97 protein-coding genes and 3 pseudogenes (1 of these 100 running past the window's edge) are annotated in these 115,343 nt (G+C 64.2%); 41 read left to right on the forward strand and 59 right to left on the reverse strand.

Going from position 1 to position 115,343, the window contains the following annotated elements:
• Positions 1-285: 285 nt before the first annotated feature.
• The 13 genes from IVA91_RS11250 to IVA91_RS11310 form a co-directional block, all read right to left on the reverse strand.
• Positions 286-561, reverse strand: a complete 276-nt coding sequence (locus tag IVA91_RS11250; protein ID WP_247281690.1) for a DUF1488 family protein — start codon at positions 559-561, stop codon at positions 286-288.
• Positions 562-730: 169 nt separating this feature from the next.
• Positions 731-1,342, reverse strand: coding sequence for a tetratricopeptide repeat protein (locus IVA91_RS11255; protein WP_247281691.1), 612 nt, complete (start codon positions 1,340-1,342; stop codon positions 731-733).
• 148 nt (positions 1,343-1,490) lie between these two features.
• Positions 1,491-2,960: an AMP nucleosidase gene (locus IVA91_RS11260; protein WP_247281692.1), complete on the reverse strand. Its 1,470-nt coding sequence runs from the start codon at positions 2,958-2,960 to the stop codon at positions 1,491-1,493.
• 80 nt (positions 2,961-3,040) lie between these two features.
• Positions 3,041-4,375 (reverse strand): HlyD family type I secretion periplasmic adaptor subunit, encoded by a 1,335-nt coding sequence (locus tag IVA91_RS11265; protein ID WP_247281693.1) that lies wholly within the window; start codon positions 4,373-4,375, stop codon positions 3,041-3,043.
• Positions 4,372-6,120, reverse strand: coding sequence for a type I secretion system permease/ATPase (locus IVA91_RS11270; RefSeq protein ID WP_247281694.1), 1,749 nt, complete (start codon positions 6,118-6,120; stop codon positions 4,372-4,374). The genes IVA91_RS11265 and IVA91_RS11270 overlap by 4 nt, the downstream gene beginning before the upstream one ends.
• Before the next feature lie 249 nt (positions 6,121-6,369).
• On the reverse strand, positions 6,370-6,639 hold the full coding sequence (locus tag IVA91_RS11275) for a GlsB/YeaQ/YmgE family stress response membrane protein (RefSeq protein WP_247281695.1): 270 nt from the start codon (positions 6,637-6,639) through the stop codon (positions 6,370-6,372).
• 110 nt (positions 6,640-6,749) lie between these two features.
• Positions 6,750-7,724, reverse strand: a complete 975-nt coding sequence (locus IVA91_RS11280; RefSeq protein WP_247281696.1) for an ABC transporter ATP-binding protein — start codon at positions 7,722-7,724, stop codon at positions 6,750-6,752.
• The gene (locus IVA91_RS11285; protein ID WP_247281697.1) at positions 7,721-9,136 is read right to left on the reverse strand and encodes an amidase; all 1,416 of its coding nucleotides are present in this window, start codon (positions 9,134-9,136) and stop codon (positions 7,721-7,723) included. Before IVA91_RS11285 ends, IVA91_RS11280 begins: the two co-directional genes overlap by 4 nt.
• Positions 9,133-9,330 (reverse strand): hypothetical protein, encoded by a 198-nt coding sequence (locus tag IVA91_RS11290; protein WP_247281698.1) that lies wholly within the window; start codon positions 9,328-9,330, stop codon positions 9,133-9,135. The genes IVA91_RS11285 and IVA91_RS11290 overlap by 4 nt, the downstream gene beginning before the upstream one ends.
• Positions 9,327-10,361 (reverse strand): oligopeptide/dipeptide ABC transporter ATP-binding protein, encoded by a 1,035-nt coding sequence (locus IVA91_RS11295; protein ID WP_247281699.1) that lies wholly within the window; start codon positions 10,359-10,361, stop codon positions 9,327-9,329. Before IVA91_RS11295 ends, IVA91_RS11290 begins: the two co-directional genes overlap by 4 nt.
• A gap of 205 nt (positions 10,362-10,566) precedes the next feature.
• On the reverse strand, positions 10,567-11,469 hold the full coding sequence (locus tag IVA91_RS11300) for an ABC transporter permease (protein WP_247281700.1): 903 nt from the start codon (positions 11,467-11,469) through the stop codon (positions 10,567-10,569).
• A gap of 4 nt (positions 11,470-11,473) precedes the next feature.
• On the reverse strand, positions 11,474-12,427 hold the full coding sequence (locus IVA91_RS11305; RefSeq protein WP_247281701.1) for an ABC transporter permease: 954 nt from the start codon (positions 12,425-12,427) through the stop codon (positions 11,474-11,476).
• Positions 12,428-12,626: 199 nt separating this feature from the next.
• Positions 12,627-14,285, reverse strand: coding sequence for an ABC transporter substrate-binding protein (locus IVA91_RS11310; RefSeq protein WP_247281702.1), 1,659 nt, complete (start codon positions 14,283-14,285; stop codon positions 12,627-12,629).
• 200 nt (positions 14,286-14,485) lie between these two features.
• On the opposite strand from IVA91_RS11310, the pseudogene IVA91_RS11315 reads away from it, so the two are divergent.
• Positions 14,486-16,076: pseudogene (locus IVA91_RS11315) on the forward strand (ABC transporter substrate-binding protein).
• A 131-nt stretch (positions 16,077-16,207) separates the two neighbouring features.
• Here the strand turns inward: IVA91_RS11315 and IVA91_RS11320 are convergent.
• Positions 16,208-18,439, reverse strand: coding sequence for an adenylate/guanylate cyclase domain-containing protein (locus IVA91_RS11320; protein WP_247281704.1), 2,232 nt, complete (start codon positions 18,437-18,439; stop codon positions 16,208-16,210).
• Positions 18,440-18,587: 148 nt separating this feature from the next.
• A complete protein-coding gene (locus IVA91_RS11325; RefSeq protein WP_247450579.1) occupies positions 18,588-24,356 on the reverse strand; it encodes a VCBS domain-containing protein in 5,769 nt (1,922 codons plus the stop codon).
• Positions 24,357-25,087: 731 nt separating this feature from the next.
• Between IVA91_RS11325 and IVA91_RS11330 the strand changes: the two genes are divergently transcribed.
• Positions 25,088-25,819 (forward strand): transglutaminase-like cysteine peptidase, encoded by a 732-nt coding sequence (locus tag IVA91_RS11330; protein ID WP_247281706.1) that lies wholly within the window; start codon positions 25,088-25,090, stop codon positions 25,817-25,819.
• Positions 25,820-26,114: 295 nt separating this feature from the next.
• Here the strand turns inward: IVA91_RS11330 and IVA91_RS11335 are convergent, their stop codons facing one another.
• From IVA91_RS11335 to IVA91_RS11360, 6 genes are all read right to left on the reverse strand, one after another.
• Positions 26,115-27,314, reverse strand: a complete 1,200-nt coding sequence (locus IVA91_RS11335) for an ABC transporter substrate-binding protein (protein ID WP_247281707.1) — start codon at positions 27,312-27,314, stop codon at positions 26,115-26,117.
• A 139-nt stretch (positions 27,315-27,453) separates the two neighbouring features.
• Positions 27,454-29,292: an AMP-dependent synthetase/ligase gene (locus tag IVA91_RS11340; protein ID WP_247281708.1), complete on the reverse strand. Its 1,839-nt coding sequence runs from the start codon at positions 29,290-29,292 to the stop codon at positions 27,454-27,456.
• 78 nt (positions 29,293-29,370) lie between these two features.
• Complete coding sequence (locus IVA91_RS11345) at positions 29,371-30,159, reverse strand: ABC transporter ATP-binding protein (protein WP_247281709.1); 789 nt, start codon at positions 30,157-30,159, stop codon at positions 29,371-29,373.
• Positions 30,160-30,163: 4 nt separating this feature from the next.
• Complete coding sequence (locus IVA91_RS11350; protein WP_247281710.1) at positions 30,164-30,922, reverse strand: ABC transporter ATP-binding protein; 759 nt, start codon at positions 30,920-30,922, stop codon at positions 30,164-30,166.
• Positions 30,919-32,070: a branched-chain amino acid ABC transporter permease gene (locus IVA91_RS11355; protein ID WP_247281711.1), complete on the reverse strand. Its 1,152-nt coding sequence runs from the start codon at positions 32,068-32,070 to the stop codon at positions 30,919-30,921. Before IVA91_RS11355 ends, IVA91_RS11350 begins: the two co-directional genes overlap by 4 nt.
• 5 nt (positions 32,071-32,075) lie before the next feature.
• Complete coding sequence (locus tag IVA91_RS11360) at positions 32,076-32,951, reverse strand: branched-chain amino acid ABC transporter permease (RefSeq protein WP_247281712.1); 876 nt, start codon at positions 32,949-32,951, stop codon at positions 32,076-32,078.
• Between the two features lie 253 nt (positions 32,952-33,204).
• Here IVA91_RS11360 and IVA91_RS11365 point away from each other — a divergent pair, with 253 nt between their 5' ends.
• The 6 genes from IVA91_RS11365 (at position 33,205) to IVA91_RS11390 (ending at position 39,174) form a co-directional block, all read left to right on the forward strand.
• Complete coding sequence (locus tag IVA91_RS11365; RefSeq protein WP_247282043.1) at positions 33,205-33,954, forward strand: ABC transporter ATP-binding protein; 750 nt, start codon at positions 33,205-33,207, stop codon at positions 33,952-33,954.
• Positions 33,951-35,477, forward strand: coding sequence for a permease (locus IVA91_RS11370; RefSeq protein WP_247281713.1), 1,527 nt, complete (start codon positions 33,951-33,953; stop codon positions 35,475-35,477). Before IVA91_RS11365 ends, IVA91_RS11370 begins: the two co-directional genes overlap by 4 nt.
• Before the next feature lie 107 nt (positions 35,478-35,584).
• Positions 35,585-36,400, forward strand: coding sequence for an MBL fold metallo-hydrolase (locus tag IVA91_RS11375; RefSeq protein ID WP_247281714.1), 816 nt, complete (start codon positions 35,585-35,587; stop codon positions 36,398-36,400).
• A gap of 71 nt (positions 36,401-36,471) precedes the next feature.
• Positions 36,472-37,416, forward strand: coding sequence for an EamA family transporter (locus IVA91_RS11380; protein ID WP_247281715.1), 945 nt, complete (start codon positions 36,472-36,474; stop codon positions 37,414-37,416).
• Positions 37,417-37,489: 73 nt separating this feature from the next.
• Complete coding sequence (locus tag IVA91_RS11385; RefSeq protein ID WP_247282044.1) at positions 37,490-38,011, forward strand: hypothetical protein; 522 nt, start codon at positions 37,490-37,492, stop codon at positions 38,009-38,011.
• A 110-nt stretch (positions 38,012-38,121) separates the two neighbouring features.
• Positions 38,122-39,174 (forward strand): amidohydrolase family protein, encoded by a 1,053-nt coding sequence (locus tag IVA91_RS11390; RefSeq protein WP_247281716.1) that lies wholly within the window; start codon positions 38,122-38,124, stop codon positions 39,172-39,174.
• A gap of 85 nt (positions 39,175-39,259) precedes the next feature.
• On the opposite strand, the gene IVA91_RS11395 is transcribed toward IVA91_RS11390, so the two are convergent.
• The 3 genes from IVA91_RS11395 to pcaB all read right to left on the reverse strand — a co-directional run bounded on the left by IVA91_RS11395 (position 39,260) and on the right by pcaB (position 42,740).
• On the reverse strand, positions 39,260-39,715 hold the full coding sequence (locus IVA91_RS11395; RefSeq protein ID WP_247281717.1) for a cupin domain-containing protein: 456 nt from the start codon (positions 39,713-39,715) through the stop codon (positions 39,260-39,262).
• A gap of 294 nt (positions 39,716-40,009) precedes the next feature.
• Entirely contained in the window at positions 40,010-41,266 is a 1,257-nt protein-coding gene (locus tag IVA91_RS11400; protein ID WP_247281718.1) for an aminopeptidase, read from the reverse strand.
• A gap of 112 nt (positions 41,267-41,378) precedes the next feature.
• A complete protein-coding gene (gene pcaB / locus IVA91_RS11405) occupies positions 41,379-42,740 on the reverse strand; it encodes a 3-carboxy-cis,cis-muconate cycloisomerase (RefSeq protein WP_247281719.1) in 1,362 nt (453 codons plus the stop codon).
• A 370-nt stretch (positions 42,741-43,110) separates the two neighbouring features.
• Here pcaB and IVA91_RS11410 point away from each other — a divergent pair, with 370 nt between their 5' ends.
• Positions 43,111-44,670: a winged helix-turn-helix domain-containing protein gene (locus IVA91_RS11410; RefSeq protein WP_247281720.1), complete on the forward strand. Its 1,560-nt coding sequence runs from the start codon at positions 43,111-43,113 to the stop codon at positions 44,668-44,670.
• 53 nt (positions 44,671-44,723) lie between these two features.
• Here the strand turns inward: IVA91_RS11410 and IVA91_RS11415 are convergent, their stop codons facing one another.
• Both IVA91_RS11415 and mddA read right to left on the reverse strand, forming a co-directional pair.
• Positions 44,724-45,146: a GFA family protein gene (locus IVA91_RS11415; protein ID WP_247281721.1), complete on the reverse strand. Its 423-nt coding sequence runs from the start codon at positions 45,144-45,146 to the stop codon at positions 44,724-44,726.
• 85 nt (positions 45,147-45,231) lie between these two features.
• Positions 45,232-46,017, reverse strand: coding sequence for a methanethiol S-methyltransferase (mddA, locus tag IVA91_RS11420; RefSeq protein ID WP_247281722.1), 786 nt, complete (start codon positions 46,015-46,017; stop codon positions 45,232-45,234).
• A 134-nt stretch (positions 46,018-46,151) separates the two neighbouring features.
• On the opposite strand from mddA, the gene IVA91_RS11425 reads away from it, so the two are divergent.
• From IVA91_RS11425 to IVA91_RS11460, 8 genes are all read left to right on the forward strand, one after another.
• Complete coding sequence (locus IVA91_RS11425; protein ID WP_247281723.1) at positions 46,152-47,702, forward strand: winged helix-turn-helix domain-containing tetratricopeptide repeat protein; 1,551 nt, start codon at positions 46,152-46,154, stop codon at positions 47,700-47,702.
• A gap of 272 nt (positions 47,703-47,974) precedes the next feature.
• Positions 47,975-49,525: an ABC transporter substrate-binding protein gene (locus IVA91_RS11430; protein WP_247281724.1), complete on the forward strand. Its 1,551-nt coding sequence runs from the start codon at positions 47,975-47,977 to the stop codon at positions 49,523-49,525.
• A gap of 199 nt (positions 49,526-49,724) precedes the next feature.
• On the forward strand, positions 49,725-50,696 hold the full coding sequence (locus tag IVA91_RS11435) for an ABC transporter permease (RefSeq protein ID WP_247281725.1): 972 nt from the start codon (positions 49,725-49,727) through the stop codon (positions 50,694-50,696).
• Positions 50,693-51,532, forward strand: a complete 840-nt coding sequence (locus tag IVA91_RS11440) for an ABC transporter permease (RefSeq protein ID WP_247281726.1) — start codon at positions 50,693-50,695, stop codon at positions 51,530-51,532. Before IVA91_RS11435 ends, IVA91_RS11440 begins: the two co-directional genes overlap by 4 nt.
• A 2-nt stretch (positions 51,533-51,534) precedes the next feature.
• Complete coding sequence (locus IVA91_RS11445) at positions 51,535-53,154, forward strand: ABC transporter ATP-binding protein (protein WP_247421668.1); 1,620 nt, start codon at positions 51,535-51,537, stop codon at positions 53,152-53,154.
• A gap of 358 nt (positions 53,155-53,512) precedes the next feature.
• Positions 53,513-53,686, forward strand: coding sequence for a hypothetical protein (locus tag IVA91_RS11450; protein WP_247281728.1), 174 nt, complete (start codon positions 53,513-53,515; stop codon positions 53,684-53,686).
• The gene (locus IVA91_RS11455) at positions 53,683-53,892 is read left to right on the forward strand and encodes a hypothetical protein (protein ID WP_247281729.1); all 210 of its coding nucleotides are present in this window, start codon (positions 53,683-53,685) and stop codon (positions 53,890-53,892) included. The genes IVA91_RS11450 and IVA91_RS11455 overlap by 4 nt, the downstream gene beginning before the upstream one ends.
• A gap of 118 nt (positions 53,893-54,010) precedes the next feature.
• Positions 54,011-54,949: an AEC family transporter gene (locus tag IVA91_RS11460; RefSeq protein ID WP_247421671.1), complete on the forward strand. Its 939-nt coding sequence runs from the start codon at positions 54,011-54,013 to the stop codon at positions 54,947-54,949.
• Between the two features lie 11 nt (positions 54,950-54,960).
• Here the strand turns inward: IVA91_RS11460 and IVA91_RS11465 are convergent, their stop codons facing one another.
• Positions 54,961-55,245, reverse strand: a complete 285-nt coding sequence (locus IVA91_RS11465; protein ID WP_247281731.1) for a hypothetical protein — start codon at positions 55,243-55,245, stop codon at positions 54,961-54,963.
• Positions 55,246-55,425: 180 nt separating this feature from the next.
• Here IVA91_RS11465 and IVA91_RS11470 point away from each other — a divergent pair.
• The 6 genes and pseudogenes from IVA91_RS11470 to IVA91_RS11495 all read left to right on the forward strand — a co-directional run bounded on the left by IVA91_RS11470 (position 55,426) and on the right by IVA91_RS11495 (position 65,666).
• Positions 55,426-55,745, forward strand: a pseudogene (locus tag IVA91_RS11470) (hypothetical protein).
• Between the two features lie 224 nt (positions 55,746-55,969).
• Positions 55,970-56,695: an outer membrane protein gene (locus IVA91_RS11475; protein WP_247281733.1), complete on the forward strand. Its 726-nt coding sequence runs from the start codon at positions 55,970-55,972 to the stop codon at positions 56,693-56,695.
• Between the two features lie 163 nt (positions 56,696-56,858).
• Positions 56,859-59,000, forward strand: coding sequence for a HAMP domain-containing methyl-accepting chemotaxis protein (locus IVA91_RS11480; protein ID WP_247281734.1), 2,142 nt, complete (start codon positions 56,859-56,861; stop codon positions 58,998-59,000).
• Between the two features lie 218 nt (positions 59,001-59,218).
• Entirely contained in the window at positions 59,219-60,280 is a 1,062-nt protein-coding gene (locus IVA91_RS11485) for an MBL fold metallo-hydrolase (RefSeq protein WP_247281735.1), read from the forward strand.
• 326 nt (positions 60,281-60,606) lie between these two features.
• Positions 60,607-61,836, forward strand: a complete 1,230-nt coding sequence (hemA, locus tag IVA91_RS11490; RefSeq protein ID WP_247281736.1) for a 5-aminolevulinate synthase — start codon at positions 60,607-60,609, stop codon at positions 61,834-61,836.
• A 320-nt stretch (positions 61,837-62,156) separates the two neighbouring features.
• Positions 62,157-65,666 carry a PAS domain-containing hybrid sensor histidine kinase/response regulator gene (locus IVA91_RS11495; protein ID WP_247458767.1) on the forward strand — a complete coding sequence of 1,170 codons (3,510 nt, stop codon included), beginning with the start codon at positions 62,157-62,159 and terminating at the stop codon, positions 65,664-65,666.
• Between the two features lie 11 nt (positions 65,667-65,677).
• Here the strand turns inward: IVA91_RS11495 and IVA91_RS11500 are convergent, their stop codons facing one another.
• The 4 genes from IVA91_RS11500 to IVA91_RS11515 form a co-directional block, all read right to left on the reverse strand.
• The gene (locus IVA91_RS11500; protein ID WP_247281738.1) at positions 65,678-66,502 is read right to left on the reverse strand and encodes an SDR family NAD(P)-dependent oxidoreductase; all 825 of its coding nucleotides are present in this window, start codon (positions 66,500-66,502) and stop codon (positions 65,678-65,680) included.
• The gene (locus IVA91_RS11505; protein WP_247281739.1) at positions 66,503-67,066 is read right to left on the reverse strand and encodes a cytochrome P460 family protein; all 564 of its coding nucleotides are present in this window, start codon (positions 67,064-67,066) and stop codon (positions 66,503-66,505) included.
• Between the two features lie 70 nt (positions 67,067-67,136).
• Positions 67,137-68,165 carry an alpha/beta hydrolase gene (locus IVA91_RS11510; protein WP_247281740.1) on the reverse strand — a complete coding sequence of 343 codons (1,029 nt, stop codon included), beginning with the start codon at positions 68,163-68,165 and terminating at the stop codon, positions 67,137-67,139.
• A 34-nt stretch (positions 68,166-68,199) separates the two neighbouring features.
• Positions 68,200-68,619, reverse strand: a complete 420-nt coding sequence (locus IVA91_RS11515; RefSeq protein WP_247281741.1) for an organic hydroperoxide resistance protein — start codon at positions 68,617-68,619, stop codon at positions 68,200-68,202.
• 196 nt (positions 68,620-68,815) lie between these two features.
• Here IVA91_RS11515 and IVA91_RS11520 point away from each other — a divergent pair, with 196 nt between their 5' ends.
• Positions 68,816-71,656, forward strand: a complete 2,841-nt coding sequence (locus tag IVA91_RS11520; protein ID WP_247281742.1) for a winged helix-turn-helix domain-containing protein — start codon at positions 68,816-68,818, stop codon at positions 71,654-71,656.
• 27 nt (positions 71,657-71,683) lie between these two features.
• On the opposite strand, the gene IVA91_RS11525 is transcribed toward IVA91_RS11520, so the two are convergent.
• Positions 71,684-72,355, reverse strand: coding sequence for a response regulator transcription factor (locus IVA91_RS11525; RefSeq protein ID WP_247281743.1), 672 nt, complete (start codon positions 72,353-72,355; stop codon positions 71,684-71,686).
• 339 nt (positions 72,356-72,694) lie between these two features.
• Here IVA91_RS11525 and IVA91_RS11530 point away from each other — a divergent pair, with 339 nt between their 5' ends.
• Complete coding sequence (locus IVA91_RS11530) at positions 72,695-74,320, forward strand: MFS transporter (protein ID WP_247281744.1); 1,626 nt, start codon at positions 72,695-72,697, stop codon at positions 74,318-74,320.
• A gap of 61 nt (positions 74,321-74,381) precedes the next feature.
• Here the strand turns inward: IVA91_RS11530 and IVA91_RS11535 are convergent, their stop codons facing one another.
• The 3 genes from IVA91_RS11535 to IVA91_RS11545 all read right to left on the reverse strand — a co-directional run bounded on the left by IVA91_RS11535 (position 74,382) and on the right by IVA91_RS11545 (position 75,805).
• A complete protein-coding gene (locus tag IVA91_RS11535) occupies positions 74,382-74,855 on the reverse strand; it encodes a secondary thiamine-phosphate synthase enzyme YjbQ (RefSeq protein ID WP_247281745.1) in 474 nt (157 codons plus the stop codon).
• A gap of 145 nt (positions 74,856-75,000) precedes the next feature.
• Positions 75,001-75,522: a hypothetical protein gene (locus tag IVA91_RS11540; RefSeq protein ID WP_247281746.1), complete on the reverse strand. Its 522-nt coding sequence runs from the start codon at positions 75,520-75,522 to the stop codon at positions 75,001-75,003.
• On the reverse strand, positions 75,419-75,805 hold the full coding sequence (locus tag IVA91_RS11545) for a hypothetical protein (RefSeq protein WP_247282059.1): 387 nt from the start codon (positions 75,803-75,805) through the stop codon (positions 75,419-75,421). The genes IVA91_RS11540 and IVA91_RS11545 overlap by 104 nt, the downstream gene beginning before the upstream one ends.
• A 75-nt stretch (positions 75,806-75,880) precedes the next feature.
• Between IVA91_RS11545 and IVA91_RS11550 the strand changes: the two genes are divergently transcribed.
• The 5 genes from IVA91_RS11550 to IVA91_RS11570 all read left to right on the forward strand — a co-directional run bounded on the left by IVA91_RS11550 (position 75,881) and on the right by IVA91_RS11570 (position 78,520).
• Positions 75,881-76,255: an AtpZ/AtpI family protein gene (locus tag IVA91_RS11550; RefSeq protein WP_247281747.1), complete on the forward strand. Its 375-nt coding sequence runs from the start codon at positions 75,881-75,883 to the stop codon at positions 76,253-76,255.
• A gap of 110 nt (positions 76,256-76,365) precedes the next feature.
• On the forward strand, positions 76,366-77,115 hold the full coding sequence (locus IVA91_RS11555; RefSeq protein ID WP_247281748.1) for a F0F1 ATP synthase subunit A: 750 nt from the start codon (positions 76,366-76,368) through the stop codon (positions 77,113-77,115).
• A gap of 53 nt (positions 77,116-77,168) precedes the next feature.
• Positions 77,169-77,399, forward strand: coding sequence for a F0F1 ATP synthase subunit C (locus tag IVA91_RS11560; RefSeq protein WP_007599451.1), 231 nt, complete (start codon positions 77,169-77,171; stop codon positions 77,397-77,399).
• Positions 77,400-77,465: 66 nt separating this feature from the next.
• Entirely contained in the window at positions 77,466-78,029 is a 564-nt protein-coding gene (locus IVA91_RS11565) for a F0F1 ATP synthase subunit B (protein ID WP_247281749.1), read from the forward strand.
• A 5-nt stretch (positions 78,030-78,034) separates the two neighbouring features.
• Complete coding sequence (locus IVA91_RS11570) at positions 78,035-78,520, forward strand: ATP F0F1 synthase subunit B (RefSeq protein WP_247281750.1); 486 nt, start codon at positions 78,035-78,037, stop codon at positions 78,518-78,520.
• Positions 78,521-78,730: 210 nt separating this feature from the next.
• Here IVA91_RS11570 and IVA91_RS11575 read toward each other — a convergent pair whose 3' ends face one another.
• The 5 genes from IVA91_RS11575 to IVA91_RS11595 form a co-directional block, all read right to left on the reverse strand.
• A complete protein-coding gene (locus IVA91_RS11575) occupies positions 78,731-79,381 on the reverse strand; it encodes a hypothetical protein (RefSeq protein WP_247281751.1) in 651 nt (216 codons plus the stop codon).
• Between the two features lie 145 nt (positions 79,382-79,526).
• Entirely contained in the window at positions 79,527-80,114 is a 588-nt protein-coding gene (locus tag IVA91_RS11580; RefSeq protein ID WP_247281752.1) for a GNAT family protein, read from the reverse strand.
• Between the two features lie 41 nt (positions 80,115-80,155).
• Positions 80,156-81,445: a pitrilysin family protein gene (locus IVA91_RS11585; protein WP_247281753.1), complete on the reverse strand. Its 1,290-nt coding sequence runs from the start codon at positions 81,443-81,445 to the stop codon at positions 80,156-80,158.
• Positions 81,442-82,860: a threonine synthase gene (thrC, locus tag IVA91_RS11590; RefSeq protein WP_247281754.1), complete on the reverse strand. Its 1,419-nt coding sequence runs from the start codon at positions 82,858-82,860 to the stop codon at positions 81,442-81,444. The genes IVA91_RS11585 and thrC overlap by 4 nt, the downstream gene beginning before the upstream one ends.
• 546 nt (positions 82,861-83,406) lie before the next feature.
• Complete coding sequence (locus tag IVA91_RS11595) at positions 83,407-84,051, reverse strand: response regulator transcription factor (protein WP_247281755.1); 645 nt, start codon at positions 84,049-84,051, stop codon at positions 83,407-83,409.
• An 87-nt stretch (positions 84,052-84,138) separates the two neighbouring features.
• Here IVA91_RS11595 and IVA91_RS11600 point away from each other — a divergent pair, with 87 nt between their 5' ends.
• Positions 84,139-85,473, forward strand: a complete 1,335-nt coding sequence (locus tag IVA91_RS11600; RefSeq protein ID WP_247421701.1) for a histidine kinase — start codon at positions 84,139-84,141, stop codon at positions 85,471-85,473.
• 54 nt (positions 85,474-85,527) lie between these two features.
• Here IVA91_RS11600 and IVA91_RS11605 read toward each other — a convergent pair whose 3' ends face one another.
• The 9 genes from IVA91_RS11605 to coxB all read right to left on the reverse strand — a co-directional run bounded on the left by IVA91_RS11605 (position 85,528) and on the right by coxB (position 92,606).
• A complete protein-coding gene (locus tag IVA91_RS11605) occupies positions 85,528-85,893 on the reverse strand; it encodes a nuclear transport factor 2 family protein (RefSeq protein WP_247281757.1) in 366 nt (121 codons plus the stop codon).
• 105 nt (positions 85,894-85,998) lie between these two features.
• Positions 85,999-86,760, reverse strand: a complete 762-nt coding sequence (locus IVA91_RS11610; RefSeq protein ID WP_247281758.1) for an SURF1 family cytochrome oxidase biogenesis protein — start codon at positions 86,758-86,760, stop codon at positions 85,999-86,001.
• Entirely contained in the window at positions 86,757-87,158 is a 402-nt protein-coding gene (locus tag IVA91_RS11615) for a DUF983 domain-containing protein (RefSeq protein ID WP_247281759.1), read from the reverse strand. Before IVA91_RS11615 ends, IVA91_RS11610 begins: the two co-directional genes overlap by 4 nt.
• Positions 87,159-87,257: 99 nt before the next feature.
• Positions 87,258-88,154, reverse strand: coding sequence for a cytochrome c oxidase subunit 3 (locus IVA91_RS11620; protein WP_247281760.1), 897 nt, complete (start codon positions 88,152-88,154; stop codon positions 87,258-87,260).
• Positions 88,155-88,234: 80 nt separating this feature from the next.
• Entirely contained in the window at positions 88,235-88,879 is a 645-nt protein-coding gene (locus IVA91_RS11625) for a cytochrome c oxidase assembly protein (protein WP_247281761.1), read from the reverse strand.
• Positions 88,880-88,884: 5 nt separating this feature from the next.
• Entirely contained in the window at positions 88,885-89,049 is a 165-nt protein-coding gene (locus IVA91_RS11630; protein WP_247281762.1) for a CoxF protein, read from the reverse strand.
• Positions 89,050-89,056: 7 nt separating this feature from the next.
• Positions 89,057-90,001 carry a heme o synthase gene (locus IVA91_RS11635; protein ID WP_247281763.1) on the reverse strand — a complete coding sequence of 315 codons (945 nt, stop codon included), beginning with the start codon at positions 89,999-90,001 and terminating at the stop codon, positions 89,057-89,059.
• A 61-nt stretch (positions 90,002-90,062) separates the two neighbouring features.
• Positions 90,063-91,679: a cytochrome c oxidase subunit I gene (ctaD, locus tag IVA91_RS11640; protein WP_247281764.1), complete on the reverse strand. Its 1,617-nt coding sequence runs from the start codon at positions 91,677-91,679 to the stop codon at positions 90,063-90,065.
• An 87-nt stretch (positions 91,680-91,766) separates the two neighbouring features.
• On the reverse strand, positions 91,767-92,606 hold the full coding sequence (coxB, locus tag IVA91_RS11645) for a cytochrome c oxidase subunit II (RefSeq protein ID WP_247458768.1): 840 nt from the start codon (positions 92,604-92,606) through the stop codon (positions 91,767-91,769).
• Positions 92,607-93,054: 448 nt separating this feature from the next.
• Here coxB and IVA91_RS11650 point away from each other — a divergent pair, with 448 nt between their 5' ends.
• The 4 genes from IVA91_RS11650 (at position 93,055) to IVA91_RS11665 (ending at position 96,591) form a co-directional block, all read left to right on the forward strand.
• Positions 93,055-93,588, forward strand: a complete 534-nt coding sequence (locus tag IVA91_RS11650; RefSeq protein ID WP_247281766.1) for an invasion associated locus B family protein — start codon at positions 93,055-93,057, stop codon at positions 93,586-93,588.
• 112 nt (positions 93,589-93,700) lie between these two features.
• Positions 93,701-95,128, forward strand: coding sequence for a metalloprotease TldD (tldD, locus tag IVA91_RS11655; RefSeq protein ID WP_247281767.1), 1,428 nt, complete (start codon positions 93,701-93,703; stop codon positions 95,126-95,128).
• Entirely contained in the window at positions 95,125-95,904 is a 780-nt protein-coding gene (gene lepB, locus IVA91_RS11660) for a signal peptidase I (protein ID WP_247281768.1), read from the forward strand. Before tldD ends, lepB begins: the two co-directional genes overlap by 4 nt.
• Positions 95,905-96,021: 117 nt before the next feature.
• Positions 96,022-96,591, forward strand: a complete 570-nt coding sequence (locus IVA91_RS11665) for a nucleotidyltransferase family protein (protein ID WP_247281769.1) — start codon at positions 96,022-96,024, stop codon at positions 96,589-96,591.
• Between the two features lie 58 nt (positions 96,592-96,649).
• On the opposite strand, the gene IVA91_RS11670 is transcribed toward IVA91_RS11665, so the two are convergent.
• From IVA91_RS11670 to IVA91_RS11680, 3 genes are all read right to left on the reverse strand, one after another.
• A complete protein-coding gene (locus tag IVA91_RS11670) occupies positions 96,650-97,216 on the reverse strand; it encodes a PAN domain-containing protein (protein WP_247282045.1) in 567 nt (188 codons plus the stop codon).
• 110 nt (positions 97,217-97,326) lie between these two features.
• Positions 97,327-98,697 carry a glutamate--cysteine ligase gene (locus tag IVA91_RS11675; protein WP_247281770.1) on the reverse strand — a complete coding sequence of 457 codons (1,371 nt, stop codon included), beginning with the start codon at positions 98,695-98,697 and terminating at the stop codon, positions 97,327-97,329.
• A 97-nt stretch (positions 98,698-98,794) separates the two neighbouring features.
• Positions 98,795-99,292 carry a MarR family winged helix-turn-helix transcriptional regulator gene (locus tag IVA91_RS11680; RefSeq protein ID WP_247281771.1) on the reverse strand — a complete coding sequence of 166 codons (498 nt, stop codon included), beginning with the start codon at positions 99,290-99,292 and terminating at the stop codon, positions 98,795-98,797.
• A 126-nt stretch (positions 99,293-99,418) separates the two neighbouring features.
• Here IVA91_RS11680 and gstA point away from each other — a divergent pair, with 126 nt between their 5' ends.
• Positions 99,419-100,033: a glutathione transferase GstA gene (gene gstA / locus IVA91_RS11685; RefSeq protein WP_247281772.1), complete on the forward strand. Its 615-nt coding sequence runs from the start codon at positions 99,419-99,421 to the stop codon at positions 100,031-100,033.
• Positions 100,034-100,163: 130 nt separating this feature from the next.
• On the opposite strand, the gene IVA91_RS11690 is transcribed toward gstA, so the two are convergent.
• The 4 genes and pseudogenes from IVA91_RS11690 to IVA91_RS11705 all read right to left on the reverse strand — a co-directional run bounded on the left by IVA91_RS11690 (position 100,164) and on the right by IVA91_RS11705 (position 106,079).
• The gene (locus tag IVA91_RS11690; protein WP_247281773.1) at positions 100,164-102,377 is read right to left on the reverse strand and encodes an FAD-dependent oxidoreductase; all 2,214 of its coding nucleotides are present in this window, start codon (positions 102,375-102,377) and stop codon (positions 100,164-100,166) included.
• 155 nt (positions 102,378-102,532) lie between these two features.
• Positions 102,533-103,739, reverse strand: a pseudogene (locus IVA91_RS11695) (acetyl-CoA C-acetyltransferase).
• 52 nt (positions 103,740-103,791) lie between these two features.
• Positions 103,792-105,582: an acyl-CoA dehydrogenase C-terminal domain-containing protein gene (locus IVA91_RS11700; protein ID WP_247281775.1), complete on the reverse strand. Its 1,791-nt coding sequence runs from the start codon at positions 105,580-105,582 to the stop codon at positions 103,792-103,794.
• Between the two features lie 113 nt (positions 105,583-105,695).
• Complete coding sequence (locus IVA91_RS11705) at positions 105,696-106,079, reverse strand: nuclear transport factor 2 family protein (protein WP_247281776.1); 384 nt, start codon at positions 106,077-106,079, stop codon at positions 105,696-105,698.
• Positions 106,080-106,277: 198 nt separating this feature from the next.
• On the opposite strand from IVA91_RS11705, the gene IVA91_RS11710 reads away from it, so the two are divergent.
• From IVA91_RS11710 to IVA91_RS11725, 4 genes are all read left to right on the forward strand, one after another.
• Positions 106,278-106,865: a PadR family transcriptional regulator gene (locus tag IVA91_RS11710; RefSeq protein ID WP_247281777.1), complete on the forward strand. Its 588-nt coding sequence runs from the start codon at positions 106,278-106,280 to the stop codon at positions 106,863-106,865.
• 346 nt (positions 106,866-107,211) lie between these two features.
• Complete coding sequence (locus IVA91_RS11715; RefSeq protein ID WP_247281778.1) at positions 107,212-110,589, forward strand: tetratricopeptide repeat protein; 3,378 nt, start codon at positions 107,212-107,214, stop codon at positions 110,587-110,589.
• A 276-nt stretch (positions 110,590-110,865) separates the two neighbouring features.
• Complete coding sequence (locus IVA91_RS11720; RefSeq protein ID WP_247281779.1) at positions 110,866-111,783, forward strand: sulfite exporter TauE/SafE family protein; 918 nt, start codon at positions 110,866-110,868, stop codon at positions 111,781-111,783.
• Positions 111,780-112,550, forward strand: coding sequence for a TIGR02186 family protein (locus tag IVA91_RS11725; RefSeq protein ID WP_247281780.1), 771 nt, complete (start codon positions 111,780-111,782; stop codon positions 112,548-112,550). The genes IVA91_RS11720 and IVA91_RS11725 overlap by 4 nt, the downstream gene beginning before the upstream one ends.
• 109 nt (positions 112,551-112,659) lie before the next feature.
• On the opposite strand, the gene IVA91_RS11730 is transcribed toward IVA91_RS11725, so the two are convergent.
• On the reverse strand, positions 112,660-113,433 hold the full coding sequence (locus tag IVA91_RS11730) for an MBL fold metallo-hydrolase (protein ID WP_247281781.1): 774 nt from the start codon (positions 113,431-113,433) through the stop codon (positions 112,660-112,662).
• A 12-nt stretch (positions 113,434-113,445) separates the two neighbouring features.
• On the reverse strand, positions 113,446-114,357 hold the full coding sequence (locus tag IVA91_RS11735; RefSeq protein ID WP_247281782.1) for a DMT family transporter: 912 nt from the start codon (positions 114,355-114,357) through the stop codon (positions 113,446-113,448).
• 95 nt (positions 114,358-114,452) lie between these two features.
• Here IVA91_RS11735 and IVA91_RS11740 point away from each other — a divergent pair, with 95 nt between their 5' ends.
• Positions 114,453-115,316 carry a LysR substrate-binding domain-containing protein gene (locus IVA91_RS11740; RefSeq protein ID WP_247281783.1) on the forward strand — a complete coding sequence of 288 codons (864 nt, stop codon included), beginning with the start codon at positions 114,453-114,455 and terminating at the stop codon, positions 115,314-115,316.
• On the opposite strand, the gene pdeM is transcribed toward IVA91_RS11740, so the two are convergent.
• Positions 115,313-115,343, reverse strand: partial view of a ligase-associated DNA damage response endonuclease PdeM gene (gene pdeM / locus IVA91_RS11745; RefSeq protein ID WP_247281784.1) — the 3' portion only. 641 nt of this gene lie beyond the right edge of the window; the window shows 31 of its 672 coding nt (coding positions 642-672); its start codon lies off the right edge, out of view; its stop codon occupies positions 115,313-115,315. The genes IVA91_RS11740 and pdeM overlap by 4 nt on opposite strands.

A 115,343-nucleotide genomic window follows, 5' to 3' on the forward strand; every position in this document is an offset into this window, starting at 1 on the left:
CGGTTTTGGTCCACGGCATGGTGTCCTCCCTCGAATCTTTGCAAATCCGAAGGAATCACAAGCCGGCCAAAACCGCTCACCCTTTTTCGGTCAGGCTCTCAGGATGAGGCCACGTTGGCGCTCGTTGAAACTTTTGCCGCACACTCCGCCCTCATCCTGAGGGCCCGCCGAAGGCGGGCGTCTCGAAGGATGGCCGCAGGGGAGGAGTGTTGCGATCGCCCTGCCATCGCAAACAGAGCCTCGAAAAACGACGGCGAGGGGCTAGCGCTCGTGGTTCAATGGATCTCACCTCGCCAAATGCCGCGTGAAGATCCGCACCACGTGCCCCTTCACCCGTGGCGCTTCGTCGTAGAGGTCTGACGCGATCCGCTCGATGGTCTCGCGCAGCGACAGGAATTGCGCCTGGCGCGCGCTGCTTTCGGTGCCCTGCATGCCCGCGAGCTCGTCCATCGCGGCGTCGCTGATCTGGCACTGCACCACATCGCCATCGTTCAGCATGGTGAAGCGAAAGGCCAGCCGTTCGAGATCATGGCCAATGATCTTGTCGCGCATGAGTGGCATCAAGTCGTCCCGGTCGAACCCCCGCGCCGGACAATGCTGAAAATTTCTTTGCTTGTCACCATGTCTAGGGGTGGGTTAGCCCAAGGCGTAACCCACCTATTGTCGCGATAGTGGATTACGCCGAGCGGACTGCGCTTCGTACAGCGGCGGGCCTGACCCGCCTGCGTTCTCAGTAAACGAGGGCCGCGCCTGTGGGTTTCTCCAGCGCAGTCGCCAGGGACTTGTACTCCTCGCAATCACGCCCGCAGATCGCAGCGATGCGGTCCAGGTGAAACATTGCCTGCTCGCGGTTGCCCTGCTCGAGCTGCCAAAGCCCATAATACTGCCAGGTCAGCACGTGATTCGGATCGGCCTTCAGCGCGCGCTCGTACCAAATCTCCGACTGCTTGTAGTCGCCGAGCTTGCGATATGAGTAACCGATGAGATTGGCGACGGTCGGATGATCGTCGTGGCCGAGCGCCTTCAATTGCTCGATCGCGACCGCATAATCGTTGCGCTCGTAGATCGTGTCATAGGCCGCGCGGTAGCTGGCCGCGAATGCGGGATCCCCGATGCTGGACTGGTTGTTCGGCTTCTTGCCTTTCTGGGTTGCCCTTGGCTTGGAGCGTTTCGGGTAGGTGGGCTGCGCTTTCTGATCCGAATAGGCGCCCGCATAGGGGTCCATGGAGCTGATGCCACCACCTCCACCGCCTCCTCCGCCGCCCGCGGCCAATACCGGCGAAGCGAACAGCGCCGCTGCGACCGTTCCCAGCACGACGATTCTGATCATCGCTGTGATCATTCCTGTCTCCTGCTTCTGCGGCCCCGGATGACGTGATAACCCTGTCATGGCGGCGATATTCCGGGATGATTGCGCTCTCACTGAGACGCCAGCGTCGGGCGTGCGACAGTCTTGCTGCCAGATCCTGCCGGCAAGCGGGAGGGACGCGCTACTGAAACGCGACCTCGGCGAAACTCCTCAGCTTTCGCGAATGCAGCCGCTCCGATTCCTGCTGCTTGAGCCGCTCCAGGGCCTTCAGGCCGATCTCGAGATGCTGGCCGACGCGACGGCGATAGAACTCGCTGGCCATGCCCGCTAGCTTGATCTCGCCGTGCAGCGGCTTGTCGGAGACGCAGAGCAGTGTGCCGTAGGGGACGCGGAAGCGGTAGCCGTTGGCGGCGATCGCGGCCGATTCCATGTCGAGCGCGACCGCACGTGATTGCGACAGGCGGCGGATCACCGCCGGCCCGGAAATCTCCCAGTTGCGGTTGTCGACGCTCGCGACGGTGCCGGTGCGCATCAGCCGCTTGAGCTCGAAGCCTTCCAGCCCGGTGACGTCCTCGACCGCCTCCTCGAGCGCAACCTGCATCTCGGCCAGCGCCGGGATCGGCACCCACAGCGGTAGCTCACGATCGAGCACATGATCCTCGCGCACATAACCATGCGCGAGCACGTAGTCGCCAAGCCGCTGCGTGTTGCGCAGGCCTGCGCAATGGCCGAGCATTAGCCAGGCATGCGGGCGCAACACGGCGACATGATCGGTGACATTGCGCGCATTGGATGGTCCCGTGCCGATATTGATCAGGCTGATGCCGCGATAGCCGGGCGCGACCAGATGGAAGGCCGGCATCTGCGGCACGCGCAATGGCGGCGTGCCGCTGATCGAGCCAGCATTGCGCGTGATGACGTTGCCCGGCGCGACAAAGGCTTCGAGGCCGGCCTCGCCGGACTGAAGCCGCTGCTGGCAGAGCTGCGCGAAGGCATCGACATAGAATTGGTAATTGGTGAAGATGACGAAGTTCTGGAAGTATTCGGGATCCGTGCCGGTGTAGTGATAGAGCCGTCGCAGCGAGTAATCGACGCGCGCAGCGCGGAACAGGGATAGCGGCTCGGGCGCGCCGGGCTGGAGCTCGAAGGTACCGTCGGCGATCGAATCGTCCATCGTGGCAAGATCAGGCACGTCGAACGCATCGCGCAGCGATCGCGTGATGGCCGAGTTCTCGCCGGTGGTGATGGCGGCTTCGATGTTGATGTCGCGGCGATAGGCGAAGTGGATCGGGATCGGCTCGGCGGATTCCCCGATCTCGACGGGAACACCGTGGTTCTGGACCAGCAGTCCGATCTGCTCGGTGAGATAGGCACGGAACAGATCCGGCCGCGTCACGCTGGTCTCGTGCACGCCGGGGCCGGCGACGAAACCGTAGGACAGGCGCGAATCCAGCCGCGCATGCGTCGCGGTGGTGACGCGGACGAAGGGATAATAGGCCCGGACCCGCGTCGTGACCGCTTCGCCGCCAACATAGGCCTCGAACCGGTCGCGCAGGAATTTCGTGTTGCGCTCGTAGATCTCTTCGAGACGGGCGACGGCAAGGTCAGCGTCAGAGAAGGATTCGGTGGCGATGGGGGGTGGAGATTGCATGGTCGACCGCTGGGTTGCTGTTTGCAATCGCAGTATAACAAAGTGACAGCCAAGTCGTGGAGATGACGCGCTTTCGGGCGTCACTTCTCCCGGAACGCCCGCATCAGCTGGTCGTGCAGCGGCTTCATCAGATATGACAGCATGGTGCGGTCGCCGGTCTGGACGAAGGCTTCCACGGGCATGCCCGGGATCATCTTGACGTCGCCGAGACGGGCGATCTCTTGCGCCGGCATCGAGACGCGGATGGTGTAATAGCTCTGGCCGGTGCGCTGGTCGCTGGTGACGTCGGGTGATACGCGGCTAACGACGCCATTGAGCTCAGGCGTGGTGCGCTGGTTGAAGGCGGACAGGCGCAACAGCGTCTTCTGGCCGATCTGGAGCTTGTCGATGTCGACCGGGTTGACCTTGGCCTCGACCTGGAGGTCGTCGGCTTGCGGCACGATCAGCATCAGGGCATCGCCGGCGGTGACGACGCCGCCGACGGTGTGCACCGTCGATTGCAGCACCATGCCGTCCTGCGGCGCGCGGATGTCGATGCGGCGGAGCTGGTCTTCGGCGGCGACCTTGCGCTCGATCAGCTCGCCGATCTTGTCGTTGGTCTCGCGCAGGTCCTTGGAGACCTCGCTGACCACGTCCTTGTCGATCTGGATGATCTGGAGCTCGGTCTCCGTGATCTTGCCCTTGGCCTGGGCGCGCGAAGCGATGTACTGCGCGCGCTCGCCGTTGAGGCGCGCCGAGTCGCGTTCGAGCTGGGTCAGGCGCGAGATCTGCACCAGGCGCTTGTCATAGAGCTCGCGCACGCCGGTGAGTTCGTTCTGCACCAGCGCGATCTCCTGGTCCTTGGCCTTCTCCTGCGCACTGAGGCCGGAAATTTCCTCGTTGAGCTGCGTGATGCGTTCGCGCAGCTGGGCCTTCTGCCCGGTGCGGCCGTTGACACGGACGTCGAACAGCTTGGTTTCGGCGGAGAGCAGCACCCTGACGTCGGGATCGTTGGCGCGCTCGAGGAGGGCTTGCGGGAATTCGATCTTGTCGAGACCGCGCTGCTCGGCCTGCAGTCGCGCCGCGCGCGCTTGCGCCGCATCGAGATTTTTGGTGACGATGGCGAGGTTGGCCTTGGTGACGGTGTCGTCGAGCCGCACCACGATATCGCCGGCCTTGACCACGTCGCCATCGCGGGCGCGCACCTCGCCGACCACGCCGCCGGTCGGATGCTGCACCTTTTTGACATTGGACTCGACTACGATCTGCCCTGGCGCGATCAGCGCGCCCGAGATCAGCACTGTTGAAGCCCAACCGCCGAGGCCGACGACGAGGACCATCACGATGGCGAGGCCGAGCATCAGGTGGAACTTGATCGAATCGCGCACGGTCTTTTTCGCGGCAGGCTTCGTGCCGCCGATCGCCAACGTGCTCATGACTTTGGCACTCCACCTTCGCTGACGATCTTGATCGGCGCCGGCGGCGATACGCGCGGCTGCAGCACCTGGGCCAGGACCTGCTCCTTCGGGCCGAAGGCCTGCATGCGGCCGTCGCGCAGCACCAGGATCTGGTCGACCGCCTCGACGCCGATCGGGCGGTGCGCCACCACGACGACAATGGCGCCGCGCTCGCGCGCCGAGCGGATGGCGCGGGTCAGCGCCTCGTCGCCTTCGGTGTCCAAGTTTGAGTTGGGCTCGTCGAGCACGACCAGGAACGGATTGCCGTAGAGCGCGCGCGCCAGCGCCACACGCTGCGCCTGACCTGCGGACAGCGCGGCGCCCTGCTCGCCGACCTGCGTGTTGTAGCCCTCGCGCATCTTGATGATCATCTCGTGCACGCCGGCCTCCTTGGCCGCGGCGATGATCGCGTCGGAGGTGGCCTCGGGATCGAACCGGCTGATGTTCTGCGCGATGGTGCCGCCGAACAATTCGACGTCCTGCGGCAAATAGCCGATGTGGCGACCGAGCGTGTCGGAGGACCATTGGTCGAGCGCGGCGCCGTCGAGACGCACCTTGCCGCGCACCGGCTGCCAGACGCCGACCAGCGCGCGGATCAGCGACGACTTGCCGGAGCCGCTTGGCCCGATCACGCCGAGGCCGTTGCCGGCGGCGAGCGCGAAGGTGACGTCCTGCACGATGAGGCGCTGGTCGCCGGGAGCCACCATGGCGACGCCTTCGACCGAGAGCCGGCTGGTGGGCGCCTGCAATTGGGTCGGCATCGCCTGCGCCGGCATCTGTTCGAGGAGCCGCGTGAGACGCTGCCAGCTCTGGCGGGCCGCGACGAAGGATTTCCAGTGCGCAATCGCAAGATCGACCGGCGCCAGCGCGCGGGCGGAGAGGATCGAGCCGGCGATGATGATGCCGGCCGTCGCCTCCTGATGGATCACGAGATAGGCGCCGACCGCGAGCACGGCCGATTGCAGCATCATGCGCAGCACCTTTGCGACCGCGCCGAGGCCGCCGGCGACGTCGCTCGCCCGCTGATTGCCGGCGAGATATTTTTCGTTGGCCTCGCTCCAGCGCTGGTTCATCCGGCCGGCCATGCCCATCGACACCATGACTTCGGCATTGCGGCGGCTGGCCTGGGCGAGATCGTTGCGCTGGGCGGCAAGCCCCATCGCTTCGCGCGCCGGCTGGCGGGACATGAACTCGGTGACGAGCGTCAGTCCCACCAAGATGATGGCACCGGCAAGCGCGGTGACGCCGATCAGGACGTGGAAGGCGAAGCAGATGGCGAGATAGAGCGGCAGCCAGGGCAGGTCGAAAAATGCGCTTGGCCCCATGCCGCCGAGGAAGGAGCGGACGTTATCGAGGTCGCGCAGCGGCTGCAGGCCCTCGTTGCGGCTGCCGACGATGAGCGGCAGGCGCACGATGGTGTCGAACACGCGCTTGTTGAGGGCCTCGTCCAGCGCGGTTCCGATCCGCCCCAAGATCCGGTTGCGGATCATGTCGAGCACGCCCTGCGCCATGTAGAGGAAGCTGGCGAGGATGATGAGGCCGACCAGGGTCGGAATGCTGCGGCTCGGCAGCACCCGGTCGTAGACCTCCAGCATGAAGATCGATCCGGTCAGATAGAGCAGGTTGATCATGCAGCTCATCAAGCCGACGCCGACGAACGCCGAGCGACAAGCTCGCAAGGCGTCACCGAGCTCTGAACGGCGGACGCCAGGGATGGCTGCCATCAGTCTGATCTCTTTCGGGTGAGGGGCAAAGCCCCCTGATTTCAAAGGCGAATTGAGGGTACTTGACCCGGATTAACAACGCGTTTTCCGCGCGTCCAACGCAGTCGACCTAATCCGGGCCCGATGAGCCACATCTACCCCTGGCAGCCTTCCGCGCAAGTCCGGAATTTCACAGGCTTGCGGCTTTTTCTTGCAGGCTTTCAGGCTCTTCCCGGAAAAGGCTGAAAGTTCCAATCGGCGAACGCCGGGCTAAAACCGGCCCCCGCCGCGCACCAGTCGCACCACGAGAAGCAGAATGACCGCGCCGATGGCGGAATAGACGATCTCGGACACGAGCCCGGTGCCGAGACGAATACCGAGCTTTGGAAACAGGAAGCTTGCGATCAGGGCGCCGGCGATGCCGACCACGATGTCGCCGATAATGCCGAATCCGGTCCCGCGCACCACCTTGCCGGCAAGCCAGCCAGCAACCAGGCCGACGAACAGGATGACGAGCAGCCCTTCGTTGGAAATGTGCATCGGTTACGTCCCTCTCCGTGAATGGCCTATGGAACCGAAGCCGGATGAATGGCGTCTGAATGGGTGTTCGCCGCGCCCGACGGTAGACGCTGCGAGATGAATGCTACCGCCTACGACGCGACCACCGGCTCCGCCAGCACGCATCTGGCCGCCCGGCCCGGCGCGACCTCCACATTCGCAGGCAACTGCTCCAGGCAGCGCGGCTCGGCTAGCTTGCAGCGCGAGGCGAAGGAGCAATTGTGGGGTTTTTCCGCCAGCGACGGCGGCGTGCCGGGGATGGTTTCGAGCCGCTGCCCGCGCTTGGCGCCGTGGATGGTGGAGGCGAGCAGGCCCTTGGCGTAGGGATGCACCGGCGAGCGGACGATGTCACGCAGGCTCCCCTGCTCCACGATCTGGCCGGCATACATCACCGCGACGCGATCGCAGATCTCGATGGCCACGCCGATGTCGTGGGTGACGAAGATGACGGACATGCCGAACTCGCGCTGCAGCTCGCGCAGCAGCAAGAGTATCTGGATCTGCACGGTGGCATCGAGCGCAGTGGTCGGCTCGTCCGCGAGCAGAATCTTCGGCCGGCAGGCGAGCGCCAGCGCGATCATCGCGCGCTGGCGCATGCCGCCGGACATCTCATGCGGATAGGCATCCAGCCGCCGCTTGGCCGAGGGGATGCGCACGACCTCGAGCATTTCGAGCGCTCGCGCCCGCCCTTCCGCAAAGCTCTTGCCTTCATGGCGCACGACGCTTTCGGCGATCTGCGCGCCAATGGTGTAGACCGGATCGAGCGCGAGCGCGGGCTCCTGGAAGATCATCGAGACGGTCTGGCCGCGGAAGGACGAAAGCTCTTCGTCGTTCATGGCGAGCACGTCGCGGCCCATCACGTTGACCGTGCCCGCAATCTGCGTGCGCTTCTTCGGCAACAGCCGCATCAGCGCACGCAATGTCACGCTCTTGCCCGAGCCGGATTCGCCGAGCAGGCCCAGCACCTCACTGTTTCCGAGCGAGAGGCTGAGATCGTTCACGGCATAGACCGTGCGCTCCCCGGTGAAGCGGATGTTGAGGCGTGAGATCTCGACGAGTTTTGTCATGACGGAAGTTTCGGCAATCGATCGTGATAGTCGGTGACGCGCTGGAACGCGGCGCCGATGGTGAGCAAGGTGGCCTCATCGAACGAGCGGCCGATCAGCTGCATGCCGATCGGCAGGCCGCTTTTGCTGAAGCCGGACGGCACCGTGAGCGACGGCAGGCCGAGGAAGTTCACCGGGCGGGTGAACAACGTCAGCCGCTGCAACAGCGCCGGCGCGTTCGGGCCGCCGCCGACGTCGCTCTCCTCGATTGTCGGCGCCGGCACAGGGGATGCCGGCGCGATCACCGCGTCGACGGCCGCGGTGGCCGCGTTGTGGGCAGCAAGTGCTGGGCCGCGCCAGCGCATCGCCTCGAGATAAGTGATGGCGGGAACCGCGAGCCCGTTCTGAAGCCGCATCAGGACCTGCGCGCCGTAATCTTGCGGACGCTCGATCATCCAGCGCTTGTGGAACGCGGCGGCTTCGGCCGCAAGCACGAGCTGGCTCGCCGAGGACAGTTGCCGCTGGTCCGGCAGCTCGACCGTGACGATGTCGGCGCCCTCGCGTTTGAGCACGGCAATAGTCTCGTCCAGCACGCGCGCGACCTCGCTGTCGAGATCGTCGACATAGAAGGACGCGGGTACCCCTAATTTCAGACCCTTCAGAGAGCCCTTGGTCGCAGCCACGTAATCCGACAACGGCTCGTGGCTACAGGTCGAATCCAAGGGGTCCGCACCGGCGAGCAGGGCCAGCAGCAGCGCGCAATCCTCGGCGGTGCGGGCGAGCGGACCGACCGTGTCGAGCGATTGCGACAGCGGCATCGCACCGGCACGGCTGACGCGCCCGACGGTGGTCTTGAGGCCTGTGACGCCGCAGAAATGCGCGGGCATGCGGATCGAGCCGCCGGTGTCCGAGCCGAGCGCCGCATAAGTCAAACGCGCAGCAACCGCCGAACCGGAACCGGATGAGGACCCGCCGGTGATGTGGGCCACGTTCCAGGGATTGCGCACCGGGCCGTAATGGGCGTTGTGCCCGGTCGGGCCGTAGGCGAATTCGGCGAGGTGCAGCGTGCCCAGCCGGACCTGGCCCGCATCCTTCAGCCGCTGCAAGGCGGTGGAGGTCACGGTCGGAACGAAGTCGCGGCGGATCAGCGAGCCGCAGGTCGAAACCTTGCCGGCGTCGTAATACATGTCCTTGTGCGCGAGCGGCACGCCGTGCAGCGGACCACGAACGTTATTCTTGGCGAGCTCGGCGTCGGCGGCCTCGGCCGCCTTCAGCGCGGCTTCCGCCTCGATGGACATGAAGGCATTGAGATGCGGCTGCCACTGCGCGATGCGTTGCAGCAACGCGCGTGTGACCTCATGCGAGGAGACCTGCTTCATCGCGATCGCACGCGCGACCTCGGTGAGCGTCATCAAGGCAGGATCGGTGCTCATTTCGACACCTTCTGCGTCTGCGCGAGCACATGCCCGGCGGGCTCGAGATCGAACGGCAGTGTGCCGGCAATGGCCGCAAAGCCCTCGAAGGCAGGCCCGATGGAGTTGGAGATGCGGGTTGCGATCTCGTCATCCACGGGAACGCCGGCGATCCGTGCGATCGGCTTGATCTCTTTCGGTGTCGGTCTCGTCATGCGGTCTTCTCCCTCGGCGCGCTGCTATGGCCTGAATCTGGGATCGCCATGTAGCACGCAGCCTCGTGGCCCATATTATCGAGCGCAGTGAGCTTTGGCGTCGCATTTGCGCAGAGCGGCTCCGCAAACGGACATCGGGTGTGGAAGCGGCAGCCCGAGGGCGGGTCGATCGGATTGGGCGGATCGCCCGTGATTGGCGGCGTCTCGGTGCGGCTATCAGGGTCGGAAGACGGCATCGCCGCCAGCAGCGCGCGCGTATAGGGATGCGCCGGCTGGTCCCAGACCTGGTCGACCGGGCCGAGCTCGACGACTTCCCCGAGATACATCACCAGCACACGGTCGCTGATGTAGCGAACGACATTGAGGTCGTGGCTGATGAACAGATAGGTCAGGCCGAACTCGCGCTTGAGATCGGCCAGCAGATTGAGCACCTGCGCCTCGACGGACTTGTCGAGCGCGGAGACGGCTTCGTCCAGGATCACCAGTCGCGGCGACAGCGCCAGGGCGCGCGCGATGTTGACGCGCTGGCGTTGGCCGCCGGAGATTTCGTGCGGATAACGGCTGGCGAAGTTTTCGGGGCGCAGGCCAACCTTACCGAGCAACTCGCGCGCCAGCGTGCGCGCTGCGTTATCGGCCATGCCGTGGACCTTGGGGCCGAAGGCAATGGATTCCTCGATCGTCAGCCGCGGATTAAGTGAGGCGTAGGAATCCTGGAAAACCATCTGCATGCCGCGGCGAAGCTCGCGCAAGCTCAGCGACTGACCGACGATCATGCCATCATAGATGATGTCGCCGGTGTCGCGCGGCATCAGATGCATCAAGAGGCGCGCGGTGGTCGATTTGCCGCAGCCGGACTCCCCGACGATGCCGACGGTCTCGCCCTTAGCGACGGCGAAGGAGACGTTGTCGACGGCACGCACGGTGCGCTTGGTGGCGAACAGGCCGCCGCGCACGGGGAAGTGTTTTGTCAGGCCATTGACCTGAAGCAGCGGCTGCGCGACGCCGCCGCGGTCCTCGACCGGTTCAAGCATTTCGATTGGCTGATCCGTCGTCATTGCCGCGCGGCAAACTCGATAGAGCGGAGCCCCTCACCCGGATTGTGTCTGACGATACAACATAGCTGAACCTTCGCTTCGGGGTTCTTAAGAACGGCCCCAGAAGGCGGCCTATGTCTCTCCCTACGGGAGAGGTGTGGCACCATCAACGCCGCGAAAGTCTGCGTCTCTCTCATCATCGTTAGTTCCTGATGTCCATGGCGCTGCGCAGGCCGTCCGAGAGCAGATTGAAGCAAATCGAGACCGCGAAGATCATCGCGCCCGGGAGCGCTGCGACCCAGGGATTGACGTAGATCGCCGTGCGCAAGGTGTTCAACATCAGGCCCCATTCCGGCTCCGGCGGCTTGGTGCCGAGGCCGAGGAAGGACAGACCTGCCGCCAAGATCATCGAGACCGAGATCAGGCTGGTGGCATAGACGAAGATCGCGCCGAGCACATTGCCAAGGATGTGCACGCGCATGATGGTGAAGGCGCCGGCGCCGGACGCGCGTGCGGCCTCGACGAAATCCATGTTGCGCACGCCGGTGGTGACGCTTTCGGCGACGCGGGTGATCTGCGGCACGAACACGACGGTCAACGACACGATGGAATTGAGGATGCCCGCCCCCAGCGCGCCGGAGATGGCGATGGCGAGCAGCACGGAGGGGAAGGCATAGAACACGTCGACCGTGCGCATGATCGCGGTGTTGAGCCTGCCGCCGACATAGCCGGCGACGAGGCCGAGCGAGGTGCCGATGCAGAAGGCGAGGATCACGGGCAAAATGCCGATGACCAACGACAGCCGCCCCCCATAAATCAACCGCGCCAGCATGTCGCGCCCGAGCTCGTCGGTGCCGAGCGGATAGCCTGTCGTTCCGATGTGGCGGAGGCGGCGGATCATCGAGCCCTTGTAGGGATCTGCGAGACCCAGCCATGGCGCGAGGATCGCCGACAGGAAGATCAGCAGCAGCACCAGCGCGCAGGCCATGCTGACCTTGTCGCGCATGATGCGGCGTCCGACAGTCGCCCAATAGCCGCGCGCCTTGGTCACGGGTGCGGCCTGAAGTGCGGCGTCACTGGTGGCGGACAACGGAAGCTCGCTCATCCCGCTAGCCCCGCTTGATGCGTGGGTCGATCGCGGCTTGCGCGATGTCGACCAGCAGATTGAGGAACACGAAAAACAGCGCCAGGATCAGGATCGTGCCTTGCAGCAGCGGCAGATCGCGCTGGAAGATCGCGGAGTTGAGCAGGAAACCGGAGCCCGGCCAGGAGAACACGGTCTCGATCAGGATCGAGCCGCCCAGCATGTAGCCGAGCTGAAGCCCCATCACCGCGAGCGCGGTCGGCGCTGCATTCTTGATGACGTGGCGGAATACGCCGGTTTCACGCAGACCTTTGGCGCGCAATGCTTCGACAAAATCCTGGCTGAGAATGTCGCCGGTGAGCGCACGCACGGTGCGGGTGACGATGCCCATCGGGATCACCGAGGTCGTGATCGCAGGCAGCACGAGATATTTCAGGTGCGCCCAATCCCAGGCCCACGAGTTGGAGCCGTTGGGCCCGGCGCCGATCGCGGGCAGCCAGTTCAGCTGCACCGAGAAGATGATGACGAGCAGCATGCCGAGCCAGTAATGCGGCACCGAGACGCCGGCGATCGCAAAGGAGGTCGCGACCTTGTCGATCCAGGTCTCGCGAAAATAACCGGCGATCAAGCCGAGCAGGATGCCCATGGTGAAGCCGATGATGGCTGCGGCAATCGCCAGCGTGACGGTGTTGCCGACCGCGCGCATGACCTCGGCCAGCACGGGACGACCCGTAGCGATGGAATTGCCGAGATCGCCGTGGAGCGCACGCAGCAGCCAGAGCCCGAACTGCACCGGTAGCGGCCGGTCGAAGCCATAGGCGGCGCGCAGCTGCGCTGCGAGCTCCTGCGAGGCATCGGCTGGCAGTACGGCGACCAGGGGATCGCCAGGTGTGATGTGCACGAGCAGAAAGCACACCAGCGCCACGCTGATGACGATCGGGACGACATAGACGATGCGTCTGGCGATGTAGGCGAGCACGTTGAGTTCTTTCTTTCTTCTCCCCTTGTGGGAGAAGGTGGCGCGCGCAGCGCGCCGGATGAGGGGTTTTATCCGCGAGTACAATCATTCCGAATGCAAGAGAGGCTCCCGCGGAGAGAACCCCTCACCCGTCTCGCCGCTGCGCGGCGAGACACCCTCTCCCGCAAAGGGAGAGGGTGCACTGAGCAGGTCGCCAGAACTACTGCGCGATCGACACCGGCGAGAAGTCGATGAACCAGCTCTTCGGCTGCACGACGCCTGTCACCTTCGGGCTCATGGCGCGCGGGCCGACGTCGTGGGCGACGTAGAGGAAGGCGGCGTCGTCGACGGAGGCTGCGTGCAGTTCGGCGAGCGCGGCGTCACGCGCGGCAGGATCGAAGGTCTGGCGTGCCTTCTTCACCAGCTCGTCGAATTTCGGGTTGTTGATGAAGCCCCAATTGTTCGACACCGGCGGCGCCATGCCCGATTGCAGGAAGCGCACCAGCGCGAAGAACGGGTCCATCGCCGCATAGGTGACGTTGGTCGCGTTCGCACCGTTGGCGCTAGCGTCCTTGGCGCCGCGGCGCCAGTTGGTGAATAGCGTGTTCCATTCGATGACGTCGAGCTGCACGTCGAAATAGCATTCGGCCAGCGCCTGCTGGAGATATTCGTTCATCGGCAGCGGCTGCATCTGGCCCGAGCCGGAGGCTGATGTCTGGGTCTTCACCGTCAGCTTCTTGTTCGGGCCGAAGCCGGCCTCCTGCATCAGCTTTTGCGCAGCCGCCTTGTCATACTTGATCTCGAAGCTCGGTTTGCCGCGCCAGGGATGGCCGGGCTCGAAGGTGCCAGTCGCCGGCACCATCAGGCCGGCGAGTAGGCCGTCCCTGAGGCCATCGCGATCGACGCAGAGGTTCGCGGCCTTGCGCACGCGGATGTCGTTCCAAGGCGAGCCCTCGACACGCGAGAACTGCCAGGGCCAGACATGCGGCTGCTCGTTGGCGTAGAGCTTGAAGCCGCGCTGCTTGAGCTCGGGCAGCGCATCCGGCGCCGGAGCCTCGACCCAATCGACCTGGCCGGAGAGCAGCGCGGCGGTGCGCGCATTGGCTTCGGGCATCGGCAACAGCACCATCTTGTCGATCTTCGGCACGCGCGCCTTGTCCCAATAGTTCGCGTTCTTGACCAGCTCGAGCCGCTCGCGCGGCGTGAAGCTCGCCATCTTCCACGGGCCGGTGCCCGAGGCGTCCCTGGCAAACGCCGTCCAGGCGGCTTGCGACTTCGCCTTGGCGTCAGGGCCTTCCGCCTTGTCGTAGAAGGCCTGCCACTTCGTCGGACTCGCCATGAACAGGTTGGTGAGGTTGATCGGCAGGAAGCTGTCGGGTTCCTTGGTGGTGAGTTCGACCGTCATGTCGTCGATCTTCTTCGCCGACGCCAGCGTCGGCATGCGCGAAGCCGTAACGCCGACCTGGCTGGCGTCGAATTGCGGCGCGTCCTGCTTCAAGACCTTCTCGACGTTCCACACCACGGCGTCCGCATTGAACGGCGAGCCGTCATGGAAGGTGACGCCGGGGCGCAGCTTGAACACCCACTTGGTCTTGTCGGCATCGTCGACTTTCCACTCGATGGCAAGGCCGGGGATTACCACGCTCGCCTTGTCGGCCGAGGACAGGTCCCAGCCGGTGAGCCCGTCATACATGGTAAGGCCGGTGAAGCGATTGCCTTCAAAACCCTGGTCAGGCTGGCCCAGGGTGCGCGGAATATCGACGGCGGTCATGCCAATGCGCAGCACAGTTTCGGCACTGGCCATGCGCGGCCATGCGGCGGCGGTCGTTAGAGCGAGCACCGCGATCAATGCCGCGCGTGTGGTCTTCTTGATAAGCATCGCCTCAATCCTTTTCCGGCTTGGATGACTATTTTTGATGCAATCGTATGCAATGGCTATGCCAAAGAGAAACTTATTCTGCCATTTGTCACTGCGACGACAAGTCCTTGTGGGTCGCGCGAGGGTAAACGCGTGGCATTGCCTATTCTGGCATCAAGATTGCAAGTTCGGCCCCGACGTCTCCTGGGAGCTTGGGGCCAATGCGTATTCGATTGTCGACCTGTCTCGCCGTGCTTGCGCTAGCGTTGTCCGCGATGGCGGCGCGCGCCGAAACGGTGGTGCGCTACGGCATCTCGATGGCGGACATTCCGCTGACGACGGGTCAGCCCGATCGCGGCGCCGGTGCTTATCAGTTCACCGCCTACACGATCTACGATCCCTTGGTGGCCTGGGAGATGGACGTCGCCGACCGCCCCGGCAGGCTGGTGCCGGGGCTCGCCACCGAATGGAAGGTCGATGATACCGACAAGACCAAATGGCGCTTTACTTTGCGCAAAGGCGTGACGTTTCACGACGGCAGCGAGTTCAATGCCGATGCAGTAATCTGGAATCTGGACAAAGTGCTCAACGACAAGGCGCCGCAATTCGACAAGCGGCAGAGCGCGCAGGTGAAGACCCGCCTTCCCTCGGTCGCGAGCTACGCCAAAATCGACGACTTCGCGGTGGAGATCACCACCAAGACGATCGACTCCTTCTTTCCCTACCAGATGCTGTGGTTCCTGGTATCGAGCCCGGCGCAATACGAAAAGCTCGGAAAGGATTGGGACAGGTTCGCAAGCCAACCCTCCGGGACCGGTCCATTCAAACTGACAAAGCTGGTGCCGCGCGAGCTCGCCGAGCTCACCAAGAACCCGGACTACTGGAACAAGAAGCGCATTCCGAAGGCCGATAAGATCGTGCTGGTGCCGATGCCGGAGGCGCTGACGCGCACAAACGCTCTGCTTGCGGGCCAAGTAGATTTGATCGAGACGCCGGCGCCAGACGCCGTGCCGCAGCTGAAAGCGGCCGGCATGAAGCTCGTCGACAACGTCACGCCGCATGTCTGGAACTATCATCTGAGCGTGCTGCCGGGCTCGCCCTGGACCGACATCCGCCTGCGCAAAGCACTGAACCTCGCGATCGATCGCGAGGGGGTGGTCGCCCTGATGAACGGCTTGGCAAAACCTGCCAAGGGTCAGGTTGATCCCTCCAGCCCGTGGTTCGGTAAGCCGAGCTTCGAGCTGAGATATGATCTCGCCGCGGCCAAGAAGCTGGTCGAAGAGGCCGGCTACTCCAAGGCGAAGCCACTGAAGACCACCTTCATCATTGCGCAGGGCGGCACCGGCCAGATGCTGTCCCTGCCGATGAATGAATTCCTGCAGCAGAGCTTCAAGGAGATCGGCATCGAGATCGACTTCAAGGTGGTCGAGCTCGAGACGTTATATACACACTGGCGCAAAGGCGCGGCCGACGAGATGAACGCCGGCATCACCGCCAACAACATCGCCTATGTCACCTCCGACCCGCTCTACGCCATCGTCCGCTTCTTCCATTCCGGGCAGATCGCGCCGGTCGGCGTCAACTGGGGTGGCTACAAGAACCCTGAGGTCGATGCACTGATCGACAAGGCCAAGCAGACGTTCGATTCCGCCAAACAGGACGCTCTGCTGGCGCAGGCGCATGCGCTGATCGTGAACGATGCCACGCTGGTCTGGGTGGTCCACGACACCAATCCGCACGCGCTCTCGCCGAAGATCAAGCAGTTCGTGCAGGCGCAGCACTCAGGATTTGACGACGATCGGGGTGGAGTGAGGCGCGACAAGCCCCGCGGTCGTAGGGTGGGCAAAGCGAGCGTGCCCGCCTCTTCAAGCGGACCCAAGGAGAGGTGGTGGGCACGGCGCTTCGCGCCTTCGCCCACCCTACGGGAGCGGTGACGCGAGCTACTACTTCGTCAGCAGCGCATAAGCCCCGGTCCACCCTTCCGGTGGCGGCGTCAGCTGGAAATCTCTGATCCGCGCTTCATAGAGCCTGAACAGCTTCTCCAGCGTGTCGGCGTCTTCGCTCTTGCGCCCGCGCTCGATCGCGTCCAGTGCGCCCTGCCAGTCGCGATTGCGATAGCAGCCGAGCATTTCGATGGTGATGTTGCGCAGGCGCTGGAAAGCGCCCGAATGCATCACGTCCTCACGGCCGGCGATGGCATAGATCACCTCCGGCTCGGTCTTGCCCTTGACCATGATGAAGTCGAGCTCGAGGATCGCGAACTTGTCCTTGGCCGCGAGCGCCGTCCTTGAGCCGACGATGATCGGGAAGCCGTATGCCTTGGTCTGCCCCTCAAGGCGCGAGGCGAGGTTCACGCTGTCGCCGAGCACGGAGTAGTTCTTCTTCAGATCGGAGCCCATGTTGCCGACCACGCCGATGCCGGTGTTGAGGCCGATTCCGACATTGAGCGGAATGTAGACGTGGCCGCCGTCGGCGGCTTCCTGCTCGCGCTCCTTATTGACCGCGTCGATCTGCTCCAGCATCTGGATCGCGGCCTCGCAGGCGTTGACCTCGTGCTCGGCATCGTCGAGCGGCGCGTTCCAGAACGCCATGATGGCGTCGCCCATGTATTTGTCGATGTAGCCCTTGCGCTCGATGATGACGTCGGTCAGCGGCGTCAGAAAACGGTTCATCAGCGCGATCAGCCCCTGCGGGTCGTGCTTGTAGCTCTCCGAGATCGAGGTGAAGCCGCGCACGTCGGAGAACATGATCGTCATCTCGCGCTCCTCGCCGCCGAGCACGAGCTTCTCCGGCGACTGTACGAGTTGCTCGACCAGAACCGGCGACATGTATTGCGCGAATTGTCCGCGGATCTGCACGCGCTGCCGCTGCTCGCGCACGAAACTGGCAAAGATCAGCGTCAGATAGATCGCCGTGGTCGACAGCAGGGGATAGGTAAAATCGATGAGGTAGCGGTACTGCGCGTAGAAGAACCAGGACACGCCGACCAGAATGGCGGCGAAGGTCGCGCCCACGAGCACCAGGCGCACCGGTCCGAGATTCGGCGCGAAGATGATGACCAGGAGGCCGATGATTAGCGCCGCTATCAGCTCAACCCCGAGCGCATAGTTCGGCTGGGAGACCACGGCGCCGCTCAGCACGCTCTCGAGCACCTGGGCATGGATCTCGACCCCCGGCATGGTCGAGGACACCGGCGTGGTCTTGATGTCGTTGAGCCCGACCGCGGAAGTGCCGACCAGCACCAGCTTGCCGGTGAGCTTGGCGGGCGGCGCGGTGTTGTCGAGCACGTCGGCCGCCGAGACGTAGATCGAGGGATCCTGCCGCGCATAATGTACCCAGAGCTGACCGTTCCTGTCGGTCGGGATCTCGAGGCCCTTGAGGCGCACGGCCCTGATGCCGGTCTTGTCGGTCCGGATCAGGAGCGTCGGCGTGCCGGTGGCGACGCGCAAAATCTCAAGGCTGAGCGAAGGCATGATGTTGCCCTGGGCGCGCATCACCATCGGCACGCGGCGGATCAGGCCGTCGCGCTCGGTCTTGATCGTGAACAGGCCGCGGCCGGCGGCGATCTTTTCGATGACGGGCACGTTGCGCAAGAGGCCGGGGAATTCGAACAGGAAGCGCTCGGCGCCCTCTTCGCCGACCGTGGCGACGCCGGTGAAGGGCAGGGACTTGTCAAGTTCGGAGGAGATCGCCGGCTGCCCGGTCTCGCCCAGCACCACGCGGGAGCCCTTGATCGCCTCAGCGAGGATCTGGTCGTTGGTCGGCAGCTCGCGCAGCTTGGCACGGGTGGCGTCGTCGAGATAGCGCATCTGGTTCGCGACCAGATCCGGATTGAGCCGATCGGCCTCCGAGAACACCACGTCGAAGCCGATCGCCACCGCGCCATTACTGGTGAGGTTCTGGATCAAATCGGCAATTCGCGTGCGCGGCCACGGCCATTGCCCGAGCTTGGCGAGGCTCTTGTCGTCGATGTCGACGATGGTAACAGGCCGCGCCGTCTTGTGACGCGGATCGATCAGCTGGAACATATCGAAGGTGCGCAGCCGCAATTCTTCCATCGGCGGCGGATCCCAGAGACGAGCGCCGGCAAACAGGACCAGCAGCGCGAGGCACATCAGCCGCGCAAAGCCGAACTTGCGCGCAAACCACCGCCGCAGGATTTTTAGACGTTTCATGCCGGTCGGGCTTCCTGTCCCGCCTCCTGCCGTGCGCACTGATCATGAAGCGTCCGCGCGCGATTTACTATGCCCTGGCGGCCGAGGATTATGGATTTTTTGACGCGGCCAGGCCGCGAGCCGGCTGGCGGGAGCTCCCGGGCGGCGATCAGGTCATGTGGAAGATGAAATCGCTGGCCTTGAGATTTGCCGCGATCACGTTTTTCAGCAGCAGCGACTCGTTCTCCGTGACCGGCGCGCCCTCGGGCTGCGTGACCTGCTGATGCCAATTGACCAGCGTGTCGCCGGAGCCCTGCTGCTGGACGATGGTGAGATTGCCGACGGAGTTGACGTCCGAGAACTGCCGCAGGTCGATCTTGTCCAGCCCGGTCGTGAAATCGATGATGGTGTGCGTGAAATCCGTATTGGAGTTTTCGGGGCCATAACCAATCGAACCCGGCGAGAACACGAACTGATCCTTCCCGGCGCCTCCGATCAGCGTGTCGCCGGTGTCGGTCGCGAAGATGACGTCCTTGCCGCCGGTGCCCTCCAGGGTGATGCCCTGGCCGGTGTCCCCCGCCTCGTTGAAGAGGAAGTGGACGGTATCGAACAGGCCGGTGGTTCTGTCCTTCACCGTCAGCGTGATCTGATCGTTGTCCGGCGGCGTTTGGCCCGGATCATAAATGACCCCATCCGCGAGGGCCAAGTTGATGTCATCGAGAGAGCCGCACGCCGCCCCCGGGGCGACACTGCTGTCCGGATCATGTGCAGTTACGGTCGTGATCTGGAACTCATCCGTCGCAGCGTCGGCATCGGTGTCGATGATCGAGAGACCGGTGATGAAGTCGGTGTTGCTCTCGTTGTCGTGCCAGACGTAGAAGCTCGTGGTGTCGATGACCGGGCCGCTGGCGTCGTCGGCGCCGGTCACGTCTACCCTGAGCGTTGCCGTGCCGGTGGCACCATGCGCGTCCGTGGTCTGGACCGTGAAAATATCCGCATAGGACCCGTCCGACAGCGCGTTGATGGCCCCTGCATTGGGAACGTAGCTGTAGCTGCCGTCTGGGTTGACCGTGAGCGAACCGTACAGTCCCGCAACTGTCGTCGTGGCATGGTGATCCGCGTTCAGGACGGCAAAGGTCAGCGTCGCCGTCTCGCCGCTATCGGAGTCGGTGCCGGCCAGTTGCCCGGTGAGGTTGGAGAAGGTGTCGTCCTCGGCGGTGTCCGTGAGCGGGCCGATGTGAAGATCGGACAGCGTCGGCGCATCGTTGCTGCCGGCAATGTTGACTGTGACGATTGCGCCTGTGCCAGCGCCCTCGGCATCCGACGGAACGATCGTGTATTGCAGCGACAGCGTCTGGCCGGCGGCGAGAAAGTTGAAGGCCTGGCTGCCCGAATTAAAACACCAGGAGAACTGGGCATAGGTGGCCGTGCCATCGAGGATGTCGCCGGACGGCACGGTGAGATAGTTCAAAAGATCTGCATGCGACAGCCCGCCGACGCAGCCGGTTTGCGGCACGCCATCGAGAGAGACCTGCACCTGGCTGACCGACACCGTGACGTGGTCGCTCGCGTCGACCTCGGAGACCGTCAGCACGCCATGCGAGAGCTGGCCGGCATTGGTTTCCATCAGACCGGCAACGGCGCCGCCCGGCCCGGAGGTCCCGCTGGCCCAGTCCGCAGTACCCTCGATCGCGAGGCTGTGGGCGGAGTTGACCGTATTGGCGGCCGTGGTCCCGTTGCCGTCGCCGAGCTGATAATACGCGGCAAGATTCGCCTCGTTGCCGGTGAGGCCGGTGAAATCGATCGACTGGATCTGCGTCTGCGTGAGCGCGGTGGTCCAGACGCTGACATCGGCGATCGAGCCGGTGAAGCCCTCCCCCTTATAGCCGGGCCCGCATTCATGACTAGCCGCACCGATCATCATGTAGGACGCCGACGGATTCGACGGGCTGCCGTCGATCGGATTGAACGCCCATGACTGCGAATATTCGAGCTTTCCGTCCAGATAGAGCGTGAAGGTGCCGTTGTCGCGGGTCAGCGCGATGTTGTGCCACTGCGACGCCGTGAGCGCCACGCCGGTATCTTCGATATCGACGCCGCCTGCGAGAATCTGCAGCTCCAGGGTACCATCGTCGTTGACCGTACCGAGGAGACCGAAACCGGTGGTCGAGGTGTTACCGTTGTAGAACAGGATCTGGCCGTCGCCGGGATCGGCGGCCCCGCTCCAATTCACCCAACCGTCCAGCGTGACGTCATCAGTGGCGACCGTCGGCACGTCGCCAACCGCGATCGTCTCGCCGTCGAAATTCATGTAGTCCGACGTCACATAGGAAACGGCCGGCGCATCGTTGGTGCCGGTAATCGTGACGGTGACGTCCTGGCTGACGGTGCCGCCGTGATGATCGTCGAACGTGACGGTGTAGACCTGGGTGACGGTCTGTCCCTCCGCCAGCGACTGCAGCACGGGATCGCTGTTGTCCAAGGTGAAGTGCCAGCCCAGCGTCGCAGCGTTGCTGGCGTCGCTACCGGATTCAGCCACCGACGAATCGATCGAGAAAGTGCCGATATGCGAACCGGTCCCGAAGCCCGCCAGAGCCGAGCTGACGGACGACGATTTGAACGACCACTGTGCCGTATGGGTGTCGATCAGGTCGACGTCCTGGATTGCCAGCGTGCCGCATGCCGACAGCGACGAGCCCTCATCCTCGGTGACCGCGCCCGTTGCCGCGGCGGCATCGCTGGTGATTGTCGGTGCGTCATTGCCGCCGTTGATCGTGACGGTCACGTCCTGCGAGACTTGCGCGCCGTGATCGTCGGTGAAGGTGACGGTGTAGACCTGGGTGATGGTCTGGCCCTGCGCCAGCGACTGGAGCACCGCATCGTTGTTGTCGAGGCTGAAGTGCCAGCCCAGCGTCGCGCCATTATCGGTGTCGGTGTTGAACTCCGCGAGCGCGGAATCGATCGTGAAGGTCCCGAGTGGCGTACCGTCGTCGAAGCCCGGCAGATGAACGCTCGACGTCGACGACTTCAACACGGTCTGCGCGGTGTGAACGTCGATCAGGTCGAGATCCTGGATCGCGAGCGTGCCGTCGATCGACAGCGTCGCGCAAGTATCCTCGGTCACAGCTCCGGCGGCGTCCGCGGCACTGCTGGTCATCGTCGGCGCGTCATTGGTGCCGGTGATGGTGACCGTAACGTCCTGAGAAACCTGTGCACCGTGATCGTCGGTGAAAGTGACGGTATAGACTTGAGTGATGGTCTGCCCTTTGGCCAGCGACTGGAGCACCGGGTCGTTGTCGTTGAGCACGAAATGCCAGCCCAGCGTGGCACCGTTATCGGTGTCGCTGCTGGATTCGGCCACCGACGGATCGATCGTGAAGGTCCCGAGAGGCGTGTTGTCGTCGAAGCCTGGCAATTGCGCGCTCGACGTCGACGACCTGAACACCGCCGTCGCGGTGTGAGTGTCGATCAGATCGAGATCTTTGATCGCCAGCGTGCCGCAGGTTGACAGCGTCGTGCTGGCATCCTCGGTGACGCTCCCCCTTGCCGCGTCGGCATCGCTCGTAACGGTCGGCGCATCGTTGGTCCCGGTAATGGTCACCGTGACGTCCTGGGTGACCGTCCCGCCGTGATGATCGTCGACCGTAACGGTGTAGACCTGCTTGATGGTCTGGCCTTCGGCCAGCGACTGGAGCACCGGATCGTTATCGTGGAGCGTAAAGGTCCAGCCCACGGACCCTCGCGTGCTGACGCCGGGACTTTCGCTCACCGCCGCAAGCGCGAAAGTGCCGATATGCGAGGTGCCGTCGCTGAAGCCGGGTAAATGCGAGCTCGACGTCGTCGACTTCAGCGCGAAACTCGCGGTGTGCGTGTCCGTGAGATCGGGGTCGTTGAAGGTAATCGTGCCGCTCGCCGCGAGCGTCCCCGCCGTGTCCTCGATCACCGCGCCGGTTGGGATCGTGGAGTCTTCGACGATCGTCGGCAGGTCGTTTGTGCCCTCGACATTGACGTCCGCACCGTTGATGGACACGGTGATCGGCGTGCTGACCACACCGCCGTGCCCGTCATCGACCTGCACCACGTAGTTGAGGATCAGCTTTTCGCCTTCGGCGAGGAAATCGAAGAGATGGTCGGGAGCGCTGTAGGTCCAGGTGGCCGAACCGTTGTTACTGTTTCCCGCGCCCTGCACCACGGTCAGCGGCACCTCGACGGCGGCGATCGCGGCGCGCTGCTCCGCCGTCAGCGTCGCGCTGATATCGTTGCCTTCGGCATCGAGATATTTGAACGGCTGGGTCGACGAGAGCGCCGCGCTCACGATCGGCCGGTCCGTCAGATCGACGTCGGTGAAGCTGACCGTGCCCGTGATGGTGTCCAGAGCCTGGTTGCCGGTCCCGACCTTCTCGATGACGGTGCCACCCGATGTCGCCACGGTGGGCTTGTCGTTCGTTCCCGTGATCGTGATGGTGATCGGGATGAACTTGGACTCCGGGCTCACTGCGAAATTGGTATCGACGCGAACCATGTAGGTCAGCGTCAGCGTTTCACCGGCCGCGAGGAAGTCGAAGACGTTGTCGGGGATCGTGTAGGTCCAGACCGCCGAGCCGTTGTTGGTGTTGCCGCCATCGGCGACGACACTGATCTGGATCTGCGTCGCCGCGATGTCCTGCTTCTGGAGCGCGGTGAGCGAGCCGGTGACGTCCTGCTGGCCGGCGTTCTTGTAGACGTAGTTCGGCGCCTCGGCGAGGCTCACCGACACCGACGGCCGGTCGCCAAGGTTTTGGTCGACGAAGGTGATCCGGCCTGAGACAGTGTCGGCATGCGTTGTGTCGCCCGTGGCGTCCGCGCGCTCGGTGAGCGCGAACGCGGTCTTCACATTGCCGCTGGAATCGAGGCTTTGCACCAGCGGCTGGCCGGGAACACGGGTGGCCGTGGGCGTAGAGTTGCTAGGGGCTTCCTGTCCCTGCGGATTGAAGTTCGTGAAGACCGCGGTCACGATGTAGCCGGCCGGGGTCTTGATCAAGATCCCGTCGCTGGTCTGCGTGATCGTGTCGGTGAAGTTCGTGGTCAGCTTAGTGTTGCTGTTGTTATCGGTGAACTTCAGCGTGAACACGTCCGTGATCAGCTTCTGCACGTCCGGCGACATCAGCGCATTGGTGATCGAGATGTTGCCGCCGCTGATCTGGATCATCTGGCCGGCCTGGTTGACCGTCGCGATCGGCAGCAGCGTGATCTTGTCGAACAGAATGTACGAGCCCGTGGTGCCGTTCGGCTCGACCAGCACCTGGAAGCTCGCCTGCGGCTGCGGATCGCCGCCACCGGCAGGGACGACGAAGTTGATCTGGGTCAGCACCGCAGTGCCGCGGATGCCCATGGTGGCGACCGGCGTGTCGACCTTCATGTCACCGTGCTTAGCGGTCTCGCCGGCGACGAAGGTGATGGTGCCCGCGACCAGGCTCAGCAGCGAGGAATTGCTCGACCCGTTGGGGTCGTAGACCATCTCGTTCAGCACCATCCGCGCATTGGAGGACAGGCCGAACACGGTGCCGTCGATGAAGGTGATGCCGAGTGTCGAATCGGCGCCGGTCGAGACCACGTCGCCCTTCTCGACATTGTCGCCATTGTTCAGGATGACCGACACGCCGTTACGGATCGCGGACGCGCTGCCGGAGAGTTTTGTGACGTGACCGATGACCTGGGCCGCTGCGGTGCCGGGCGCAGCCTGCGCATATTGTACATGGCCCGTGAGGGTATTGACGATGTCGCCGGTGAGATGGGCGCCGTCCGGCGAGGCGATCGCTGCCCGCTTGTCGCCCCTGAAATAATCGTGAACGACGAACTCGCGACCCTCATGGGACAGCACGAGGTCGAGACCTGCGCGCTTGAACTCGCCGTTGAAGATCAGGCTAGGGTCAGGAACAACGAACGCGCCATCGGGCACATTGCCATGTGCCTTTGCGACAAAGGGCTTGGCAGAGAAATCGACATGGACATCGGCGGGTAAACGGGAACCCGGGCCGTCCAAAGAGATCGTGGCGTCAAATTTGCCAGCGTAATTCAACCGGGCACCGTAAAAAGGGTTAAAATCTAAGTAAGTATCGACTGCCTAAGCTTGCATAGCATTACCAAGTCCTTAGCGAAACCATCTATTGCTTGTGTGATTCGGCGTCACCGAGCCGCACAGGCCCCGTTGAACCAAGTCTCCTGGAGGATGCGCGGCAATACCGCAAACATTTGGAAGTATAATTTTCCCATGTTGGAGCTAATTTCGTCGATCCTCACGTATTCTAAAGTATAGAGTAGGCAACGAATACTTGTGTCATCTTCTATTCCAATACCCGGCAGCACACTGGGGCAAACATGGAACCAAATCTGTGATCCAGTTAACAGAACGCGTGAAATAGCGGGTCGTTAGGCATAGGGCGTGAAATTACGAGCGCACGATCAGCACCTGCAATTAGTTCCATTCTCGCGTGGGTGGCGTCCCCCTTGCCTGCGTAAAATTTTACGCAATATGAGCAGGCGCGTTTCAGCCTGTTCCCCGGTTTTGTGACCCCTGCCGGGCGCGTTAAGCAGAACAAAACGGCCCATCTCGCACTATCTGCCCGAAAGCAACAAAGCCGGCACGTCGAGATCGAGAGGGATCTCGCGAAGCCCGGAAGGGGATGTCAGATGGAGACCGCTGGTCGCTGGCGCGCTTGGCGCGCAATCCTTGTTATGTGCGGATTGGTCCTGCTCGGATCGGCCGCCGAGCTTCGCGCCGGCACGCTGCTGTCGCCCGGCGCCGGCGTCCTTGTGCGCAAATCCGCCGAGCCCTTCGGCGTGTTCGCCTTCGCCATCTCGTCGGGCGGCCTGCAACGGAAATGGCTCGCGCTGAAGGACAAGCTCGACGACGACATGGTGCAGCTCGCGCTGTGCGATGGCGATCGGGACAATTGCGCATCGCCTGCGGCCCTGAAGCTGCTCGCCATCGTCGACCAGGCTCGTGATCGCGACGGCCATGCGCGGCTGGGCGAGGCCAACCGCGCCGTCAACTTCGCCATCCGGGCCGTCAATGACGGCACCAATGACGTCTGGAGCTCGCCGCTTGCGACCTTCCAGCGCGGCGCCGGCGATTGCGAAGACTACGCTATTGCCAAGCTCGCCGCACTGCGGCTCGCCGGCATTGCCGCTGAAGACCTCCGCATCGTCGTGGTGCGCGACACCCGCGCCGGCGAGGCGCATGCCGTGGCCGCCGCGCGGCTCGACGGCCACTGGCTGATGCTCGACAACCGCCGCATGGCGATGGTCGAGGACGACGCTGCGCGGAGCTACCAGCCGCTGTTCGTGCTCTACCAGTCGGCCGTGATGAAATATGTCGACGAACCCGCGCGGTTCTCGATCGCAGCCACCGAGCCGCGGTGATCCACTTTGTAGCGCGCATGAAGACAACGGGCCGGCGCAAGGCGCTGCCCGACGGCTGGCGTTGCCGGGAGGACGAACTGGCCCCGGTGAATTCGGGGACGGCGGGTGGGGGATCGTAGCCGGTCGCGCTTTCTTCCTTCTCTCCTGCGGCAGAAGGTGGCGCGAAGCGCCGGGTCTGTCTGCGCTCGCAAGACTGTTCGTGAGAATAGAACCCCTCACCCGGCTTCGCATTCGCGAAGCGACCCTCTCCGACGAGGGGAGAGGGTGCACCGTTCGCGCGGCAAGAGCGAGCGCATCAAAACATCAGATTGTCCTTCACCAGCACCCAACGGCCGCCCTTGACCTGCTGTACCTGGGTGATCGTGTTGGCGAGGTGATCGGTCTTGGAGAACTTGGTCGGGGGCGAGTTGAAGATGTCGAGGAATTTCTCGCCCGACTCGAGCGCGTCCAGCATCTTCTGACCTGTGAGATCCTTGCCCGCTTTCTCCGCGTAGAACGCAAACGTCATCACCGCGTTGTAGCCGATGATCGCCTGCGTGTTGGCGTCGGTGCCAAACATCTTCTTGTAGTTCACCAGCCAGTCCTTGACCTTGCCCTTGGCGGTGTCCTCGTAGGGAATCTCGAAGCCGCTGGCGGCGTAGAGACCTTCGACGGCTTCCTTGCCGAGCATCGGCACCTCCATCACGTTGGTCGGCGTGGCACCGAGGAAGGTGACGTCCCAGCGGAGTTTCTTGGCTTCGGTCATCGCTCCTATGGTCTCGCGGAGCACGGTGCCGAGCACGACGAGGTCGCAGCCGTCGGACTTCATCTTGGCGATCTGCGCGCTGAAGTCGGAGGCGCCGCGCTTGTAGCTCGTGATCGAAGCCGGCTGAGCCTTCATCGCGGTGAGCTGCTGGTTGAAGCCGTCGAGCACGTTCTTACCGTACTCGTCATCCTGATGCATGATGCAGGGCTTCTTGAAGCCCTTCCACTCCATCATGTATTTCAGCGCGGCCCGCGTGCTCTCGACGTAAGGCAACAGGTTGTTGAACTTCAGTCGCTCCTGCGGCTTGGCCGGATCGAACTTGAAGGTGAACTCGGCCGCCGTCAGCGGGAAGAGCTGCAGTACGCCGGCGTCGAAGAGGATGTCCTGCGCGGCGAGGACCGTCGGTGATCCCATAGGTCCCACCATCGCGAAGATCTTGTCGCGCTCGATCAGTTTTTGCGACGCCAGCACGGCCTTTTTCGGATCATAGCCGCTGTCCTCGATGACCAGTCGAATCTTGCGGCCGTTGATCCCGCCGGACGCATTGATCTCCTCGGTCGCCATCTTCATGCCGTTTGCAACCGGGACGCCCCAACCCTTGATCGGTCCCGACAGGTCCTGGTGAGTGCCGATAACGATCTCGGATGCCGAGATGCCTTCGTTGGTGACCTTGGTTTGCGCCGCGGCCGGCAGACAGGTGAGCACCACGGCACTCACAGCAAGGCCGAACGCGCTGAACGATTTCGACATTGACGTCTCCTCTCCTAAAGGCCCGTGTTGGACGAAGGTCGAGGGCCATCGCTCCTCCGCTTGCTTGAATGGGCTCGCTTTTCTTTTCTTCACATGCCCCGTCGGGAAACCGACTCCCACTCTTCCGGGGGCATGTGAGTCACGCCACCGCACGCTGGCGATACATCGCCTCGATCTCGGCAGCGTAGCGCTTGTTCACGAAGCCGCGCTTCAGCTTCATGGTCGGCGTCAGTTCCTCGTCTTCCGGAGTGAGCTGGCGCTCGATCAGGTAGAACTTCTTGATGGTCTCGACGCGGGCAAAATTGCCATTGACCTGTTCGATCTCGCGCCAGATCAGGTCCTGAATCTCCGTCGCCCGGCACAGGCTGGCATAATTGGTGAACGGGATGTCGTGGTCCTGCGCGAATTTCTCGACATTCTCCTGGTCGATCATGACGAGGCAGGTGAGATAGGGCCGCTTGTCGCCGATCACCACGGCGTCCGAGATGTAGGGCGAGAATTTGAGCTGGTTCTCGATCTCGGACGGCGTGATGTTCTTGCCGCCCGAGGTGATGATGATGTCCTTCATCCGGTCGGTGATGCGGACGAAGCCTTCATTGTCGATGGTGCCGACGTCGCCGGTGTGCAGCCAGCCGCGGGAATCGATGGTTTCGGCGGTCTTCTCCGGCTGGTTCAGGTAGCCCATGAACAGGAAGTCGCCTTTGATCAGGATCTCGCCGTCGGGCGACAGCACGACCTCACCCCAGGGGACGGCCGTGCCGACCGAGCCGAGCTTGATCCGCTCCGCCGGCATCATGGTGGCAACCCCGCAATTCTCGGTCTGGCCATAGACTTCGTGCATGTCGATGCCGAGCGCGAGATACCAGCGGATCAGTTCGGGGGCGATCGGCGCGGCGCCGGTGAAGGCGATGCGGCAGCGGTCGAGCCCAATCATGCGGCGAATGTTGCGGAAAGCGACGCGATAGGCGAGACGGTTGGCGAGGCGCAGCATCAGCGGCGGCCTCCTGCCCTCGAGCCGGCAATCGACCATGCGGTAGCCGATGCCGATGGCGCGGCGATAGACCCATTGCTGGAGCGGCGTCGCATCCTTCAGCGCGATGGTGATCGCGGAATAGAATTTTTCCCAGATCCGTGGCACTGCGAGGAAAACGGTCGGCTGCACCTCGCGCAAATTATCGGGCACGGTCTCCGGGCTCTCGGCAAAGTTCATCACCGAGCCGAGCGCGACCGAGATGTAATAGCCGCCGACGCGCTCGGCAACGTGACAGAGCGGCAGAAAGATCAGCCGGTCCTCGTCCTCTTGCGCGGGAATGAAGTCGCTGGCGTGCCGCATCTGATGCGTCACGCTGCGGTTGGCATGCATCGCGCCTTTCGGCGGACCTGTCGTGCCCGACGTGTAGACGAGGATCGCGAGATCGCCGGCGCCGCGGCTGTCGATCATCTCCTGCCACAGCGCCTCGCGGCCGACCATGTGGTTGCGGCCGAGCGCGCGGAACTCGTCGAGCGACATCACCATGTCGTCGGAGAAACCGCCGAGGCCCTCCATGTCGAACACGATGATCTTCTGCAAGGTAGGACAGCGCGCCCGGCAGGCGAGGACCTTGTCGAGTTGCTCCTCGTCCTCGACGAAGATCACCTTTGTTCTGGAGTCGTTGACGAGATATTCGACCTGGGACGATGCGTCGGTGGGATAGATGCCGGAGGAGACGCCCCCGGCGCACAGGATGCCCATGTCGGCATGGACCCATTCGGGCACGGCATTGGCGATGATGGAGGCGACGTCGCCGGGCATGAAGCCGATCGCGCGAAGCGCATAGGCGACCTCTTTTGAGATATCCAGCCATTGGCGCCAGCTCGTCGGCTGCCAGATGCCGAACTTCTTCTCGCGGATCGCCGGCCTGTCGCCCCGCGTCTCGACGGCGCACAGGAAGCTCTTCGCGATCGTATCAGCGACCGTCAGCACCGCCGGTCGGGCCATGCACCTCTCCTCCTTGTCGCGATCCCCTCCGTCGCCTGCCTTGCCGGCGGTCTATGTCTTGCGGAGGGGCTCGTCCATCTAACGCCACGTTTTCTTCTTTTTCCAGCGCCGTTCGCCTCTAGCGCCCACTTCCTTGGCGCCAAGGTAAAATTCCTGGATGTCCTGGGAATGCATCAAGCGGTCGCAGGTGTCGTTCATCACGATCCGGCCGATCTCCAGGACATAGCCGTAATGCGCGGTCTCCAGCGCCACCTTGGCGTTCTGCTCGACCAGCAGGATCGACATGCGCTGCTCCTCGTTGACGCGGCGGATGATGGTGAAGATCTCCTTCACCATCAGCGGCGACAGACCGAGCGAGGGTTCGTCGAGCAGGAGCAGCGTCGGCCGGTTCATCAGGGCGCGGCCGATCGCCAACATCTGCTGCTCGCCGCCGGAGAGCTGACCGGCCGGCTGGTTGATGCGCTCCTTCAGGCGCGGGAAATAGCCGTAGACGCGCTCCAGATCTTCCGCGACGCCGTCACGGTCCCGGCGCGGATAGGCGCCCATCATCAGGTTCTCGCGCACCGAGAGGAACGGGAAGACTTCGCGCCCCTCCGGCACGTGACTGAGGCCGAGCCGCACGATCCTGTCGGCTTCCATGCGCTGGATCGGCTTGCCCATGAACTCGATCGCGCCCTTCTGCGGATCGAGGATGCCGGAGATGGTCTTGAGCACTGTGGTCTTGCCGGCGCCATTGGCGCCGAGCAGCGTGACGATGCGGCCGCGCGGTACCTCCAGCGAGATGCCGCGGATCGCCATGATCGGCCCGTAATAGCTCTCGATGTTCGAGAGTTTCAAGATGGTCTCGGGTGTCGCGGTCGCATCCATCGACTCAGGCTCCCAGATACGCGGCGACGACATCGGGGTGCTGCTGCACCTCGGCCGGAGAGCCCATCGCCAGCACCCGGCCATAGTTGAGAGCAATGACGCGGTCGGAAACGCGGTTCACCAGCGACATGTCGTGCTCGACCATAAGCACGGTGACGCCGAGTTCGTTTTTCATGTCGCGGATCCAGAACGACATGTCGTCGGTCTCCTCGACATTGAGGCCGGAGGACGGCTCATCCAGCAGGATCAGCTTCGGCTCCGAGCACAGCGCGCGCGCCAGCTCGATCACCTTGCGCACGCCATAGGGAAGGCCCGAGATCAGCTTGTCGCGATAGGGTTCGAGATCGAGGAATTCGATCACCTGCTCGACCCGGCGGCGGTGCACCTTCTCGTTGGCCCGTACGCTCGGCAGGAACAGCAGCTCCTGCCAGAGTTGGGTGGTGGAATGGCGGTGGCGTCCAACCAGCAGATTGGAGAGCACGGTCGCGTTCTCGAACAGCTCGATGTTCTGGAAGGTGCGGGCAATACCGAGCTTGGCGATGTCGTAGGGCGGCTGTTCGGTGATGTCCTGGTCCTCGAAGAAGATGCGGCCCGACGTCGGCCGGTAGATGCGCGAGATCAGGTTGAAGATCGAACTCTTGCCGGCGCCGTTGGGACCGATGATCGAGAGGATCTCGCCCTTCTCGATCGCGAACGAGACCGTATCGACGGCCTTGAGACCGCCGAAGTGCAGCGACAGGTTCTCGGCGCGGAAATAGCTCATCGGTTGCGCTCCGATTTCACGTAGATCTTCTGCCGCTTGAAGGTGGCGCGCTTGTAGAGCGGGAACAGTTGGAAGAAGAGCTTGATCTTGAGCCAGCGGCCGTAGAGGCCGAGCGGCTCGAACAGCACGAACAGCACGATGATGACGCCGTAGATCGCGCCTTTCAGGCCGTTGAGCGAGGCGAAGGCTGCGACCTTGGACTGAATGTTGCCCGCAGTCGCCGAGCTCGCACCAAATGTCGCGGCGATGCCGGCGATAATGCCGGGCATGTCGTCCTTGAGGTAAGTCAGGAACGGATCGATCATCACGATAAAGATCGCGCCCAGAACCGCGCCGTGCAGGCTGAAGGCGCCGCCGATCAGGATCACGATGATGAACTCGATCGAGAGCTGCAGCGTGAACATCTCCGGCGAGATGAACGAGAGCTTGTGCGCGAACAGCACCCCGGCAAAACCGGTGATCGCCGCCGAGATCGCAAAGGACTTCACCTTGTAGAGCGCAACATTGACGCCCATGCTGCGCGCCGCGGTCTCGGAATCGCGGATCGCAACAAAGGCGCGGCCCGTCGGCGAGCGCAGCAGATTGAGCGTGCCGACGATGGTCAGCACCAGCACGGCAAGGCAGAGGTAATAGAAGGTCGGGCTGTCGCGCGGGACCGTGACGCCGAGCAGCGATAGCGTCTTGACCCGCATGCCTTCATTGCCGTTGGTGACGCTCTCCCAGCGCGCCAGGATCTCCTCGACGATCAAGGCAAAGGAGATGGTGGCGATGACGAGATAGATGCCTGTCAGGCGCAGGGCGGGAAAGCCGACCATCGCGCCGATGATCCCGGTCAAAACTCCGGCAGCGAGGAAGTAGACCGGGAACGGCACGTTGTATTTCTGCAAATACGCCGCTGTATAGGCCCCGATCGCGAGGAACGCTGCGTGCCCGAGCGAAGCCTGGCCGGTAAACCCGGTCAGGATCAGCAGCGCCACGCCGACGGTCGCATAGATGCAGACGAAGACGAGCTGGCTCATCAGGTAGCTGGAGAGCAGATAGGGCGCGATCAGCAGCAGTGCGAGCAGGACGCCATAGGTGGCGACGTAGCCCGAATGCGGAAACAGCTTGATGTCGTCCTCATAATCGGTCTTGAACAGGAAGCGCATGGCGTTCAGACCTTCTTGCGGACGTGGAGGCCGAACAGGCCTTCAGGTTTCAAGAGCAGCACGGCGAGCAGCACGATGTAGGGTGCGACGTCCTTCCAACCTTCGGCCAAATAAAAGCCGGCCATGCTCTCGATCACGCCGATCAGCACGCCGCCGACGACCGCGCCCGGGATCGAGCCGAAGCCGCCGAGCACGGCGGCCGGAAAGGCCTTCAGGCCGAGCACGAGGCCGACATTGGAATGGATGAAGGTGATCGGCGCCAGCAGCACGCCGGCGCAGGTGGCGACCGCCGCGCTAATGGCCCAGACGATCGACACCACGCGCTTGACCGGAATACCCATGTAATAGGCCGCCAGCATGTTCTCGGAACTGGCGCGCATCGCAGTGCCAAGCGTGGTCTTGTTGAAGAACAGCCACAGCAGCGCGCACAGGATCATTGTTGCTGCGATCACCGAGAGCTTGTCGTAGGCAAGGACCAGAGAGCCCATGCGCAGCACCCCCTGGCTGAAGGGGGTCTCGATTTTCAAATCGTCGGTGCCCCAGATCATGCCGGCGATCGAGCGCAGGAAATAGCCGAGGCCGATCGTCGCCATGATGATGGAGAATTGTGGATAGCCGAGGATCGGCCGCACCACCACGCGCTCCGCCAGCATGCCGAACAGCGCCATGGCGGCCACGGCACCGGCAAAGCCGATCCAGTAGTTCAGACCCATCATGCCGATGAAGGTGAAGGCGAAGAAGCCGCCGAGCATCATCAGATCGCCCTGGGCGAAATTGACGACCTCGGTGGCCTTGTAGACGAGCACGAAGCCGAGCGCGATCAGGCCGTAGACGCAGCCGAGCGCAACACCGCTGACCAGCTGCTGAACGAAATCCAGCATCGCCGCGCATCCTCCCGACGCAACCAACGGTTCTTCCTGACCGCCTTGTTGCATCTTGTGTCCAGTCGCTACGCAGTCGTTTCGCTGCGTCAGCGCCATTTGTCCGAGGCCAATTCAGCCTGAACCGCCAAGCGCTGTCAACAAACGGACACTTGCCTTTAGGATAACGGAATTTGTCGGCCGTAGATTCACGGTGCCGAAACATCTTAAAGTCATGGTCGCGGACGATGCAAAACCGGATGGTGTGGCCGTCATGAAGCCGGACAGCTCGGCGCTGGAAGTCCTGGGGTTAACGAAGCGTTTTGACCGTTTGGCGGTCGATGGCCTCGATCTCACCATTCATGCCGGCGAATTCTATGCCCTGGTCGGCCCTAACGGCGCCGGCAAAACCACCACCCTGCGCATGGTCGCAGGCCTGCTGCGGCCCGATGCCGGACGCGTCTCGATCTTCGGCATCGATGCGCTCCAAAATCCGGTCGCCGCCAAGCAGATGATGGCATGGGTGTCCGACGAGCCGATGATCTACGACAAGCTGACGCCGCTTGAATATCTCGAGTTCGTCGCCGGTCTCTGGGGTATCGCGCCGTCCAGCTCGGAACCGGTTGCGCAGGAGCTTCTCGGCTCGCTGGGCCTCGAGTCGCATCGGCACGAACGCTGCGAAGGCTTTTCCAAAGGCATGCGCCAGAAGGTGGCGCTGGCCGGCGCGCTGGTGCACGATCCCCGCCTCATCATCCTCGACGAGCCGCTGACGGGGCTCGATGCCGTTTCCGCCCGCCATGTGAAGGGCCTCCTCAGCGAGCGCGTCCGCGCCGGCTGCACCGTCATCATGACCACGCATATTCTCGAGGTCGCCGAGCGCATGGCCGACCGCATCGGCGTGATCGCATCGGGCCATCTGGTCGCCGAAGGCACGCTTGACGAACTGCGCCGGCAGAACGGCCATGACAATACCAGCCTGGAAGACCTTTTCATCGCGCTGGTGACGTTTCCGGACGCCGCATGAGCTCGGCGACCGCGTTCTCCTGGTTCGCTCGTCACGAGCTCCGGCTCGCCTGGCGCGAATGGTTTGCCATGATGACCGGCGGCCAGCGCAAGCGAGCGCGCGCCGCCGTCATCGGCCTGTTGTTCTTCGCAGCACTCCTGCACGTGCCGGCCTGGGCGGTGATCGGCCGCTTCGCCGATCTGCAACTGCCGCTCGATAAGGCCTCGCTGATCGTGATCTCGGCGACGATCTTTCTGGCCTGGAGCTTGATGCTGTCGCAGGCGATCGAATCGGTGACACGGGTGTTTTACGCCCGTGCCGATCTCGACCTCATCATGTCCTCGCCGGCGAGGCTGGCCAACCTGTTCTCGGTCCGCATTGCCGCGATCGCGCTGACCGTCACGGTGATGGCGCTGCTGTTCTCGACGCCCTTCATCGACGTGCTGGTGATCGGCGGCGGTGCGCGATGGCTCAGCGCGTTGGGCGTCGTGGTCGCGATGGGCCTGTCGGCGGCGGCGATCGCGATTGCCGTCACCATTCTCCTGTTTCGGCTGATCGGGCCGGCGCGGACGCGCTTGATCGCCCAGATCCTCGCCGCGGTCATCGGCGCTGGCTTCGTGATCGCGCTTCAGGTCGCCGCGATCATGTCCTACGGCACGCTGTCGCGCTTCACCATCCTGACCTCGGGTAGCCTCGCCGCCTACGCGCCTGATGTCGACAGCATCTGGTGGTGGCCGGCGCGGGCGACCATGGGCGACTGCGAGGCGCTGTTGCTGCTTCTCGCGCTCGGGCTCGTGCTGCTCGGAAGCGTCATGGCGATCTTTTCGGGCCGCTTTGCCGATACCGCCATCGATGCGGCGGCGTATGGCGCATCCGGCCGCGTGCGCGCGAAGGAGCGCCCATTCCGCGGCGGATCGCGGCAGCAGGCGCTGCGGCGCAAGGAATTTTCGCTGCTCTGGCGCGATCCCTGGCTGATCTCGCAGACCCTGATGCAGTTGCTCTATCTGGTGCCGCCGGCGCTGCTGCTCTGGCGAAATTTTGCCGACAGCTCGGCAGCGCTGACGCTGATCACGCCTGTCATCGTGATGGCGGCCGGACAGCTTGCCGGCGGGCTTGCCTGGCTGACCATCTCGGGCGAGGACGCGCCCGACCTGGTCGCGACCGCGCCGCTGACGCCATCCAGCGTCATCCGTGCCAAGATCGAGGTGGTGCTGATCGCGACCGCCGTGATCTTCTGCCCTCTGGTGGCGGCGCTGGCCTTCGCCTCGCCAATCCAGGCGGCAATTAGCGCCGGCGCAATCATTATCAGTGCGGCCTCCGCCACCGCGATCCAGCTCTGGTTCCGGGTGCAGGCCCGGCGCAGCCAATTCCGCCGCCGCCAGACCTCCTCGCGGCTTGCGACTTTTGCCGAAGCCTTCTCCTCGATCGGTTGGGCCGCGACTGCGGCGCTGCTGCTCGCTCTCCCCATCGCCGGCCTTATCAGCGGCCTGATCACGGCTAGCCTCATTGCCATCACCTGGAAGTTCAGCCCGCGGCGTGAATAAGCCACGCTAGCGAAAGGTGCGACACTGACGCGCTGTTGATCGCAGCCCATTGGCCACGCGCCGCATTGCACGCTAGATTTTCTCGTGAAGTCATCGGAGACGGATGCATGTGGCGACTGGTTTCGGCGGCTTTGGCGCTGTTCGGCGTATCCCTCGCACCTGCCCTCGCCCAACAGCCACCTCAACGCAGCGAATGCCTGGCGATGGCCAACGCGACGCCGCGCGCGCTGCCGGTCGCGTTCCGGCAGGCCGCCGGCTCAGCCGAGGTCGAGATCACCTATGCCGGCCACTCCACCTATTTCATCGATACGCCCGGGGGCCTGCGCATCGCCACCGACTATAGCGGCGCCTATCAGGTGGGACCGCTGCCCGATGTGGTCACCATGAACCGTGCGCACAGCACGCACTACACCCTATTCCCGGACAAGCGCATTCCCCATGTGCTGCACGGCTGGGGCGTGGACGGCCAGCCGGCGATCGTATCGGAGCGCATCGGCGATACCTTCATCCGCAACGTCACCACCGACATCCGCCGTTATTTCGGCGACGATACTGGCGCCGACATGATCCGCGACGGCAACTCGATCTTCATCTTCGAGGTCGCCGGCCTCTGCATCGGTCATCTGGGTCATCTTCATCACAAGCTCGACGACAGCCATTTCGCCCAGATCGGGCGGCTCGACATCGTGATGGTGCCGATCGACGGCACCTATACCATGTCGCTGGACGGCATCTCCGAGATCACGAAACGGCTGCGCGCCTCGGTGGTGCTGCCGATGCACCGCTTCGCCACCCCGCTCGACACTTTCATGCGCCGGATCGGCCAGCAGTTCGAGATCGACCAGCGCATCGAGCGGTCGTTCCGGATCTCGCGGGATGCTCTGCCGTCGAAGCCGACCGTGATCATCCTCGACGGGGTCTGACGCGCGAAGCCGGAACACATGAACGTCCTCTGACTTGGTTTGCTTCAAGATCATCCTTGGTCGGAGCAATCATGAGCAGACGATTTTCTATCCTCGGCTCATTCGCCGCGATATATTTGCTGTGGGGTTCCACCTACTTTGCCATCACATTGGGCCTAGAATCGATCCCGCCATTTTTGCTGATGGCGCTCCGCTCGTTCTGCGGCGGCATTGCGCTATTGGCGATGAGCGGTGGGCAGGTCGCAAACGTATCCTCGCAGGCGTGGGCGCGGGCGAGCCTTTGCGGACTGCTCTTCTTCGTCGGCTGCCACGGCGTGCTCGCTTATGCCCAGCAATCGATTCCTTCGGGCGCGGCAGCGATCGTTCTTGCTACCATCCCGTTCTGGATCTTGCTGATCGATGTCTTGTTCCCCGGCGATCAGCGACCAAAACCCCTCGCCCTGCTTGCGCTCGTGCCCGGCTTCTTCGGCGTTGGTCTCGTGGCGTGGCAGAACGTCGAGCAGGCGGGCATCAGCATTCTTCCCGTCGTCCTTCTCCTGGCTGCGGCCTTGTCATGGTCGGTCGGGACCGTCCTGTCCCGGAGCATGTCGCACCAGGCGTCCGCCGTCCTGCTGTCGGGCATGCAGCTTACGATCGGCGGTGCCGTGTTGTTCGCAATCAGTTGGCTGACGGGCGAGATCCCAAGCTTCAGGCCGAGCGACGTCTCGCCGACTTCGCTTGCCGCGGCGCTTTGGCTGATCATCTCAGGCAGCGTGATCGGATTCGTCGCCTACAATTGGCTACTGGAGAACGTCTCGACCTCGTTGGTATCGACCTACACTTTCGTCAACCCGGTGATCGCAGTGCTGCTCGGTACCGTCATTCTGGGCGAGCCGTTTTCACGTCTGATGCTGCTTGGCGCGGTCCTCGTCATTGTCTCCATCATCGTCATCTGGCTGGCGGAACGTTCAGCGAGCCGGCGAACGAACGATGCGACCGATCGCGGCATGAGGCATCTGTCGCCACGCAAGACCTGACGACCGCGGACGGCAATTTTCTCCAAGTCGCTAAGGCACGTTCATGCTGATCTCCTCGCAAGAGGAGATCGACATGACAGATTTTGCGAGATTGTTGCATGCGGACGGACCGAACCCAGAGCACGCGGAGGCGCTGCAGCTTTACGGTCGTTTTGTCGGCGACTGGGACGCCGAAATCACCGCCCACGGGCTCGATGGAACCAAACACACAGCGTCAGGCGAAATCCATTTCGGCTGGGTACTGGAGGGGCGCGCCGTGCAGGACGTCTGGATGATTCCTCGTCCCGCCGGCAGCCCGGCCTTTCCGATCGCCGGCAATTGGTACGGCACGACGCTGCGTATCTATGACCCAACCATTGCCGCGTGGCGGATTTCCTGGTTCGATCCAGGCCGCAGCGTGTTCCGCCAGCAGATCGGCCGTCCGCGCGGCGACGCCATCGTACAGGAAGGCACGACCGAAGCCGGCGAGCTGACGCGCTGGAGCTTTACGGAGATTACCGACAATTCCTTTCACTGGCTCGGGGAGGTCAGGCCGACCGCCGTAGCGGACTGGCGGCTGATGGTCGATGTGAAAGCAAAGCGGCGCGAGGGCTGACGACTGTGCCGCTGTGCTAGCGATGACGGGTGCGGTTGCATGACGCGCGCTGCCGCGTGACGAGATGAGGTGCTAGGCTCCCAGCACAAACACAGAGGGAGCGAACGCCGATGACCGCAAGTGGATTGCCTGCCAATACGAGCGGACTGTTTGTCGAGCCGCGCGAGGACTGGCTTGCGCAGCACCAGGAGGAGATCATCGATGCGCCCCGGCCGATCGTCGATCCTCACCACCATCTCTGGAATCGCGGGCACCGCTATCTGATCGAGGAGATGGCGGCCGACATCGCCTCTGGCCACAACATCGTCGCAACCGTCTATGTCGATTGCCGCTCGATGTATCGTGCGCATGGGCCAGAGGCGTTCCGGCCCGTCGGCGAGGTCGAGTTCGCCAACGGCGTCGCGGCGATGAGCGCGAGCGGTGGTTACGGCAAGGCGGCGATCTGTGCGGGCATCGTCAGCCACGCCAATCTGCTGCTGGGCGACGCGGCCAAGCCGGTGCTGGAAGCGGAGATCGCGGCGGGCCACGGCCGCTTCCGCGGCATCAGGCATTCCTCGGCCTGGGACGAAGACCCCGTGGTCGCCGGCATGTATGCGAACCGGCCGAAGGGCCTTTTGCAGGATCCGACCTTCCGCAAGGGATTTGCCTGCCTCGCGCCGCTGAACCTCAGCTTCGATGCCTGGCTGTTTCATCCGCAGATCGGCGAACTGACCGAGCTTGCGCGCGCCTTCCCCGACACCCGGATCGTGCTCGACCATTGCGGCGGCCCCGCCGGCGTCGGCCGCTTTGCGGGACGGCGCGAGGAGGTGTTTTCGCAGTGGCGCGCCTCGATCCGCGAGATCGCGAAATGCGAGAACGTGGTGGTTAAGCTCGGCGGGCTCGCGATGTGCCTGCTCGGCTATGACTTCCATCGGCGCGAGAAGCCGCCGTCATCCGAGGAGCTTGCCGCAGCCTGGCGGCCTTATGTCGAGACCTGCATCGAGGCATTTGGCCCAAGGCGCGCGATGTTCGAGAGCAATTTCCCGCCGGACAAGGGCCAGTGCAGCTATCAGGTGATCTTCAACGCCTTCAAGCGCATCGCGGCGGCCCTGAGCGAGGCCGAAAAGACGGCGCTGTTCTCGCAGACCGCCATCGATTTCTATCAGCTCGAACTGCCGTCGTGACGAGAAGAGGGGCCGGGATGTTGATCCCGGCCCCTCTTCCGTCGTGGCCGCTGGGAAGCGTCCTTGAAACGTTATTGTTCGGGCTCTAGCCGGCACCCATCAAGGAGGCCGGACGGCGCTCGCCGCTGGAGGTGAACATCTTCTTGAGCTTGTTGACCACACGGATCAGAAAGCCGATCATCACGGGATTGGTCTTGCGGCAGAAGGCGATCTTCTTGACGTGCCCTTCGACATGCCATTTGGCATGCGCGCCGTCGCGGAAGAAAATGACGTCGCCGGGGCCGTAGCGCTTCGGCGGCATGCCGTCGCTTTCGAGCACGATCGATCCTTCCATGATCATGATCGTCTCGTCGATATCGTAGTACCAGTTGAAGCGCCCTTCGGTGCAGGCCCAGATGATGGTTTGGGCCGTGCCGTCGGCACTGGTGGACAGGACGCGCGAGCGCGACACCGGGTTACCCTCGATGATCCAGGACGGCTCGATCGGCCGCAGCTCCAGATCCACATTGCAACTGCCGATCTCAATCATTGCGCGCGACATCTGTTTCCTCGGGGAATGAAATAAGTTTGACCGGGTCGGAGCCCGGACTGTTTCAATGATCCTCGCGACGCTAGTGATCGGCTTTTAATTCTTCCTTACGCAGGCCTCGACAATCGGCCGTAGTTGAAGCCGCGAAGCGCGTTAACGCAGTGATTTCCTGCCAATTGGACTATGTGAACCCATCTTTGCCGGGGGGTGCGACAAAATGCGCGAGGGAGTCATCGATGCTCCTCGCGCTCGAGGTTCTGACAGCCAATCGCGGTGCTCACCTCTCCTACAGGAGAGGTGAGCAGGTTACTTCGCCCACTCGCCCTTGCGGAACACCGGCACCTTGCTGCCGTCGGCGAGAATGCCGTCGATGTCGGTCTCGGCCGAGCCGATCATCCAGTCGATATGGATCAGGCTCTGGTTGCCGCCCTGCGCGGCGATCTGCTGCGGCGTGAGCTGCGCGCCGTTGACGAAGCATTTCGAGTAGCACTGGCCGAGCGCGATGTGGGACGCCGCGTTCTCGTCGAACAGCGTGTTGTAGAACAACAGTCCGCTCTGCGAGATCGGCGAGGAATGCGGCACCAGCGCCACCTCGCCGAGGCGGCGCGCGCCCTCGTCGGTGTCGAGCACCTTGTTCAGCACCTCCGCGCCGCGCGAGGCCTTTGCGTCGACGATCTTGCCGTCCTCGAAGCGCACCGAGATGTTATCGATCAGGGTGCCCTGGTAAGACAGCGGCTTCGAGCTCACGACGTGGCCGTAGACGCGGCGGCAATGCGGCGTGGTGAAGACCTCTTCGGTCGGAATGTTGGCGTTGCAGCTGATGCCGTTCTTGGAGAGCGAGGCGCCGCCTTCCCATTCATGGCCATCGGCAAGTCCGATGGTGAGGTCGGTGCCCGGCCCCGAATATTGCAGCGCGCGGAAACGCTGGCCATTGAGCCAGTTGGTGCGCTCGCGCAGGACCGCATTGTGGCTCGCCCAATTGCTAATCGCGTCCTCACGGTCGACGCGGGACGCCGCAAAGATTGCATCCGCGAGCTTGCCGATTGCGGCGTCCTCAGGGTCGTCAGGAAACACCTGCCTGGCCCAGGAAGGGCTCGGATAAGCGATGATGTTCCAGTTGGTATCGAAATTGACGATTTTTTCCAGCGCCGGTTGATAGGCCATGGAATTGGCCTTGCTGGCGCGCGCCACCTTGGAGGGATCCTCGCCCGACAGCAGCATCGGATTGTCGCCGACGATGGCGAGCCGTGCGGTGTTGTCCGAGAATGCCTTGGCCATGCCCTCATACAGCCAGCCGGCAGCACGATCGAAACTATCGTCGTGGCCGTGGCGGTAGCGCGCCAGCGTCATCTCCTCATCCGACAGGATCGGCGTTACGATGCCGGCGCCGGCCTTGTAGGCGTGCACGGCGATCCGCCGCACCAGCGGCAGTGCGACCGCAGGCGCCGTCAGAAGAAGATCCTGCCCCGGCCGCAAACCCAGCCCCACCTTCACCGCCACCTCGGCCAGCCGGTCGAGTTTCGCGGGATTGATGGGAGTAGCGGAATTGCGGTGATCAGTCATACGGGGCCCTCTGCCGAAAGTCTCTCGTTCAATCTAAGCCCAGGATCGCGAGGCGCAAGTGCGCGAGCACCTTGCGGCAGGGAGAGATACGCAGTTTCACGCATATTGGTTTTCAACGCGTTGCCGATTTCAGCACCCGGTCAACCATGGCGGGCGCAAGGCCGAGGTAATTTCTTGGCGAGGTGAGTGCCTCGATTGTGGCACGGTCGATGCAGTTCAAGACGCGGGAGTCGGATGAAAGCGCATCCGCCAGCGAGAGACTTTTCTCATTGGCGAGCCGGCAGGCGTCATAGACCATGTCATGCGCCTCCTGCCGCCCGATTTGCGGCGCGAGCCCCATCATGACCGCTTCGGCCACGATCAGGCCGCGGCTGATGGCGAGATTGTCATTCATCTTCGCCTCGTCCACGATGAGGCCTGCGAGCGCAAACTTCGCCTGGTGCAGCGCGCCGGCGGTCAGCACGAAGCTTTCTGGGATTGCCATCCATTCGGCGTGCCAGGGGCCGGTGGCGCGCTCGAAATCCTGCACCATCGCATCCAGCATCAGGCCTGCATGCTGGCGCACCGCCTTGGACGCCGCAAGCATCAGTTCGGAGGAGATCGGGTTGCGCTTCTGCGGCATGGTGGAGGAGGCGCCGCGCCCCTTGACGAAGGGTTCGTAGAGCTCGGCAAACTCGGTCGAAGCCATGATCATGATGTCGAGCGCTATCTTGCCGAGCGAGCCGGTGACGAGCGCCAGGAAGTTCACGGCCTCGGCAAAGCCGTCGCGCGCGACGTGCCAGGTCGAGGCGGGAACGCCGAGCTTCAGCTCGGCGCAAAGCGCCTCCTGCACCTCGAATCCCTTGTCGCCGAGCGAAGCCAGCGTGCCGGCAGCGCCGGCAAACTGGCCGACCAGGACGCGCGGCCTCAACTGCGTCAGACGCCCGGCATGACGGTCGAACATCGCGAGCCAGATCGCGGTCTTGTAGCCAAACGTCACTGGCAGCGCCTGCTGCAGATGGGTGCGGCCCGCCATCGGCGTATCGCGATATCGCTTGGACAGGTCTGCAAGAATGCGGCGCAGTTCGGCAATGTCCCTTTCGACGATTTCGAGCGCGGCACGCAGTTGCAGGACCACCGCGGTGTCCATGATGTCCTGCGTGGTCGCGCCCCAATGCACGTAGCGGCCAGACTCGCCGCACTGCTTCACCATCTGATGCACCAACGGCAGGATCGGATAGCCGACGATGTCGGTCTCCTGCCGCAACAGATCGAAATCGAGCGCGGCAACATTGGTCCGGGCCGCGATCTGATCGGCGGCGTCCTGCGGTATCACGCCGCATCTGGCCTCTGCCTTCGCCAACGCGACCTCGACCTCGGCATAGCGCGCCACCAGCGCGATATCGGAGAACACCTCCCGCATCTCGGGCGTGCCGAAGGCGTCCCGGAACAGCATGGAGTCGAGCACGGTGGTCCCAGTGGGAAAAGCGGGCATGGGCATTTCTTCGTGGTTGGAGTGTTCTGTGTGAAGGCAGCTTACGCGGGCCATGCTATTCGACAATGCCTGCCATACGACCGATGTCGTCCTGGCGGATGCCCGTGGGCATTCGCCGGGCATTCGCCAGACGACGCTGGGGAGATGTCCGACACTGCCGACGTCGCTACGCTTGCGGATTAAGCCAGCGGCAATCCGCGCCAAGCCTCCACATTCTGTCGAGGTCGTGTTCCCATCCGAAAACAGCATAGTTGGCATCACGCGATCGTGGTGAACCTGACAGTCCCTTCGTCGGACTTACAGGTTTCAAGTCGAAATCCATTTTAATTTTTGTATTGCCTGATGTCGTTGTGAGGACTGAGTTTTCGACGTGCAATTTCTGTTCCGGGACCATCTTCTCGATACCGACCGGCGCGAGCTGAGCCGCGAGCAGGTTCCCGTTGCCGTGGAACCTCAGGTTTTTGACCTGGTCGTGCATCTCATGGAGAACCGCGACCGGGTGGTCAGCAAGGGTGAGCTGATCGACAAGATCTGGCACGGCCGCAGCGTCTCCGAATCGACGCTGACCAGCCGGATCAACGCGGCACGCAAGGCGATCGGTGACAATGGCGCGAACCAGGCGCTGATCCGCACCATCGCGCGCAAGGGCTTTCGCTTCGTTGGCGACGTCGAGGCAAAGCGCGGCGCGGCCGTTCAGGAACCCGGCCCCGCGGCGCCGTTGGCGCAGACCACGCTCGCGCTACCCGACCGGCCCGCAATCGCCGTGCTGCCCTTCACCAACATGAGCGGCGACCGCGAGCAGGACTATTTCTCCGACGGCATCAGCGAGGATATCATCACCGCCCTGTCGAAGCTGCGCTGGTTCTTCGTCGTCGCGCGCAACTCGTCCTTTGTCTACAAGGGGCGCGCTGTGCACGTCCACGAGGTCGCACGCGAGCTCGGCGTGCGGTACGTGATCGAAGGCAGCGTGCGGCGTAGCGGCGAGCGCCTGCGTATCTCGGCGCAGCTCAACGATGCCTCGACCGGCAGCCATCTGTGGGCCGAGCGCTACGACCGCGAGCTCGCCGACGTCTTCGCCGTGCAGGACGAGATCACCGAGGCGATCGTCGCGGCGATCGAACCGCAGCTCTACGCCGCCGAGAGCTTTCGCGCCCAGCAGAAGCCGCCGGGCAGCCTGGATGCCTGGGATCTGGTGATGCGCGCATTGTCGCGTTACTGGCGCATCACGCGCGAGGACAATGCCGCTGCGCAGGAGCTGCTGGAAAAGGCAATCGCGATCGATCCCGCCTATGGCAAGGCGCTGGGCCTGCTCGCGACCAGCCGCATCTTCGGTGCGCATATGGGCTGGGCGGAAATGGCTGCAACCGTGCCGGTCGCCGAACGCGCGGCGCTGGCGGCGGTGGAAGCCGATCGCGACGATGCCTGGGCGCATCACGGCCTCGCCTATACTTATCTGTTCCGCCGCCGCTTCGAGGACGCATTGGCGGAGTTCGATCTGGCTCTCAAGCTCAATCCGAATTTCGCGATGGCGTACGCCTTCTACGGTGTGACGCTGTGCTACGCGGGACGATGGCAGGACGGCGACGCCGCCGCGCGCCGTGCGTTGCGGCTGAGCCCGCGCGATCCGCTCGCCGGGATCTATGGTGGAGTTGCGGCCTACGCCCGGTTCATCGGCCGCGACTACGAAGGAGCCGTGCAGATGGCGCGCGAATCGCTGCGGCAACGCAGCGATTTCGTCGGCGCGCATCGTGTGCTGACAGCCGCGGCCGGTATGTCGGGAAACGCGGCCCTTGCCGCGTCCGCCCTGCACGGCCTGCGCCGCGCCCAGCCCGGCATTTCGCTTGCCTGGATCACGCGCGAGCTGCCGATGCTACGCGACGAGGATCGCGCGCATTACCTGGAAGGATTGCGGCGCGCAGGGATGAGGTAGCTCGCCACAGCTTACCCTGCCCTGGGGGCCTCCAGGGGAGGGTCAGAAAAGTCCTACTCCTGCATCATCTCGCCGCTGCCGCCGAACTCGGCAGGAAAGTCCTTCAGCTTGGGCAGGCCATCGCGCATCGGCAGCACCGTCTCGGCATAATTGACGTGGACGCCTGGCGAAAATGCGAGCGTGGGGATGGTGGCGGTGAAGACGTCCACCAGGCCGAGCGGCGGGTGGTTGGTCATGAGATGACCGCCGCACTTCTTGCAATATTTGCGTTGGCTGAGCGGCGTCTTGGCGAAGGTCTCGACGTTCTGGGCGCCTTCGGTGATGCGCACCGCCTCGGGCTTCCACAGGCTGAAGGCATTCACCGGTCCGCCCGACCACGACCTGCAAGAACGGCAATGGCAATAGCCCATCGCCTCCGGCTCGCCCGTGACCTCGATCGTGACTGCGCCACAGAAGCAGTTTCCGAGATGTTTCATTTTGCTCGTCTCCATTGGGATCGATATTGCTGGTCGGGCCAGCCACGCGTCCTCCTTTCGGTGGACGCCTGGCGCGAGGCGAAGACTATACCGATCTGCGCCAGGGAATAAGCATCGACACGCGTTGTTTGTACTGCCGGTACTCGTCCCCGAAGAGAGCGACGAGGTCGCGCTCCTCCAGCGCGATGCCGACGAAGATGTAGAGCGTGGTCACGGCGGCGAACAGCAGATGGCCCGCGGTCATGACCGGCGCCGCCCAGAACGCGATGATGAAGCCGAGATAGATCGGATGACGAACGAACTTATAGAGCAGCGGCGTCTTGAACCGCGCAGGCGCCGCTTCCTTGCCGACGAGATGGTTGGTCACCTGATGCAGGCCGAACAGTTCGAAATGGTTGATCATGTAGGTCGAGGTGAACACCAGCACCCAGCCTGCGAAGGACAGCGTGACCAGCGTCACTGCAAAATCGGGATCCTGGACCTCCCATACGACCGAAGGCAGCGGCCGCCACTGCCAGAACAGGAGCAGCAACGACAGGCTCGCCAGCAGCACATAGGTGCTACGCTCGACTGGCTTCGGGACGAACTGCGTCCACCACGCCTTGAAGCTCTGACGCGCCATCACGCTGTGCTGGATGGCGAACAGGGTCATCAGGAGGAGATTGATGATGACCGCCTCAAGCGGGGGCGTGGCGGTTCCGGTGTCGATGGTCTTCGGCACGACCAGCCCCATCACGAAGCCGATGGCGTAGAGAATGGTGACGAAAAACACGAGATATGCCGCAATTCCGTACAGAAAGGCGGCGAACTTGAACATGCGTGAGCCCGCAACAGCCGGGCTGATCGAATGAACCTGATCAATCTGAGACATGGAAAGCTCCGTTGTGCCAAAACATCGGCACTATGTGGTCGCCCCACCATGCGCTTCGGACGGGCCCGAGACTTTCGCCGACAATTGATTTTCGCCTGAGATGCCATTGATTTTTGCTTGAGACGACACAAAACGTGCGATTTTGCTTTGAAGACAACGTGCTCGACGGCGACCTGCGGGAACTCACCTGCGCCGGTGTCGCCGTGCCGTTGCAGCCGCAGGTGTTCGATCTGTTGCTCTATCTGGTTGCTCAACGCGCGCGTGTGGTCAGCAGGGATGACCTGATCAGCCAGATCTGGAGCGACCGCATCGTCTCCGATTCCGCCCTGAACAGCCGGATCAACGCTGCGCGCAAGGCGATCGGCGACGACGGCGCCACCCAGCGGCTGATCAAGACCATTCCGCGCAAAGGCTTTCGTTTCGTCGGCGAGGTTCAGGAAGAGGTGGCGGCTTCGCCTGCGCCCGCTATATCCGTTCCTGCCCGGCCGCACACCGTCTCGGATCGCCCGGCAGTCGCGGTGCTCGCCTTCGAGAACATGAGCGGCGATCCCGCGCAGGACTATTTCGGCGACGGCATCAGCGAGGACATCCTCACCGCGCTGTCGAAACAGCGCTGGTTCCTGGTGATCGCCCGCAACTCGTCCTTCACCTACAAGGGACGCGCGGTCCACATCAGGCAGATCGCCGAGGAACTCGGCGTCCGCTACATCGTCGAGGGCAGCGTGCGCAAGGCGGACAACCGGGTGCGCATCACCGCACAGCTCAACGATGCCACATCAGGCAGCCATCTCTGGGCCGAGCGCTACGACCGCGAGCTGATCGACGTCTTTGCCGTGCAGGACGAGATCACCAACGCGATCGTGGCGGCGGTCGAGCCGCAGATCCACGCGGCCGAAAATTTTCGCGCTCACCGCAAGCCGCCTGCGAGCCTGGATGCCTGGGATCTGCTGATGCGGGCACTGTCACACTATTGGCGCGTGACGCGGCAGGATCACGAGGCCGCTCGGACGCTGCTGGAGCGCGCGATCGGAATTGATCCGAATTATGGTCAGGCGCTGTCGGTGTTGGCGGCAAATCATATGTTCGGCGTGCATCTCGGCTGGGCCAAGCTTGCTGCGGTGGCGCCAGTGGCGGAAGCCGCCGCGCTCGCTGCCGTGCGCTGCGACCATGAGGACGCCTGGGCGCATGCCGCGCTGGGGAGCGTCCTGTTCTCGACACGCAGGCTGGCCGACGCACTGTCCGAGTTCGAGCAGGCGCTCGCGCTCAATCCGAACTTCTCGCTGGCGCAGGGCTATTACGCGCTGGCACTGTCTTATGCCGGACGCTCGAAGGAATCGTTCGAGGCGGCGCAGACGGCAATCCGGCTCTCGCCGCGCGATCCCTCGCTGGCGATCTATCACGGCATTGCCGGCTATGCGCGCTTTACCGAGCGGCACTATGACGAGGCGATCGCGCTCGCGCGCGAGGCGATCCGCCACCGCGGCGACCTCACCGGCGCCTACCGCGTGCTCGCGGTCTCCGCCGGCATGACCGGGGACGCAAAGCTGGCAGAGATCGCGCTGGGCGAACTCCGCCGCGCCCAGCCCGGCATCTCGCTCCACTGGATCGCGACGCAACTGCCGTGGGCCAATGACGCCGACCGCGAGCACTATCTAGAAGGATTTCGGCGGGCGGGGTTGCGATGACGGGCCTGCCCACGACGCTGTGTCGCTAGCCGCACCGGTCATGTCGGCCAACGACCGACATGACCGGTACACAGCGATATGAGGCAGATAAATCAAAACAGGACGCGCTGTGCATTTTTTGTGCGAACGTTGTCGCGACTTTCATCTTGCGGCGCCGAGCGAGACTATGTGAGCCTCGCTACCGGATGGGGACTGGGATGGGCCGGCCGTCGCTTTGCGCGCGAGGACGTTGCGAAGCGTTAACGGCTGACCTCGCTTGAGAAAGATACGACATGCCGAAACGAGTGTTGCTTGGTCTCCTCCTGGCTTGCGGCCTCACGGCCCCGGCGCTGGCGCAAGAGCCGAAAACAGGGGGCGTGATCAATGCCGTAATCCAGCCCGAGCCGCCCGGCCTGATGCTTGCAATGGTCCAGAACGGTCCGACCCAGATGGTGTCGGGCAACATCTTCGAGGGGCTGCTGCGCTACAGCCCCAAGCTCGAGCCGCAGCCGGAGCTCGCCGAGAGCTGGAGCGTAAGCGAGGACGCGAAAACCTACGCCTTCAGGCTCAGGAAGGGCGTGACCTGGCACGACGGCAAGCCCTTCACCGCCGCAGACGTGCTGTTCTCGGTCGAGATGCTGAGGCAGACCCACGCGCGCGCCCGCAACAACCTCGCCCAGGTCGACAAGGTCGAGGCGCCCGACGACTACACGGTGGTCTTCACGCTGAAGCAGCCGTTCGGCCCGTTCCTCGGCATCTTCGAGGTTGGCTCGATGCCGATGGTGCCGAAGCATCTGTATGAAGGCACCGATTTCAAGACGAATCCCTACAACAACGCGCCCATCGGCACCGGCCCCTTCATGTTCAAGGAGTGGCAGAAGGGCTCGTTCATCCGCCTGGTCAAGAACCCGAACTATTACGAGAAGGGCAAGCCTTATCTCGACGAGATCTACTGGCAGATCATTCCCGACGCCGCGGCCCGCTCGGTGGCGTATGAGACCGGCAAGGTCGACGTGCTGCCCGGCGGCTCGGTCGAGAACTTCGACGTGCCGCGGCTGTCCAAGCTGAAGGACACCTGTGTCACCGGCGCCGGCTGGGAGTTCTTCTCGCCGCTGGCCTGGCTCTGGCTCAACAACCGCCAGGGTCCGCTCGCGGACAAGCGGGTGCGGCAGGCGGTCATGTATGCAATCGACCGCGATTTCGCCAAGGATGTCATCTGGAACGGGCTCGGCAAGGTCGCGACCGGCCCGTCCGCCTCGACCATCAAATATTACACCGACGACGTGAAAAAGTACCCGTACGATCCGGCCAAGGCCAAGGCGCTGCTGAAGGAAGCCGGCTACAAGGGCGAGAAGATCCGCCTGTTGCCGCTGGCCTATGGCGAAACCTGGCAGCGCTGGGGTGAAGCGGTGAAGCAGAACCTCCAGGACGCCGGTATCAACATCGAGACGATTGCCACCGACGTTGCTGGCGGCAACCAGAAGATCGGCGAGTGGGACTATGACATCGCCTTCACCTATCTCTATCAGTACGGCGATCCCGCACTCGGGGTAGGACGCAATTACGTCTCCAGCGCCATCGCCAAGGGCCAGGTTTTCAATAACGTCGAAGGCTACTCCAACCCGGAGATCGACAAGCTGTTCGCCGACGGTGCTGTCGCGACCCCGGACTCCAAGCGCAAGGAGATCTATGAGAAGGCGCAGAAGATCCTGGTCGAAGACGTGCCGGTGGCCTGGATGCTCGAGCTGCAATTCCCGACCATCATGCGCTGCAAGGTCAAGAACCTGATCACCACGGGAATCGGGGTCAATGACGGCTTCAAGGACGCATGGCTCGACAAGTGATGGTGCAGGCCGCACGCTTGTTTCACCTCCCCCGCTTGCGGGGGAGGTCGACGCGCTTGCAGAGCGCGGCGGGAGAGGGCTTTCTCCACCCGGTGTCATCTCTGCGGAAATACCCTCTCCCCTGCCCTCTCCCGCAAGCGGGAGAGGGAGCGCACGGCGATCGCCGCTGCGTTCAACCTGATCTGATCGCCATCTAATTATGCTCTCCTTCGTCGCTCAGCGTGTCCTAAAGGGCGTGATCGTCCTGCTCGCGATCATCGTTCTCAATTTCTTCCTGATCCGACTTGCGCCCGGCGACCCTGCGGTGGTGATGGCGGGCGAAGCCGGCGCCAGCGACCCGATCTTCGTGAAGCAGCTCCGGGAAAAGTTCGGCCTCGACAAGCCAATGCCCGAGCAGCTCTTCATCTACGTCAAGGGCGTCGTCACTCTCGACCTCGGCTTCTCCTTCCGCCAGCAGGCACCGGTCGCAAAGCTGATCGGCGAACGGCTGCCGGCGACGCTACTGCTGACACTGACCGCCTTCACGATCTCGCTCGTGCTCGGCATCCTCTTCGGCACCTTCGCCGCGCGCTTTGCCGGAATCTTCCTCGACACGGCCATTACCGTCTTTGCACTGATTTTCTACGCCATGCCGATCTTCTGGGTGGCGCTGATGGGGATCCTGCTGTTCTCGGTCACCATGGATTGGCTGCCGAGCTTCGGCTACGAGACAGTCGGCGCCAATCTCACCGGCCTTGCCCACGCGATCGACGTCGCAAAGCACCTGATCATGCCGGCGATGACCCTCGGGCTGTTCTTCATGGCGACCTACACCCGCATGACGCGCGCCTCGATGCTCGAGGTGAAGCGGCTCGACTTCATCAAGACCGCGCGCGCCAAGGGCCTGTCCGACGCCGTGATCCAGCGCCGCCACGTGCTGCGCAACGCTCTGCTGCCGGTAGTGACGCTCGCCGGCGTGCATTCCGGCACGCTGATCGGCGGCGCCGTCATCACCGAGACCGTGTTCGCCTGGCCCGGCATCGGTCGGCTGATGTACGACGCGCTACTCCAACGCGACTACAACCTACTGCTCGGCGTCTTCGTGATCTGCTCCGCCATGGTGCTGATCTTCAACCTCATCACCGACCTGGTCTACCGCCTGGTCGACCCGCGCATCGAATTCGCCTCATGAAGCAATTTTGGAAATCGATGTTGAAGAGCCCGAGCGGCGTCATTGGGCTCGTCATCCTGCTGCTTGCGATCTCGGTCGCGGTGTTCGGGCCGATGCTGTTCCCGAACTCGCCCTGGCGCATGGTGCAGCGGCCGTTCCTGCCGCCCTTCACGCTGCAGGCCGTGCCGCTCGGCACCGACGCGCTCGGCCGCGACGTGTTCGCCGGCATGATCTTCGGCGCACGCGTCTCGCTGCTCGTTGGCCTTGTCTCGACGCTGGTAGCCCTGATCGTCGGCGTGCCGATCGGCGCGATGGCCGGCTATTTCGGCGGCAAAGTCGACGATGCCTTGATGCGCTTCACCGAATTCTTTCAGACTATTCCAAGCTTCGCGCTCGCGATCGTGCTGGTCGCAATCCTGCAGCCCTCGATCTATTCCATCGTGGCCTCGATAGCGGTGGTGAGCTGGCCGCCGGTCGCCCGCCTCGTGCGCGGCGAGGTGCTGTCGCTGCGCACGCGCGAATATGTCCAGGCCGCGGTAGTCACGGGACAGAGCAACACCTGGATCATTTTGCGCGAGATCCTGCCGAACGCACTGTCGCCCGTGATCGTGCTGGCCTCGCTGATGGTGGCGACTGCAATCCTCTTGGAATCCTCGCTGTCGTTCCTTGGCCTCGGCGATCCCAATCTGATCTCCTGGGGCTACATGGTCGGCGCCGGCCGGACCGTGATCCGCCAGGCCTGGTGGATCACCGTGTTTCCCGGCGTGGCCATCCTGATCTCGGTGCTCGGCCTCAATTTGATCGGCGAAGGCCTAAACGACGCGCTCAATCCGCGACTGTCGCGGGAGGGGCGCTGACGATGACCGCACCGCCCGCCATCTCCATCAAGAGCCTGAGGATCGCGCTGCCCAAGGGCGCCGAGCGTCCGTTCGCCGTCGACGGCGTCTCGCTCGATTTGCAGCCCGGCAAGATCGTCTGCGTCGTCGGCGAGTCCGGGTCCGGCAAGTCGATGTGCGCGCATGCGCTGATGGGCCTGTTGCCGGACACCGTGTCGGTCACCTCCGGCGAGGTCCAGTTCGAAGGCCGCGACCTGCTCAAGCTGGGCGACGACGGCTGGCGCGATCTGCGCGGCCGCAGGCTCGCGATGATCTTTCAGGAACCGATGACCGCGCTCAATCCGTTGATGCGGATCGGCGACCAGATGGCGGAGATGTTCGAGGCCCATGGCCAGCTCACGCCGAAGGAGCGGCGCGCAAGAGCACTCGCGTTGGCGCGCGAGGTCGGCCTGCCCGACCCCGAGCGGATCGTGCGCGCCTACCCGCACCAGCTCTCCGGCGGCCAGCGCCAGCGCGCCATGATCGCCATGGCGCTCGCGCTTGAGCCCGCGGTGCTGGTCGCCGACGAGCCGACCACTGCGCTCGACGTCACCACGCAGGCACAAATTCTCGATCTGATCCGCAATCTCCAGCGCAACCGCAACATGGCGGTGATGTTCATCACCCACGATTTCGGCGTGGTCGCCGACATCGCCGACCAGGTCGTGGTGCTCCGACACGGCAAGGTGGTCGAGGAAGGTCCCGCTGCGACGGTTTTCCACGATCCGCAGCACGACTACACCAAGGCACTGCTCGCCGCCGTGCCGTCGATGGACCCGCCGGTGCGCAAACTGCTCGACGATCAGGCCCGGGCCGTCGAGGTGATCGGACTGGACAAGACCTACGTCACGTCGGGCGGCTGGTTTCGCGAGGACCGCCGCGTCGAGGCGGCGCGCGAGGTCAATTTCAACATCCTCAAGGGCGAGACGCTCGGCCTCGTCGGCGAATCCGGCTCCGGCAAGTCGTCGGTGGCACGGCTCGTGATGCGGCTGATCGAAGCCGACCGCGGCACGGTGCGGATCGGCGACACCGATCTCACCTCTCTTTCGGGCAGGGCGCTGCGCGCCGAACGGCATCGCATCCAGATGATCTTCCAGGATCCGTTCGCCTCGCTCAATCCGCGGCGCAAGATTGGCCACATCATCGCCGACGGCCCGATCGCGGCCGGCACCGATCCGAAGGTCGCGCTCGACCGCGCTCGCGATCTCCTCAGGATGGTCGGCCTCGACGCCGGCGCCCTCGAGCGCTATCCGCACGAATTCTCCGGCGGCCAGCGCCAGCGTATCGGCATTGCGCGCGCGCTCGCGCTCGAGCCCGAGATCATCGTCGCAGATGAAGCCGTCTCCGCCCTCGACGTCTCCGTGCAGGCGCAGGTGTTGAAGCTGCTCGAAGACCTCAAGGCGCGCCTCGGCCTTTCGATGCTGTTCATCACCCATGATCTGCGCGTCGCGGCGCAAATCTGCGACCGCATCGCGGTGATGCAGCGCGGCGCCATCGTCGAACTCAAGCAGACCGCGCAGCTCTTCGCCGCGCCCGAGCACGCCTATACGCGTGAACTGCTGTCGGCGGTACCGGGGCGAAAGGCGCGCGCGCCGGCGGCATGAGCGATCGTCGTGACGGGTTCGCCGAGCTGCAAGATTGTTCCAAAAACTTGCGGGTGATGCCGGCGAAACATCTTTGGTCGATCGGCATTTGCTTTGCAGAGACTGCCTTGCCGGTGCGGCAAGAGTAAGCTGTCATCGGCGTTCGCTCGCGCGGTAATTGCAGCGGCGCGATAAGAACGGTGAACAGCCCGTACCTGGCGCAGGAACACCCGGACGTTGGGACGCCCGCGCGGTCACGGGCTTTTTATTCCGTCGTGAACGGGGACGTCGTTTCAAAAGCCGAGGGGACGCCATAGATACGATTAGATGATTGTTATCATCTCATGACCTGCTTGCCCCACTGACATTCGGAGCCAACATGGGTGAAGTTATTCGATTTGTCTCAAGATCTGAGCGCGAGCGCGCGCGCCTCATTCAGGAGGCACGCGCAATCTACGACAGCATCTTTCCGCCATCTGATCCGGTCAGCAATGGGCAGGATAAAGCAACGGGCCGCACGATCAGCGGCGGCGATAGGGGTAACCTTTCGTGATCAAGATCATTGCCGTGCTTTGCAGTCTCTCCTCTCCGACCAATTGCCATGAGCAGATTGTCACCAGCTCGGACTTTGCTCAGGTCTCGGTGCAGTCCTGCCTGATGGGCGCCCCGCAGCTTGCGGAATGGATGAACCAGCATCCGGCTGAGCGCCTGGCGGCATGGCGTTGCGTGATTGGGAAGCAGGATCGCAGGGGAATCTAACGAGGAAGATTTTCGTCCTTGGCGAATGATCACCCGGGACGGCTCCATTAAACCACACCGTGACGACAACCCATCGCTGGGCTAACCTCGCCCCCCTTGTCCATGAGGGGGAAGCCAGATGGAGGTCGCCAGCCTCATTCTTCCCGTGTTCGCGATCATCGTCACCGGCTGGCTGGCAGGCGAGTTCGGCTCTCTCTCCCGCTCGCTTGCCGATGCCCTGGTGCACTTTGCTTACAACGTGGCGATGCCGGCGCTCCTGATCGTCACGATCGCGCGGGAGCCGGCCCGCAACCTGCTGGAATGGCGCTTCCTGCTCGCATTCGGCGGCGGTTCACTGATCTGCTTCGGGATGGTGTTTCTGGCGGTCCGCGCGGGTGGCAAACACGATATCGCCAGCAGCACCATTCATGGGATGGCGGCGGCAATGACCAATACCGGGTTTGTCGCGCTGCCGATCCTGCACGTGATCTACGGCCAGCCCGCCGTCCTGCCCGCCGCGGTAGCGACAGTGTTCGTGGCCGCCGTAATGTTTCCGATCACGGTCATCCTCCTGAAAGGACGCGACCCGCACGAGCCCGCCCATCCCACGGGACTGGCAAAGCAGATCCTGCTCAATCCGATGGTGCTGTCGACGCTCATTGGGCTGGTGTGGGCGATCACGGGCTTGCCGATTCCGGCGCTGGTCGCGACCTATCTGAACATGATCGCTGCAGCGCTCACGCCTTGCGCGCTGTTTGCCATCGGACTTGGTTTGTCCGTTGAGGGCCTGCGATCCAACCTGAAGGCATCGTTTGCGCTCGCGGCGGTGAAACTGGTGGTCATGCCTCTGATCGTCTACGGGCTCTGCGTGATCTTGGGACTCGATCCTCTCTACACGGTCGCCGCTGTCGTCTGCGCGGCCGTGCCGACGGCGAAAACCGTGTACGTCCTCGCGCATGAGCACAAGGTTGACGAGAAGCTGGTTGCGGCCACGGTCTCGATCACGACGATGCTGTCCGTCGCAACGTTGCTGGTCGCGCTGTATCTGCTCTCCGGCCTCGCGATTGGCGTCCGCTGACCGGCATCGGTCTATCTCGTGGTGTTGCTCCAGGTGGGGACCGAGTTGGTCACGCCGACCGAGGGCCAATTGTACGAGCCGACCGACGGCGCCGTGACGGTGCCGACCGTCTGTCCGGACGACCCATAGGACGCGCTCGGCTGCGCTGACGGCGTTCCGGCACCGCCATAGGTCGGCGCCACCACACCGTTGCTGTAATGTCGGCTCGATCGGGCTTTCTTCGCTTCAGCCGCAAAGGGCACGGCAAGCAGCCCGGCAGTGACGAGTGCGGCAATGGCGAGTTTGATGGTTGTCATGGCCTGATCCTTTCGCCCCGTGCCCGGTATGCCAAGTGTTCATTCATCGGAAAATTTCCATAGGTCTGCGTTCATAACTCCGTGCGCGCGCGAACGTGCCGGGCTGCGCTCGCCGCCTTCGGATGAACCCGAATCAGCGCTAGTGCATTGGCTTCAGTGACTTTCCTGGACGCAAGCAGCATGACCGGCGCCGAACTGAAGCAACTCCGCAACGACCTCTCCGACGCCCTTGAGCGCAAGCTCACCGCGGCCGACATGGCCAGGCTGTGCGGGCTGCCGGAGAAAGGCGGCGCCGAGACCATAAGGCGCTGGGAGGTCAGCGGCCCGACACCAGCGGCGACCAAGGTGCTGCGCGTGCTCGCGATGGAAGCGAGCGCTATCCGATCCTGGAGAAGTTCGACATCTTCGATCGTCACGACGTGCGCGAGGAAGACCGCCCGGCAAAGCGCGCGGCCTTTCGTGCTCAGATGCGCGACGAGGCGCGGCGACGTCTTGGTTAAGAGGAGGCGCCCGCAAGTTACCGGCGACGCGCGAAGTTAAGCCTTCCTTCAGCATTTCTTAAGGCGCCATTAAGCACGAAAATCATTTGCGGCCCAGTAGGTTAGGTTGGGGCCCGCTGTGCCATGCATGTGACAGCATTTTCGTCAAAAGCGAGCTATCTGCAAAACCAACGACGGCGCGAAAGCGCGCCTGCCGGGGACCTTACGTGTTGGAGTTCAAGACGATGAAGAAGATTCTGTTTGCGACCGTTGCGCTGCTCGTGCTGGGCGCGGCCGCGCCGGCCGTCGGCGCCGATCTCGGTAACCGCAACTACTACAAGGCACCCGCGCCGGCCTATGCTGCACCGATCTACAACTGGACCGGTTTTTACATCGGCGGCCATGTCGGCGGTGCGTTCTCCAGCGACAACAATTTCAACGGTCTCTCCACCGGCAACAATGGCAACGGCCGTTTCCTCGGCGGTGTGCAGGTCGGTGCGGACTGGCAGTTCAACCCGAACTTCGTCGTCGGCGTCGAAGGCCAGTATTCCTGGCTCTCCGGCAGCGTCGGCGCGGTGTTCCCGGGCGGCATCGCCTACACCAACGACCAGCGCGGGCTCGGCTCGATCACCGGCCGGGTCGGCTACACCTGGGGTCCGGGCCTCCTCTATGTGAAGGGCGGTTATGCCTATTCGGACAACAACGAGAGAGTGACTGTTGGCGGCGTACCATCCGGCTTCATCATCGATGGCGATCATCGCAACGGCTACACCGTCGGCGCCGGCCTCGAATACATGTTCGCACCGAACTGGTCGGCCAAGGCCGAGTACCAGTACTACAACTTCGGCGATGCGCACTTCACCGCGGGCCCGCTGGTCGGCACCGGCAACTTCACCACCGACGACCATACCTTCAAGGCGGGCCTCAATTACCGCTTCAACTGGGCCAGCCCGGCCGTCGCGCGCTACTGAGCGTTAGCAAAACGTTATCATCACGAAGGGCCGGCGATGTTGCCGGCCCTTCTTTTTTCGCCCTGCGGAACGCGCGCAACCGATTGCACAGATTGCGATTTTTTAACCGGCGTGCCCGATACTCCCGGCCACAAAACAGAAGCAAGGGCGTGGGGGAATTTCGATGGCGATCCGTTTCAGTCTCGGCCGATTCAAGCCGCGTTTCAAACTGCCGAAATGGGGCGTGCGCGGCAGCCTGTTCGCGGCCTTCGCAGTGATCGCCGGCATGGGCCTCGTGATTTCGGCCGGCGCCGGCCTGGCGCTGCAGAAACTCGGCGGGCGCATGACTGAACTGAGCGGACGGGACATTCCGCGCCTTGCGGCGAGCCTGCAATTGTCGGCCTTGAGCGCGAGCCTTGCGGCACAGGGACCTGCCCTGCTTGCGGCTCAAACCGAGGACGCCCTGAACGAGCGCACCAAGAAGCTGAAGGAACTGCAGGAGCAGACGCAGCAGAAGCTCAACGAGATCATCGAGCTCGGCGGCGACAAGGCCGTCGTCTCCGGTCTCGGCGAGACGATGAAGAGCATCAACGAGGCGGCCCAGAGCCTGGCCAAGGCTGCCCGCGAACGGCTGGACATCGCGGCCCTGCATGACAAGCAATATGACGCGCTACGCAACGCGCAGGGCGCGTTCGTCGGCGCGGCCAGTCCGGCGATGCTGGACGCGCAGACCCGGGTCAACGCCATTCTCGGCTCTGCCGACCTGTCCGCTGCAGATGCCACTGACGCCGCGCAGACCGTCGGCCAGCTCGGCAACGTCGTCGCCAGCGGCAATCTCGCAGCCGCCGACATGAGCGCGGCGCTCTCGGCGAACACGAGCGACAAGCTCGATGACATCCAGAAGGAATTCAAGACGGCACAGGGTCGCTTGCGGTCCAACCTCGATCTGTTGCCGGACAATCAGGGCAACAAGATGCTGCGCGAGACCGCAGAAAAGCTGCTCGCGCTCGGGACCGGCAAGTCCGGCGTATTCAATTTGCGCGAGAAGGAGCTCGACTCCGTCGATTACGGCCAGACCATCCTGGACGAGACCCGCAAGCTCAATGTCGGCCTCGGCATCAGCGTGCAGCAGCTCGTCGACGCCGTGCAGAAAGAGACCAACACGTCGACCTTCCAGGCGCGGCAGGAGATTTCGCTCGCCACGACGGCGATGCTGGCGCTGGGCGCCATGATGTTGGTCGGCTCGGCGCTGTTCGTCTGGCTCTATGTCGGCCGCAACATCCTCCGCCGCATCAGCGGCCTCCAGCGCGCCATGCAGCTGCTCTCGGCCGGCGATCTCGACACCGAGATCGCACGCGCGAAGCACAACGACGAGATCGGCGCGATGACCGATACGCTTCACGTGTTCCGCGACAGCATGATCGAAGCCCGGTCGCTGGCCAGCGAGCAGGACAAGGATCGTGCAGCGAAAGCCGAACGTGCCGCGCGGATGGAGGCGAAGATCGCCGAGTTTGAAAGCACTGTCCGCTCCGCGCTCGACAATCTCGCGCAATCAGCCAATTCGATGCAATCGACGGCGCAGAGCATGTCGAATACCGCGGACCAGTCCAACGCGCTGGTGAACGCGGTCGCCTCCGCCGCGGAGGAAACCTCCGTCAACGTGCAGACGGTCTCGGCCGGCACCGAGCAGCTGTCGTCCTCGATCGCCGAGATCAGCCGTCAGGTGGTGACCTCGGCGGAGATCGCCAAGAAGGCGGTCGACGAGGCCGGCGCCACTGACGCGACGGTGCAGAGCCTCGCCGACAGCGCGAGCCGCATCAATGTCGTCGTCGATCTGATCCAGACCATCGCCTCGCAGACCAACCTGCTCGCCCTCAACGCCACCATCGAGGCGGCACGCGCGGGCGAGGCTGGCCGCGGCTTCGCAGTGGTCGCGTCCGAGGTGAAGAGCCTTGCGAGCCAGACCGCCAAGGCGACGGAAGAAATCCGCACCCAGATCGCCAGCATGCAGGAGATAACGACCTCGGCGGTCGGTGCCATCCAGGGCATCGGCCGGATCATCGGCGAGATCAACGACGTCACCACGACGATTGCGGCTGCGGTCGAGCAACAGGGCGCCGCTACCCGCGAGATCGCCCGCAACATCCAGCACGCCGCCGGCGGCACCAGCGAGGTCTCCAGCAACATCGTCGGCGTCTCCACGGCGTCTGCCGAGGCCGGCGCTGCGGCAGGCGAAGTGCTGAACGCCTCCGATGCACTGCGCCGCGAGGCCGACATGCTGCGCGGGGAGATCGACGCGTTCCTCAACAACATGCGCGCGGCCTGATCGTCATTCCGGGACGCCTCGAAGAGGCGGGCCCGGAATCTCGCACCACAATCTCCGGATTCCGGGTTCGCGCTTGCGCGCGCCCCGGAAGGACAGCGTTTTTTTTGCCGGCTTCAACCGAGACGCGGAAAAACCGCTGCCGGTATGACGGCCATGCGACGGTCGACTCCCATCCTTTTCGGCTGGCGCCCCGCGCGCCGCGGGTTTAAGCCGGTAGCATGAATTCGAAAACCGACACCGCGCAGTCCTCGGCCGAGGCCTTGCGCCACCCTTGGGAACAGCATCCCGGCCCCGAAGAGGTGGTTGAGGTGCGGCCCGGTGTGCTGTGGGCGCGGCTGAAACTGCCGTTCCGCCTCAATCACGTGAACATCTACCTGCTCGCCGACGGCGACGGCTATGCCATGATCGATGCCGGCTTCGGCAACGAGGAAACGATCGAGGCCTGGACAAAGCTGTTCGAGGGCCCGCTGAAAGGCGTCAACATCACGCGGCTGATCGTCACCCACTCGCACCCCGATCATGTCGGTCTCGCCGGGTGGATCGTCGAACGGTTCAACTGCCCGCTGGTGATGTCGCAGGTCGAATATCTGCAATCGGTCTATCACCAGAACCGCGGCACCGAGGAGCGGCGCGAGGCGCAGCGGCTGTTCTTCCGCCGCCATGGCATGGACGAATCGCTCACCGAAAAACTGCTCGGTCGCGGTCAGGATTATCTCAAGCGCGTCTCCGTGCTGCCGCCGTCCTACCGCCGTATCTCCCATGGCGACGACGTCGTGATCGGTTCACGCCGCTTCAAGGTGATCACCGGCGGCGGGCACGCGCTCGACCAGGTGATGCTGTATTGCGCCGACGACAAGCTGTTCCTCTCCGCCGACCAGGTGCTGAGCAAGATCTCGCCGAATGTCAGCGTCTGGGCGGTCGAGCCCGACCAGAACTCGCTCGGCGAATATCTGGCCTCGCTCGCCAGCCTCACCACGACGCTCCCCTACGACGTGCTGGTGCTGCCTGGCCACGGCGTGCCGTTTTACGGCTTGAAGACCCGCATCAAGCAGCTCGCCGACCACCACGAGGAGCGCTGCCGCCTGATCGCGGAAGCCTGCCGCGAGGTGCCGCAGACCTCGCGCGCCTTGGTGCCCGTCGTATTCAACAAGCATGTGCTGGACGAGCATCAGATGGGCTTTGCCGCCGGCGAACTGGTGGCCCATGTCAACTACATGATCGTCGAGGGCCGGCTGAGGGCGGAGACGCAAGACGGCGTGTTGCAGTTCAGGACGACCTGAGTTTGCCTTCGCCTCTCCCCGCTTGCGGGCAGAGGCCGGAATTCAAGCGCAGCTTGAGGCGATGGCGTCGGCCGGCTCCGCAATGATGGACGGAGCGTGCACCATGGACAAAATGTCCACGGCAGCCCCACCTTTCCGGCAACTCCGGTCCGGGCCGCAAGTGCGCGCTAGGCACTTGATCCAAATCAACAATCGCGGCCAGGCCGGCGTTATCAATTGGCACGCTCGCCTTGCCGCAAATGTGAGCAGGTGCATGGACATCGGAGCTGGAAAAGCTCTAAAAATTGAACGGCCGCCTTGGGCCGGGTTCCGCTGCAGGTTTGCCGATGGATTACAACGAGTTCTTCAGTTCCGCCCTCGACCGTCTTCACACCGAGCGGAGGTACCGCGTGTTCGCCGATCTGGAGCGCACGGCCGGCCGGTTCCCACACGCGGTCTGGCATTCGCCGAAGGGCAAACGCGACATCGTGATCTGGTGCTCCAACGATTATCTCGGCATGGGTCAGCACCCGAAGGTGGTCGGCGCCATGGTCGAGACCGCAACCCGCGTCGGCACCGGGGCCGGCGGCACCCGCAACATCGCCGGCACGCATCATCCGCTGGTCCAGCTCGAGGCCGAGCTGGCCGATCTCCATGGCAAGGAAGCCGCACTGCTGTTCACCTCGGGTTACGTCTCGAACCAGACCGGCATCGCCACCATCGCAAAACTCATTCCGAACTGCCTGATCCTGTCGGACGAGCTCAACCACAATTCGATGATTGAGGGCATCCGACAGTCCGGCTGTGAGCGGGTTGTGTTCCGCCACAACGATCTTGCCCATCTTGAAGAGCTGCTGAAAGTGGCCGGGCCGAACCGGCCAAAACTGATCGCCTGCGAGAGCCTTTATTCAATGGATGGCGACATCGCCCCGCTCGCCAAGATCTGCGACCTCGCTGAAAAGTATGGCGCGATGACCTATGTCGACGAGGTCCACGCGGTCGGCATGTACGGCCCGCGCGGCGGCGGCATTGCCGAGCGTGACGGGGTCATGCATCGCATCGACATCCTCGAAGGCACGCTGGCGAAAGCTTTCGGCTGCCTTGGCGGCTACATCGCCGCCAACGGTCAGATCATCGACGCCGTGCGCTCCTATGCGCCGGGCTTCATCTTCACCACCGCGCTACCGCCGGCCATCTGCTCGGCCGCGACCGCCGCGATCAAGCACCTGAAGACCTCGAACTGGGAGCGTGAGCGCCACCAGGACCGCGCCGCCCGCGTCAAGGCGATCCTCAATGCCGCCGGCCTGCCGGTGATGTCGAGCGACACCCATATCGTGCCGCTGTTCGTCGGCGATCCCGAGAAGTGCAAGCAGGCCTCCGACCTTCTGCTCGAGGAGCACGGCATCTACATCCAGCCGATCAACTATCCGACCGTCGCCAAAGGCACCGAACGACTGCGCATCACGCCCTCGCCCTATCACGACGACGGTCTGATCGATCAGCTCGCCGAAGCCCTGCTGCAAGTGTGGGACCGCCTGGGCCTGCCGCTGCGCCAGAAGTCGCTGGCGGCGGAGTAGGGTTAGCTTCCACCCTCCCCTGGAGGGGGAGGGTCGGCTCACATTGAGCGCAGCGAAATGGAGCCGGGGTGGGGTGACAGTCTCTCCACCTCGAACGCTGCCCGTGTCGAGAGATCACCCCACCCCGCTCGCGCTGCGCGCGATCGACCCTCCCCCTCCAGGGGAGGATAGGCGCCCTGCCGCAAGCGAGCAGCTTAACGACAACTCCAGTTCCCGGCTCCACCGGGCATTTCGCTGTCGCTTGCGACCGCGCAACGCGCTAGATTTGTTAAGAAAATGAGATCGGGCGCTGCCAGCGCCCAGGGAGAAGCGCGCTCGCCATGCTGCACGACTGGGGCGTGATCGCCGCCGCCTTCGGCTACATCGGCTTTCTGTTCCTGGTGGCGAGCCACGGCGACCGTCGCTCGCCGACCGGGCCCGGCCGCGCCTCCGGGCTGATCTACCCGCTGTCGATGGCGATCTACTGCACCTCCTGGACCTTCTTCGGCTCGGTCGGCTTCGCCACCCGGACCTCGACCGACTTCCTGGCGATCTATGTCGGCCCGATCCTGATGATCGGACTGGGCGCCGGCGTGCTCCGGCGCGTCATCCAGCTCGCCAAAGCCCACAACATCACCTCGATCGCCGACTTCATCGGCGCGCGCTACGGCAAGAGCCAGGCGGTGGCAGCCACCGTGGCGCTGATTGCCATCATCGGCTCGGTGCCCTACATCGCGCTGCAGCTCAAGGCGGTCGCCTCATCGCTCGGCACGATCCTGAGCGAGGACCAGGCCTTCTCCCACATCCCGATCCTCGGCGACATGGCGCTGATGGTGACGCTGGCGATGGCGGCCTTCGCCGTGCTGTTCGGCACCCGCCAGACCGACGCCACCGAGCATCAGCACGGCCTGATGCTGGCGGTCGCGACCGAATCCATCATCAAGCTGGTCGCCTTCCTCGCCGCCGGCATCTTCGTCACCTTCTGGATGTTCTCGCCGCAGGAACTGATCGAGCGCGCCATGAAGACGCCGGAGGCGGTGCGCGCAATCAACTACTCGTCGTCGATCGGCAACTTCCTGACTATGACGCTGCTGTCGCTGTGCGCGATCATGCTGCTGCCGCGCCAGTTCCACGTCAGCGTCGTCGAGAATTCGTCCGACGCCGAAGTCGGCCGCGCGCGCTGGCTATTCCCGCTCTATCTCGTCGCCATCAATCTGTTCGTGATCCCGATCGCGATTGCCGGCCTCGTGACCTTCCCGTTCGGCACCGCCGACCCCGACATGTACGTGCTGGCCCTGCCGATGGAGGGCGGCGCGGATCTGCTCAGCGTCGCCGTCTTCGTCGGGGGCCTGTCGGCCGCGACCGCGATGGTGATCGTCGAATGCGTCGCGCTCTCCATCATGGTCTCGAACGACCTCGTGGTGCCCTTGGTGCTGCAACGACGGCCGGAGGGCCGCACCGGCGGCGCCGATTTCAGCGATTTCCTGCTGCGGTCGCGGCGACTTGCGATCTTCGCCATCATGGTGATGGCCTATTTCTACTATCGCGCGCTCGGCAACACCCAGCTCGCAGCGATCGGCCTGTTGTCCTTTGCCGCCATCGCCCAGCTTGCACCAAGCTTCTTCGGCGGGCTGCTGTGGCGACGGGCGACGGCGCGCGGTGCGATCGGCGGGATGCTGGTCGGCTTCGTGGTGTGGCTCTACACGCTGTTCGTCCCGAGCTTCATGGATTCCTCGACGACGGGGATCCTGCTGCTCCAGCACGGCCCGTTCGGAATCGAGGCGCTGCGGCCACAGGCGCTGTTCGGCGCCGACCTGCCGCCGCTGATGCATGGCGTCATCTGGTCGCTGTCGCTCAATATTCTCACCTATGTGCTGCTCTCGCTGGCGCGCCGGCCATCTTCGATCGAGCTGGTGCAGGCCGATCTGTTTGTCCCCAACACGCTCGCGCCGATCTCCCCAAGCTTCCGCCGCTGGCGCACCACCGTCACCGTGCAGGACATCCAGACCACGGTCGCGCAATATCTCGGGCCCGACCGCGCCCGCCATTCGTTTGAGGCTTTCTCGGCGCGGCGCAATGTCCGGCTCGAACCCGGAGCGCCCGCCGATTTCGAGCTGTTGCAGCATGCCGAGCACCTGATCGCCTCGTCGATCGGAGCCGCGTCCTCGCGGCTCGTGATGTCGCTGCTGCTGCGCAAGCGGACGGTCTCGGCAAAGGCCGCGCTGAAACTGCTCGACGATTCCCATGCGGCGCTGCACTTCAACCGCGAGATCCTTCAGACCGCGCTCAACCATGTACGCCAGGGTATCGCGGTCTTCGACGCCGATTTGCAACTGATCTGCTCCAACCGGCAGTTCGGCGATCTCCTCAACGTTCCTCCGCATTTCATTCAGTTCGGCACGCCGCTTCGCGAAATCCTGGAGTTCATCGGCATCAGCGATCCGGACGACCCGGTCGAGCGCGAGGCCATGCTGGAGCGGCGGCTGGCCGCCTACACCACCGACAGCGAGCCCTATCTCGAACGCCTGCCGGAACGCCACATGGTGATCGAGGTGCTCACCAACCGAATGCCGGGCGGCGGCTTCGTCATCACCTTCACCGACGTCACGCCCACCTTCGAGGCGGCGGAAGCGCTGGAGCGCGCCAATGCGACGTTGGAAAAGCGCGTCCGCGACCGCACCGAGGAGCTGACGCGGCTGAACTCGGAGCTGGCGCTGGCCAAGAGCACGGCGGAGGACGCCAGCATCTCCAAGACGCGCTTCCTCGCCGCCGCCAGCCACGATATTCTCCAGCCGTTGAACGCGGCGCGGCTCTACGTCACCAGCCTTGTCGAGCGCCAGCACAATGGCGAGGAGACCCGGCTGGTCGAGAACATCGACGAGTCGCTTCAGGCCATCGAGGAGATCCTCGGCGCGCTGCTCGACATTTCCAGGCTCGACGCCGGCGCGATGACGACTTCGATCACGAGCTTCAAGATGGCCGATCTGATGCGCTCGCTGGAGATCGAGTTCGCGCCGATCGCGCGCGCCAAGGGCCTGGAGCTTGCCTTCGTGCCCTGCTCGTTGCCTGTCGAGTCGGATCGGCTGCTGCTGCGGCGCCTGCTCCAGAATCTGATCTCCAACGCGATCAAGTACACCCCCCGAGGCCGCGTGCTGGTCGGCTGTCGTCGCCGCGGCGCCTCGCTCAAGATCTGCGTCTACGATACCGGCGTCGGCATCCCGCCGGTCAAGCGCGGCGAGATCTTCAAAGAATTCCACCGACTCGAGCAGGGGGCGCGAATCGCACGCGGCCTCGGCCTGGGGCTCTCGATCGTCGAGCGGCTGGCCCGCGTGCTCAAGCACAGCATCGCCATCGACGGTAATGCAAGCGGCGGCTCGGTATTCTCCGTGACGGTGCCGACGGCGAAGGCGATCACCCACACCGCGGCCGTGACCAGCGCGACGCCGCTGGCACGCACGCCGATCTCGGGCGCACTGATCGTCTGCATCGAGAACGATGCGGCGATCCTCGACGGCATGCGCACGCTGCTGAAAGCGTGGGATGCCGAGGTTATCGCGGTCGCCGATCCCGAGGGCGCGATGGCGGCGATCGAAGCCGCCGGACGGCGCGTCACCGGCCTGTTCGTCGACTATCATCTCGATCGCGGTAACGGCATTGCCGCCATTCGCGACATCCGCCGCCGCTTCGGCGACGGCATCCCCGCGATCCTGATCACCGCCGACCGCAGCCCCGCCGTGCAGGTCGCCGCGCGGGATGAAAAGGTCGCGGTGCTCAACAAGCCGGTCAAGCCGGCCTCGCTGCGCGCCCTGCTCGGTCAGTGGCGCACGCAGCAGATGGTCGCGGCGGAATGAATGCGGGCCGGTCAGTAGTCGGTCGACACACTGAGCGCGCGCCATTTCTCTAGCTCTTCGAGCCGAAGCCTGTCCGACGCCGCGATGGCGTTCACGGCGTCGCTTCCGAGGGCGATCCGCAGAGGTGGACGATTCATATCGACGAGCTTCAGCACAAGTGCTGCAGCCTTGGCCGGGTCACCGGGCTGGCGGCCATCGTAATCGCGCTGCATCCTGACGGCTGCGCCAACAACCACGTCGTACTCCGCTCGCCCATCGCCGGTCGCATGCGCGGTCTGGGCAAAGCCGGTGCGGAAGCCGCCGGGCTCGACGATTGTCACCTGCACACCGATCAACGCCATCTCTCGCGCCAAGGACTCCGAAAAGCCCTCGATCCCCCATTTCGCCGCCGAATAGGCCGCGCGAGCCGGAGCACCAATGCGCCCGCCAACGGATGAGACTTGCACGATGTGCCCGCGGCCTTGCCGGCGCAGCACGGGGATCGCCGCCTTGGTAACAATGATGGTGCCGATCAGATTGACCTCGATCTGCTGACGGAACGAGTCCAGGCTCGTGTCCTCGACCGATCCGAGATCGCCGTAACCGGCGTTGTTCACGACCACATCGACGCCACCGAAGGCTTCCACAGCCAGGCCGAGCGCCGCTTGCGCTGCCGCCTCGTCGGTCACGTCGAGGGTTGCAAGCCGAAGCCTTTCGCCGAAGCGCCCAAGCAACGATTCGAGCGGCTTTGGGTCCCGGGCCGAAGCGACAACGCGATCTCCCGCCGCGAGCGTCGCCTCCACGATAGAGCGGCCGAGCCCGCGCGAGCTGCCGCTGATGAACCAGATTCTGGACATTCAGGGTGCCAGCCGCGTGAAGACGTAGTCTCGGCTCTTGGCGCGGGCTTCGTGGCAGGAGAAGCAGGTGCGGTGCTGGGCCTCATCGACCGCCTTGCCGTCGACGAAGCGACCAAAACCCCAGCCGCCGGTTGAGGCGTATTTCTTGGAGTCTTTGACCATCACCTGAACCGTAGTTGCGGCGCCGGGAATCGTCGCGGACGCAAATTCAGGGGACTGCTTCCGCTTCCAGGCGCGCTTGACCAGAACGGTGCCGTCCGGGAGCGGAAGCTTTCCCGTGTGATAAGCGTCAATTGCGATCTGGTTGCCGACGACAGCGCGAAGCTCGTCGAGCGGCGCCGCCTCTTCGGCCGGCGCGATCAGCTCCCACTGCTTGTAGCCCGGCGGAACCGTGACCCCGAAGATCGGCGAGGCGTCCGCCGCGCCGCGGTCCGCCGGCCCCTCCGCGACGGCGACCGTGACGAGATACGGCACGCAGGTCAGGAGCACGACGAGGAGGATCACCGCCAGAACGACCATCTTGGCGTAAGAAGACTTCTTCTTTTCAGGTTCGGTTGTCGTCATGACGTTCCACCAAGCTGGAATGAGGGGCGATCCTTGGTCCAGCCTGGCTGGACCGAGGTGCTGACAATGTTCAGGCGCGGTCGGCGTCGATGACGGCCTTGGCAAAGGCTTGCGGTGCTTCCTGTGGCAAATTGTGGCCGATGCCGCCGGTGATGAGGCGAAACTCATATCGGCCTGAGAACTTCTTGGCATAGGCGCTCGGGTCGGGATGCGGCGCGCCGTTGGCGTCGCCCTCCATCGTGATCGTTGGCACGTCGATGACGGGAGCTGCCGCGACCTTCTTTTCGAGATGCTCGTATTTCGTCTCGCCCTGGGCAAGCCCGAGCCGCCAGCGGTAATTGTGGATCGTGATCGCGACATGATCCTTGTTGTCGAGCGCTGCTGCGCTTCGATTGAAGGTGGCGTCGTCGAACTTCCATTGCGGCGAGGCGAGCTTCCAGATCAGCTTGGCAAAATCATGCGTGTACTTCTCGTATCCGGCGCGGCCGCGCTCGGTCGCGAAATAGAACTGGTACCACCATTGCAGTTCGGCCTGCGGCGGCAGCGGCGCGTTGCCCGCGGCTTGGCTGGAGATCAGATAGCCGCTGACCGACACCAATGCCCGGCAGCGGTCCGGCCACAGCGCGGCGATGACGTCCGCGGTGCGCGCGCCCCAGTCGAAGCCGGCGACGACGGCCGTCTTGATATCGAGCTTGTCCATCAGCGCAATGATATCGGCAGCCATTGCCGCCGGCTCGCCGTTGCGCGGCGTCTCGCTGGAGAGGAAATGCGTCGTACCATAGCCGCGCAGGTAAGGGATGATCACACGATAGCCGGCTTTTGCCAGGATCGGCGCGACATCGACGAAGGCGTGAATGTCGTAGGGCCAGCCGTGCAGCAGGATCGCGACGGGCCCGTTGGAGGGACCCGCCTCCACATAGCCGACATTGAGAACGCCGGCATCGGTCTGCTTGATCGTACCGAAGGACGCGTTTGATGCTTGGGATCGCGACGCTTCCGTCTCGGCGCGGGCGAGTTCGATCACGCCGAGACCGGCGGCAACGGTTCCCGCGGCGACGCCGAGAAACTGGCGGCGATGTTGGTCGATGATCTGCTTCATGGTGGCTACCTTGCTGATGGTGGGTGATGATGCGTCAGATCAGCGCGACCGTGACGTCTATGTTGCCACGGACGGCCTTGGAATAGGGGCAGGTTTGATGCGCTTCATCGATGATGCCGCGTGCGACCTCGCGATCGAGACCCGGCAGACTGATATTGAGGCGCGCCCTCAGCGAGTAAGCGCCCTCGTCGAGCACGAGGTCGATCTCCGCATCGATCGCGCATTTCCTGGGGAGATCGATTCTCCGCTTGCGCGCCGCGATCTCCATCGCGCCTTCGAAACAGGCCGACCAGCCCGCCGCAAACAATTGCTCGGGATTGGTGCCGATGCCTGCGCCACCCGGCGGCGACAGCTTGACGTCAAGCCGACCGTCGGAACTGCGCGACATGCCATCGTGTCGACCGCCGCTGGTGTGTGTCTTGGCCGTGTAAAGCAGTTTTGCCGCTTGCGTCATCAAGGTCTCCTTGCCGTTGCGCAGCTGACTAGCAGCGGCTGCCGCAGGACACCCGTTTGGAATTGTGAGAAGTTGTGAGGTCTCAGCTCGCTCGTCTCACAAGGGCTGCATCCACCGTCTGATGCCGATGCAGGCAGGCGCTTGCTGGATCGCAGCCATCTGCTATCGGGTCCATTGGAAAGCATCAGGATTCGTCATGACTGAACCGGCCGGGTCTGTGGCAAAAACCCTATCGTTCGGGCCATTCACCGTGACGCCGCATGAAAGGCTGATGACGCGCGACGGCATCCCGCTGCCGCTCGGCGCGAAAGCCTTCGACCTGCTCATCGCGCTGATGTCGCGGCCGAACGAGGTCGTCAGCAAGTGGGATCTGATGGCACTGGTGTGGCCCGGCCTGACTGTGGAAGAAGCCAGTTTGCGCTTTCACATCGCAGCCCTTCGCAAGGCGCTCGGCGACGGCAGCGACGGCGCACGCTACATCACCACGCTCTCCGGCCGCGGTTATTGCTTCGTGGCGCCGATCTCGCGAGCGGCCATCCCGGCAGAGCGGTGCGCGGCACCGCGGGGCGGCCTGTCGCCGGTGAAGCTGCCGAACCGGCTGCAACGGATGGTCGGACGCGACGATGCGATCGCCGCCGTCTCGGACAAGCTCATCGCCTCGCGCTTCGTCACGATCGCCGGTCCCGGCGGCGTCGGCAAGACGGCCGTGGCGGTCGCAATCGCTCATGACCTGCTCGAGACCTTCGCCGATGCCGCACACTTCGTCGATCTTGCCGCGCTCAGCGATCCCGATCTCGTGATCACCTCGATCCTGCTGATGCTGGGCTTGCCGGCGCAAACCGACGATCCTCTGCCCGCGCTGCTCGCGCATCTCCGTGACAAGAGGATGCTGCTGATCCTCGACAATTGCGAGCACGTCATCGCTGCTGTGGCCCCGCTGGCTGCGGAGATCTTCCACGCCGCACCGCATGTCCATATCATGGCCACGAGCCGCGAAGCCCTACGCGTCGAGGGCGAGCAAGTCTATCGATTGGCGCCACTCGCTGTTCCGCCAGACCGCTCGAGACTAACAGTCGCTGCGGCGCGGACCTATCCTGCACTTCAACTCTTCCTCGAACGTGCCACGGCCAGCGGCGCGCAGATCGCGCTCGACGATGCCAATGCCGCGATCATCGCAAGGATTTGTCGCAAGCTCGACGGCATGGCCCTGGCGATCGAACTCGCCGCCGGCCGGGTCGAGGCCTATGGCCTGGAGCAGACGGCCACGCTGCTCGACGAACGCCTCAATCTGCTCTGGCAGGGCCAGCGCACCGCGCCGCCGCGGCAGAAGACGTTGCAGGCGACCCTGGACTGGAGCTACGGGCTCCTGACCCACACCGAGCGCCTGGTGCTGCGCCGGCTTGCGGTGTTCGCCGGGCACTTCACCATCGACGCCGCGCTCGAGGTCGTCCCGGACAAACGCGTCGATCGCTCCCACCTGTTCGACGCCATCGACAGCCTCGTCGCCAAGTCCATGGTGGCGCCCCGACCGATCGGCGCCATGATGCGCTACCGGCTGCTCGACACCACGCGCGCCTATTTGCTCGAGATCGAGCCGAACGACGCGGGGCTCGCCGGACGCCACGCCACCTACTACCGGCAATGGCTGGAGCAGGCGGGCTCGACCTGGGCCACCGTGCCGAGCGCCGACGAACGGGCGATCCACTTCTCCGCACTTCACAACGTGCGCGCCGCGCTGGATTGGTGCTTCGGCACGGACGGCAATGTCGGCATCGGCATGGCGCTCGCCGCTGCGGCGGCACCGATCTTCCTCGCGATGTCGCTCTTGATCGAATGCCGGCGCTGGTCGGAGCGGGCGCTGCTTGCGATCGATCCTTCCTCGCGCGGTAGCGCCGAGGAAATGCACATCCAGGCTGCCCTCGGCCTCACCTTGATGTTCACGCGGGGCGGCAGCGAAGCGGCGCGCGCCGCCTTGAGCCGGAGCCTTGCGATCGCCCAGGGCCGTTGCGACGAGATCAACCAGCTCCAACTGCTCGGCCGCATGCATATCTTCCACGAGCGGATGGGAGAGTTCGATGCCGCACTCCGTTACGCCCAGCAGAGCCTCACCGTTGCCGAGGCGCTCGGCGATGCGGCTTCGACCGCACTTGCCCATTCGCTCCTGGGCGTCTCGCTGCATCTGGCCGGCGAGCATCACGATGCGCTGACGATGCTGGAGGCTGCCTGGCTGGGGCCAGGCACGGAACGGATCAGCACGGTCTACGGCTTCGATCATCGCAACCGGGCCGGCATTTCGCTTGCACGAGAGCTTTGGTTGCAGGGCCGGCCCGCGCAGGCGCAGCAGCTGGCGCGACAGACGGTCACCGAAGCCGCGCAGATGGATCATCCGATCACGCTCTGCATCGCGCTGATCTGGGCGGTTTCGATCGACCTCTGGAACGGAGACCTCAACGACGCGGAAGCGAACATCGACCGCTTCATCGCACACGCCGAATCGCGCTCGATGAGCCCGTATCTCGCGGTCGGCCGCGGCGTCAAAGGCGAGCTGGCAATCCGGCGGGGAAACGCCGCTGACGGCCTCGAGACGATCAGGGCTTGTCTGCACGAGCTCCACGATGCCGGCTACGAGCTGCTCACTACGACCTTCAACATCGCGATGGTTCAGGGCTTCTTGGCAATCGGACAGATCGAGCAGAGTGCACGCCTGGTCGACGAGGCGATCCGCCTCGTCGAGCAAGGCGGCGACCACCTCTACATGCCCGAGCTGCTGCGCATGAAAGGCAGAATCCTGTTGTCGCTGCCAGAGCCCAACGCTGAGCAAGCAGAAGCCCACTTCATGCAGTCGCTGGATTTGAGCCGCCACAGAGGTGCAAAAGCCTGGGAGCTGCGAGCGGCAATCGATCTCGCCGAGCTCCTTGCGGAACGGGGCCGGCGAGAGCACGCGAAACGCCTGCTTCAATCAGCGCTCGATGGCTTCGCCACGGGCTCCGAGACGACGGATATCACCGCCGCTAACAGGCTGCTGGCGATGATCTAGGTCGGACTGTGCGCACCCCGGGACGCTTCACCCCGTCGGCGTGCCCTGCTTCCACTGGCCACCGGCGATCTTCGCGGCGGCAATGACGGCTTGAGTGCGGCTCTCGACCCCGAGCTTTTGCAGGATGGCCGAGACGTGCGCCTTGATGGTGGCCTCGGAGACGCCGAGCTCATAGGCGATCTGCTTGTTGAGGAGGCCCTCCGATAGCATCATCAGGACCCGGACCTGCTGCGGCGTCAGCGTCACCAGACGGTCGCGCAGGCGCGTCATGTCGGGGTCGGCGGCGGCCGACAGATCGGTGTCCGCGGGAACCCAGACGTCGCCCTCCATAACCTTGAGGATGGCGTCGCGCAGCGTCTCGACGCCGAAACGCTTGGGGATGAAGCCGGAGGCGCCAAAATCGAGCGAGCGGCGAATCGTGGCGCTGTCGTCGGACGCCGAGACGATCACGACCGGTATCGCCGGATATTGCGCCCGTAGATAGATGAGGCCGGAAAAGCCGGAGATCCCAGGCATCGAGAGGTCGAGCAGGACCAGATCCACGTCGGAGGCCTGTTCCAGCAGCTTGGTCAGATCCTCGAACGATCCGGCCTCGTCGATCCTGGCCGAGGTCAGGACGCCCGCCACCGCCTGCCGCAGCGCGTCGCGGAACAGCGGATGATCATCGGCAATGACGAGATGGGTTGAGGGAGCGTTCATCGTTCTCTTGCTGTCGTTCGCGCCGGGAGGCGTGTCAACGCGGCGGCGGTCAATTCTTCCCCGAGCGGCCATGGCATGCAAGTGCACATTATCCCTTTGTCGCAAAGGGGTTAATCCCAGCCTTTACGGTTGCGCACCGGCGCCCCAGACCGGAGCGTCAGGCGCGCGTCAGTGCGCAAAGCCGAAAGTCGTATTGGGGCGGGTTTCACGCCGATGTTACCTTGCAAGCAAGACCTGGATTGATCCGGCCCGTCCGGGCATCTGGGGCGCGAGGAAACGCATTTCGGGGAGCGACTCAACATGTCGACAATGGCAGTGTCTCAGACGGGCGCGGGAGGTATGACGAAGGACGAACGGTTCGTCATTCTCGCCTCCTCGCTCGGTACCGTCTTCGAATGGTACGACTTCTACCTCTACGGTTCGCTGGCGAGCATCATCGGCGCCCAGTTCTTCTCGGCCTATCCGCCCGCAACCCGCGACATCTTCGCGCTGCTGGCCTTCGCCGCCGGCTTCCTGGTGCGCCCGTTCGGCGCGATCGTGTTCGGCCGCATCGGCGACATCGTCGGCCGCAAATACACCTTCCTTGTCACCATCCTGATCATGGGTCTTTCGACCTTCATCGTCGGCCTGCTGCCCAACGCGGCGACCATCGGCATCGCGGCTCCGATCATCCTGATCGCGCTGCGCCTCGCCCAGGGTCTGGCGCTCGGCGGCGAGTATGGCGGTGCGGCGACTTATGTCGCGGAGCACGCCCCGAACGGCAAGCGCGGCTACTACACCTCCTTCATCCAGACCACGGCGACGCTTGGCCTGTTCCTGTCGCTGCTGGTGATCCTGTTCACCCGTACCGCGACCGGCGAAGCCGATTTCGCGGCCTGGGGCTGGCGCATCCCGTTCCTGGTCTCGGTGCTGCTGCTTGGCATCTCGGTCTGGATCCGGCTGCGTCTCAACGAATCGCCGATCTTCCAGAAGATGAAGGACGAGGGGAAGAGCTCGAAGGCGCCGCTGACGGAGGCCTTCGGGAACTGGCAGAACGGCAAGCTCGTGCTGCTCGCCCTGCTCGGCGGCGTGATGGGCCAGGGCGTGGTCTGGTACACCGGCCAGTTCTATGCGCTGTTCTTCCTGCAATCGATCCTGAAGGTCGACGGCTACACCGCCAACCTCCTGATCGCCTGGTCGCTGCTGCTCGGCACCGGCTTCTTCATCGTGTTCGGCATCCTCTCCGACAAGATCGGCCGCAAGCCGATCATCCTCGGTGGCTGCCTGATCGCGGCGCTGACCTTCTTCCCCATCTTCAAGATGATCACCACCAACGCCAATCCGGCGCTGGAAAAGGCCATCGAGCAGACCAAGGTCGAGGTGGTGGCAGATCCAAAAGGCTGCGGCGACCTGTTCAACCCGGTCGGCACCCGCGTCTTCACCGCGCCTTGCGACACCGCACGCGCCTTCCTGTCGCAGTCGTCGGTCAAGTACTCGACCACACCAGGCCCGGCCGGCTCCGGCGTGAAGGTCATGGTGAACGGCAAGGAGGTTCCGTACACGAACGCCAAGGACAGCAACCCGGCCGTCCTCGCCGCCGTGCAGGCCGCCGGTTATCCGAAGGCGGGCGATGCGGGTATCGTGAAGATGGCGCACCCGTTCGACATCTTCCGCCCGCAGGTTGCGGCAGTCGTCGGGCTGCTGTTCATTCTGGTGGTGTTCGTCACCATGGTGTACGGCCCGATCGCGGCCATGCTGGTCGAACTATTCCCGACCCGCATCCGCTACACCTCGATGTCGCTGCCCTACCACATCGGCAACGGCTGGTTCGGCGGCCTCCTGCCCGCGACCGCCTTCGCCATCGTGGCCTCGACAGGCGATATCTATGCAGGTCTCTGGTATCCGGTCATCTTCGCATCCATCACCGTGGTGATCGGCTTCCTGTTCCTGCCCGAGACCAAGGACGTCGACATCAAGGCGACCTGATCGAAAGCACAGTCGACAACACGAACCGGCCGCGGTCTCCGCGGCCGGTTTTGTTTTGTCCCTACTGATTGCTGCCGACGAATTGCAGCACGATCTCGCGCCGATGCGGCCGGCTGCGATGTTCGATCAGGTAGATCGCCTGCCAGGTGCCGAGCGCGAGCTTGCCTTTCAGGATTGGCACCTGAAGCGAGGTCCCCGTCAGCATCGTCTTGACGTGCGCCGGCATGTCGTCCGGCCCCTCAGTGTCATGCGTCCATCCGGCATTCTCCGGCGCAAGCCGGGACAGCGCCGTGGTGAGATCGACGAGGACGGACGGATCGGCGTTCTCCTGAATCGTCAGCGAGGCCGAGGTGTGGCGGATGAACAATGTCAGCGTGCCCTCGCGCGCGTGCGCTTCGGCGATGAACTTGGCTGCCTCGCTGGTCAGATCGGTGAAGCCGCGGCCGGGCGTCTGCACGGTGAGCAGCGACGATGCGAGCGTGGTGGTTTGCACGAATGATGACGCCGAACGCTTTACGGATTTACCTGATGTCATCAAGAGCCTCTCGTCGTCCTGGCGAAAGCCAGGACCCACTACCCCGAATGCTCGTGATGGCGAAAGGTGGCAACTCGTGTCGAAAAACAGAGAGGCTGCGGTACATGGGCCTGGCTTCCGCGAGGACGACCTCGAAGGGGCCGAATCAAATCTTCCCCGACACGTCCTTCTGCACGCGGTTGGCCATGTCGATCAGCCGGCGCCAGGCCCTTTCCAGGAAAGACATCACGCGGTCGACGTCTTGGTCACTCGGCAGCGGGATCTCGATCTTGCGCTCGCCCTCGGCGGCCTTCGGCTCCGCCTTCTTGAGCGGATCGGATTTCGGCAGCGGCTCGTCGATTTTGCCCGATACCGTCGGCCCAGCCGCGAGCTGGCCCTTCAGCTTCTCGACTTCGGCCTGAAGCCGGCCGATTTCGGTATCGAGCGCGGCCCGTTCGTCAGGTAAGGCGTAGCAGGCCCAGCCGGCGCCGTTCTTGGTGCAAGTCGACATGGTGCCGGTGCGGGTGTCGAGCCGCAACACGCCTTCCGGGATCGGCGTCATGCTGTAGCGGCCGTTTTCGCTGTCAGGAGCGGATTGCGCGGCGACGAAGCCGCCGCTGACGACCATCACCACGGCGAACGTCGCTACCGCAAACCATGATGTTGTGGATGACGTCACAGGTCTCATCTTGCGCTCCGCCACGACGTGCAGGTGACACTTTCGCAATTCTACCCCCGCCGAGGCAATCCGCCGCCCAAAACGCACCACCGATATCAACGACCACGACCGTCTCTTTGATCCCGGCGGCGCGGCGAAATGGTGGCTGCATTCGTCGATCATGCGGAGAGCTGCTGCGGTGCGGCGTCACGCTGTGTGCAGCACTGCTGTGCGCGCCAATATCAGCAAAGAAATCAGATACATAACGGAAAACGACGCAATCGTGACTTGGCTTGACTTGATAATAGGCCATCAGTATGGTCCGCGCGGCTTTTGAGGGTGGCGGGCGTAATTTCCATTCAGCCGCGGCGTTTCGGGTCTTCGTTGCATGACACAGGGCACGGAGCACGGCGGGAATGGAGATCGCGATAGATCGTCCGAGGAAGCTGCGCTTTCCGAACGGCTCGGAAATCTTGATCAACGCTTGTCCGAACTTCGGGACCGGCGGAGCAAGACCGAGCAACCCGCAGGTGACGGTGAGGACGGAGCGGCCAGAGCCTCGGCGATGGCGCTTGGTTTCCGGTTATCCTCGGAGTTGATCGCCGGCGTCGTTGTCGGAGCGGGGATTGGCTGGGGGTTCGACCGCTTGCTGTCGACGTCGCCTTTCGGATTTATCGTGTTCCTGCTGCTGGGCTTCGTCGCCGGCGTGGTGAATGTGGTGAGAACGGCGGGCGCGGGTCAAAACAGGCGCGGTGGTTCTTAAGCGATCCGCCCAGCAGAGGAATGATCGTGCCGGCCTTGCCGGTACGGGCCGGCCCGGCCGGCAGACCGAGACCCGCCGGCATTGCCGGCAGACCAAGAGATGCCGCGCTGATGAAAATCGACCCGATCCACCAGTTCAACATCGAGCCTCTCTTCACCCTGGGCCATATCGGCAATCATACGATCGCCTTCACCAATTCGTCGCTTTACATGCTGGTGGCGGTCGCGATCATCTCGATCCTGATGCTCGCCAGCGGCACGCAGCTGGTTCCCGGACGCCTCCAGTCCGTCGCTGAAATCTCCTACGAATTCGTCGCCTCGACCATCCGTTCGACGGCCGGCGCGGAAGGCATGAAGTTCTTCCCGCTGATCTTCTCGCTGTTCATGTTCATCTGCGTCTCGAATCTGGTGGGCATCATCCCCTACACCTTCACGGTGTCGAGCCACCTGATCGTCACCGCGGCGCTCGCGCTCTTGGTGTTCTTCACCGTCCTGATCTACGGCCTCTACAAGAACGGCCTGAAATTCTTCAAGATTTTCGTTCCCCACGGCGTCCCCATCTACATTCTGCCGCTGGTCATGTTCATCGAGATCCTGTCGTTCTTCCTGCGGCCGGTCTCCCACAGCGTCCGTCTCTTCGCCAACATGTTGGCCGGCCACATCGCGCTGAAGGTGTTCGCCGGCTTCGTCGCCATGCTCGGCTTCTCGCTCGGCGCCCTCGGCTGGGTCGGCGGCGTGCTGCCGCTGGCGCTCACGGTCGCGCTGACCTCGCTCGAGATCCTGGTCGCATTCCTTCAGGCCTATGTGTTCGCGATCCTGACCTGCATCTACCTCAACGACGCCATTCATCCGGGACACTGAGCTGTCCGGGGAATTTCCACCCAAAACCCAATCTTTCTTCCAAGGAGACTAAAATGGATCCGGCAGCAGCAAAACTTATCGGCGCGGGCATCGCGTGCATCGGCATGGGCGGTGCGGGCGTCGGCGTGGGCGTGATCTTCGGCAACTACCTCGCCGCAGCCGTTCGCAACCCGTCGGCCGCTCAGGGCCAGTTCGGCAACCTGATCTTCGGCTTCGCCGTGACCGAAGCGCTCGGCATCTTCTCGCTGCTGATCGCGCTGCTGCTGCTGTTCGTTCCGCTCTGAGAACGACGTTTTTTCGCGCCGTTCCAGCCTCTGGGACGGCGCGCGTGACAGCAACAGGAGAACTCCATGGCTGAGAGTCATGGCGGCGCGAAAGGTCCGGCGGGCGCTCACACCGAGGCTGACGGTGGTCACCACGGTGGCGGTTTTCCGCCGTTCGAGAGCAGCAGCTTTGCTTCACAGCTGGTGTCGCTCGCGATCTTCTTCGTCCTGCTTTACGTGATCGTGTCCAAGCTCGCTCTGCCGCGCGTCGGCGGTGTGATCGAGGCGCGGCAGAACAAAATCGAGGGCGACCTCACCGAAGCGCAGAAGCTGAGGGACCAGTCCGACGCAGCGCTGAAGGCCTATGAAAGCGAGCTCGCTTCGGCGCGCATGCGGGCACAGGCGATCGGCAACGAATCCCGCGACAAGGCGAATGCGCAGGCGGACGCCGAGCGCAAGGCGCTGGAAGAGCAATTGGCGGCCAAGCTGGCCGGGGCGGAGAAGACCATCGCCTCGACCCGCGCCGCCGCCATGAGCAACGTCCGCGGCATCGCGGCGGATGCGGCAGGCCAGATCGTGCAGCAGCTCACGGGCGTCGTTCCCGACGCAGCGTCGGTCAATGCCGCGGTCGACGCGTCCTTGAAGGGTTAGTTGAGATGTTCTTCGAGCCTGAATTTTGGGTCGCCGTCGCCTTCGTGATCCTGATGGTCGTGTTCGGCTATCTCGGGATCTTCAAGACGGCGATGGCCGCGCTTGACCATCGCGCCGATCGCATCAAGGCCGAGCTCGATGACGCGGCGCGTCTCAAGCAGGAGGCGGCCAAGGTGCTCGCCGACTACAAGGCGCGCCGTGCCATGGCCGAGCGCGAGGCTGCCGACATCATCGCCAATGCCAGAGCCGAAGCCGAGCGAATCGCAGCCGACGCCAAGGCGAAGATGGAAGACTTCGTCGCCCGCAGAACCAAGACCGCCGAGAGCAAGATCGCGCTCGCCGAGGCCCAGGCGCTGGCCGACGTCCGTGCCGCAGCCGCGGAAGCCGCCGTTCAGGCCGCTTCCACGATCCTGTCACAGTCGGTCAAGGGCCAGGTCGCCGACGACCTGCTCGCCAGGGGCATCAACGAAGTCCGGCAGAAGCTGAACTGAGAACTCTGCCCTCACCACTCAAAAGCCGCGCGATGAGCGCCGGCTTTTTGTTGGCCGATCTATAGCTACAAGTCCAGTGTCATGCCCCGCGCAGTCGGGGCATCCAGTACGCCGCGACCTCTCGATAGATCACTGACCTCTCTGGAATACTGGATCACCCGCCTTCGCGGTGATGACAGCCGTAATTGTAGTGACAGCCGAGCTTGAACCCTACTTCTTCTTCCGTCCCTTCGGCTCGGGCGCGAGCGCCTGCGGGTCGAAGCCGACATAGAAGATGTAGGTATCGGCGACCGCGGCCGAGGGCATCGGATAGGCCAGATCTTCGGCCACGAACGTGAACGGCACGCTGCCGCCCTCCGACATCTCGACCGTGGTCCGGTAGGCCTTCGAGGCGATCACCTTCTCGCCGACGCCGCCCTGCACCACGGCAACACGCAAGGGGACCTCGACGGTCGCAGGCGCGCCGGCGGGACCGGCGATGACACGGCCCTGGATTCCGATCCGCGCGGTGATATCACCGCCGCTCCGGGCGCATTCGCGCGCCATCTTGGTGATTGTGGCTTGGAAGCGGATGTCGTTGCCGACGGCCTGCTTGCCACCCGCGCCGACCGCGTAAGTCGAGGCGCCGGCGCGCACCGTGACCTGCGGGCAATCAACGTCGTCATCGGCCGGCTGGCCGGGCGCGGGCGCCGGCTTGGGCTGGGCCGGTTCGTCGGACTTGCCGCCGAACAGGCTCTTGAAGCGGTCGCTCAAGGACTGGGCCGCCACCGGCGAGACAGACGCGAGCGCAACCGACAACGTCAAAGCTGCCACCGTCCTCCGCCGCAACGCATTTCGCGACGACCGAAGCTCCTTCACCATCAACACCCATACTCCATGACAGCACAGCGCCGATCGCTGGCCGGCCCGCGCCGTTATATCGCCAAAATCGGCGAACCCAAGGCAGGCAGATTACGGCAGCAAACAAGGCGGGACGATCAAGACTTTGGCCGCAGGAGGTGGCAGCTCAACCGCGAAAATCCTCATGCAGCAGGCCGAACAGCAGGTGATCCTGCCAGATCCCGTTGATGCAGAGATAGCGGCGCGCCAGCCCCTCGCGCGAGAAGCCGCACTTCTCCAGCACCCGGATCGATGGTGCATTGGTGGGGATGCAAGCGGCCTCGACGCGGTGCAGATTGAGCTCGCCGAACAGCGTCGGCAGCAGCACCCGCAGCGCGGCGGTCATGTAGCCGCGATGGGCGTAAGGCTGCCCAACCCAGTAGCCGATGGTGCCGGCCTGCACGATGCCGCGCCGGACATTGGCCAGCGTGATGCCGCCGACCATGGCGCCGTCGAGCTCGCGGAAGATCAGAAAGGGATAGGAACGGTCCGCAGCAATGTCCTCGGAATAGCGGCGCAAGCGGCGACGAAAGCCGGACCGGGTGAGATCGTCCGACGGCCAGATCGGCTCCCAGGGGGTGAGATAGTCGCGGCTGCTTTCGCGCAAGTGAGCCCATTGCAGGAAGTCCGACATCTGCGGGGCGCGCAGCAACAGCCCGTTGCCGCGCGGCGCGAGGGCGGCGGGTCCACTGGATGGCAGGCGGAACAGGGCCATGGTGATGCTTCCCGGAGCGGGCGCCCCTTGCGCGGCGGCTCTTAATGCAGCCGCGCCTTGGCACGCGCCCGCGTCAATCCTTCCGCAAAAGATACCGCCGTGTCCAGACCCCTGCCACTACCCAATGCAACAACCGCAGGGCGGCTGCGCGAAAGCAGCGCACGCGCGGCATCCCGGGTCGATTCGACGCTGACGGCGTCGATCCGGGCCACCAGCTCCTGCACCGTCTGCGGCCGGCCATAAGCCAGGACATGCCGGGCGAGCTGTTCGGCGCGGGAGGAGCAGCTCTCCAATGCCATCAGCAGGCCCGCCTTCATCTGCGCCTTGGCACGCGCGATCTCGGCCTCGGTCAGGGTCTCCACCGAATCATTCATGACATCGACCACGACCTCCATCATCTCCGGCGCGTCGGCGGGATCGGTGCCGGTGTAGAGGCCGAAGAAGCCGGTGTCGGTGTAGGGCGCGTGGAAGCTGTAGATGGAGTAGCAGAGGCCGCGCTTCTCGCGCACCTCCTGGAACAGCCGCGACGACATCCCGCCGCCGAGAATGTTGGTGAAGACCTGGAGCGAGAACAGCGACAGGTCGGTCTGCGGCACCCCTTCGAGCGCCAGCGTCAGATGCGCCTGCTCGAGTTCGCGGTGGACCACCTTGGCGCCGCCCTTGCCGAACTGGGCGGATTGCGGCTTCGGTCCCGGCGTCGCCTCAAAGCTCGCGAAGCGCTGCTCGACCTCGGCGACCACCTGCTTGTGATCGACCGCGCCGGCGGCGGCCACCACCATGTCGGGCCCGCGATAATGCGTCGACAGATAGCCGCGGAGCATGTCGCGGTTGAAGCCGCGCAGCGTCTTGGCGGTGCCGAGCAGCGAGCGGCCCATCGGCTGGTCGGGATAGCAGAGCTCGTTGAGATGCTCGAACACGACGTCGTCGGGTGTGTCCTGCGCAGCCCCGATCTCCTGCACGATGACGTTCTTCTCGCGCTCCAGCTCGTCCGGCTCGAAGGCAGGATTGGCGAGGATGTCGGCGAGCACGTCGAGCGCGAGCGGCACGTCGGCCTTCAGCACCCGCGCGTAATAGGACGTGGTCTCGGTCGAGGTGCCGGCATTGAGATCGCCGCCGACCGCCTCGATCTCCTCGACGATCTCGCGCGAGGAGCGCTTGGTCGTACCCTTGAACGCCATGTGCTCCAGGAGATGCGAGATGCCGTGCTCGTTCGGCTTCTCGTCGCGCCCGCCGACGCCGGCCCAGACGCCGAGCGCCGCAGTCTCGAGATGGGGCATTTTGTCGGTGACGACGGTCAGGCCGGAGGCAAGCTTGGAAATCTCGACGCTCATCCGGCAACTCCTTGCTTTGCGGCGCGGCTGACCGACAGCACGAACCGCTCGACCTCGGCCTGATCGTTCTTCATCACCTTCATGTGTTCGGATTTGGTCATCAATCCGTCGAGCCAGGCGGGCAGTTGCGGCCGCTGGCCGCAGGCCGCCTCGACGGCGTCGGGGAATTTGGCCGGATGGGCGGTAGAGAGCACGATGCTCGGGACCGTCGTGTCGGTGGTGTCGCGGTCGGCGACCGCGAGCGCCACCGCGGTATGGGGATCGACCAGCTCGCCCGCCTCGCGCCAAGCGGCGCGGATCGCGGCCGCGGTTTCGGTCTCGTCGGCACGGCCTGCGTCGAACGCCTCGCGGATCGCGGCCAGCGTCGCATCGGGCAGCACGAAACGCCCGGACTGCTTCAGTGAATCCATCAGACGGCGCACGCCGGCCGCATCGCGCCGGCCAGCCTCGAACAGCAGCCGCTCGAAATTCGACGAGATCTGGATGTCCATCGACGGCGACGCCGTGGCGTGCACTTCGCGCACCTCGTAGATCCCGGTCTTGAGCGTGCGGGCCAGGATGTCGTTGACGTTGGCGGCGATGTGCAGCGTACGCACCGGCAGCCCCATGCGCTTGGCGACGTAGCCGGCAAAGATGTCGCCGAAATTGCCGGTCGGCACGACGAAATCCACCGCGCGCGCCGGTGCACCGACGGCAACGGCCGACGTGAAATAGTAGACCACCTGGGCGACGATACGCGCCCAGTTGATCGAGTTGACGCCGGACAGGGACGTCGCATCGCGAAAGCGATGGTTGTTGAACATCCCCTTCACGAGCGCCTGGCAGTCGTCGAAGGTGCCTTCGACGGCGAGCGCGTGCACATTGGCCGCACCGGTCGTCGTCATCATCCGCTGCTGCACCTCGGAGATGCGGCCATGCGGAAACAGCACGATGAGGTCAACATTCTCCAGACCCGCAAAGGCTTCGACCGCGGCGCCGCCGGTATCGCCGGAGGTTGCGACCACGATGGTGGTGCGCTGGCCGCGCTTGGCGAGCACATGGTCCATCAGCCGCGAGATCAGCTGCATCGCCACGTCCTTGAAGGCGAGCGTCGGGCCGTGGAACAGCTCGAGCACGAACTGATGCGGCGACATCTGGCGCAGCGGCACCACCGCGGGATGGCGGAAGGTGGCATAGGCCTCGTTGGCCATGCGGCCAAGCTCGGCGTCCGTGATCTCGCCGCCGGCGAAGGGGCGAATCACGTCGACCGCGACCTCCCAATAGGCGCGGCCGAAGAAGCCGGCGATGGTCTGCGCCGAAAGCTGCGGCCAAACGGCCGGCACGTACAGCCCGCCATCGCGGGCTAGCCCGGTCAGCATCACGTCGCAGAAGCCGAGTTCGGGGGCTTCGCCCCGGGTCGAGATATAACGAGTCAAACTGCCCTCCAAAGGCCAACCGAGTCTGAGCTCGCTCGTTAAGCCTTTGATTTTACGAAATTACTTGTTAACAGCCAGAGGCTTTGAGCCACCATAAAGTGTTTTGCGGCATCGGGAAACCGCTTCCGCTCGCCCCGTGGCCCAATGAAAAAGGGCTGCGGCATTGCCGCAGCCCTTCTCTTGGAAGGTCTGTCGTTGTGTGCAGACCGGTTGCCTCGTCGGGTCGTTCGACCCGCTAAAACTGTTCACCCAAGCTTTCGTCAGCTGTCGTCAAATCGTCAAGAGCCAAAACGGCGGGCGGGGGAAGATGTTCCAGTTTTTCCCGGCGTGCTCCAGGCCTTCTTTCGCGGATATGAGCAATGACTTGCGTGATATTGCCGTCTTTTCCCTAACCCATGGCCTGCCTGAGGAACGAATGCCGTGGCGGCCGATTGGGTCGGCGGACGGTGCCGGCCATCGCCCATGCATTGCCCGGCCGATAGCGACGCCGATCCGTCGACCGAACCGCTGCCTCCTGGAGCAGCCGGTTCGGTCGTTGGCGGGAGGTCAATTCATCCCGATTTCCACTGCGATCCGGATCAGGTCGGAATGGTTCTTGGCCCCTAACTTCTGCTTGAGCAGGGACGTCGTGTTCGCGACAGTCTTGTAGGAGATGCCGAGCGCCTCGGCGACCTCGACGATTTTGTCGCCGCGTCCGAGCAGACGAAGAATCTCGAGCTCCCGCGGCGTCATCTGCGAGGCTGGATTGGCCTTGATTGCGGCACCGGAAAACGTCACGGCTTCCGCAAGCTGCGGAGAGATGAAATTATCGCCCGCGACCACTTTGCGCACCGCTTTCAGCAGGATCCTGGGATCGTCACCCTTGGAGACATAGCCTTGGGCCCCAAGCTCGACCGCCCGCACCACGAAGGCCGGATCATCGTTCATGCTGAACATGATGATCTTGGCGTCCGGATCGTCCTTCCGAATGCGTCGCATCAGCTCGAAGCCGGAGACATCAGGCAGGCTGATGTCGATCACGGTAACGTCGGGCCGCTTGCTGATATAGGCGCGGTGCCCGGATTTCGCATCGTTCGCCTCGTCGATACGGATCGACTGGTCGGACGCGAACAGGGTGCGGCAACCGGACAGCACCACAGGGTGGTCGTCGACGATCAGGACCTTGGTTGCCGGCTTGGCGGTATCTTGCATCGCAGGCTCACTTGCTTTCTCGACTCATAGACCGGCGGGAACAAATGGAAAGAGAGAATTCCGCCAAAACACGTTAGAATTGACCTAATGTGGCAACAACTCTCGTTCAGGACGCAACTGTTTCTTCCGCTCGGCGCGAGCCTTCTCGCGGCACTGATCCTCGGCGGCGTGCTGCTTCAGACCTTCGCAGGGGGCCAGCTCGTTGAGGAGAATGAGCCAGGCCGGCGTTCGACCCGGGCCATCGCCACCGCGCTCAACAACACGCTGCGCGCTTCGGACAATCCACGACGGACGCTCGATGCGTTTGTCCAATCGTTGGACACCTCCTCTGATATCCAATTCCGTTCCGTGGAAGCGGGTCCCGCGCGCTCCCCGAAGGACGACCCGCGCACGCCGCATAGCGTGCCGCAATGGTTCATCGACCTGATCACCATCCCCGAAATGGACGCGGCATCCCCGGTGACGATCGACGGCGAGCGTGTCGGCGATGTCGTCTTCGTGCCCGACCTATCCGCCGAGCTGTTCGAGAAATGGATCGGCTTCCTCGCGCTCACCGGCCTGATCGCCGGGCTAATGGCGCTTACCGGCACCATCGCCTACGTCCTGGCGGAGTCGGCGCTACGCCCCCTGCAGCAGCTCGGCGAAGGACTCACGCGAATGCGACGCGGCGACTACACAAAACCGATCCCGGTGGCAGGGCCGCCGGAGATCCGGCAGAGCTGCGAGGTGGCGAACGCGCTGGCGGGCACGTTGGCGCAATTGAGCCAGGACAATCGCGACCTGTTGCATCGGCTGGTGTCGCTTCAGGACGATGAGCGGCGCGACCTCGCCCGCGAATTGCACGACGAACTCGGCCCGCTTCTGTTCGGCATCCGCGCCGGCGCGGTCGCGCTGATCGAGGCCGCGCCTGCCGTGGGAAATCTCGGCAATTCGGCGCAAGAGGTGCTGCAATCGGTCGAGGCGCTCCAGCAGGCCAACCGCCGTATTCTCGACCGGCTGCGGCCGCTCTATGTTGAGGAACTGGGCCTCGCGACCAGCGTGCAGACACTGCTTCAAAACTTTCGCAAGCAGGCACCGCATATCGGTTTGACGGACACGATTGACCCCCGCCTCAACGGATTAGACGGGCCGCTGGCGCGGACCGTCTATCGGTTGATCCAGGAGGCGCTGACCAACGTGCTGCGCCATGCCAAAGCGAGCAACGCCCATGTGCAGACGACCATCACCGGTGAGACGCTCGTCATCGAGATCTCCGACGATGGCGGCGGCTTTCCCGCCGACAACGTCTTCGGCCGGGGCCTGACCGGCATGCATGAGCGCGTTCGCGCGCTCAGCGGATCGCTGTCACTGCTGCGCGCGAATGAACGAACCTATGTCCGATGCCGTCTTCCGGCTGCGCCGACCCGGGAGGCGCCGGTTTAGCTGAGCATGATCTTTTCGGAAAACCGCTACACACTTTTCCGGATCATGCCCTAGCTAGCACGCGCAGCCAACATGCGCGTTCTGTCGCGCCGGCTCGCACAGCGTGCTGCGGATCTTGCCTTCCGTGCTGAAGCGAAACGAGGCGTGAATACGCAGCGCGCCAGCGATGGAATATTCGAGATCGACGCCGTCGGACCCTGGATCGATCTCTTCCAGCCTGAAGCCCGCCAACGACAGGGTGCCAAGTCGCGGTCTCCAATAGCTTTCGAGCTCGCTTCGGCCGCGATGGCGCTGCGTTCCGTTGCAGATGCATTCAAGCTCGGCGTCGTCCGCATATAGATCGAGCAGCGCCGCGAGGTCGCCCTTGCGGCAGGCATCTACCCAGTCAATGACAATTCCCATCTGGTCGAAATCGCTCACGCTGCAATCCTGTCCTGCCGCGGACACTAGTGGCGGCTTAGAACCACACTCGTGAATGTGCGCTGAACGGTAAAGCCCGGACGATACCGGGTTCCCTCGGTTGATCTACGGATGAGTTCGGTCTTGCCGCCCCCTCGCCCACACCGCGAAGGCGATCAGCAGGGCGCCTGCGAGCGTGAACCAGGTGATCGCGTATTGCAGGTGATCGTCTTTCAGATGCACGTCGAGCGGACCGGGACGTGGAACGCTGTTCTCGGGCACCGGCTGCTCGAGGTCGACATAGAACGGCGCAACCGTCCCCCAGCCGAGCGCGCTCGCGATTGCCAGATGATCGCGCACGAACCAGAGCCGCTTCTCGCGGTTCTCCGCAGGTGTCAGCCAGCCCGGTGCTTCCGGGAACCTGAGATAGCCGGTGAGCACGACCGGCTGGCCCGTGACGAGCTTCTTCACCGCGCGATCCTCGATGGCGCGATCCTGCATCGTGTTCTCGACGAAACCGGCATCGATCACGACCATCTCGCCGCTCGGAAGCCGCGCCGGCAGGAATGCCCAGGTGCCGGGACCGGAGGCGTCCTTGCGCACGGCCGAGCCGGAGGAATAAACCATCGCATCGGGCAGCGGGACGTAGGTTGCGGAGAAGCTGACGCGGCGGAATTCATCGCGCGCGGGATTGAGCGCCGCCCATTGCGCGGGCGCCGGAAGCGCGACCGGCGCGGCCGCAAGCCGTTCAGTGAGAGCAGCGATCAGCTCGTGCTTGGCTGTCCGGCGCTGCAATTGCCAGATGCCAAGTGCGACGAACACAGCCGTCAGGAGCAGCGTGAACAGCCCAAAGCCGGCCACGCGAGGCTTGCGCACGGTCCGGTTCATTTCGCGCGGTCGATGAGTCGGCCCGGCGCCGCCTTGTGGTGGAATTGCAGCGCGATCAGCAGCGACTTCATCGCGCGCAGCGGCAAAAGCGTGGTGGCGAGAATCAGCGGCAGCCAGAGCACCGCGTGCAGCCAGAACGGCGGCTGATACTTGACCTCGACGACGAGCGCGCAGCCGACCACGATCGCGCCGGCCAGCATGATGATGAAGATCGCCGGACCGTCACCGGTATCGATGAAAGCATAGTCGAGACCGCAGCGCTCGCAGCGAGGCGCGAGTGTCAGGAAGCCCGCATAGAGCTTGCCCTCGCCGCAGCGCGGACATTTGCAGGCGAGCCCGCGCAGCGCGCTTTGCAGGACCGTGGTTTCGGACTCGGATGGGCCGGCGGTGTCGTCCATGATGGCAATCTCTATCACAGTTTCCGCCAAGGCTTCAGGCGGCCGGAAAGCGAAAGGGCGGCCCTGCGGCCGCCCTTTCTGAATCATCTGCCTCGCAGCTCAGTGCGCGCCGTGAGCCATGGTCTCGGCGCCGTGTCCCCAGACATAGATGCAAAGGAACAGGAACAGCCAAACCACGTCGACGAAGTGCCAGTACCAGGCGGCGAACTCGAAGCCGAGATGCTGGGTCGGCGTGAAGTGGCCGGCATAGGCGCGGAACAGGCAGACCAGCAGGAAGATGGTGCCGACCAGCACGTGGAAGCCATGGAAGCCGGTCGCCATGAAGAAGGTCGCGCCATAGACGTTGCCGCCGAACGAGAATGCCGCGTGGCTGTACTCATAGGCCTGCACGCAGGTGAAGAGCGCACCCAGCACGACGGTGAGGATCAGGCCGTATTTCAGGCCCTGACGGTCGTTCTCGAGCAGCGCATGGTGCGCCCAGGTCACTGTGGTGCCGGAGGTGAGCAGGATCAACGTGTTCAGGAGCGGCAGATGCCAGGGATCGAAGGTCTCGATGCCCTTCGGCGGCCAGGTGCCGGGAACGGAGCAGGCGCCGGCCTGGGTGCCAAGGCCGCAGCCGAACACCGCATCACGCGTGGCATGGACGGCGTCAGCCGGGAACAGCGCGGCGTTGAAATAGGCCCAGAACCAGGCCACGAAGAACATCACCTCGGAGGCGATGAACAGGATCATGCCGTAGCGGTGATGGAGCTGCACGACGCGGGTGTGGTCGCCCTTGTACTGGGCTTCCTTGATCACGTCGCCCCACCAGCTCGCCATGGTGTAGAGCACGCCGACGGTGCCCACACCGAACACGATCGGCGCAGCCGAGAACATGTGGTGCATCCAGGCGATCGCGCCAACCGCCATAATGAAGGCCGACAGCGAACCGACGGCCGGCCAGGGAGAGGGATCGACCAGATGGTAGTCGTGATGCTTGGTGTGCGCCGTTGCCATTTTGCGGTCTCTCTCCTCAATCCCGTGCCTGTCAGGCACTTATCCCCTTGCGTCCAATCCCCCGAGCGTGCGCCCGGCGATCAGAGATTTCCCTTGCGTTTGTCGTCATCACCCGATGCCAGCGGCTTCACCACAGGATCCTTCACCGAATAGAACGTGTAGGACAGCGTGATCGTGTTCAGCCCATCGTTCTCGCGATCCTCGGCGATCGACGGATCGACATAGAACACGACCGGCATTTCCCGCTTCTCGCCGGGCGCCATGGTCTGCTCGGTGAAGCAGAAGCAGTTGATCTTCTGGAAATATGACCCGACCGTCAGCGGCGCGACGTTATAGGCGGCCTGGCCCGCGGTGGTGCGCGCGGCCTGGTTCGTCACGGTGTAGTAGACCGTCGTCACCTGACCGATATTGACCTCGATCTCGCTCTGCTCGGGCTCGAACTTCCAGGGCAGGCCCGGCGCGACGTTGGAATCGAACCGCACCGAGATTTTTCGCGCGATCGGGCCGGTGGCCGGCGCGGAGGTCGCGACTTGAGTCGTGCCGTTGAAGCCGGTGGCGCGGCAGAACCAGTTGTAGAACGGCACCGCCGCGTAGGATGCCCCCACCATCAGCGCCACCACGCCGCCGCAGATCGAGGCGACCAGCGCATCGCGGCCAAGACCACCGATGCGGCCCTTGCCCGCCGTCCGGCTCTGATCCTGCGGTATGGTCGGCTCGTGATCCATGTTTCCTACATCGGCCGCACTAGAACGGCCGGCCCCTTGACCATGGTGACGGCGAAGAACAGCACCACGAGCACGCCGAGCGCCAAAGCAATGGCAATGGAGCGCTGACGACGGCTCTTCTTCTGCGCCTCGGTGAGGACGATTCCATCTGGCTCGGATTTGTCGGCCATCCCTGCCTCATGCGCCCCATGCCATCGGAGCAAGCGCCCGGAATACAACCTGCGCCAGCAGGGTGGCGAACAGCGCAAACAGATAAAGGATGGAGAATGCAAACAGCTTGCGGGTGGCACGCAGCGACTGGCTGCGCTCGCGACGCATGTAGACATTGATGGCGAGCACCAGCATGCCGGCGCCGAGGATCAGCGAGACGATGCCGTAGACGGCGTCGAAATAGCCGAGCGCCCAGGGTGCGGCGGCGACCGCGATCAGCACGATCGTGTAGAGCAGGATCTGGAGCCGCGTCGCATCGGGACCGGCGACGTTGGGCAGCATCGGAATGCCGGCGCGCGCATAATCGTCGGAGCGGAACAACGCCAGCGCCCAGAAGTGCGGCGGCGTCCAGAAGAAGATGATGGCAAACAGCAGCAGTGGCTCGACGTCGACCGTGCCCGTCACGGCGGCCCAGGCCACCACCGGCGGCAGCGCGCCGGCGGCGCCGCCGATCACGATGTTCTGCGCGGTCCGACGCTTCAGGCCCATCGTGTAGATCACGACGTAGAAGAAGATGGTGAAGGCGAGCAGCGCGCCCGCGATCCAGTTGACGAGGATGCCGAGCGTCATCACCGAGAAGAAGGCGAGCGTCATGCCGAACGCCGTCGCCTCGGGGCGGGTGACGCGGCCGCGCGGGATTGGCCGGTTCGCCGTACGCGACATCTTGGCGTCGATGTCGCCCTCGAGCGCCATGTTGAGCGCGCCGGAGGCGCCCGCACCAACGGCGATGCAGAGGAGCGAGGTGATCGCCAGCACGGGGTGGAAATGCCCGGGTGCCATCGCCATCCCGACCAGCGCGGTGAAGATCACCAGCGACATCACGCGCGGCTTGAGCAGCGCGATGTAATCGCCGACCTCCGCTTCGGAGATGCGAGGATTGATGTCGACGGCATTGTGGTCGAGGACGGACACTTAATTCAGCTCGCTTCCTGATAGAGCCGCGGCGCCCGTCACGGGCGCCGCGTGCGATGGCTTACTGCACCCGAGGCAGCACTTCGAACTGGTGGAACGGCGGCGGCGAGGGCAGCGTCCACTCCAGCGTGGTTGCGCCCGCACCCCAGGGATTGTTACCGGCAGGCACCTTCTTCATGTAGGCGTCGAGGACGCAGTAGAGGAAGATCAGCACGCCGAATCCGGAGATGTAGGAGCCGAGGGACGAGATCAGGTTCCAGCCCGCGAACGCGTCGGGATAGTCGACGTAGCGGCGCGGCATCCCCGACAGGCCGAGGAAGTGCTGCGGGAAGAACACCAGGTTGACGCCGATGAAGGTCACCCAGAAGTGCAGCTTGGCCAGCCACTCATTGTACATGTAACCCGACATTTTCGGGAACCAGTAGTACCAGCCCGCAAAGATCGCGAACACGGCGCCGAGCGACAGCACGTAATGGAAGTGCGCGACGACGTAATAGGTCTCCTGGAGCACGCGGTCGACGCCCGCGTTCGCCAGCACGACGCCGGTGACGCCACCGACCGTGAACAGGAAGATGAAGCCTACCGCCCAGATCATCGGCGCGCGGAATTCGATCGACCCGCCCCACATCGTGGCGATCCAGGAGAAGATCTTCACGCCGGTCGGAACCGCAATGACCATGGTGGCGGCGACGAAATAGGCCTGCGTCGCCGAGGACATGCCGACCGTGTACATGTGGTGCGCCCACACCACGAAGCCGATGCCGCCGATCGCAACCATGGCGTAGGCCATGCCGAGATAGCCGAACACGGGCTTGCGCGAGAAGGTCGAGACGATCTGGCTGATCATACCGAAGCCGGGCAGGATCAGGATGTACACTTCGGGGTGACCGAAGAACCAGAACAGGTGCTGGAACAGCACGGGATCGCCGCCGCCCTCGGGCGCGAAGAACGTCGTATGGAAATTGCGGTCGGTGAGCAGCATGGTGATCGCACCGGCGAGCACCGGCAGCGACAACAGCAGCAGGAACACTGTAACCAGGATCGACCACACGAACAGCGGCATCTTGTGCAGGGTCATGCCCGGCGCGCGCATGTTGAAGATCGTGGTGATGAAATTGATGGCGCCGAGAATCGACGAGGCGCCCGCCAGATGCAGCGACAGGATCGCGAAGTCGACGGCCGGGCCGGGGTGACCGGAGCTCGACAGCGGCGCATACATAGTCCAGCCGGCGCCGACGCCGTTGGCGCCCGGCTCGCCCTCGACGAAGGTCGACATCAGCAGCAGCGCGAAGGAGGCCGGCAGCAGCCAGAACGAGATGTTGTTCATGCGCGGGAACGCCATGTCGGGCGCGCCGATCATCAGCGGCACGAACCAATTGCCGAACCCGCCGATCATCGCGGGCATGACCATGAAGAAGATCATAATCAGGCCGTGAGAGGTCACGAAGACGTTATAGGTGTGCGTCTCGTGGAAGATCTGCACACCCGGATACATCAGCTCGGCCCGGATCGCGATCGACATCGCGGCGCCGATGACGCCGGCGACGACCGCGAAGATCAGGTACATCGTGCCGATGTCCTTGTGGTTGGTCGAATAGACGTAGCGCCGCCATCCGGTCGGATGGGCGTGCTCGTCATGATGCGCGTGATCGCTATGTGCCGCTGCGCTCGTTGCCATATTCAAATCCTGCCTTGCGTCCCATTCGGACCGTATGCGGTCCCGCCCTTCATATCGCTTTCAGTCCCTCGAGCTTCCGCCCGGCGCTTACTGCGTCGGGCCGGCCGCGGAGGCGTAGGTGCTGGTGCCGCCGCTCGCGAATTTCTTCTTTGCCGTCTCGACCCAGGAGGCGAACTCCTGGTCGTCGACCACGCGGATCGCGATCGGCATGAAGGCGTGATCCTTGCCGCACAGCTCCGAGCACTGGCCGTAGAACGTGCCGGTCTTTGCCGCCTTGAACCAGGTCTCGTTCAGCCGGCCTGGAATGGCGTCGATCTTGATGCCGAAAGCCGGCAGCGCGAAGGCGTGGATGACGTCCGCGCCGGTGACCTGGACCCGAACCACCTTGTTGACGGGCACCACCATCTCGTTGTCCACGCCGAGCAAGCGGGGCTGCTTGTCCTGGGCCATCAACGAGTCGAACTCGAACTTGCCGTTATCAGGATAGGCATACGACCAGTACCACTGCTTGCCGGTCGCCTTGATCGTCAGGTCCGCCTTCGGCACGTCGAGCTCGAGGAACAGCAGCCGGAACGACGGCACCGAGATGCCGACCAGGATCAGCACCGGAACGAGCGTCCAGGCCACCTCGATCAGCGTGTTGTGGGTGGTCCGCGACGGCACCGGGTTGGCCCTCGCGTTGAACTTGACGACCACCACCACGAGCAGCGCCAGGACGAACAGCGTGATCAGGGTGATCAGCACGAACAGGAAGTTGTGGAACCAAACGATGTTGTCCATCACCGGCGAGCCGGATTGCTGGAGCGTCCACTCCCACGGTGCCGGTTGCCCGAGCTCGGCGAATGCCACACCGCCCGTCGCCAGCGTCAGACCCGCCACGGCCAATCCCAGCAACTGCCGGCCCATCCGGCCCATCGACATCCTCATGCCGTTCGCGCTCCCCTTACGAAATCACCCCACGTGCATTTCCCTATTTCCGGGAAACGCTTATTCCATCCGCCCGTCTGACAAACCGCCGCGCAAGAATACCTCTAAGAGGAATTGGGGCCAGATCGCTAGAACGCCGAAATCAAGCCTCTCAAACCATAATTCTCGATCTATCGCAATGCAGTCTTGGGCCTCAGCTGCCAGGCATCACCCGCAAGATATTTCCTAGTAACATCAGACAAAAATACCGTTTCCCGGCATGCTGCGGCTTGACAGCGAGATTGCCCGCGGTAGGCACTGACAGACGGCCGCGCAGGAACCTGATTCGTGCGGGCGATGGTGGCGCGCGGCGGCGCGATATTTGCTTGGGAATTGCCTTCAAGCCGCCGTCATTCCCGTATCAGTCCGCCAGGTGCGAGCGAACCAGGCGAGCAGAGGGACCGACCCGATGGGGCTTTCGAGAAGCATGGCAAGGCAGGCTGGCGGGCCCACGATGCTGGCCACCCTGCTGGTGGCGCTCGCCGTCCTGGCGCTGCCTGGCCTGGCCCATGCGCAGGGCGCGGTGCGCTCCGTCCATGGCGACTGGCAGATCCGCTGCGACACCCCGCCCGGTGCCCAGACCGAGCAATGCGCCCTGATCCAGAGCGTGGTGGCGGAAGACCGCTCCAATGCCGGCCTGACCGTGATCGTGCTCAAGACCGCCGACCAGAAGAGCCGCCTGATGCGGGTGGTCGCTCCGCTCGGCGTGCTCTTGCCTTCCGGCCTCGGCCTCAAGCTCGACAACCAGGACGTCGGCCGCGCCGGTTTTGTCAGATGCCTGCCCAATGGCTGCGTGGCGGAGGTGGTGATGGACGACAAGCTGCTGGGCCAGCTCCGCGGCGCCAAGACCGCCACCTTCATCATCTTCGAGACCCCGGAAGAGGGCATCGGTTTCCCGCTCAGCCTGAATGGGCTGGGTGAGGGATACGACAAGCTGCCGTAGGGTGTGAGATCGAGGGCGATCCTATTGTTTCCGTAATGTGAGGCTTCGTGCCCTCGCGGAACCGTTCCGAAATCATTATCTTGCCCCACACCTCCCGATAATGGACGGACGCATGACCAACCCTGCCACAACCTCCCTGCTCGACCGCGCCAATCTCGACCGCGACCAGGTTCGCAACGAGGTTGCGCGCGGGCTGGCCGGTGCCGACGACGGCGAATTGTTCCTGGAATACAGCCAGACCGAAGCGCTGATGTTCGACAATGGGCGGCTGAAGCAGGCGACCTATGACACCTCGCAAGGCTTTGGCCTGCGCGCCGTCAAGGACGACGCGGTCGGCTATGCGCATTCCTCCGACGTGTCGCTGCCGGCGCTGATTCGCGCCGCGGATGCGGTCGCGGCCGTGCGCGGCGGCTATTCCGGCAGTTTTGCGGCTCCGCCCCCGCACACCAATGTGCGGCTCTATGGCGACGACAATCCGCTGGATGCTCCGGGCTTCGAGACGAAGGTCAAGCTGCTCGCCGAGATCGATGCCTACTTGCGCGACAAGGATCCGCGGGTGCGGCAGGTCAGCGTCAGCCTGGGCGCGACCTGGCAGGTGGTCGAGATCCTGCGCCCCGATGGCGAGAGCTATCGCGATGTCCGCCCGCTCGTGCGCGTCAACATCTCCGTCGTCGCCGGCCAGGGCGATCGTCAGGAGAGCGGCAGCAAGGGCTATGGCGGCCGCGCCGGCTATGGCGAATTCATCGAGAGCAGGTCCTGGCGCGAAGCCGCCGAGGGCGCGCTGCGCGAGGCGCTGGTCAATCTGGAATCGATTCCGGCTCCCGCCGGCGAGATGGATGTGGTGCTGGGCGCCGGCTGGCCCGGCGTGATGCTGCATGAAGCGGTCGGCCACGGCCTCGAGGGCGACTTCAACCGCAAGAAGACCTCGGCCTTTGCCGGCCTGATGGGCCAGCAGGTCGCGGCCAAGGGCGTCACCGTGGTCGACGACGGCACCATCGCCTCGCGCCGCGGCTCGCTCTCCATTGACGACGAGGGCACGCCGACCAATCGCACCGTGCTGATCGAGGACGGCATCCTGGTCGGCTACATGCAGGACCGCCAGAACGCGCGCCTGATGAACATGAAGCCGACCGGCAACGGCCGCCGCCAAGGCTACGCCCATGTGCCGATGCCGCGCATGACCAACACTTACATGCTCGCGGGCGACCGCGATCCCGCCGAGATCCTCGCCTCCGTGAAGAACGGCGTGTTCGCCGCGAATTTCGGCGGTGGCCAGGTCGACATCACCTCGGGCAAATACGTGTTCCAGTGCACCGAGGCCTATAAGATCGAAAACGGCAAGCTGGGGGCGCCCCTGAAGGGCGCCATGCTGATCGGCAACGGGCCGACCGACCTGCACCGCATCCGCATGATCGGCAACGACCTCGCGCTCGACACCGGCATCGGTACTTGCGGCAAGAACGGCCAGGGCGTGCCTGTTGGGGTCGGCCAGCCGTCGCTTCTGATGGAACGCATCACGGTGGGTGGAACGGGCGCATGAGCGTTGAAGAAAAGGTCACTGTCACCACCAAGCGGAAGAGCAGTGGCTGGGGCGGACAGCTGATGCAACTCGCCGGCATCGTCGCCGCCGTGTTCATTGCCAAGGGCGCGCTCGCCGAACCGTTCTACGTGCCGTCGGGCTCGATGGAGCCGACGCTGCTGATCGGCGATGCGCTGCTCGCCTCGAAATTTCCCTATGGCTACGGCACCTCGTCGCTGCCGATTCAGATCAACCTGCCGGAGACTGGCCGCGTGTTCGCGGAGACGCCGAAACTGGGCGACGTCGTCGTGTTCCGCTGGCCAGGTGATCGCTCGCAGGCCTGGGTCAAACGCGTCGTCGGCTTGCCTGGCGACCGCATCCAGATGCGGCAGGGGCAGCTCTTCATCAACGACCGTCCCGCCGAGCTGAAGCCCGATGGCGTTGGCGCTGCCGAGGACGACAAGGGCGGCAGCGAGCCAGCCTACCGCTATGTCGAGACGTTGCCGAACGGCGTGTCGCACCTGATCTTCAAGATGCGCGACAACGGCCCCCTCGACAACACGCCTGAGGTGACGGTGCCAGCAGGCCATCTGTTCGTGCTCGGCGACAACCGTGACAATTCCGCCGACAGCCGCGTACCTTTGCGCTCCGGCGGCGTCGGCCTGTTGCCGATCGACAACCTGGTCGGCCGCGCGGACGCGGTGCTCGGCTCCTGGGATCTCGGCATCCGCGGCCAGCCGGTGTGGACCTGGCTCTCCGGCTTCAGGCTCGCACGGTTCTTCACCGCTGTGCATTGAGTAGAGTGTAGATCGTAGGGTGGGCAAAGTGCCCACCGCTTCTATCGTAAGTGATGGTGGTCACGACGCGCGAAGGAGCGCGCGCCTTTGACCACCCTACGATTCCTACGGTTTGCCATGAGCAAAGACGAATTCCTCGCTCTCGCTCTGCAAAACCATGTCAACGCCGCGATCGTCGATGAACTCGGCCGACTCGCGCTGCCGGATGCGTGGCTGGTCGCAGGCTGCCTAGTGCAATCGGTGTGGAACGCGGTCACGAGCCGCCCGATCGATCACGGTATCGCCGATTACGACGTGTTCTATTTCGATTCCGATACCTCCTGGGAGGCGGAGGATGCGGTGATCCGCACGCTGCATGCGCGGCTCGCGCATCTCGCCGCCAAGGTCGAGGTTCGTAACCAGGCGCGCGTGCATCTGTGGTACCCCGACAAGCACGGTCTGCCCTATCCACCGCTGACATGCTCGACCGACGGCATCGACCGCTTCCTGACGCAGAACACGCAAATCGGAGTGAGACGCGCGGGCGACGGTTTCGATGTCTATGCGCCGCACGGGTTCGACGACGTCGCGAGGCTGATCGTACGGCCCAATCGGGCGCTGAGTTTTTCCGCCGCCAATTACGAGGCAAAATCCGCGCGATGGAAGGCGCTGTGGCCGGAGCTTACCGTGATTGCGGCGGGCGCGTAACCTCTCGTGTCCCGGACAAGACACATCGCCAGCGATGTGTCTTGTCCGGGACACAGGCCTATCTCACAACGCCGGACGTGAACCCAGCCTTCCGCCGCGGCGGCTTGATTTCCTTCTTCAGGAAACAGCGCGCCTCGCGCCCGGTGTAGCCGGGACGGGCATAGGTGAAGGCGCGGCATTTGTTGTCGGCGGTGCAGGCGGCCTTGCAGGTCTCCTCGCCCTCGCCGACCTTGAGCTCGAAATTGCGCAGGTCGCCGCCCGGGCGATCGATCGACGTTTCCACACCCTCGATGCGCGGCTCGATCACGCCAGCGCCGCGCACCCCGGAGATGCAGCAATTGCCCGGCACCCGCGTCGGCACCGTATTCTTGAGCCAGCACACCGCCGAGCCGCCCTCGACGTCGGGATAGTTGAAACTCCAGGAGCGGCAACGGCGGTCACGCTCGCACAGCAGCGCGCAATCCTCAGGGTCGCCCGAAGTGACCGGCGTGTTGAAATAGTCGCCGCCTGGGCGGTCGAACGCCGTCTGCGCCGGCGCCGGCGCGCTCGCAAACAGGAGCGAAAGCAGCGCGACGCAAGCCAAGACGCGGGCCATGACGACCCCAGGCAGGCGGCCCTTTCCCATCGGAACAGCTTTCGAGTTATTGACGATGCACAGGTTTTTCCAGCCGATCATTTGATCGCCGCAAACCTGTACGGGCGATGAACGGCTCAATTGCCTGCTATTAGCCTAATCTAGAAAGCGTATTCCGCGTAGGCAGGTTCCACCGAGCCCTTCCAGGGACCATTAAACTTGTCCAGCATCTCCTCAGCCGGCGTCCGGCCGAACTCGATGATGCGATCGAGCGGCTCCAAATGCCTCGTCTCATCGCGGCCGAGCTGGTCGAGCCGGCCACGCCGGCGCAGGCCGGCATGTGCGAGAACCAGGCACTCCTTGGCGACCTCGAAGAGATAGCGATCCCTGATCCGCGACTTGAAGCCGAAGCGCGGCACGTCGTCGCGCAAGGCCTGACGTTCAGGCGCGCTCCAGTGCTTCACGATTTCCCAAGCGGCGTCGAGCGAGACATCGTCGTAGAGCAGCCCGACCCAGAACGCCGGCAGCGCCGGCAACCGGCCCCACGGACCACCGTCGGAGCCGCGCATCTCGAGATAGCGCTTGAGCCGGACTTCCGGGAAGATCGTCGAGAGGTGATTGGCCCAGTCCGACAGCGTCGGTCGCTCGCCGGGAAGATTGTTGTTGCGGCCGTCGAAGAAGGCACGGAACGAGGAGCCCGATACGTCGATGTACTGCTCGCCGCGCTTGACGAAATACATGGGCACGTCGAGCGCGTAATCGACATAGCGCTCGAAGCCCATGCCATCCTCGAACGCCCACGGCATCATGCCCGAACGCGCATTGTCGGTGTCGCGCCAAATCTCGGAGCGGAAGGAGAGAAAGCCGTTCGGCTTGCCTTCGGTAAACGGCGAATTGGCGAACAGCGCGGTCGCGACCGGTTGAAGCGCGAGCGAGACGCGCAGCTTCTTGACCATGTCGGCTTCCGAGGAGAAGTCGAGATTGGTCTGCACGGTGCAAGTCCGGTACATCATGTCGAGGCCATATTGACCGACCTTCGGCATGTAATTGGTCATGATCTTGTAGCGGCCCTTGGGCATCACCGGGATGTCCGCGCGCGACCAGGACGGCGTCATGCCGAGCCCGAGGAAGCCGATGCCGAGCGGGGTTGCGATCTCGCGCACTTGCGCCAGATGCGCCATCAGCTCGCTCTGGGTCTGGTGCACGTTCTCGACCGGCGCGCCGGAGAGCTCGAACTGTCCGCCGGGCTCGAGGGAGATGGCACCGCCGCCGGTGACGTCGTAGAGGCCGATGATATTGCCCTGCTCCATGATCGGCTCCCAGCCGAGCAGGAGCTTCATGCCCTCGAGCAGCGCGCCGATGCCGCGCGCCCCCTCGTAAGGCACCGGTCGGTGGCCTTCGAGCGTGAACGGCGTCTTCTCGTGCTCGGTCCCCATGCGGAATTCGGACGGATCCTTGCAGCCGGCCTCGAACCACGCGACGAGCTCGTCGCGCGATTGCAGTGGCGTCATGTCGATCTGGTCTCGCGCCATATCAAACTCTAATCAAAAAGCGCTTCGACCGAACGCGCGGGTGACGGGAGCCTCCGCGAACCCGCCGGGCGCGCGGACGTGCTGGTTTGCCGCGCGATCATCGCGACGGTGTGCTTTCGTTGGCGTTTGCGGCGGGCGGCAGTTTCATCTCGCCGCACGAGCAGCCGAGGCGATCGAGCAGACCGCTGAGCTTGACGGCGTCGGCATCCGATAGTTTCGAACCGACATATTTCTCGATCGCGGCCGAATAGGCGCCCCACATCCGCTTCTGCAACTCGCGGCCGGCTTCCGTGATCTCGACGAACTGGCCACGCTTGTCGATCTTGCATTCGCGCCGCAAGGCGAGACCTTCGTCGACCAGGCGGTCGATCAGCCGCGAGGTCGAGTATTGCGGGATCAACATCTGGCGTTCGAGCTCCACCGGCCGCAACTCGCCAGAGGGGGCGCGGGACAGTTCGAGCAGCGCGTCATACCAGGCGAGCGGCGGGAACCCGGCCTTTTTCAGATCCTGCTCGACGCAATCGAGCACGCGGCTCTGCACCCGCATCAGGCGGATCCAGGCCGAAGTTGCCTCGGTCGATGGTTTGCGTTTCATGGTCCCGCTCAAGCTCGTCGCCCGCTCTTTACCTCATTCGATGCACCTGCATCAATCTTGACTATTTCATGCAAGCGCATGTAGTCGTTCTTTCGCTCCAACCAAGCGTCATGAGGAGGAAATTCCATGAAGCTGTATTATTCGCCCGGCGCCTGCTCCCTGTCCCCCCACATCGCGCTTCTGGAAGCCGGCCTGCCCTATGAGCTGGTCAAGGTCGATATCCGGGCCAAGAAGCTCGAAAATGGTGAGGATTATCTGAAGCTGAACCCCAAGGGCCAGGTCCCTGCGCTAGGCCTCGACAGCGGTGAGATCGTGACCGAAGGCCCGGTGATTGTCCAGATGATCGCCGATCGGGCATCAAGCAAGGCGCTGGCCCCCGCCCGCGACAGTTCCGAGCGCTACAAGCTGCTCGAATGGCTCAACTTCCTCACCTCGGAGGTGCACAAGAGCTTTGGCCCCCTGTTCGCCCCGGCGCTGAACGACGAGGCCAAGGCCTTCTTCAAGGACCGCGTCATGGGCAAGCTGAAATATGTCGACAGCCAGCTCGCCGGCCGCGACTACCTCATGGGCAAGCAGTTCACGGTCGCCGACGGCTATCTGTTCACGATGCTGACCTGGGCCGACCGCATGAAGTTCGACCTCTCGGCGATGCCTAACCTGACCGCCTACAAGGCCCGCGTCGCGGCGCGGCCGCAGGTGCAGGAAGCGCTGAGGAAGGAAGGGCTGCTTCAGGCGAAGTGATTGTTCTTCGTCATTCCGGGGCGCCGCGACGCGGCGGACCCGGTAGCTCGCAGTTGTTGCATGACCGAGCAAAGCCCATCGAGATTCCGGATCAGTCCGCGTTGCGGACTGTCCGGAATGACGGGTTCCGTCAGGCCGCCGCCTTGTTCGGCGCGAAGCGGCCGTAGAAGGTTTCGCCCTTTGCGGCCATCTCCTCGAGCAATTTCGGCGGCGTGAAGCGTGAGCCGTATTTGGCCTCGAGCTTGTGGCAGAGTTCGACGAACTTCTTCGTACCCATGAAATCGATGTAGGACAGCGTACCGCCGGTGAACGGCGCGAAGCCGAAGCCGAGGATCGAGCCGACATCGGCCTCGCGCGGATCGGTGATGACGTGATCCTCGACCGTGCGAGCGGCTTCCACCGCCTGCACCACCAGGAAGCGCTGCTTCAGCTCCTCGATGTCGAGCGTGTCAGGGTCAAGCTGCTTCGGCTGCAAGGCCGAGAGACCCGGCCACAGGCTCTTCTGGCCTTTGCCCTTCTCGGGATAGTCGTAGAAGCCCTTGCTGTTCTTGCGGCCAAGCCGGCCCTGCTTCTCGACCATCTCGACCATCAGCTTCTTCTGCTCGGGATTGATGGCGTTGGGACCGAGATCGGCTTCCGTCGCCTTCATGATCTTGAGACCGAGGTCGAGCGCGACTTCATCCGACAGCGAGAGCGGGCCGACCGGCATGCCGGCCATCTTGGCGCAGTTCTCGATCATTGCCGGCGGCACGCCTTCCAGGAACATCTCGTTGCCCTCGGCGACGTAGCGGCCGACGCAGCGGTTGGCGAAGAAGCCTCTGGAGTCGTTGACCACGATCGGCGTCTTGCCGATCTGCCGGACGTAATCCATCGCGGTCGCAAGCGCGACATCGCCGGTGTTCTTGCCCAGGATGATCTCGACCAGCATCATCTTCTCGACCGGAGAGAAGAAGTGGATGCCGACGAACTTGCCCTGGTCCTTGAAGCTCTCGGCCAGCGAGGTGATCGGCAGCGTCGAGGTGTTGGACGCGAAGATCACGTCGGACTTTAGGTACTCCTGCGCCCTGGCAAAGGTCTCCGCCTTGACGTTGCGGTCCTCGAACACAGCCTCGATGACGAGGTCGACATCCTTCAGCGCGGCATAGTCCGCCGTCGCGGTGATGCGGGCGAGCAGCGCCTCGGCATCGCCCGGCTTGGCGCGGCCCTTCTTGATCTGCTCCTCGATCACCTTCTGCGCATGCGCCTTGCCCTTGTCGGCGCTCTCCTGGTCGCGATCGATCAGGACGACGTCGAGACCGGCACGAGCCGAGACGTAGCCGACGCTCGCGCCCATGAAGCCGGCGCCGATCACGGCAATCTTCTTCACCTTGGTCGGCGGCACGTGCTTCGGACGGCGTGCGCCCTTATTGAGCTCTTGCATCGACAGGAACAGGCTGCGGATCATCGCGGCCGCCTCCTTTGAGCGCAGCACCGAGGTGAAATAGCGCGACTCGACGCGCAAGGCGGCGTCGATCGGCAGCTGCAGGCCTTCATAGACGCAGCTCATGATCGCGCGCGCGGCCGGATAATTGTCGTAGGTCTCGCGCCGATAGATTGCGTTGCCGGCCGGGAACATCATCATGCCGGCCTTTGAGAACACCGGACCGCCGGGCAGCTTGAAACTCTTCTCGTCCCAGGGTGCGACCGCCTTGCCACCGCCCTTGATCCAGTCCTTGGCCGCCTTGATGAGGTCGGCAGCGGGAACGATGGCGTGGATCAGGTTCAGCGCCTTCGCCTTCTCGATCGTGACGGGATCGCCCTTGAGCAGGATCGTCATCGCGTCCTGCGGCGGCACCAGACGCGGCACGCGCTGCGTGCCGCCAGCGCCGGGGAACAGGCCAACCTTGACCTCGGGCAGGCCGAGACGAGTCTTGGGGTTCTCTGCGGCAACGCGATAATGGCAGCACAGCGTGATCTCAAAACCGCCACCGAGCGCGAGGCCGTTGATCGCCGCCGCCCAGGGCTTGCCGGAGGTCTCGATCGAACGCAGGACCTGCGAGAAGCGCCGGCTCTGCTCGAACAGCATCTGGTTCGCCGCGGTCTCGCCCTGCTCCTTCAAGACCTTCGCGTAGGCCTGGTTCATGCCTTCGAGCATCGAGAGATCTGCGCCGGCGCAGAATGCTTCTTTCGCTGAGGTGATGACGACGCCCTTCACCGCGGCATCAGCCGTGGTCGCCTTGACGATCGCGTCGAGCTCATTGGTCGAGGTCTCGTCGAGCACGTTCATCGAACGGCCCGGGATGTCCCAGGTGACGAGCACGATGCCATCGGAATCGGTCTCAAGCTTGAAGTTCTTGTACGACATTTTGGTTGCTCCTCGGTGCCGGCCGCCGATCTCAGGCGCTGGCGGTTGACTTGAGATCTCGTAGGGCGGGCAAAGGCGCTCCTGCGCCGTGCCCACCATCATTTTCGAAGCGCAGTGGTGGGCACGCTTCGCTTTGCCCACCCTACAGCAACGCGTTACACGCGCTCGATGATGGTTGCGGTGCCCATGCCGCCGCCGATGCACAGCGTCACCAGCGCGGTGGACTTGTTGGTGCGCTCGAGCTCGTCGAGCACGGTGCCGAGAATCATCGCGCCGGTCGCACCAAGCGGATGGCCGAGCGCGATCGCGCCGCCATTGACGTTGATCTTGGCATTGTCGATGTCGAAGGCCTGGATGTAGCGCAGCACGACGGAGGCGAAGGCCTCGTTGAGCTCGAACAGGTCGATGTCGGACTTCTTCATGCCGGAGCGCGCGAACAGTTTTTCGGTGACGTCGACTGGACCGGTCAGCATCATCGCCGGCTCGGAGCCGATATTGGAAGGCACGGATCTTGGCACGCGGCTTCAGGCCGTATTTCGCGCCTGCCTCCTTGCTGCCGAGCAGAACGGCGCCGGCGCCGTCGACGATACCCGAGGAGTTGCCAGCGTGGTGCACGTAGTTGACGCGCTCGATCTCCGGATGCGACTGCACCGCGACGCCGTCGAAGCCGCCCATCTGCGCCACCATCGTGAACGACGGCTGCAGCTGGGCCAGCGACTGCATCGTCGTCGAGGGCCGCATGTGCTCGTCCTTGGCGAGGATGGTGAGGCCATTGATGTCCTTCACCGGCACCACCGACTTATCGAAGCGGCCCTCGTCCCACGCCTTGGCCGCGCGCTGCTGGCTTTGCACCGCGTAGGCATCGACGTCGTCGCGCGAGAAACCATATTTGGTGGCGATCAAATCGGCCGAGACCCCCTGCGGCATGAAATAGGCCGGCACCGCCATTGAGGGATCCATCGGCCAGGCGCCACCGGAGGCGCCGATGCCAACGCGGCTCATGGATTCAGCGCCGCCACCGATCACCAGCTCATGCTGGCCGCTCATCACCTGGGCGGCGGCAAAGTTCACGGCGTCGAGACCTGAGGCACAGAAGCGGCTGATCTGCACGCCGGGCACGGCTTGGCCGAGACCCGCCTTCAGCGCTGCGAAGCGCGCGATGTCGCTGCCCGCTTCGCCCACCGGATCGACCACGCCGAGCACGACGTCATCGACCGAGTCCTCGGGCAGGTTGTTGCGGTCCTTCAGCGCCTTCAGTGGCACGGTCGCGAGCGCCAGCGCCGTGACTTCGTGCAGCGCGCCGTCCGCCTTGCCGCGGCCGCGCGGGGTGCGAACGTGGTCGTAGATGAATGCCTCAGGCATGACGCCCTCCTGATGTGATGTTCAACGATTGGGAGCAGGCGGCGGAAGCAGGTCAGAACGCTTCCGCCGGCAGTTCCATGATGGTGGCGCAGCCGGCCTGGATGCGCGCGAGATTGGCCGCGGTCTCCGGCAGCATCCGCTCCATGAAGAAGCGGCCGGTGACGAGCTTGGTCGAGAGATAGGGCGTGGCCCCGCTCTCGGCAATCTTCCCTAGCGTCACCTTCGCCATCTTCGCCCACATGTAGCCGAGCGCGACGAAGCCGAAGAGATGCAGGTAATCGGTTGCGGCGGCGCCGGCATTGTCCGGCTTCGCCATCGCGTTCTGCATCAGCCAGGTGGTGGCCTGCTGGAGATGGCCGAGTGAGGTCGAGAGCGGAGCGATGAACGGTTTTAGCGCCTCGTCGCCGCCGTTCTCCTTGGCGAAGGCCATGACCTCGCCGAAGAAGGCCATAATGGCGCGGCCGCCGTCCCGCGGCAGCTTGCGGCCGACGAGGTCGAGCGCCTGGATGCCGTTGGCACCTTCATAAATCATCGCGATGCGGGCATCGCGCACGAACTGCTCCATGCCCTGCTCGGCGATGTAGCCGTGGCCGCCATACATCTGCTGCGCGTGCACCGCATTGGCAAAGCCGTAATCGGTAAGGAAGCCCTTCAGCACCGGCGTCATCAGGCCCATGTGGTCGTCGGCGGCCTGGCGGTCCCTGGGATCCTCCGAGCGATGCGCGACGTCGCTCTTCAGCGCGGTCCAGATCACGAAGGCGCGCGCGGCCTCGTTGAAGGCGCGGATCGAGAGCAGCGTGCGGCGCACGTCGGGATGAACGATGATCGGATCGGCCGGCTTGTCCGGGGCCTTGGCGCCTGTCAGCGCGCGGCCCTGGATGCGCTCGCGGGCATAGGCAACCGCGTTCTGATAGGCGACCTCGGATTGCGCGAGGCCCTGCACGGCGACGCCGAGGCGAGCCTCGTTCATCATCACGAACATGCCCTGCATACCCTTGTTCTCTTCGCCGATCAGCCAGCCGGTGGCGTTGTCGTAGTTCATCACGCAGGTGGAATTGCCGTGGATGCCCATCTTGTGCTCGATTGAGCCGCAGACGACGCTATTGCGCTGCCCGACCGAACCATCGGCGTTGACCAGGAATTTCGGCACCACGAACAGCGACACGCCCTTGATGCCGGCGGGCGCGCCCTCGATGCGGGCGAGCACGAGGTGGATGATGTTGGAGGCGAGGTCATGCTCGCCGGCCGAGATGAAGATCTTGGTGCCTGATATCTTGAAGCTGCCGTCGGCCTGGCGCACCGCCTTGGTGCGGAGCATGCCGAGATCGGTGCCACAATGCGGCTCGGTCAGGTTCATGGTGCCGGTCCATTCGCCGGCGACCATCTTCGGCACGTAGGTCTGCTTCTGCTCGGGCGTGCCGTGCACCAGCAATGCCGCGGTCGCGCCCATGGTGAGGCCGCCATACATCGAGAACGCCATGTTGGCGGAGATCTGGAATTCATTGATCGCCTGGGAGAGCGTCACCGGCAGCCCCTGCCCGCCATATTCGGTCGGCGCCGACAGACCAAGCCAGCCGCCCTCGGCGACCTGCTTGAACGCCTCCTTGAACCCCTTCGGCGTGGTGACGCTGCCGTCATCGGCACGCTTGCAGCCTTCGAGATCGCCGATACGGTTGAGCGGCTGGAGCACCTCTTCAGCGAGCTTGGCGGCCTCGCCGAGGATCGCCTCGCGCACGTCGCTGGACGCATCCGAGAAGCCCGGCAGATTGTCGTAGCGATCGATCTGGAAGACGTCGTTGAGCAGGAAGTTCACATCGTCGACGGGGGCTTTATAGATCGGCATGGCGTTCTCCCGGCACGGGCCTCGACTTGGTTGAGCCTTGAAGTGGTGGAATTCTCGTGAAGTCCCTGCGGCGCAGTCGCGAGCTTAGCGGCTTCCGCAACCTCAGGGCAGTGTCATGATTGGGCGGCCAACTGCTCCGCCATCAGGCGGTGCAGCATGTTGATCGCCTTGAGCGGACGCACCATCACCTTGAAACGGGTAATGCGTCCGTCGCTGTCGAAACTGATGATGTCGACACCGTTGATCTCGATGCCGTCGATGACGTTCTTGAATTCGAGCACGGCGCCAGTGTCGCTGCGCCATTCACCGACATAGGTGAAGCCCGGGCCGCCGAGCACCTTCTCGGCGCTGGAGAGGTATTTGAAGGTGATGTCGCGCCCGCGCTGCGGCGAATGCACGACGGGGCTTTCGAACACGGCATCCGGGTGCAGAAGGTCCCAGAGCGCGGCGCGGTCGTGAGACTTCATGTAGGCGTACCAGGAATCGAGACCGGTCATTCTCGGGTGCCTCCCTAAGGGCAAGGGCAAAAAGGACAAAAACAACCCCATGCACAGTAGCGAGGAGGTTGATTCCGCTGGATTTTCCGTCGGGGTCTTTAGCCCCGTGCGCAAGCTGCCTCATATGCACATTGACGCATATGCGCCGATGCGCATAAAGTCAAGTAAGTCGGTCAAATTCGCGAAGGGAGGCCGGTCATGGCACTGGGCGACGCAATCCTCGCTTGCCTGACGGAACGTCCGATGACGGGCTACGAGCTCGCCAAGACGTTCGATTCATCGATCGGCTTCTTCTGGAAGGCCGACCACCAGCAGATCTACCGCGAACTCTCCAAGCTGCGCGACCGCGGCTACATCCAGGGCCGCGAGGTCGTGCAGTCTGGCAAGCCCAATAAACTGATCTATACGCTTACTCCCGAGGGCCGAACAGCACTGCGGCACTGGGCCGCGCGGCCCAGCACGCCGCCCTCGATCAAGGACGACCTCCTGGTGCGGCTGCATGCGCTCGACAGCATCGACATCGAGCCCATACGCACTGATCTGATGGCCCGCCTGGAGCATCACCGCGACCGCCACGCCAATTACGAGCGCATCCTGAAGAAGCGTTTTCCGGAGGGAACGGCGGAAGGCCGGCTCGACCTCGGCAATCTGCTCCTGCTTCAGCTCGGCGCCCGGCACGAGCAGATGGTGGCCGATTTCTGCGAGGAGGCGCTGGACGCGCTGTCGGCAATGAGCGGCAAGGCCAGCGTAGTGCCGCTGGAGGAGGGGAAGCGGGCGAAGGGCTGAGACGCATAGGCAGTGCCGGTCACCTCTCCCGCAAGCTTGCGGGAGAGGTCGGCGCGTAGCGCCGGGTGAGGGCTTTCTCCTCTTTGGGAGTCTTCGTTGTTGAAGCACCCTCTCCCCAGCCCTCCCCCGCAAGCGGGGGAGGGAGCGCACCTCGTTCGTGGCTGAGCTCCCCCGCCCAACTTTAAGACAGCGGTGCCGCATTCCTTAACCCGTTATTTACCGTAACAGGAAAAAGTCGGTTTTCGAGGCAGACGACCCGCGCCAAATTCGGTTGTGTTTGCAACCGGCACGCGAGGGGAGGCTGGAGGCGCCGGGTGGGGCGCCGGAGTCGGAACCGGACAGAGTCATGAATTCGCGCGTATCGTGGAGTGTTGACGGCATCGATCCATCCGTCCGGGAGCGGGCCGAAGCTGCTGCGCGCAGAGCCGGCATGTCACTCAACGATTGGCTGAACTCCACGCTCGGCGAGACTGCCGCGCCGAACTTTCGCGCACCTTACGAGCAGCGTTCGCAGCACATTCCGCAAGGACCGAGCCAGGCGCACGGACCGAGCCAGGAAAGCCGCGAAGTCGCCGACATCCACCAGCGGCTCGACGCGATCACCCAGCAGATCGAACGGATTTCAAAGCCCACCCAGCGCCAGGACCCTTCGCGGCAGGACATCTCGCGCGAGCAGGGCGTCGCGCGCCAGCTCAATGATGCGATCTCGCGGCTCGATGCACGGCTCTCGCAAATCTCGAAGCCGCAGCAGCAGCCTCAGACCCAGCGGCCGCCACCGTCACCGGTCGAGACGCGCCAGCGCCAGGCCGATGCGGTCGAGCGCGCGGCAGCCCAGATCTATCGCAGCTCGCCTCCCCTGAGCCCGGCGTCGTTCGACGTCGCGGTCGCCGAGATCACGGCGCGGCAAAGCGAGCTCGACGGCTTTGCACCGCGGCCGATGCCGCCGCGCGCCGCGCTGCCGATCGCGCCGATGGCGGCGCCACCCGCCCCCGCCTACGCGCCGCCGCCCCAACCGTCGGGGCCGGATTTCTCCTCGCTCGAGCGCCATCTGCTCAAGATCACGAGCCAGATCGAGTCGCTCCAGCGCCCTGACAATACCGAGCAGGCGGTCACCGCCTTCCGCAGCGAGCTTGCCGAGATCCGTCACGCCATCACCGAGGCGATGCCGCGGCGCGCGATCGAATCGATCGAGAACGAGATCCGCTCGCTGCACCGTCGCATCGACGAGACCCGCTCCAACGGCACCGACGGCCAGGTCCTGTCAGGCATCGAGCGCGCGCTATCCGACATCAAGCAGGTGCTGCGCACGCTGACGCCGGCCGAGCAGCTCACCGGCTATGACGAGGCGATCCGCAATCTCGGCGCCAAGCTCGATCTGATCCTGCGCGCCAATGACGATCCCTCGACAGTGCGCCAGCTCGAAGACGCGATCTCGGCGTTGCGCAGCATCGTCTCCAACGTCGCCTCCAACGAAGCGCTGGCGCGTCTGTCCGAAGACGTGCAGCTGCTGTCCTCCAAGGTCGACCAGATCACCCGCGCCACCGGCCCGAGCGACAGCTTTGCGGTGCTGGAGCAGCGCATCGCGGCGCTCACCGCGGCGCTGGAAACCCGCGAGCGGGCGCAGCCGTCCGAGAGCACCGAGCATCTGGAAGCTGCGATCCGTGCGCTGTCGGACCGCTTCGATCGCATGCAGGTCGGCAACGACTCGGCCTCGACCTTCGCCCATCTCGAGCAGCGTGTCTCCTATCTGCTGGAGCGGATCGAGGCCGCCTCCGATCCACGCAGCGGCAACCTGAGCCGCGTCGAGGACGGGCTGCACGACATCCTGAGGCACCTGGAGCGGCAGCAGGCGACCTATTCCGCGCTGGCCGAGAGCCGCAATTCGCCGCCGCCCGATTCCGGCGTGGTCGATCTCGTCAAGCGCGAGCTCTCCGACATCCGCTTCAGCCAGGCCGAGACCAACCGGAATACGCAGGATTCGCTCGAAGCCGTTCACAACACGCTCGGTCATGTCGTCGACCGCCTCTCCATGATCGAGGGCGATCTGCGCGCCGTGCGCACCGCGCCGCCGGCACCGCTGATGCCTATGGCCGCTCCGATGGAGGCCGCTCCGATGGAGCCCGCTCCGATGGCGCGCGAGCCGCGGCCGCCGCAGCAGCCGAAATACGATCCGAAGCCGGAGCTGCCGAACCCCGCCGCAGCGCAGGCAGCGCAGGCCGCCTTCGCCGCCGCGCCGCGCGAATTCCATGCCGCGCCGCCGCCGGTGCCGTCGGCACCGCCCGTTCCGCCGCGTGCGATCAGCGAAATCCTGGAGCCGCACACCGTGCCCGCGCGCGCTGCACTCGCGCCGGAATTGCCGCCGGATCATCCGCTCGAGCCGGGCACACGGCCGGGTGGACGCGTCGCCACGCCGTCGGAGCGCATCGCCGCCTCCGAGAGCGCAATCAGCGGAATTCCCACCGCTCCGAAAGAGCCGGTGTCGTCGTCCAGCTTCATCGCCGCCGCGCGCCGCGCCGCCCAGGCCGCCGCCGCGCAGCCGGAAAAGACCGGCCGCGCCGCCAAGGCGGGGGCCGATCGCTCCAAGGACAAGGACGGCGGCTCGACCATCACGTCGAAGATCCGCTCGCTGCTGGTCGGCGCGAGCGTTGTCGTGATCGTGCTCGGCACCTTCAAGATGGCGATGGGCCTGCTCGAAGGCGGCAGCGCGCCGCCGGCGCCGCAAACGATGGAGAATTCGTCGGGCCAGCCCACACCGCTGGCCCCGCCGCCCCCGGTCGAGACCAAGCCCGCTACGCCCGAACAGGTCACACCGTCGATGACCTCGCCGACGCCGATCGGACGACAATCCCAGAACAATGCCGCGCCGGCTCCCGCCGCCAATCCGGGCAGCTCGGCCTCGGTCGAAATCCCGCCGGTCCCTCCCGCGGCCCCGCCTGTCTCCAGCGACGTCACCGGCGCGCTGTCGGGCACGAGCCGCGGCAAGCTCGGCCTCATCCAGGTGCCGCCGAGCGAGAAGCTGCCCGACGGCATCGGCGGCCCGGGCCTGCGCACCGCCGCGATGAAGGGCGATGCGACCGCGGCCTACGAGATCGGCGTGCGCTTTGCGGAAGGAAAGGGCGTGGCTGCGAACTACGACGAAGCCGCCAAATGGTACGACCGCGCGGCGCAGGCCGGCGTGGTGCCCGCGACCTTCCGCCTCGGCACGCTCTACGAGAAGGGCCTTGGCGTGAAGAAGGACGCCGATATCGCCCGCCGCTACTACACGCAGGCCGCCGAGCGCGGCAACGCCAAGGCGATGCACAATCTCGCGGTGCTAGATGCCGATGGCGGCGGACGTGGCGCCAATTACAAGAGCGCGGCGCTGTGGTTCCGCAAAGCGGCCGACCGCGGCGTTGCCGACAGCCAGTTCAACCTCGGCATTCTCTATGCCCGCGGCATCGGCGTCGAACAGAACCTCGCCGAATCCTACAAATGGTTCAGCCTGGCCGCCGCTCAGGGCGACGCAGATGCGGCCGGCAAGCGCGACGACGTCGCCAAACGTCTCGACCCGCAATCGCTCGCCGCCGCCAAGCTCGCAATCCAGACCTTCAGCGCCGAACCGCAGCCCGACGATGCCGTCAATGTCGCGACGCCCGCCGGCGGCTGGGATAGCGCGCCGCAGGCGAGCGCCAAGCCGGCGCCGAAGCCGGTCGCGACCAAGAAGTCGGCGTCGGCGGCGCATTAAGCTCTTTCCCCTCATGGTGAGGAGCGCGCTCTTGCGCGCGTCTCGAACCATGCAGGCCCGGCTCTAAATCCGGACCTCGCCCTTCGAGACGCCTGCTGCGCAGGTTCCTCAGGGTGAGGAGAAAGAGCTTGGATGCCGCTGTTGCGCGCATTCACCACGCGCAAATTTCCCGATCCCTCCCGACAGCGAATTCCGCTATGGAGGGGCGGGGCAATCGTTCCGACCTTCCCGCGAGCATTCCGCGGCAATCGATCTGTCCCGCCGGCGCGTGGTTCAATGCAGCTCTACCTTCCGATCGCCGATCTTCCGGTCAACGTCTTCCTGGTGCTCGCCATGGGCGCCGCGGTCGGCTTCGTGTCCGGCATGTTCGGGATCGGTGGCGGCTTCCTGATGACGCCGCTGCTGATCTTCATCGGCATCACGCCGGCGGTCGCGGTCGCCTCGGTCGCGAGCCACATCGCGGCCTCCTCCTTTTCCGGCGCACTGTCCTATTGGCGGCGGCGCGCGATTGATCCGGCACTTGCGAGCGTCCTGCTCTGCGGCGGCGTGACCGGAACGGCGCTCGGCGTTTGGACCTTCACCCGGCTCCGTGCGCTCGGCCAGCTCGACTTGATGATCGCGCTCTCTTACGTCGTGCTGCTCAGCACCGTCGGCAGCCTGATGTTCTCCGAGGGCCTGCGCGCCCTTATGCGGACCCGGCGCGGCGCGGTGCCGCCGCGCCGCGCGCACAACTGGATCCACGGCCTGCCGCTGAAGATGCGGTTCAAGCGCTCGAAGATCTACCTCTCGGTGATTCCCGTCGTGGTCGTCGGCATCATGATCGGCTTCATCGGCGCCATCATGGGCATCGGCGGCGGCTTCATCCTGGTGCCGATCATGATCTATCTGTTGCGGGTGCCGACCTCGACCGTGATCGGCACCTCGATGGTCCTCACCCTGGTCACGATGCTGTTCGCGACCATGCTGCACGCGGTGACCAATCACCTCGTCGACGCCGTGCTGGCGCTGATCCTGATGGTCGGCGGCGTCACAGGCGCGCAGTTCGGCGCCCGCGCCGGCCAAAAGATCCGCGGCGAGCAGCTGCGGCTGCTGCTCGGCCTTTTGATCCTCTCGGTCGGCATCCGCTTCGCGATCGAGCTGGTGATCCAACCTGCGGACCTCTTCACCATCCGTGAGCTGGGAGTGAGCGGATGACGCGCGCGCTTGTCGCAGTGCTTCTCGTCCTGCTGCTCGTCGGCGGCGCGCGCGCCGAGCGGCTGATCGTGTCGGTCTCCAACCACCGCGTCACCGTGACGCCGAATTATTCAGGCGAGGAGCTGGTGCTGTTCGGCTCGATCGAAAAGGATGCGACGACCCCGGCCGATCGCACGAGTTACGATCTCGTCGTCACCGTGCTGGGCCCGCGCGCCGACATGGTGACGCGGCGCAAGGAGCGCACCTTCGGCATCTGGATCAACACCGACTACCGGCAATTCCTGGAGGTGCCGAGCTATCTGGCGCTGTTCGCCAACCGTCCCTTCGATGTGATCACCTCGCCCGAGATCGCGCGGCGGCAGCAGATCGGGCTCAACAACGTGCTGCTGACCCAGCGGGTCAGCGGCGACTATGCCGACGTGGTGCCGAACGATGCGTTCCGCTCCGCCTTCATCCGCCTGCGCACCCAGGACGGGCTCTATCGGGAGGATGCGAGCGCGGTGACGTTCCTGACGCCGACGCTGTTCCGCACCGGCATTCCGCTGCCGGCAGAGGTGCCGATCGGCACTTATGAGGTGGAGATCAAGCTGTTTGCGAGCGGTGCGTTCATCGGCAAGACCGAGACCGCGTTCGAGATCGTCAAGGTCGGCTTGGAGCAGTTCGTCGCCACCAGCGCGCGACAACATGGGCTTCTCTATGGCCTCGCCACCGCAGCGATGGCGCTGATGACGGGCTGGATGGCGTCGATCGTGTTTCGGAAGGATTGAGCCACACACTCCGTCATTGCGAGCGAAGCGAAGCAATCCAGATTGCCGTCGCGGAGGGATTCTGGATTGCTTCGTCGCAAGGGCTCCTCGCAATGACGACGTGGCGACATCACGGCGCCTCGATCACCGTCGGCACGCCTGGCTCCAGCAGGCGCAAGCGCGTCCCGAAGCCGAGCACGTCGAAGGTCTTGCGCAGATCCTCGCTGCTCTGGCGGAAATGAGCCCAGCCTTCGGTGTGCAGCGGCACGATCGTCGCATCGGGAAAGGCACGCGCGGTCTCGATGGTGTCGTTGGTGTCCATGGTGAGATGGAACGGCCCGCGCGTTTGCGCCGCGCCTGCGAAGGGCAGCACCACACCGCATTTGAAGCGGCGCGCGACTTCGGCGACGCCGTCGAACCAGGTGGTGTCGCCGCTGATATAGACCGGCCGCGTGTCCTTCCGGCTCGACGACACCACGAAGCCGATGACGTCGCCGGACAAGGGCTCGATGCCGGCCGGGCCATGGCGCGCGGGCGTCGCGGTGATGGTCAGCGCATTGCCGTCGCCGTCCCTGAGATGCGCGGCGCTCCAGGGCGCAAGGCCCTCGACATGGCCGCCGAGGCGCTTTGCGCCGGCTTCGGTCGTCAGCACGCGCTTGACCTTGCCGAGAAGCTCCCGGCCGGAATTGTCGAGATTGTCGGAGTGCTGATCGTGGCTCAGCAACACGGCGTCGATCGGACCGATTGCGTCAGGCCTGACGGCAGGTCCGATCGTCTTCTCCAGCTTCACATGCGGCAGTTGATAGGCACCGGGCGCGTCGAAGGTGGGGTCGGTGAGCAGGCGAAAGCCGTCGATCTCGATCAGCGCAGTGGGGCCGCCGATCAGGGTGATGGAAACGGGCATGATGAACTCCTGTTACGAGACGAGCTTTGCCGGACGCGTCACCAGATAGATACCGAGCGCGACTGGAATGATCCCGAGCAAATCGCGGGCCTCGACATGCTCGCCGAGCACGAGAAACGCGAACAGCATGCCCAGTGGCGGCATCAGGAAATGATAGGCGCTGGCGGCGGTGGCGCCACACACTTTCAGGAGATGAAACCAGAGCAGGTAGGCGAGGATCGAGCCGCCGAGCACGAGGAAGGCAAAGGCGCCGATCAGGCTCGGGGTGACCACGATCGCGTGAACGTCGGCGAAGGTGAGCGCGACCGGCGCCAGCACGATGCCGGCGGCGAGATTCTGGATGCCGTTGCCGATCCACAACGAGCCCTTCGGCGCCAGCAGCTTGAACAGGATGGTGCCGGCTACGATCGAGGCCAGTGAGGCCAGCGTGAACAGGATGCCGTGCAGGCTGTCGGTGCCGACCGACAAACGGTGCCACACGATGAAGGTGACACCGATGACGCCGAGCAGCAGGCCCGCCGCCTTGCGCCAGGTCGTGCCTTCGCCGAGCAGCAGCGCCGCAAGCGCAGCCGTGAACACCGGATTGGCCGAGACGATCAGCCCGCCGAGGCCCGCGGAGACCGATTGCAGGCCGGTATAGCCGAGCCCGAGATAGAGGGCGTTGTTGGCGATGCCGAGCACGGCGAAGATCGCGGCGTCGCGCCAGGACAGGGACCAGCCGTCGCCTCGAATCCAGGTCGCGCCCAGGATCAGAACGCCGGCCAGCGAGAAGCGCGCGGCGAGCAGGATCAGTGGCGGGCAATAGGTGACGCCGATCTTGCCGGCGATGAAGGCGTAGCTCCAGAGCAGGCAGAACAGGCCGATATAGAGCGGCAGCGGATTGAAACGGCTGCGGGGGACGGCGATCGATGGGGCGAGCGACATGACATTCTCCTGAGCCCTCGATCTAGGAAGGCAGCTTGCCATTTGGAAATTAAATGATTAACTTCCATTCAGTGGATTTTCGAATGGAGGCGGCGATGCTCGATCTCGAGCTGCTGCGCAGCTTCGTCTCGGTGATCGAGGCCGGCGGCTTCACCCGCGCCGGCGAGCGCGTTCACCGCACGCAGTCGACCGTGAGCCAGCAGATCAAGCGGCTGGAGGAGGACGTCGGCCAGGCGCTGCTGCACCGCGACGGCAAAGATGTCCGCCCCACAGAGGCCGGCGAGCGGCTGCTGTCCTATGCGCGGCGGCTGCTCTCGCTGGCCGAGGAGGCGCGCGACGTGCTGCGCCAGCCCGAGGGCGAAGGCGCGATCCGGCTCGGCATTCCCGAGGATTTCGCGGCATACCGACTGGCGAAACTGCTCGGTGCGTTCTCGCGCTCGCATCCGCGCCTGCGGCTCGACGTCCGCGCCGACCAGAGCAAGCATCTGGCCCGTGATCTCGAACGCGGCGAACTCGATCTTGCGCTGTACAAGCGCGAGGCCGGCGCGAAGGACGCCATCGCGGTGTGGCCCGAGCGGGTGCACTGGGTCACCAGCAAGAGCCATCCGGTCGACGTCAACGTGCCCTCGGTGCCGCTGATCGGGTTTCCGCTCGGCTGCATCTATCGCGCCGGCGCCATTCACGCGCTGGAAAGCGCGGGCCGCGCCTGGCACACCGCCTACACGTCATCCAGTCTCGCCGGCATCCAGGCCGCGGTCGCCGCCGGCATGGGGCTGAGCATCCTGTCGGAGATGGCCATCCAGTCCGACCACCGCGTGCTGACCGCCAAGGATGGCTTTGCGCCGATCAACCGCACGGAGGTGGCATTGATGGCCGCGCCCGGCGCCAGCCCCGCAACGCTGCGGCTGGCCGATCGGCTCGCCGAGTTCTGCGATGATGTGCAGGCGAAGGCGGCCTAATAACACCGCGACGCGGCGATCGCGTGG

The organism is Bradyrhizobium sp. 153, from assembly GCF_023073835.1.
Classification (GTDB): Bacteria; Pseudomonadota; Alphaproteobacteria; order Rhizobiales; family Xanthobacteraceae; genus Bradyrhizobium.

Excerpts from the sequence above, each read along its gene's own strand:
- IVA91_RS11250 (WP_247281690.1), bottom strand. The coding sequence starts at position 561 with ATGCCACTCATGCGCGACAAGATCATTGGCCATGATCTCGAACGGCTG.
- IVA91_RS11255 (WP_247281691.1), bottom strand. The coding sequence starts at position 1,342 with ATGATCACAGCGATGATCAGAATCGTCGTGCTGGGAACGGTCGCAGCG.
- IVA91_RS11260 (WP_247281692.1), bottom strand. The coding sequence starts at position 2,960 with ATGCAATCTCCACCCCCCATCGCCACCGAATCCTTCTCTGACGCTGAC.
- IVA91_RS11265 (WP_247281693.1), bottom strand. The coding sequence starts at position 4,375 with ATGAGCACGTTGGCGATCGGCGGCACGAAGCCTGCCGCGAAAAAGACC.
- IVA91_RS11270 (WP_247281694.1), bottom strand. The coding sequence starts at position 6,120 with ATGGCAGCCATCCCTGGCGTCCGCCGTTCAGAGCTCGGTGACGCCTTG.
- IVA91_RS11275 (WP_247281695.1), bottom strand. The coding sequence starts at position 6,639 with ATGCACATTTCCAACGAAGGGCTGCTCGTCATCCTGTTCGTCGGCCTG.
- IVA91_RS11280 (WP_247281696.1), bottom strand. The coding sequence starts at position 7,724 with ATGACAAAACTCGTCGAGATCTCACGCCTCAACATCCGCTTCACCGGG.
- IVA91_RS11285 (WP_247281697.1), bottom strand. The coding sequence starts at position 9,136 with ATGAGCACCGATCCTGCCTTGATGACGCTCACCGAGGTCGCGCGTGCG.
- IVA91_RS11290 (WP_247281698.1), bottom strand. The coding sequence starts at position 9,330 with ATGACGAGACCGACACCGAAAGAGATCAAGCCGATCGCACGGATCGCC.
- IVA91_RS11295 (WP_247281699.1), bottom strand. The coding sequence starts at position 10,361 with ATGCTTGAACCGGTCGAGGACCGCGGCGGCGTCGCGCAGCCGCTGCTT.
- IVA91_RS11300 (WP_247281700.1), bottom strand. The coding sequence starts at position 11,469 with ATGAGCGAGCTTCCGTTGTCCGCCACCAGTGACGCCGCACTTCAGGCC.
- IVA91_RS11310 (WP_247281702.1), bottom strand. The coding sequence starts at position 14,285 with ATGCTTATCAAGAAGACCACACGCGCGGCATTGATCGCGGTGCTCGCT.
- IVA91_RS11320 (WP_247281704.1), bottom strand. The coding sequence starts at position 18,439 with ATGAAACGTCTAAAAATCCTGCGGCGGTGGTTTGCGCGCAAGTTCGGC.
- IVA91_RS11330 (WP_247281706.1), top strand. The coding sequence starts at position 25,088 with ATGGAGACCGCTGGTCGCTGGCGCGCTTGGCGCGCAATCCTTGTTATG.
- IVA91_RS11335 (WP_247281707.1), bottom strand. The coding sequence starts at position 27,314 with ATGTCGAAATCGTTCAGCGCGTTCGGCCTTGCTGTGAGTGCCGTGGTG.
- IVA91_RS11340 (WP_247281708.1), bottom strand. The coding sequence starts at position 29,292 with ATGGCCCGACCGGCGGTGCTGACGGTCGCTGATACGATCGCGAAGAGC.
- IVA91_RS11345 (WP_247281709.1), bottom strand. The coding sequence starts at position 30,159 with ATGGATGCGACCGCGACACCCGAGACCATCTTGAAACTCTCGAACATC.
- IVA91_RS11350 (WP_247281710.1), bottom strand. The coding sequence starts at position 30,922 with ATGAGCTATTTCCGCGCCGAGAACCTGTCGCTGCACTTCGGCGGTCTC.
- IVA91_RS11355 (WP_247281711.1), bottom strand. The coding sequence starts at position 32,070 with ATGCGCTTCCTGTTCAAGACCGATTATGAGGACGACATCAAGCTGTTT.
- IVA91_RS11360 (WP_247281712.1), bottom strand. The coding sequence starts at position 32,951 with ATGCTGGATTTCGTTCAGCAGCTGGTCAGCGGTGTTGCGCTCGGCTGC.
- IVA91_RS11365 (WP_247282043.1), top strand. The coding sequence starts at position 33,205 with ATGAAGCCGGACAGCTCGGCGCTGGAAGTCCTGGGGTTAACGAAGCGT.
- IVA91_RS11370 (WP_247281713.1), top strand. The coding sequence starts at position 33,951 with ATGAGCTCGGCGACCGCGTTCTCCTGGTTCGCTCGTCACGAGCTCCGG.
- IVA91_RS11375 (WP_247281714.1), top strand. The coding sequence starts at position 35,585 with ATGTGGCGACTGGTTTCGGCGGCTTTGGCGCTGTTCGGCGTATCCCTC.
- IVA91_RS11380 (WP_247281715.1), top strand. The coding sequence starts at position 36,472 with ATGAGCAGACGATTTTCTATCCTCGGCTCATTCGCCGCGATATATTTG.
- IVA91_RS11385 (WP_247282044.1), top strand. The coding sequence starts at position 37,490 with ATGACAGATTTTGCGAGATTGTTGCATGCGGACGGACCGAACCCAGAG.
- IVA91_RS11390 (WP_247281716.1), top strand. The coding sequence starts at position 38,122 with ATGACCGCAAGTGGATTGCCTGCCAATACGAGCGGACTGTTTGTCGAG.
- IVA91_RS11395 (WP_247281717.1), bottom strand. The coding sequence starts at position 39,715 with ATGTCGCGCGCAATGATTGAGATCGGCAGTTGCAATGTGGATCTGGAG.
- IVA91_RS11400 (WP_247281718.1), bottom strand. The coding sequence starts at position 41,266 with ATGACTGATCACCGCAATTCCGCTACTCCCATCAATCCCGCGAAACTC.
- pcaB (WP_247281719.1), bottom strand. The coding sequence starts at position 42,740 with ATGCCCGCTTTTCCCACTGGGACCACCGTGCTCGACTCCATGCTGTTC.
- IVA91_RS11415 (WP_247281721.1), bottom strand. The coding sequence starts at position 45,146 with ATGAAACATCTCGGAAACTGCTTCTGTGGCGCAGTCACGATCGAGGTC.
- mddA (WP_247281722.1), bottom strand. The coding sequence starts at position 46,017 with ATGTCTCAGATTGATCAGGTTCATTCGATCAGCCCGGCTGTTGCGGGC.
- IVA91_RS11430 (WP_247281724.1), top strand. The coding sequence starts at position 47,975 with ATGCCGAAACGAGTGTTGCTTGGTCTCCTCCTGGCTTGCGGCCTCACG.
- IVA91_RS11435 (WP_247281725.1), top strand. The coding sequence starts at position 49,725 with ATGCTCTCCTTCGTCGCTCAGCGTGTCCTAAAGGGCGTGATCGTCCTG.
- IVA91_RS11440 (WP_247281726.1), top strand. The coding sequence starts at position 50,693 with ATGAAGCAATTTTGGAAATCGATGTTGAAGAGCCCGAGCGGCGTCATT.
- IVA91_RS11445 (WP_247421668.1), top strand. The coding sequence starts at position 51,535 with ATGACCGCACCGCCCGCCATCTCCATCAAGAGCCTGAGGATCGCGCTG.
- IVA91_RS11450 (WP_247281728.1), top strand. The coding sequence starts at position 53,513 with ATGGGTGAAGTTATTCGATTTGTCTCAAGATCTGAGCGCGAGCGCGCG.
- IVA91_RS11460 (WP_247421671.1), top strand. The coding sequence starts at position 54,011 with ATGGAGGTCGCCAGCCTCATTCTTCCCGTGTTCGCGATCATCGTCACC.
- IVA91_RS11465 (WP_247281731.1), bottom strand. The coding sequence starts at position 55,245 with ATGACAACCATCAAACTCGCCATTGCCGCACTCGTCACTGCCGGGCTG.
- IVA91_RS11475 (WP_247281733.1), top strand. The coding sequence starts at position 55,970 with ATGAAGAAGATTCTGTTTGCGACCGTTGCGCTGCTCGTGCTGGGCGCG.
- IVA91_RS11480 (WP_247281734.1), top strand. The coding sequence starts at position 56,859 with ATGGCGATCCGTTTCAGTCTCGGCCGATTCAAGCCGCGTTTCAAACTG.
- IVA91_RS11485 (WP_247281735.1), top strand. The coding sequence starts at position 59,219 with ATGAATTCGAAAACCGACACCGCGCAGTCCTCGGCCGAGGCCTTGCGC.
- hemA (WP_247281736.1), top strand. The coding sequence starts at position 60,607 with ATGGATTACAACGAGTTCTTCAGTTCCGCCCTCGACCGTCTTCACACC.
- IVA91_RS11495 (WP_247458767.1), top strand. The coding sequence starts at position 62,157 with ATGCTGCACGACTGGGGCGTGATCGCCGCCGCCTTCGGCTACATCGGC.
- IVA91_RS11500 (WP_247281738.1), bottom strand. The coding sequence starts at position 66,502 with ATGTCCAGAATCTGGTTCATCAGCGGCAGCTCGCGCGGGCTCGGCCGC.
- IVA91_RS11505 (WP_247281739.1), bottom strand. The coding sequence starts at position 67,066 with ATGACGACAACCGAACCTGAAAAGAAGAAGTCTTCTTACGCCAAGATG.
- IVA91_RS11510 (WP_247281740.1), bottom strand. The coding sequence starts at position 68,165 with ATGAAGCAGATCATCGACCAACATCGCCGCCAGTTTCTCGGCGTCGCC.
- IVA91_RS11515 (WP_247281741.1), bottom strand. The coding sequence starts at position 68,619 with ATGACGCAAGCGGCAAAACTGCTTTACACGGCCAAGACACACACCAGC.
- IVA91_RS11520 (WP_247281742.1), top strand. The coding sequence starts at position 68,816 with ATGACTGAACCGGCCGGGTCTGTGGCAAAAACCCTATCGTTCGGGCCA.
- IVA91_RS11525 (WP_247281743.1), bottom strand. The coding sequence starts at position 72,355 with ATGAACGCTCCCTCAACCCATCTCGTCATTGCCGATGATCATCCGCTG.
- IVA91_RS11530 (WP_247281744.1), top strand. The coding sequence starts at position 72,695 with ATGACGAAGGACGAACGGTTCGTCATTCTCGCCTCCTCGCTCGGTACC.
- IVA91_RS11535 (WP_247281745.1), bottom strand. The coding sequence starts at position 74,855 with ATGACATCAGGTAAATCCGTAAAGCGTTCGGCGTCATCATTCGTGCAA.
- IVA91_RS11540 (WP_247281746.1), bottom strand. The coding sequence starts at position 75,522 with ATGAGACCTGTGACGTCATCCACAACATCATGGTTTGCGGTAGCGACG.
- IVA91_RS11545 (WP_247282059.1), bottom strand. The coding sequence starts at position 75,805 with ATGGCCTATTATCAAGTCAAGCCAAGTCACGATTGCGTCGTTTTCCGT.
- IVA91_RS11550 (WP_247281747.1), top strand. The coding sequence starts at position 75,881 with ATGACACAGGGCACGGAGCACGGCGGGAATGGAGATCGCGATAGATCG.
- IVA91_RS11555 (WP_247281748.1), top strand. The coding sequence starts at position 76,366 with ATGAAAATCGACCCGATCCACCAGTTCAACATCGAGCCTCTCTTCACC.
- IVA91_RS11560 (WP_007599451.1), top strand. The coding sequence starts at position 77,169 with ATGGATCCGGCAGCAGCAAAACTTATCGGCGCGGGCATCGCGTGCATC.
- IVA91_RS11565 (WP_247281749.1), top strand. The coding sequence starts at position 77,466 with ATGGCTGAGAGTCATGGCGGCGCGAAAGGTCCGGCGGGCGCTCACACC.
- IVA91_RS11570 (WP_247281750.1), top strand. The coding sequence starts at position 78,035 with ATGTTCTTCGAGCCTGAATTTTGGGTCGCCGTCGCCTTCGTGATCCTG.
- IVA91_RS11575 (WP_247281751.1), bottom strand. The coding sequence starts at position 79,381 with ATGGTGAAGGAGCTTCGGTCGTCGCGAAATGCGTTGCGGCGGAGGACG.
- IVA91_RS11580 (WP_247281752.1), bottom strand. The coding sequence starts at position 80,114 with ATGGCCCTGTTCCGCCTGCCATCCAGTGGACCCGCCGCCCTCGCGCCG.
- IVA91_RS11585 (WP_247281753.1), bottom strand. The coding sequence starts at position 81,445 with ATGAGCGTCGAGATTTCCAAGCTTGCCTCCGGCCTGACCGTCGTCACC.
- IVA91_RS11595 (WP_247281755.1), bottom strand. The coding sequence starts at position 84,051 with ATGCAAGATACCGCCAAGCCGGCAACCAAGGTCCTGATCGTCGACGAC.
- IVA91_RS11600 (WP_247421701.1), top strand. The coding sequence starts at position 84,139 with ATGTGGCAACAACTCTCGTTCAGGACGCAACTGTTTCTTCCGCTCGGC.
- IVA91_RS11610 (WP_247281758.1), bottom strand. The coding sequence starts at position 86,760 with ATGAACCGGACCGTGCGCAAGCCTCGCGTGGCCGGCTTTGGGCTGTTC.
- IVA91_RS11615 (WP_247281759.1), bottom strand. The coding sequence starts at position 87,158 with ATGGACGACACCGCCGGCCCATCCGAGTCCGAAACCACGGTCCTGCAA.
- IVA91_RS11620 (WP_247281760.1), bottom strand. The coding sequence starts at position 88,154 with ATGGCAACGGCGCACACCAAGCATCACGACTACCATCTGGTCGATCCC.
- IVA91_RS11625 (WP_247281761.1), bottom strand. The coding sequence starts at position 88,879 with ATGGATCACGAGCCGACCATACCGCAGGATCAGAGCCGGACGGCGGGC.
- IVA91_RS11630 (WP_247281762.1), bottom strand. The coding sequence starts at position 89,049 with ATGGCCGACAAATCCGAGCCAGATGGAATCGTCCTCACCGAGGCGCAG.
- ctaD (WP_247281764.1), bottom strand. The coding sequence starts at position 91,679 with ATGGCAACGAGCGCAGCGGCACATAGCGATCACGCGCATCATGACGAG.
- coxB (WP_247458768.1), bottom strand. The coding sequence starts at position 92,606 with ATGAGGATGTCGATGGGCCGGATGGGCCGGCAGTTGCTGGGATTGGCC.
- IVA91_RS11650 (WP_247281766.1), top strand. The coding sequence starts at position 93,055 with ATGGGGCTTTCGAGAAGCATGGCAAGGCAGGCTGGCGGGCCCACGATG.
- tldD (WP_247281767.1), top strand. The coding sequence starts at position 93,701 with ATGACCAACCCTGCCACAACCTCCCTGCTCGACCGCGCCAATCTCGAC.
- lepB (WP_247281768.1), top strand. The coding sequence starts at position 95,125 with ATGAGCGTTGAAGAAAAGGTCACTGTCACCACCAAGCGGAAGAGCAGT.
- IVA91_RS11665 (WP_247281769.1), top strand. The coding sequence starts at position 96,022 with ATGAGCAAAGACGAATTCCTCGCTCTCGCTCTGCAAAACCATGTCAAC.
- IVA91_RS11670 (WP_247282045.1), bottom strand. The coding sequence starts at position 97,216 with ATGGGAAAGGGCCGCCTGCCTGGGGTCGTCATGGCCCGCGTCTTGGCT.
- IVA91_RS11675 (WP_247281770.1), bottom strand. The coding sequence starts at position 98,697 with ATGGCGCGAGACCAGATCGACATGACGCCACTGCAATCGCGCGACGAG.
- IVA91_RS11680 (WP_247281771.1), bottom strand. The coding sequence starts at position 99,292 with ATGAAACGCAAACCATCGACCGAGGCAACTTCGGCCTGGATCCGCCTG.
- gstA (WP_247281772.1), top strand. The coding sequence starts at position 99,419 with ATGAAGCTGTATTATTCGCCCGGCGCCTGCTCCCTGTCCCCCCACATC.
- IVA91_RS11690 (WP_247281773.1), bottom strand. The coding sequence starts at position 102,377 with ATGTCGTACAAGAACTTCAAGCTTGAGACCGATTCCGATGGCATCGTG.
- IVA91_RS11700 (WP_247281775.1), bottom strand. The coding sequence starts at position 105,582 with ATGCCGATCTATAAAGCCCCCGTCGACGATGTGAACTTCCTGCTCAAC.
- IVA91_RS11705 (WP_247281776.1), bottom strand. The coding sequence starts at position 106,079 with ATGACCGGTCTCGATTCCTGGTACGCCTACATGAAGTCTCACGACCGC.
- IVA91_RS11710 (WP_247281777.1), top strand. The coding sequence starts at position 106,278 with ATGGCACTGGGCGACGCAATCCTCGCTTGCCTGACGGAACGTCCGATG.
- IVA91_RS11715 (WP_247281778.1), top strand. The coding sequence starts at position 107,212 with ATGAATTCGCGCGTATCGTGGAGTGTTGACGGCATCGATCCATCCGTC.
- IVA91_RS11720 (WP_247281779.1), top strand. The coding sequence starts at position 110,866 with ATGCAGCTCTACCTTCCGATCGCCGATCTTCCGGTCAACGTCTTCCTG.
- IVA91_RS11725 (WP_247281780.1), top strand. The coding sequence starts at position 111,780 with ATGACGCGCGCGCTTGTCGCAGTGCTTCTCGTCCTGCTGCTCGTCGGC.
- IVA91_RS11730 (WP_247281781.1), bottom strand. The coding sequence starts at position 113,433 with ATGCCCGTTTCCATCACCCTGATCGGCGGCCCCACTGCGCTGATCGAG.
- IVA91_RS11735 (WP_247281782.1), bottom strand. The coding sequence starts at position 114,357 with ATGTCGCTCGCCCCATCGATCGCCGTCCCCCGCAGCCGTTTCAATCCG.
- IVA91_RS11740 (WP_247281783.1), top strand. The coding sequence starts at position 114,453 with ATGCTCGATCTCGAGCTGCTGCGCAGCTTCGTCTCGGTGATCGAGGCC.